At 59.6% G+C, this 115,343-nt stretch carries 102 protein-coding genes and 5 pseudogenes (1 of these 107 running past the window's edge); 54 read left to right on the top strand and 53 right to left on the bottom strand.

Going from position 1 to position 115,343, the window contains the following annotated elements:
• Positions 1-635, bottom strand: partial view of a proline--tRNA ligase gene (locus tag E1958_RS09390; protein ID WP_133511649.1) — the 5' end (the start) only. Its footprint begins 1,090 nt before the window's first position; 635 of the gene's 1,725 nt are visible here — the first part of the coding sequence; it begins with the start codon at positions 633-635; the stop codon falls past the left edge of the window.
• Positions 636-674: 39 nt separating this feature from the next.
• Positions 675-1,019, bottom strand: a complete 345-nt coding sequence (locus E1958_RS09385) for a phenylpyruvate tautomerase MIF-related protein (RefSeq protein WP_133511648.1) — start codon at positions 1,017-1,019, stop codon at positions 675-677.
• 1,115 nt (positions 1,020-2,134) lie between these two features.
• On the opposite strand from E1958_RS09385, the gene rquA reads away from it, so the two are divergent.
• From rquA to E1958_RS09335, 9 genes and pseudogenes are all read left to right on the top strand, one after another.
• Positions 2,135-2,851, top strand: coding sequence for a rhodoquinone biosynthesis methyltransferase RquA (gene rquA, locus E1958_RS09380; protein ID WP_133511647.1), 717 nt, complete (start codon positions 2,135-2,137; stop codon positions 2,849-2,851).
• 166 nt (positions 2,852-3,017) lie between these two features.
• Positions 3,018-4,322 (top strand): isocitrate lyase, encoded by a 1,305-nt coding sequence (gene aceA / locus E1958_RS09375; protein ID WP_133511646.1) that lies wholly within the window; start codon positions 3,018-3,020, stop codon positions 4,320-4,322.
• 174 nt (positions 4,323-4,496) lie between these two features.
• Positions 4,497-4,700, top strand: a complete 204-nt coding sequence (locus E1958_RS09370; RefSeq protein ID WP_133511645.1) for a type II toxin-antitoxin system HicA family toxin — start codon at positions 4,497-4,499, stop codon at positions 4,698-4,700.
• Complete coding sequence (locus E1958_RS09365) at positions 4,697-4,918, top strand: pilus assembly protein HicB (RefSeq protein ID WP_133511644.1); 222 nt, start codon at positions 4,697-4,699, stop codon at positions 4,916-4,918. Before E1958_RS09370 ends, E1958_RS09365 begins: the two co-directional genes overlap by 4 nt.
• A gap of 1,556 nt (positions 4,919-6,474) precedes the next feature.
• Positions 6,475-7,558, top strand: a pseudogene (locus tag E1958_RS09355) (transposase).
• A 319-nt stretch (positions 7,559-7,877) separates the two neighbouring features.
• Positions 7,878-8,240 (top strand): JAB domain-containing protein, encoded by a 363-nt coding sequence (locus E1958_RS09350; RefSeq protein ID WP_166664626.1) that lies wholly within the window; start codon positions 7,878-7,880, stop codon positions 8,238-8,240.
• A 281-nt stretch (positions 8,241-8,521) separates the two neighbouring features.
• The gene (gene nadA / locus E1958_RS09345; RefSeq protein ID WP_133511642.1) at positions 8,522-9,589 is read left to right on the top strand and encodes a quinolinate synthase NadA; all 1,068 of its coding nucleotides are present in this window, start codon (positions 8,522-8,524) and stop codon (positions 9,587-9,589) included.
• A gap of 672 nt (positions 9,590-10,261) precedes the next feature.
• Entirely contained in the window at positions 10,262-10,831 is a 570-nt protein-coding gene (locus E1958_RS09340; RefSeq protein ID WP_133511641.1) for a NapC/NirT family cytochrome c, read from the top strand.
• Positions 10,832-10,868: 37 nt separating this feature from the next.
• On the top strand, positions 10,869-11,813 hold the full coding sequence (locus E1958_RS09335) for an ankyrin repeat domain-containing protein (RefSeq protein WP_133511640.1): 945 nt from the start codon (positions 10,869-10,871) through the stop codon (positions 11,811-11,813).
• 378 nt (positions 11,814-12,191) lie between these two features.
• Here the strand turns inward: E1958_RS09335 and E1958_RS09330 are convergent, their stop codons facing one another.
• From E1958_RS09330 to ccmA, 4 genes are all read right to left on the bottom strand, one after another.
• Entirely contained in the window at positions 12,192-12,560 is a 369-nt protein-coding gene (locus tag E1958_RS09330; RefSeq protein WP_243725252.1) for a hypothetical protein, read from the bottom strand.
• Positions 12,557-12,712, bottom strand: coding sequence for a hypothetical protein (locus E1958_RS21260; RefSeq protein WP_243725251.1), 156 nt, complete (start codon positions 12,710-12,712; stop codon positions 12,557-12,559). Before E1958_RS21260 ends, E1958_RS09330 begins: the two co-directional genes overlap by 4 nt.
• A gap of 351 nt (positions 12,713-13,063) precedes the next feature.
• A complete protein-coding gene (gene ccmB, locus E1958_RS09325; protein ID WP_133511639.1) occupies positions 13,064-13,735 on the bottom strand; it encodes a heme exporter protein CcmB in 672 nt (223 codons plus the stop codon).
• Between the two features lie 369 nt (positions 13,736-14,104).
• Positions 14,105-14,746: a cytochrome c biogenesis heme-transporting ATPase CcmA gene (ccmA, locus tag E1958_RS09320; RefSeq protein ID WP_133511638.1), complete on the bottom strand. Its 642-nt coding sequence runs from the start codon at positions 14,744-14,746 to the stop codon at positions 14,105-14,107.
• A gap of 555 nt (positions 14,747-15,301) precedes the next feature.
• On the opposite strand from ccmA, the gene E1958_RS09315 reads away from it, so the two are divergent.
• The 3 genes from E1958_RS09315 (at position 15,302) to rnc (ending at position 17,629) form a co-directional block, all read left to right on the top strand.
• Positions 15,302-15,895, top strand: a complete 594-nt coding sequence (locus E1958_RS09315) for a hypothetical protein (protein ID WP_133511637.1) — start codon at positions 15,302-15,304, stop codon at positions 15,893-15,895.
• A 36-nt stretch (positions 15,896-15,931) separates the two neighbouring features.
• Positions 15,932-16,795 carry a signal peptidase I gene (gene lepB, locus E1958_RS09310; RefSeq protein WP_133511636.1) on the top strand — a complete coding sequence of 288 codons (864 nt, stop codon included), beginning with the start codon at positions 15,932-15,934 and terminating at the stop codon, positions 16,793-16,795.
• 147 nt (positions 16,796-16,942) lie between these two features.
• Positions 16,943-17,629 (top strand): ribonuclease III, encoded by a 687-nt coding sequence (rnc, locus tag E1958_RS09305; RefSeq protein ID WP_133511635.1) that lies wholly within the window; start codon positions 16,943-16,945, stop codon positions 17,627-17,629.
• Positions 17,630-18,212: 583 nt separating this feature from the next.
• Here the strand turns inward: rnc and E1958_RS09300 are convergent.
• The 5 genes and pseudogenes from E1958_RS09300 to E1958_RS21255 all read right to left on the bottom strand — a co-directional run.
• Positions 18,213-19,634 (bottom strand): ATP-binding protein, encoded by a 1,422-nt coding sequence (locus E1958_RS09300; RefSeq protein WP_133511634.1) that lies wholly within the window; start codon positions 19,632-19,634, stop codon positions 18,213-18,215.
• A gap of 166 nt (positions 19,635-19,800) precedes the next feature.
• Complete coding sequence (locus E1958_RS09295; RefSeq protein ID WP_133511633.1) at positions 19,801-19,959, bottom strand: N-6 DNA methylase; 159 nt, start codon at positions 19,957-19,959, stop codon at positions 19,801-19,803.
• A gap of 130 nt (positions 19,960-20,089) precedes the next feature.
• Positions 20,090-20,737, bottom strand: coding sequence for a gamma-butyrobetaine hydroxylase-like domain-containing protein (locus E1958_RS09290; protein WP_133511632.1), 648 nt, complete (start codon positions 20,735-20,737; stop codon positions 20,090-20,092).
• A gap of 83 nt (positions 20,738-20,820) precedes the next feature.
• On the bottom strand, positions 20,821-21,405 hold the full coding sequence (gene msrB, locus E1958_RS09285) for a peptide-methionine (R)-S-oxide reductase MsrB (RefSeq protein ID WP_165741908.1): 585 nt from the start codon (positions 21,403-21,405) through the stop codon (positions 20,821-20,823).
• A gap of 43 nt (positions 21,406-21,448) precedes the next feature.
• A pseudogene (locus E1958_RS21255) lies at positions 21,449-21,577 on the bottom strand (SDR family NAD-dependent epimerase/dehydratase); the annotation flags it as partial.
• 328 nt (positions 21,578-21,905) lie between these two features.
• Between E1958_RS21255 and rph the strand changes: the two are divergent.
• Together rph and rdgB are read left to right on the top strand one after the other, a co-directional pair.
• Positions 21,906-22,673: a ribonuclease PH gene (rph, locus tag E1958_RS09275; RefSeq protein WP_133511631.1), complete on the top strand. Its 768-nt coding sequence runs from the start codon at positions 21,906-21,908 to the stop codon at positions 22,671-22,673.
• Positions 22,670-23,284: an RdgB/HAM1 family non-canonical purine NTP pyrophosphatase gene (gene rdgB, locus E1958_RS09270; protein ID WP_133511630.1), complete on the top strand. Its 615-nt coding sequence runs from the start codon at positions 22,670-22,672 to the stop codon at positions 23,282-23,284. Before rph ends, rdgB begins: the two co-directional genes overlap by 4 nt.
• A 282-nt stretch (positions 23,285-23,566) precedes the next feature.
• Here rdgB and E1958_RS09265 read toward each other — a convergent pair whose 3' ends face one another.
• On the bottom strand, positions 23,567-24,268 hold the full coding sequence (locus E1958_RS09265; protein ID WP_133511629.1) for a YggS family pyridoxal phosphate-dependent enzyme: 702 nt from the start codon (positions 24,266-24,268) through the stop codon (positions 23,567-23,569).
• Between the two features lie 671 nt (positions 24,269-24,939).
• On the opposite strand from E1958_RS09265, the gene E1958_RS09260 reads away from it, so the two are divergent.
• Complete coding sequence (locus E1958_RS09260) at positions 24,940-25,299, top strand: helix-turn-helix domain-containing protein (protein WP_089724019.1); 360 nt, start codon at positions 24,940-24,942, stop codon at positions 25,297-25,299.
• On the opposite strand, the gene E1958_RS09255 is transcribed toward E1958_RS09260, so the two are convergent.
• The 3 genes from E1958_RS09255 to E1958_RS09245 form a co-directional block, all read right to left on the bottom strand.
• Positions 25,250-25,651, bottom strand: a complete 402-nt coding sequence (locus E1958_RS09255; RefSeq protein WP_133511628.1) for a hypothetical protein — start codon at positions 25,649-25,651, stop codon at positions 25,250-25,252. The genes E1958_RS09260 and E1958_RS09255 overlap by 50 nt on opposite strands.
• Before the next feature lie 142 nt (positions 25,652-25,793).
• Positions 25,794-28,661: a CHAT domain-containing tetratricopeptide repeat protein gene (locus E1958_RS09250; protein WP_133511627.1), complete on the bottom strand. Its 2,868-nt coding sequence runs from the start codon at positions 28,659-28,661 to the stop codon at positions 25,794-25,796.
• 550 nt (positions 28,662-29,211) lie between these two features.
• Positions 29,212-29,889, bottom strand: coding sequence for an IS1595 family transposase (locus E1958_RS09245; protein WP_133510361.1), 678 nt, complete (start codon positions 29,887-29,889; stop codon positions 29,212-29,214).
• A gap of 207 nt (positions 29,890-30,096) precedes the next feature.
• Here E1958_RS09245 and E1958_RS09240 point away from each other — a divergent pair, with 207 nt between their 5' ends.
• The 5 genes from E1958_RS09240 (at position 30,097) to E1958_RS09225 (ending at position 35,467) form a co-directional block, all read left to right on the top strand.
• Entirely contained in the window at positions 30,097-31,251 is a 1,155-nt protein-coding gene (locus tag E1958_RS09240) for a toll/interleukin-1 receptor domain-containing protein (RefSeq protein ID WP_133511626.1), read from the top strand.
• A gap of 11 nt (positions 31,252-31,262) precedes the next feature.
• Entirely contained in the window at positions 31,263-31,943 is a 681-nt protein-coding gene (locus tag E1958_RS09235; protein ID WP_133511625.1) for an SLOG domain-containing protein, read from the top strand.
• A gap of 66 nt (positions 31,944-32,009) precedes the next feature.
• Entirely contained in the window at positions 32,010-32,222 is a 213-nt protein-coding gene (locus tag E1958_RS09230) for a hypothetical protein (protein WP_133511624.1), read from the top strand.
• 66 nt (positions 32,223-32,288) lie between these two features.
• The gene (locus E1958_RS21635; protein ID WP_279381362.1) at positions 32,289-32,414 is read left to right on the top strand and encodes a hypothetical protein; all 126 of its coding nucleotides are present in this window, start codon (positions 32,289-32,291) and stop codon (positions 32,412-32,414) included.
• 14 nt (positions 32,415-32,428) lie between these two features.
• The gene (locus tag E1958_RS09225) at positions 32,429-35,467 is read left to right on the top strand and encodes an NACHT domain-containing protein (RefSeq protein ID WP_165741536.1); all 3,039 of its coding nucleotides are present in this window, start codon (positions 32,429-32,431) and stop codon (positions 35,465-35,467) included.
• A gap of 106 nt (positions 35,468-35,573) precedes the next feature.
• Here E1958_RS09225 and E1958_RS09220 read toward each other — a convergent pair whose 3' ends face one another.
• From E1958_RS09220 to E1958_RS09195, 6 genes are all read right to left on the bottom strand, one after another.
• The gene (locus tag E1958_RS09220) at positions 35,574-36,878 is read right to left on the bottom strand and encodes a hypothetical protein (RefSeq protein ID WP_133511622.1); all 1,305 of its coding nucleotides are present in this window, start codon (positions 36,876-36,878) and stop codon (positions 35,574-35,576) included.
• Positions 36,875-40,060, bottom strand: a complete 3,186-nt coding sequence (locus tag E1958_RS09215; protein WP_133511621.1) for a VWA domain-containing protein — start codon at positions 40,058-40,060, stop codon at positions 36,875-36,877. The genes E1958_RS09220 and E1958_RS09215 overlap by 4 nt, the downstream gene beginning before the upstream one ends.
• Positions 40,061-40,114: 54 nt before the next feature.
• The gene (locus E1958_RS09210; RefSeq protein ID WP_133511620.1) at positions 40,115-41,953 is read right to left on the bottom strand and encodes a vWA domain-containing protein; all 1,839 of its coding nucleotides are present in this window, start codon (positions 41,951-41,953) and stop codon (positions 40,115-40,117) included.
• Positions 41,950-43,029: a DUF58 domain-containing protein gene (locus tag E1958_RS09205; RefSeq protein WP_133511619.1), complete on the bottom strand. Its 1,080-nt coding sequence runs from the start codon at positions 43,027-43,029 to the stop codon at positions 41,950-41,952. The genes E1958_RS09210 and E1958_RS09205 overlap by 4 nt, the downstream gene beginning before the upstream one ends.
• 249 nt (positions 43,030-43,278) lie before the next feature.
• Entirely contained in the window at positions 43,279-44,370 is a 1,092-nt protein-coding gene (locus tag E1958_RS09200; protein WP_133511618.1) for an AAA family ATPase, read from the bottom strand.
• A 6-nt stretch (positions 44,371-44,376) separates the two neighbouring features.
• Positions 44,377-46,497, bottom strand: a complete 2,121-nt coding sequence (locus tag E1958_RS09195; protein WP_133511617.1) for a tetratricopeptide repeat protein — start codon at positions 46,495-46,497, stop codon at positions 44,377-44,379.
• Between the two features lie 289 nt (positions 46,498-46,786).
• Between E1958_RS09195 and E1958_RS09190 the strand changes: the two are divergent.
• Positions 46,787-47,528, top strand: a pseudogene (locus E1958_RS09190) (IS5 family transposase).
• A 9-nt stretch (positions 47,529-47,537) separates the two neighbouring features.
• On the opposite strand, the gene E1958_RS09185 reads toward E1958_RS09190, so the two are convergent.
• The 6 genes from E1958_RS09185 to E1958_RS09160 all read right to left on the bottom strand — a co-directional run bounded on the left by E1958_RS09185 (position 47,538) and on the right by E1958_RS09160 (position 53,239).
• Positions 47,538-48,194 (bottom strand): endonuclease III domain-containing protein, encoded by a 657-nt coding sequence (locus E1958_RS09185; RefSeq protein ID WP_133511666.1) that lies wholly within the window; start codon positions 48,192-48,194, stop codon positions 47,538-47,540.
• A 1,075-nt stretch (positions 48,195-49,269) separates the two neighbouring features.
• Complete coding sequence (gene recO, locus E1958_RS09180) at positions 49,270-50,016, bottom strand: DNA repair protein RecO (RefSeq protein ID WP_133511616.1); 747 nt, start codon at positions 50,014-50,016, stop codon at positions 49,270-49,272.
• 9 nt (positions 50,017-50,025) lie between these two features.
• On the bottom strand, positions 50,026-50,919 hold the full coding sequence (era, locus tag E1958_RS09175; RefSeq protein ID WP_133511665.1) for a GTPase Era: 894 nt from the start codon (positions 50,917-50,919) through the stop codon (positions 50,026-50,028).
• A 180-nt stretch (positions 50,920-51,099) separates the two neighbouring features.
• Complete coding sequence (glk, locus tag E1958_RS09170; protein WP_133511615.1) at positions 51,100-52,080, bottom strand: glucokinase; 981 nt, start codon at positions 52,078-52,080, stop codon at positions 51,100-51,102.
• A 276-nt stretch (positions 52,081-52,356) separates the two neighbouring features.
• Positions 52,357-52,722: a hypothetical protein gene (locus E1958_RS09165; protein WP_089724353.1), complete on the bottom strand. Its 366-nt coding sequence runs from the start codon at positions 52,720-52,722 to the stop codon at positions 52,357-52,359.
• Between the two features lie 295 nt (positions 52,723-53,017).
• Positions 53,018-53,239, bottom strand: a complete 222-nt coding sequence (locus tag E1958_RS09160) for a transposase (protein WP_279512428.1) — start codon at positions 53,237-53,239, stop codon at positions 53,018-53,020.
• A gap of 477 nt (positions 53,240-53,716) precedes the next feature.
• Between E1958_RS09160 and E1958_RS09155 the strand changes: the two genes are divergently transcribed.
• From E1958_RS09155 to E1958_RS09090, 13 genes are all read left to right on the top strand, one after another.
• The gene (locus tag E1958_RS09155) at positions 53,717-53,896 is read left to right on the top strand and encodes a DUF1674 domain-containing protein (protein ID WP_133511614.1); all 180 of its coding nucleotides are present in this window, start codon (positions 53,717-53,719) and stop codon (positions 53,894-53,896) included.
• A 296-nt stretch (positions 53,897-54,192) separates the two neighbouring features.
• Entirely contained in the window at positions 54,193-54,591 is a 399-nt protein-coding gene (gene sdhC / locus E1958_RS09150; RefSeq protein ID WP_089724349.1) for a succinate dehydrogenase, cytochrome b556 subunit, read from the top strand.
• Complete coding sequence (gene sdhD / locus E1958_RS09145; RefSeq protein WP_089724347.1) at positions 54,588-54,968, top strand: succinate dehydrogenase, hydrophobic membrane anchor protein; 381 nt, start codon at positions 54,588-54,590, stop codon at positions 54,966-54,968. The genes sdhC and sdhD overlap by 4 nt, the downstream gene beginning before the upstream one ends.
• Before the next feature lie 6 nt (positions 54,969-54,974).
• Positions 54,975-56,765: a succinate dehydrogenase flavoprotein subunit gene (gene sdhA, locus E1958_RS09140; protein ID WP_133511613.1), complete on the top strand. Its 1,791-nt coding sequence runs from the start codon at positions 54,975-54,977 to the stop codon at positions 56,763-56,765.
• Positions 56,766-56,822: 57 nt separating this feature from the next.
• Entirely contained in the window at positions 56,823-57,605 is a 783-nt protein-coding gene (locus E1958_RS09135) for a succinate dehydrogenase iron-sulfur subunit (protein ID WP_133511612.1), read from the top strand.
• An 81-nt stretch (positions 57,606-57,686) separates the two neighbouring features.
• Positions 57,687-58,289, top strand: a complete 603-nt coding sequence (locus tag E1958_RS09130; protein ID WP_207787560.1) for a polysaccharide deacetylase family protein — start codon at positions 57,687-57,689, stop codon at positions 58,287-58,289.
• A gap of 51 nt (positions 58,290-58,340) precedes the next feature.
• Positions 58,341-58,676: a hypothetical protein gene (locus tag E1958_RS09125; protein ID WP_133511610.1), complete on the top strand. Its 336-nt coding sequence runs from the start codon at positions 58,341-58,343 to the stop codon at positions 58,674-58,676.
• A gap of 1,238 nt (positions 58,677-59,914) precedes the next feature.
• Entirely contained in the window at positions 59,915-60,997 is a 1,083-nt protein-coding gene (locus E1958_RS09115; protein WP_133511609.1) for a transposase, read from the top strand.
• 423 nt (positions 60,998-61,420) lie between these two features.
• A complete protein-coding gene (locus tag E1958_RS09110; RefSeq protein WP_133511608.1) occupies positions 61,421-62,026 on the top strand; it encodes a hypothetical protein in 606 nt (201 codons plus the stop codon).
• A 60-nt stretch (positions 62,027-62,086) separates the two neighbouring features.
• Entirely contained in the window at positions 62,087-62,713 is a 627-nt protein-coding gene (locus E1958_RS09105) for a hypothetical protein (protein WP_133511607.1), read from the top strand.
• 110 nt (positions 62,714-62,823) lie between these two features.
• Positions 62,824-63,399: a type I restriction endonuclease gene (locus E1958_RS09100; RefSeq protein WP_089723986.1), complete on the top strand. Its 576-nt coding sequence runs from the start codon at positions 62,824-62,826 to the stop codon at positions 63,397-63,399.
• 146 nt (positions 63,400-63,545) lie between these two features.
• Complete coding sequence (locus E1958_RS09095) at positions 63,546-63,785, top strand: FAD assembly factor SdhE (RefSeq protein WP_089723985.1); 240 nt, start codon at positions 63,546-63,548, stop codon at positions 63,783-63,785.
• Positions 63,786-63,910: 125 nt separating this feature from the next.
• Positions 63,911-64,999 carry a transposase gene (locus E1958_RS09090; protein WP_133511606.1) on the top strand — a complete coding sequence of 363 codons (1,089 nt, stop codon included), beginning with the start codon at positions 63,911-63,913 and terminating at the stop codon, positions 64,997-64,999.
• A gap of 185 nt (positions 65,000-65,184) precedes the next feature.
• Here E1958_RS09090 and E1958_RS21250 read toward each other — a convergent pair whose 3' ends face one another.
• The 3 genes and pseudogenes from E1958_RS21250 to E1958_RS21245 all read right to left on the bottom strand — a co-directional run bounded on the left by E1958_RS21250 (position 65,185) and on the right by E1958_RS21245 (position 66,292).
• Positions 65,185-65,847, bottom strand: a complete 663-nt coding sequence (locus tag E1958_RS21250) for an ISAzo13 family transposase (RefSeq protein WP_279512424.1) — start codon at positions 65,845-65,847, stop codon at positions 65,185-65,187.
• Positions 65,848-65,924: 77 nt separating this feature from the next.
• Positions 65,925-65,978: pseudogene (locus tag E1958_RS21765) on the bottom strand (hypothetical protein); the annotation flags it as partial.
• Positions 65,963-66,292 (bottom strand): hypothetical protein, encoded by a 330-nt coding sequence (locus E1958_RS21245; protein WP_243448291.1) that lies wholly within the window; start codon positions 66,290-66,292, stop codon positions 65,963-65,965. The gene E1958_RS21245 and the pseudogene E1958_RS21765, both read right to left, overlap by 16 nt.
• Before the next feature lie 198 nt (positions 66,293-66,490).
• Between E1958_RS21245 and E1958_RS09080 the strand changes: the two genes are divergently transcribed.
• The 5 genes and pseudogenes from E1958_RS09080 to mfd all read left to right on the top strand — a co-directional run bounded on the left by E1958_RS09080 (position 66,491) and on the right by mfd (position 71,648).
• The gene (locus E1958_RS09080) at positions 66,491-66,694 is read left to right on the top strand and encodes an addiction module protein (RefSeq protein WP_089728625.1); all 204 of its coding nucleotides are present in this window, start codon (positions 66,491-66,493) and stop codon (positions 66,692-66,694) included.
• Positions 66,681-66,890, top strand: coding sequence for a hypothetical protein (locus E1958_RS09075; protein ID WP_089728623.1), 210 nt, complete (start codon positions 66,681-66,683; stop codon positions 66,888-66,890). Before E1958_RS09080 ends, E1958_RS09075 begins: the two co-directional genes overlap by 14 nt.
• A 7-nt stretch (positions 66,891-66,897) precedes the next feature.
• A complete protein-coding gene (locus tag E1958_RS09070; protein ID WP_133511605.1) occupies positions 66,898-67,137 on the top strand; it encodes an FAD assembly factor SdhE in 240 nt (79 codons plus the stop codon).
• A gap of 217 nt (positions 67,138-67,354) precedes the next feature.
• A pseudogene (locus tag E1958_RS09065) lies at positions 67,355-67,879 on the top strand (transposase).
• Between the two features lie 244 nt (positions 67,880-68,123).
• Positions 68,124-71,648 (top strand): transcription-repair coupling factor, encoded by a 3,525-nt coding sequence (mfd, locus tag E1958_RS09060; protein ID WP_243448290.1) that lies wholly within the window; start codon positions 68,124-68,126, stop codon positions 71,646-71,648.
• Positions 71,649-72,281: 633 nt separating this feature from the next.
• On the opposite strand, the gene E1958_RS09055 is transcribed toward mfd, so the two are convergent.
• Both E1958_RS09055 and E1958_RS09050 read right to left on the bottom strand, forming a co-directional pair.
• Positions 72,282-74,300: a P-loop NTPase family protein gene (locus E1958_RS09055; protein WP_133511603.1), complete on the bottom strand. Its 2,019-nt coding sequence runs from the start codon at positions 74,298-74,300 to the stop codon at positions 72,282-72,284.
• Positions 74,301-74,347: 47 nt separating this feature from the next.
• Positions 74,348-75,565, bottom strand: a complete 1,218-nt coding sequence (locus E1958_RS09050) for a hypothetical protein (RefSeq protein ID WP_133511602.1) — start codon at positions 75,563-75,565, stop codon at positions 74,348-74,350.
• 746 nt (positions 75,566-76,311) lie between these two features.
• Here E1958_RS09050 and E1958_RS09045 point away from each other — a divergent pair.
• From E1958_RS09045 to E1958_RS09025, 5 genes are all read left to right on the top strand, one after another.
• Entirely contained in the window at positions 76,312-77,298 is a 987-nt protein-coding gene (locus E1958_RS09045; RefSeq protein ID WP_133511601.1) for an acetoin utilization protein AcuC, read from the top strand.
• The gene (gene hspQ, locus E1958_RS09040; RefSeq protein ID WP_089728611.1) at positions 77,295-77,612 is read left to right on the top strand and encodes a heat shock protein HspQ; all 318 of its coding nucleotides are present in this window, start codon (positions 77,295-77,297) and stop codon (positions 77,610-77,612) included. The genes E1958_RS09045 and hspQ overlap by 4 nt, the downstream gene beginning before the upstream one ends.
• A gap of 206 nt (positions 77,613-77,818) precedes the next feature.
• Positions 77,819-78,475, top strand: a complete 657-nt coding sequence (locus tag E1958_RS09035; protein WP_133511600.1) for an ATP-binding protein — start codon at positions 77,819-77,821, stop codon at positions 78,473-78,475.
• A gap of 297 nt (positions 78,476-78,772) precedes the next feature.
• Positions 78,773-79,855 (top strand): AmmeMemoRadiSam system radical SAM enzyme, encoded by a 1,083-nt coding sequence (gene amrS / locus E1958_RS09030; protein WP_133511599.1) that lies wholly within the window; start codon positions 78,773-78,775, stop codon positions 79,853-79,855.
• A 357-nt stretch (positions 79,856-80,212) separates the two neighbouring features.
• Positions 80,213-82,072, top strand: coding sequence for a phosphoenolpyruvate carboxykinase (GTP) (locus E1958_RS09025; RefSeq protein ID WP_133511598.1), 1,860 nt, complete (start codon positions 80,213-80,215; stop codon positions 82,070-82,072).
• A gap of 164 nt (positions 82,073-82,236) precedes the next feature.
• On the opposite strand, the gene E1958_RS20845 is transcribed toward E1958_RS09025, so the two are convergent.
• The 16 genes from E1958_RS20845 to E1958_RS08945 form a co-directional block, all read right to left on the bottom strand.
• The gene (locus E1958_RS20845; protein ID WP_165741531.1) at positions 82,237-82,419 is read right to left on the bottom strand and encodes a hypothetical protein; all 183 of its coding nucleotides are present in this window, start codon (positions 82,417-82,419) and stop codon (positions 82,237-82,239) included.
• A 363-nt stretch (positions 82,420-82,782) separates the two neighbouring features.
• Positions 82,783-84,135, bottom strand: a complete 1,353-nt coding sequence (ccmI, locus tag E1958_RS09020) for a c-type cytochrome biogenesis protein CcmI (protein WP_133511597.1) — start codon at positions 84,133-84,135, stop codon at positions 82,783-82,785.
• Between the two features lie 499 nt (positions 84,136-84,634).
• A complete protein-coding gene (locus tag E1958_RS09010; protein WP_133511595.1) occupies positions 84,635-85,291 on the bottom strand; it encodes a cytochrome c-type biogenesis protein in 657 nt (218 codons plus the stop codon).
• Between the two features lie 3 nt (positions 85,292-85,294).
• Positions 85,295-85,837 (bottom strand): DsbE family thiol:disulfide interchange protein, encoded by a 543-nt coding sequence (locus E1958_RS09005; RefSeq protein WP_133511594.1) that lies wholly within the window; start codon positions 85,835-85,837, stop codon positions 85,295-85,297.
• A gap of 251 nt (positions 85,838-86,088) precedes the next feature.
• Positions 86,089-86,694, bottom strand: a complete 606-nt coding sequence (locus tag E1958_RS09000; RefSeq protein ID WP_133511593.1) for a hypothetical protein — start codon at positions 86,692-86,694, stop codon at positions 86,089-86,091.
• A gap of 168 nt (positions 86,695-86,862) precedes the next feature.
• A complete protein-coding gene (locus E1958_RS08995) occupies positions 86,863-87,717 on the bottom strand; it encodes a peptidoglycan recognition protein family protein (RefSeq protein ID WP_207787558.1) in 855 nt (284 codons plus the stop codon).
• A 24-nt stretch (positions 87,718-87,741) separates the two neighbouring features.
• Positions 87,742-89,706, bottom strand: a complete 1,965-nt coding sequence (locus tag E1958_RS08990; protein ID WP_133511592.1) for a heme lyase CcmF/NrfE family subunit — start codon at positions 89,704-89,706, stop codon at positions 87,742-87,744.
• On the bottom strand, positions 89,703-90,158 hold the full coding sequence (ccmE, locus tag E1958_RS08985; RefSeq protein ID WP_133511591.1) for a cytochrome c maturation protein CcmE: 456 nt from the start codon (positions 90,156-90,158) through the stop codon (positions 89,703-89,705). Before ccmE ends, E1958_RS08990 begins: the two co-directional genes overlap by 4 nt.
• Positions 90,159-90,177: 19 nt before the next feature.
• Positions 90,178-90,375: a heme exporter protein CcmD gene (gene ccmD, locus E1958_RS08980; RefSeq protein ID WP_133511590.1), complete on the bottom strand. Its 198-nt coding sequence runs from the start codon at positions 90,373-90,375 to the stop codon at positions 90,178-90,180.
• A gap of 168 nt (positions 90,376-90,543) precedes the next feature.
• Entirely contained in the window at positions 90,544-91,512 is a 969-nt protein-coding gene (locus tag E1958_RS08975; RefSeq protein ID WP_207787557.1) for a hypothetical protein, read from the bottom strand.
• Positions 91,513-91,524: 12 nt separating this feature from the next.
• Positions 91,525-93,675 carry a DNA methyltransferase gene (locus E1958_RS08970; protein ID WP_133511589.1) on the bottom strand — a complete coding sequence of 717 codons (2,151 nt, stop codon included), beginning with the start codon at positions 93,673-93,675 and terminating at the stop codon, positions 91,525-91,527.
• A 433-nt stretch (positions 93,676-94,108) separates the two neighbouring features.
• A complete protein-coding gene (locus tag E1958_RS08965; RefSeq protein WP_133511588.1) occupies positions 94,109-95,902 on the bottom strand; it encodes an AAA family ATPase in 1,794 nt (597 codons plus the stop codon).
• A 181-nt stretch (positions 95,903-96,083) separates the two neighbouring features.
• On the bottom strand, positions 96,084-96,833 hold the full coding sequence (gene ccsA, locus E1958_RS08960) for a cytochrome c biogenesis protein CcsA (protein WP_133511587.1): 750 nt from the start codon (positions 96,831-96,833) through the stop codon (positions 96,084-96,086).
• An 84-nt stretch (positions 96,834-96,917) separates the two neighbouring features.
• Entirely contained in the window at positions 96,918-97,550 is a 633-nt protein-coding gene (locus tag E1958_RS08955; protein WP_133511586.1) for a flavin prenyltransferase UbiX, read from the bottom strand.
• The gene (gene mpl, locus E1958_RS08950; RefSeq protein ID WP_133511585.1) at positions 97,550-98,908 is read right to left on the bottom strand and encodes a UDP-N-acetylmuramate:L-alanyl-gamma-D-glutamyl-meso-diaminopimelate ligase; all 1,359 of its coding nucleotides are present in this window, start codon (positions 98,906-98,908) and stop codon (positions 97,550-97,552) included. Before mpl ends, E1958_RS08955 begins: the two co-directional genes overlap by 1 nt.
• A 575-nt stretch (positions 98,909-99,483) precedes the next feature.
• Complete coding sequence (locus E1958_RS08945) at positions 99,484-100,266, bottom strand: L,D-transpeptidase family protein (protein ID WP_207787556.1); 783 nt, start codon at positions 100,264-100,266, stop codon at positions 99,484-99,486.
• Positions 100,267-101,110: 844 nt separating this feature from the next.
• On the opposite strand from E1958_RS08945, the gene E1958_RS20240 reads away from it, so the two are divergent.
• Together E1958_RS20240 and argE are read left to right on the top strand one after the other, a co-directional pair.
• Positions 101,111-101,272 (top strand): hypothetical protein, encoded by a 162-nt coding sequence (locus tag E1958_RS20240; RefSeq protein WP_166664624.1) that lies wholly within the window; start codon positions 101,111-101,113, stop codon positions 101,270-101,272.
• A 270-nt stretch (positions 101,273-101,542) separates the two neighbouring features.
• On the top strand, positions 101,543-102,697 hold the full coding sequence (gene argE, locus E1958_RS08940; RefSeq protein WP_133511584.1) for an acetylornithine deacetylase: 1,155 nt from the start codon (positions 101,543-101,545) through the stop codon (positions 102,695-102,697).
• A gap of 339 nt (positions 102,698-103,036) precedes the next feature.
• Here the strand turns inward: argE and E1958_RS08935 are convergent, their stop codons facing one another.
• The 5 genes from E1958_RS08935 to E1958_RS08920 form a co-directional block, all read right to left on the bottom strand.
• Positions 103,037-105,145 carry a tetratricopeptide repeat protein gene (locus E1958_RS08935; RefSeq protein WP_133511583.1) on the bottom strand — a complete coding sequence of 703 codons (2,109 nt, stop codon included), beginning with the start codon at positions 105,143-105,145 and terminating at the stop codon, positions 103,037-103,039.
• Between the two features lie 116 nt (positions 105,146-105,261).
• Positions 105,262-105,573 (bottom strand): hypothetical protein, encoded by a 312-nt coding sequence (locus E1958_RS08930; RefSeq protein WP_133511582.1) that lies wholly within the window; start codon positions 105,571-105,573, stop codon positions 105,262-105,264.
• A 417-nt stretch (positions 105,574-105,990) separates the two neighbouring features.
• Complete coding sequence (locus E1958_RS20235) at positions 105,991-106,152, bottom strand: hypothetical protein (protein WP_208108583.1); 162 nt, start codon at positions 106,150-106,152, stop codon at positions 105,991-105,993.
• 206 nt (positions 106,153-106,358) lie between these two features.
• Positions 106,359-106,718: a nucleotide pyrophosphohydrolase gene (locus E1958_RS08925; RefSeq protein WP_089728925.1), complete on the bottom strand. Its 360-nt coding sequence runs from the start codon at positions 106,716-106,718 to the stop codon at positions 106,359-106,361.
• Between the two features lie 181 nt (positions 106,719-106,899).
• Complete coding sequence (locus E1958_RS08920; protein WP_133511581.1) at positions 106,900-107,562, bottom strand: hypothetical protein; 663 nt, start codon at positions 107,560-107,562, stop codon at positions 106,900-106,902.
• Between E1958_RS08920 and E1958_RS08915 the strand changes: the two genes are divergently transcribed.
• The 8 genes from E1958_RS08915 (at position 107,527) to E1958_RS08880 (ending at position 115,189) form a co-directional block, all read left to right on the top strand.
• On the top strand, positions 107,527-107,898 hold the full coding sequence (locus tag E1958_RS08915; protein ID WP_133511580.1) for an Mth938-like domain-containing protein: 372 nt from the start codon (positions 107,527-107,529) through the stop codon (positions 107,896-107,898). The two genes, E1958_RS08920 and E1958_RS08915, sit on opposite strands and share 36 nt — an antisense overlap.
• 265 nt (positions 107,899-108,163) lie before the next feature.
• Positions 108,164-108,565: an H-NS histone family protein gene (locus tag E1958_RS08910; protein WP_089728931.1), complete on the top strand. Its 402-nt coding sequence runs from the start codon at positions 108,164-108,166 to the stop codon at positions 108,563-108,565.
• Between the two features lie 730 nt (positions 108,566-109,295).
• Positions 109,296-110,063 carry a Crp/Fnr family transcriptional regulator gene (locus E1958_RS08905; protein ID WP_133511579.1) on the top strand — a complete coding sequence of 256 codons (768 nt, stop codon included), beginning with the start codon at positions 109,296-109,298 and terminating at the stop codon, positions 110,061-110,063.
• Positions 110,064-110,313: 250 nt separating this feature from the next.
• Positions 110,314-110,772, top strand: a complete 459-nt coding sequence (locus E1958_RS08900; protein WP_133511578.1) for a ferritin family protein — start codon at positions 110,314-110,316, stop codon at positions 110,770-110,772.
• Positions 110,773-110,928: 156 nt separating this feature from the next.
• A complete protein-coding gene (locus E1958_RS08895) occupies positions 110,929-111,204 on the top strand; it encodes a hypothetical protein (RefSeq protein WP_089728936.1) in 276 nt (91 codons plus the stop codon).
• Between the two features lie 28 nt (positions 111,205-111,232).
• The gene (locus E1958_RS08890) at positions 111,233-111,445 is read left to right on the top strand and encodes a hypothetical protein (protein WP_133511577.1); all 213 of its coding nucleotides are present in this window, start codon (positions 111,233-111,235) and stop codon (positions 111,443-111,445) included.
• Positions 111,446-111,472: 27 nt separating this feature from the next.
• Positions 111,473-112,168, top strand: a complete 696-nt coding sequence (gene urtE / locus E1958_RS08885; protein ID WP_133511576.1) for an urea ABC transporter ATP-binding subunit UrtE — start codon at positions 111,473-111,475, stop codon at positions 112,166-112,168.
• Between the two features lie 804 nt (positions 112,169-112,972).
• Positions 112,973-115,189 carry a primosomal protein N' gene (locus tag E1958_RS08880; RefSeq protein ID WP_133511575.1) on the top strand — a complete coding sequence of 739 codons (2,217 nt, stop codon included), beginning with the start codon at positions 112,973-112,975 and terminating at the stop codon, positions 115,187-115,189.
• Positions 115,190-115,343: the final 154 nt, after the last annotated feature.

The following is a 115,343-nucleotide window of genomic DNA, read 5'->3' as shown; positions in this document are numbered from 1 at the left end:
ACGTGGAACTCATGGGAGATATGGCCGCCGATGCTGCCGGTAGCGGCCTGGACGGGGCGGAATGCCAGCCCGCAGCGGCGGAAGATACGGCTGTAGGTCTTGAACATGACCTGATAGGTGTCTTGTAGCGAGGCCGCGTCCAAGTGGAAGGAGTAGGCGTCCTTCATCACGAACTCGCGGGCGCGCATGACGCCGAAGCGGGGGCGGATCTCGTCCCGGAACTTGGTCTGGATCTGGTAGAAATTGACCGGGAGCTGTTTGTAGCTGCGCAGCTCGTCGCGGGCAAGCGCGGTGATCAGCTCCTCGTGGGTGGGGCCGAAGCAGAAGTCCCGCTGGTGCCGGTCATGGAAGCGCAGCAGCTCCGGCCCGTAGCGCTCCCAGCGCCCGGAGGCCTGCCACAGCTCCGCGGGCTGGACGGCAGGCATCAGCACCTCGAGGGCCCCGGCCCGGTCCATCTCCTCGCGCACGATGCGCTCGACCTTGCGCAACACCCGCAGCCCCAGCGGCAGCCAGGTATAGAGCCCGGCCGCGAGCTTGCGGATCATGCCGGCGCGCAACATCAGCCGGTGGCTGGCGACTTCGGCATCGGCGGGGGTCTCCTTGACGGTGTGCAGGGGAAACGCTGAGGTACGCATAGTGATCTGCCGGTGGGGAGTGCAAAATCACAAATCTTATCAGAATGTTCCACCGTTCCACCCGAATAGATGCCGCGGCGGGGACGTAAACTCGATGTAAACCCGTTCGGGGGGAACGCCGAAGCGGGCCTCCATGAAATAGCACAAATCTGCGGAGAGGCCGGGGGTACGCTCCTCCGGTAACCCCAGGCTCTTGAGCTCCAGATAGGCGAGGGGCGCGGCGTCCCCGGCAAACAACATGTCCATCTTATCCTTTAAGATGACCATGACGTAGCTTTCCGGTTTGCCGAGGATCTTTGCTGTTATCGAGGAGGCATCCTCAAGGATCTTCTTGCGGTGATCGGCGGGGGTCTCGACATTGGTCTGGATAATCAGGGTTGGCATATTCCGGCGGTCTCCCTTGGTTGGGATCGGTTTGTTTAAGCAGGCCCTCCCGGCTCCGCAAATCGGAATTGCACCCCGACAGCAGGCTCAATTTCTCATTCGGATAAGGCCTGCCCCTGTAATCGGCCGGAAAATCCTATACCCTGGATACGATGCTCGATTACTCACTTTCGGCTGCAAGCTCGCTGAATGCAGCTGTTTGGAGCCCCTCGGGTTCCGGCGCAATGTGGGCATGATCCTTTGCACTTATTTTAGCCTTTTTGGTCTGTTTTGCCGGAGTGACCTATGGAATATGGGAGGATGCGGTGAACGATTTTGAGGCCTGTTCACCTTTTTGGCTTTCCGCAAAGCGCTCGCCACGTCCGCATTCGATAGTGGTAAATTTTTAACTGGTCGCGCCGCATGGAAATCGGAAGACTCGATCCCGCTAGCGATTTCGATGTTCTGCCCCACAGCTCAATGCCATTCAAATTAAGGTAGTGGTAAACTTATAAGTGAAAAAGTGGAGCGATTCATTTTTTTGATCCCCTCTCCCCAACCCCTCTCCCGGCGGGAGAGGGGACATAGTAGCCAGTACCGTTGGTCATGTTATCACTTATACATTATCCACTACCCAAATTAATGGCATTGCCCGACAGCTAAGGGGGGTGATTGCTTTGAAAAACACGAAAGGGCAGGGCAAGCGCGTATGGATCGCCGGATCTTGTCGAGGCGGTTCGCTGCCGGCCTGCTCCCCGTTTGCCGTACCGGCACAGGCAGGCCTGTCTGCGTGCGGGACGCACAGGTAGGTGTCCCTGGGGCGGCAGGCAGGCGCTCGCCGCATCCCACACCTTCGACGCAATCGCTAGGTGTGGTAGCGTAGCGAACTACAGCCACCAGCCACCAGCTACCAGTCGCCAGCCAGGTAAGAAGGCGGCGTACCCAACTCATCTAGTGACTGGCCACTGGCAACTAGAGGTTGGCAGCAACTTTGCAATTACACACACTCGCCTGCATGGGAGGGGTTCTGTGTTGGATTTGCACCATTATTTAGGTAGACTATTGAAATTTTGAGCTGCTTGCGTTAGGCACGCGATACTCGATAAAAATAAAAACGTCAGAGGAGGCATAAGGTCTTGGAAATCACCGCAAGAGTCGCCGAAGAAGCCCCTCAACCCATCCCCTCCTACCTGGAACGCCATTACTGGTGGGCGTATGTGCATCCGAATGCGGTGCGGGTGTTCGAGCGCCAATGGCTCGTCAACCTGATCCTGTGGGGAAATTTCAGCCGCCTGCGCGATGTCGCCTTGGAAAGCCTCGGCAATCCGATCGGCGGCCGCACGCTCCAAGTGGCCTGCGTCTATGGCAATCTCACCCGGCGCTTAGTGGATCGTCTGGCCGGAGGCGCCTGTCTAGATGTGGTGGACATACTGCCCGTCCAGTTGGAGAACCTGGCGCGAAAGCTGGGGCCGGCGCCCGGAACCACCCTTGCGCTCAGCGATTCGTCAGACCTGACGGCGCCGGACGCCCACTACGATCAGGTCCTGGTCTTTTTCCTACTGCACGAGCAGCCCCTGGAGACCCGCAAGCGGACCTTGGCGGAGGCGCTGCGGGTCACCAGGCCGGGGGGGCGGGTCCTGCTGGTCGATTACCATTGTCCCCATCCGGCCAATCCCATGCGCCTGATCATGACCCCGGTGTTGCGGCTGCTCGAACCCTTCGCGCTCGATCTATGGCGTGATGAAATTTCGGCGTGGCTGCCGGCAGGGGCCCAGGGTCTGCACGTACACAAGCGGACCTTCTTCGGCGGGCTGTATCAGATGGTGGAGATCAAGCGGTCCGCGGATACCTGACGCGGATGCTGTGCGCAAGGCCCTGCCCTGAGCTGAATCCCCGCTCCGGCATCACCCCCAAGGCCCGGGGTGGGGGCGCTGGTAGCTCCGCTGTTGCGTGGCCCGGAGGCAGTGCGTTCCGAGCTAACCCTATTCCTATCGCATTACCCTTAATGAGGAACCGGATATGACCCGAGACGAACAGATCAAGGCCCTCGAACAAGACTGGTCCAAGAACCCCCGCTGGACCGATGTCAAACGCGGTTACTCGGCCACGGATGTGGTCCGCCTGCGGGGTTCCATCCAGCCCGAGTATACCTACGCCCGGCGCGGGGCCGAGAAGTTATGGGACCTGGTCCGCGGCGGCGCCAAGAAGGGTTATGTGAACTGTATGGGGGCCATCACGGCCGGTCAGGCCATGCAGCAGGCCAAGGCGGGAATCGAGGCCATCTATCTGTCCGGTTGGCAGGTCGCGGCCGATGGCAACACGTCCGAGACCATGTACCCGGACCAGTCCCTCTATGCCTACGACTCGGTCCCCACCATGGTGCGGCGCATCAATAACGCCTTCAAGCGGGCGGACGAGATCCAGTGGGCGCGCGCGATCGAGCCAGGCGATACGGGCTATGTGGACTACTTCCTGCCCATCGTAGCGGACGCAGAGGCCGGATTTGGCGGCGTGCTCAACGCCTTCGAGCTCATGAAGAACATGATCGCCGCCGGCGCCGCCGGTGTGCACTACGAAGATCAGCTCGCCGCGGTGAAAAAGTGCGGCCACATGGGCGGTAAGGTACTAGTCCCCACCCGGGAGGCGATCGAGAAGCTGATCGCCGCCCGCCTGGCCGCGGACGTCTGCGGCGTACCCACCCTGGTGCTGGCCCGTACCGATTCCGAGGCGGCCAACCTGTTGACCAACGACGTGGACGCCAACGACAAACCCTTCCTCACCGGCGAGCGCACCAGTGAGGGTTTTTACCGGGTCCGCAACGGACTCGAGCAAGCCATCAGCCGCGGTGTAGCCTATGCCCCCTATGCGGATCTGGTGTGGTGCGAGACCGGCACCCCGGATTTGGGCTTCGCCCGCGAATTCGCCGAGGCGGTGTTGGAGAAGAACCCCAATAAGCTGCTGGCCTATAACTGCTCGCCGTCCTTCAACTGGAAGAAAAACCTGGATGACGCGACCATCGCCAAGTTCCAGGACGCCCTCTCCGACATGGGCTACAAATACCAGTTCATCACCCTGGCCGGGATCCACAACATGTGGTTCAACATGTTCGATCTTTCCTATGACTATGCCCGTGGCGAGGGCATGAAGCACTATGTCGAGAAGGTCCAGGAGCCGGAATTCGCCGCCCGCGATCGCGGTTACACCTTCGTCTCCCACCAGCAGGAAGTGGGCGCGGGTTACTTCGACGATGTCACCACCACCATCCAGGGCGGCGCCTCCTCGGTCACGGCCCTGACCGGCTCCACGGAAGAGGCGCAGTTTTAGAGGCTGTCTGAAAAAGATCCGTAGGCCAGAGTAGGGGTAGGCTGGGTCGAGGGACGAGACCCAGCAAACCAGATTTGCCCGTAAACGCTGGGTTTCGTTCCTCAACCGGTACGTAGGATTCGGTTCATGTTACTCACCGCATTCTACGTGCTTACAATATCAAGGGGATAGCAATTGCCCCAAAAGATTCGAGAATTACTGAAAGCACTCAAGGACGCCGGGTTTATCGAGATTGGCGGGGCAGGCAAGGGGTCGCATCGGAAATTTACTCACCCCGCCTATCCTGGTGCTGTGACTATCAGCGGGAAGGCTGGAGATGACGCGAAACAATACCAAGAAAAACAGGTATCTACTGCCGTCGAAAGTGTGAAGAAATGAAAGAAAGCGACAAGTACCACAGATGGGTCGAGTGGAGCAAGGAAGACCGGATCTACCTTGGTAAATGCCCGGATTTGGTCACGGGAATTCATGGTGAAGATCCGATTGTCCTCTACAGTGAATTGTGTACCCTGATAGAAGATGTCGTCAACCATTTCAAAGCAGCAGGACGAGATTTGCCACCAGTCAAAGTGCGGCCGATGAGTGAGGTTGCATAATAAAGCCCAACACGACCTGTGATTTTTCAGGTAATTTCAGATCCTGCCCCTCGTCATTCCGGTGGGGATTGCCGGAATCCGGATACTGTGGACGGCAAAAACAGTGGGGGTTCGAACGATTACACCGGTAGCCCCCGTAGCCCGCGTAGGTCGGGTCAGGCCAGGGCGACGGGATGGCTACCACCCGATGGCCCGCTACTTGGTACGGCGTAGTCTGCCGTCTTGCGTCAGGTGACAGCGCGTCAATCACTGCGGCCAATGCGGTCACAACGGGCGCGCCTTACGCGGGCTTAAGACGGATTTTTGCCCCGGACCTGATCGAGCAGGCGGGGCTTGGTCTGCGTTCCGGCGGAGGGGGTATTTCCCATGTCAGTACCTGACGGGTTTGTCCTATATACTGGCAATAGATACAGGTACTTGCGAACAGGCAAGCAGATTAGACCTCACTTTCGACGTATTTTCTTACGTCGCTTTTGAGGTCTACTTCGACGCGTTAGAAGCTTCTGCTGAAAGTCAGCTGGTAAGCGCGGGTAATAGCTTAGCTGTATGCCGTTATGTGCAAAGGCGACATAATGGAGAAAGAAATATGTACTTCCCAAAAAAATCTTCCATATTTCCTTTGCCAGGGTCTTCGCGTATTTCGAATAGTAGCGGTCGCCACAGGCTATCGGCGGTAAGCAGCTATTTGTGGCCCACCCTGCACCTGAACCACCTAGAAGGAGTACGGCATTGTTAGCGCCAGGTAGTAATCAGTCAGACTAACGACCGCATTTCTTTGCCTCTACGCACACGGTAAAACAATCAGACGGTAAAACGTAAAACATACAATTTTCTCTGCTGAGTATAAAACAAGGGGAACTAGAAGCAAACGCCCAAAAGAACCGGAAGCTGTCTAATGAAACTGGCGCGAAATTCAATCGTAATTTGATTCAATGGAGCAAACTGGAAGAGGTCCCTCGGAATGGGAAAGTCGGGGATATAAAATGATATAAGTTTCCCAGTATATTATCTCCTGATTAGCAATGAGCTCTCCAGCCACCTGGATCGATCGGCCCAAACGCAGGCATCCAGTCACCACATAGGATTTTTTTTAATCAACAAAAGGTTTTATTGTCCCAGCCGTCCAAGCAAGTCCAAAACTATGCACTCTTTAGTAAGGCTTTAGCTGCTACACAGGTATGCTACAATTAGGCCAATGAGTGATCAAAGAGGCGGTAGTCATACGGTTAGCATTTTGATGGTCCATATTGTATGGGTCACTGCCAAATATCGCTACCCAGTATTAAAAGGAAATATTCAAAAGCGATGCCGAACTTATCATCCAGGCAAAGGTGATGCGAAGATGTTCATATTCCTGAAAGCGAGCCGTGGGCAAGGATCATATACATACGTACGTTGAATATCCGCCGAGGTTATCAGATCGAGGCTGACGGCTGGCTGCAGGTGCGCCACAAAGGTAGCCATAGGAGAAAAAAGCAGAAAAAAGGACACCCATATTGTTTGATCTTCCCGTTGAGTTAGCATTCCTCTCAGCCCACTCAGTTAGGAGTCTTGCCATGACCGCGCCCCGCTCCACTCTTGTCTCGCTTGAGGACACTCCTTGGTATCACTGTGTATGTCGTTGTGTGCGGCGCGCCTTCTTGTGTGGTGAGGACCCGTTCTCAGGGTTGAATTTCGACCACCGACGTGGTTGGATTGTCGAGCGTATTCAGCAGCTTGCCACCCTGTTCGCCATTGATGTGGCCGCTTATGCGGTGATGAGTAACCACTATCACATCGCGGATCGACCGGGAACGGGCCTTAGACTGGTCGATAGAGGAGGTGCTGAGGCAGTGGACGGGGCTCTTCACTGGGCCGCTGTTGGTGACGCGGTATCTCTCTGAGTCACGGGGGTCGATGAGCCAGGCGGAAATTGCTAAGGTTGAAGAACTTGCCGAGATCTATCGGGGACGGTTGCACGATTTGTCCTGGTTCATGCGCACCCTCAACGAGCATATTGCCCGCCGTGCCAATGCGGAGGATGGGGTGAAGGGGCGGTTTTGGGAAGGTCGCTTCAAGAGCCAGGCGTTGCTTGACGAGAAGGCATTGTTAGCAGCGATGGCCTATGTGGATCTGAATCCGGTGCGGGCGGGGTTGGCCGAGACGCCGGAGACCTCGGACTACACCTCGATTCAGGAGCGCGTCGTTGGATTGCCGAAGGGAGTCGGGTCCGAAGCCGGCTTGCAGGAGACCGCAACTGTCGAAGGTCCTGACGTGACACTCGATGGGGAGCGGTTACGACCGGAAGCTGAGACGCGAGTCTTACCTCAGGCCCCGCTGATGCCCTTCGATGCCACGGCAAAAACCCCTTGGGCGGTACCCTTTGCCTTCGCGGATTACCTGGAGCTGGTCGATTGGACAGGCCGGGCGTTACGTGCGGATAAGCCTGGATACATCGAGGCGCGAGAGCCCAAGATCCTCGTCCGGCTGGGGATCGATGGGGAGCGGTTTATCAGTTCTGCTGAACGTCTTCTCAAGGCGTTCGGAACAGCGGTCGGGGCACCGGCATCGCTGGCGAATCTCTGCGCCCGGCGTCAGGCCAAGTACCTGCGTGGCATTCGGGCCGCACGAACGATGTTTGCGGCCAAACAGGCAGCGTGATGAGAAAAAAGTGATGGAAATCTTATCAACACTCGTTATGCTTATTGTTGTGAGTGTCCTCGCCTTTATGGCATATGATGCCACGCATCAAAAAGACTAAACGGGGACAGACACTGAGGTATCCCCACGAAATCTGCCCTCCGTGTCAGTCGGCAACGAGAGCATCATGCTCATTTACAACCCACTGATCGAGTAAAAGGGACCAAAGTAAAAAGCAGGGAAAAGGGGCTAGGCTCAATTAATCCAGCCCGTAGGTCGGGGGTAAGGAACGAACCCCAACCTACAAACGCCGTATCCGTCCAGGCCGATTCAGGTGATTATGGTCCATAACCATCCCGGTGGAAAGGTGACGCCTTCCTACGAAGATCAGGACCTCACCGACCATTTTATTCAGGCGGGAAAATTTCTCAAAGTTGAAGTGATCGATCATCTCATCATCAGCGACGAAACCTATTATAGCTTTGTCGATTCGGGGATCTTTAAGAAACTTCAGGCAAGCGAAAGATGGATTTTGCCTTATAAACTCAAGGAGAGATACAGGAATGAAGGCAAAAACGAAGGAATTCAACTTGGGGAGAAGAGAGTAAGGGAAATGGCAAAGGCAATGAAGCAAAAAGAGATCAGTATAGCGATCATTGCTGAAACATCAGGGCTTTCAATCGAGGAGATTAAAGGACTATAAGGTTAAAAAGATTCCGCTTAGCGCCGCATAATAAGGCGCTGGGTAATGGTAAATTCCTAAATGGTTAACGTGGAGTGGTTCATCATGCTTCATTGCTTGATTTGATCCCCTCACCCCGGTCTTCTCCCGGAGGGAGAGGGGGTATAGCTTGTGGCGTGCCCAACCCACTGCGAGTGGCGATGTTTCCGTTTAAACCTTAACCACTACCCAGATCCGGTGTGATTATATACCGAAAAAAACGTGTCTATGATCCGGCGGGACTTGACACCTAGACGACCACCATGGCCTCTATTTCCCCCGCACATCTGACCGATTACCCGGATGAGCCTGGAACCAAGCATCGCATCCAGGCCCCGGAATCCCCGCGGTGGCCGGTGCTGTCCGACGCCGAGAGGAACGCGCACAAAGCGCGGATCGCCCGATTGCTGACCGAACGGGATGCGGTCCTGGTAGCCCATTACTACACAGACGCCGATCTGCAGGAGCTGGCGGAGGAGACCGGCGGCTGTGTGGCTGATTCCCTGGAGATGGCCCGCTTCGGCAGCGAGAGTGCGGCCAGTACCCTGATGGTATGCGGCGTCCGTTTCATGGGCGAGACGGCCAAGATCCTCAACCCGGAGAAGCGGGTGCTCATGCCCGATCTGGCGGCCACCTGCTCTCTGGATGAGGGTTGCCCCGCGGATACCTTTGCCGCTTTCTGCGATCGCTACCCTGACCGCACGGTCGTCGTTTACGCCAACACCAGCGCCCGGGTGAAGGCGCGCTCGGACTGGGTAGTAACCTCCAGCATCGCACTGCCCGTGATCAGACACCTCCACGCGCAGGGAAAAAAGATCCTGTGGGCGCCGGACAAACATCTGGGACACTATGTGCAGCGGATGACCGGTGCCGACATGCTGCTATGGCAGGGGGCCTGTGTCGTCCACGAGGAATTCAAGGGCTTCGCCCTGGACCGGGTGCGGCGGCTGCATCCGGATGCCGCTATCCTGGTCCACCCCGAAGCCCCGGCAGACGTGATCGACCAGGCCGATGTGGTCGGTTCCACCGGGCAGCTCATCGATGCGGTGACCCGGTTGCCGAACCCGGCGTTCATCGTCGCCACTGACCAGGGGATCTTCTGGAAGATGCGCCAATTGGCACCGGAGAAGAAGCTGATCGCCGCCCCCACCGCCGGCGTAGGCGCCACCTGTGAGAGCTGCGCCCACTGTCCCTGGATGGCTATAAACGCCCTTCAAAACCTGGAGCAGGTCCTGCTCGCAGGCGATCAAGAGATCCACATCGACCCTGAAATTCAAGCCCGCGCACTGCAGCCGATCCGACGTATGCTCGGCTTCGCCCGTGGGCAATGACATTCTTTATCCGCAGATTTCACAGATTTCCACAGATGAAACGATCTGTGTAATCTGAGGATACCGGATATTTTTCCCATGCTCAATTTATAAATCCTAACTTTCTTTATCCAATCCACAGATTTCACAGATTTCCACAGATTAAGAACGAAACAATCTGCGAAAATCTGCGTAATCTGCGGATTAAAAAGATGCCTTCGCGGGCAACACCAAATAACGCCGAACAGTGCCGGGATCGAACAAGATCGATCCTGAATTATTTGGTGCGGTTTGGTGTACCGGACTTTCTTTATCCACGGATTACGCAGATTTCCCCAGATCAGATAACGCCAAATAATCCAGGACCGCCCCTGAAGTATCCCCACAAATCAGCCTCTGGCTCCCACGCTCCAGCGTGGGAGCAAATCCAGACGCTCCAGCGTCATGAAACCTTGGCCGCTGGAGCAGCCACAACGGCATTCCCACGCGGGAGCGTGGGAACGAGCCATGAGGGCATCGTGGCCGCTCATTAGGGACCGCCCTATCCTTGGCAAAATGCCCGCGATCGCTTAGGATCAAACTCATCACTGGAATCGAAAACCGAGGCACTATCGGCCGCCGCGGTAAAGTAGACGGAACCCTCCAGGCATTCGGGTCCCGGCGGCAAGCGTCGGCAGCGGAGGACACACGGTCATGTCTAAGGACCTTTCCCGTAAGCGAACCTTCGTCATCCTCGGCATCGTGTTCTTGGCCGGCATTGCCTTCGCCGGCCTGTTCAACAGCGGCCTCGCCTTCACCAACCAGGAGGAGTTCTGCACCGACTGCCACACCATGCAGATCCCCTTCAGAGAGCTTCAGGAGAGCGCCCACTACAAGAACGCCTCGGGCGTCGGGGCCACCTGTGCCAACTGCCATGTCCCGGAACCCTTCTTCCCCAAACTACTCGCCAAGCTCATCGCGGCCAAAGACGTCTATCACGAGCTCGTGGGGACCATCGACACCCCGGAGAAGTACGAGGCCCGCCGTTGGGAGATGGCGAGCCGAGTCTGGGCCAAGCTGAAGGCAACGGACTCCCGGGAGTGCCGTTCCTGTCACGACTTCCGTAGCATGGACCTCACGGAGCAAGATCGCAGCGCGCGCAGCAAGCACGGAAATGCCGAAGACAAAGGACAGACCTGTATCGATTGCCACAAGGGCGTTGCCCACGAGGAACCGGACGCACCCGAGACGATCGGGGATGCACCGGACTCGGACGCCACATGACCCCTCTCCCCGAGCCGACCGCACGAGGCGTTGCCCTATGAGAGCCAAACCCATCTCCCTCGTTTTATACCTGCTCACCCTCCTGATCGGCCCCCTGGCCTGGTCGCAGGACGCCGACCTGGACAAAGAGCTGCGGCTGGCCGCCGCCATCGGCGATGACGAAGCCGTCGAGAAACTCTTGGATGGCGGTGCCGACGTGAACGTGGCCAACAAGTTCAATAAGACCGCCCTCATGATGGCGGTCGAGAACGACAACCTGGACACGGTTGCCCTGCTCCTGGTCCGGGGTGCCAACGTCAACGCGCGCACGGTCGCCAACTGCACGGCGCTGACCTTCGCCGCCGAGAACGGCCACAGCGGCATCACCGCCCTCCTTATTGAGCGCGGCGCCAACCTGCATGACCGTACCCGCGCGGGCTGGGATGCCCTGACCATCGCCGCCCGCTATGGTTTTACGGACATCGTCGACCAGCTCCTGCATCGGGGAGCGAATCCCAAGACAGGGGACAAGGAGGGACGGACGGCAATGATGCACGCCGCGGAAAAAGGGCACCCCAAGGTCGTCGAGCAGCTACTCGCCGCCCACGCCGACCGGGAGGCCAAGGACAAAGAGGGGGCCACGGCGCTGATCATCGCCGCCGGAGAAGGACAGCGCGAAGTCGTCGCATCCCTCATCCGCCACGGCGCCGACATCAATGCAAAAGACAAGCTCGGTGCCACCGCCCTTATCTGGGCCGCCGGCCAAGGCCACGCGAAGATAACCGAACAACTCCTCGCCGACGGCGCCGACCCGAACCAGCAGGACACGGACGGAATCACCGCCCTGATGGAGGCCGTCACGACCGATCACAACGCGCTCATCGAAATCCTGATGACACACCATGCGGACCCGACCCTGAAAGACAATCAAGGCCGTACCGCTACGGATATCGCAAAACACAAAGACAACGACCAAGCCGTCGCCCTGTTGGCGAGGCACTGAGTGCTGCGCGTTTGAATGCGTGGATTGCTCGCTGGTCTCTATACCGCTTCTGCCGTACATCCCATGTTTTTTGTTCGCGTTGGACCAAGTAGCAACCGCGGAGAAACTCAATGCGATCACAGTGATCCCGGAACTCCTTGACTGCCTGAAATCAAAGGACACATTGTTCGCCACCGACGTCAAGGGCTATCGTCTTGTAGGTCGGGTTAGGCGCGCATTCATAACATTGAATTGTGTAAACGAATCCGAACGCGCCGTAACCCGACACTCCGCTATCGGGCTACGCTGCGTTAACCCGACCTAGCTGGCTTTTTCTCGTTCCCACGCGCCGCGTGGGAACGCGGAAGCTCCGCGCTGCGGAGAGCATCAGGTCTGGGTCTACCATTCCGTATACACGGGAATCAAACCCGCCCGGCCCGGATAATTCCGCGCACTGGAATAACGCCAATGTTCCGGCTGATCCCCATATCCGCGTTTGACCGGATTGTTGTGGATATACTCCAATTTCTCCACTAGCATTGCCTCGTTTTGAATCCACTGCGGATGCGATCCTTCTTCCCATAACTGATATTCACGATCCGTTTTATATCCTTTTTTGTAATAGGCCAGCTTTGCTAATAACTGCGTCGAGTTTCTGGCCCGCAGATAATCAATCACCTGCCGCGCTGTGTAAGATTTCCAGTTCTTCACTTGTTTTTCCAGATCCAGCGACTGAAGAATACAGTGCAGGTGGTTTTCCAAAATCACCGAACCCCTCGATTTTGTTGTCGGTAGGTGAAAGCTTCAAGCAGAATTTGTACCGTATCGGGGCGCGTGAACACCGGTAGCCATTCCAGCACGGTGAATGTCATGAAATGCGGCGCTTGCGGTTCGACAATAGGGTAGCGGCTACGGCTCATAACGTCTCCGAGACACTCCGCGGCGCGGAGCTTCCACGTTCCCACGCGGCGCGTGGGAACGAGAGATCTATTTGATTTTGAACCACAGAGAACACAGAGTTGGCCTACGCTCTTCTCTGTGTTCTCTGTGGTTTAAATCCGTAGACCGGCAGCTAACACCGCTGTTTTTGCGACACCCTCCCGCCGGGAGAGAGCCTGCGCCGAGCGCAGCGAGGGGGCTTGGGGAGAGGGGGTCAAAGGGCGAAGATCGGTGCCTTTTGCGACACCCTCCTGGGGCGGTGGGCAGGCGCTCACCGCATCCTACGCAGGCTGAAGTGCCGCCAACCGCCTCGGTGAGACATGCAGGCCGGACTACTCCAACGAGATCCGTAACGCCGCCGCTGCGGCCAAGGGTGAGAAGATCAGCGCCAGCAGCAGCAGGGCCCCGAGCAGCGAGAAATAGGGCAGGGCGTCCGCGCCATCAATGGCGCTCACCGTCACCGCTCCGGCACCGTACACCAGCACCGGGATATACAGAGGCAGGATCAGCAGTGACAGCAGGATCCCGCCGCCGCGCAGTCCCAAGGTCAGGGCCGCGCCGATGGCGCCGATCAGGCTGAGGATCGGCGTCCCCACCAGCAGGGACAGCATCATCGCGATGCGGGACGCCTCCGGCAGGTGGTACTGCAGCGCAATCAGCGGCGCGACCATGACCAGCGGCAGCCCGGTCAGCAACCAATGGGCCGCCACCTTAGCCAGCACCAAGATCGGCAGGGGCTGGGGTGTCAGCATCAGCTGCTCCAGGGTGCCGTCCTCATGGTCCGCCGCAAACAGCCGTTCCAGGGCCAGCATGGAGGCCAACAGGGCCGCTACCCAGACCACGCCCGGCCCCAGGATGCGCAGGGTCTGCCGCTCGGCGCCCACACCCAGGGGAAACAGGCTCACCACGATCACGAAGAAGAACAGGGTCGTCAGCAGATCCGTGCGCCGACGCAGGGCGAGCCGGAGGTCGCGCCCCAAGATGCAGAAGAACACCCGCCACATGCCACTACCAATTGGGTCCTGCCGTTAGCCCTAAAAGCCCTAAAACCGCCAACAAGTTGCTTCCAGCTTCCAGTCGCCAGCTTCCAGCGATGTAGCTTTTGGCCACGGAAGCGTTTGAACCGCAAAGGCGCAAAAGACGCAAAGAACCCATCGGTCGAGGTAAGGAGCGGACCCCAACGAGAGAGAAACGACGAATCACGCGGAGCCTCGCGGATCGATTCGCGTTGATTCGCGTGCTTCGTAGTGCTCTCTTCAGGGCGGCCACGGCGCGTAGGGTGTGGTGAGTGCTTGTCTGCATGCAGGGACGCACAGGTAGGCAGCCAGCCGCATCAAGTAGCCCGCAGGTCCTGATCGAGGTAGCGCGGACCATCAGGGTGAGCACCTATCCAAAGGTTCGTCCCCGAGGTCTAGTTGCTGCACCTGGCCCGAGGTGAGCGGAACCTCCTGATGTGTGGTCAGGATCACTATACCGCCGTCGGATACATGTCCCGCGATCAGCCGCAGCAGCAGGTCCACCGCATCGGTATCCAGGGTGGTAAAGGGCTCATCCAGGATCCACAGCGGCGCCTTACTTACCAGTAGCCGGGCCAGGGCAACCCGCCGCTTCTGGCCCTGGGAGAGCGCCATGGTGGGCAGGTCCTCGTAGCCCGCCAGGCCCATTTGTTCCAGCGCGGACCAGAGCCGCCCCTCGTCCACCGGATTGCCGTCCAGGATCGCTGCCACGCGTAGGTTCTCGATCCCGGTCAGGTCGCCCTTGATACCGTTCAGGTGTCCGCAGTAGAGCAGGTCCGCGTGGTAGTCCTCACCCAGGCGGCGGCTGTCCTTCCCCTGCCAGCGGATTTCCCCGACCTCCGGTACGAGCAGGTTGCACAAGGCACGCAGCAGCGTCGTCTTGCCGCTGCCGTTGCGTCCGCGCACGTGCAGCAGGGTCCCGGGTTCCAGCGCGAAGCTCACGCCGGAGAACAACCGGCGGTCTCCACGCCTGCACGCCAGATCGACAACCTTGAGCATGAATCGAGACGGATGATTGAGTAATGTGGAGCCTGACGTTCCGGTGCCTAACATTCCGGTGCCTAACATTCCGGTGCCTAACGTTTCGGTCAGGGGCCAAGCGGATCGGGAGACGGCCATCCGAGCATCGGAGCCCCGGTGAGATACGCGGGTTACAGTCCGGCAAGATAGCCTTTGCGGCGCTATTCCACAACCGCTTCCTAATCGCTGTCTGCGACCTGTGACTGCGATATCCTAATCTATATAGTATGATCGGGATCGCACTCGACGCGGGCGCGGAACCGGGGATGGGTTCTGCGCCATCGCTGATAACCGACTTCGTATCTATTTTTGCCGCGAATCAACGCAAATGGACGCAAATGATTAATTATATTCATTCTGATTTGCGTTTATTCGCGTTCGTTTGCGGCTGAACGTTTGGAGCGCCGGCATTTTGCCGGCACCCGTAGGGGCACCCCTTGTAAGTACCCGAGCGTAGGAGATGACCCCTGAACGGTGACCTGGTGCGATCACTATATCGTGCGCTGAGACCTAGTTGAATAAAGGAGAATCATCATGAAACATCTTCTCATCACCCTTCCCCTCATCTCTCTGTGTGGTTGTACGACGATGACTGATCTGTTGGTCGAGCAACCTCCAGGCGAATGCCCCGGTAATCCGGAATTGCCGGCCAAGCTCGCTGCTTCGTTTGAACCCGTTGAGGATAAGGCACTGCTGAGTGCTGCGCTCGGTGCGCCGAAGCAGGGCGGGTTATGTCAGGGTAAGGTCTACAAAAGCAAGGAGGACGTTGAGATTACACTCTATCGGGCCTGGAACAGCACGGACCTAAAGGGTCGCTTAGGCAAATGGTGGGCATTCGATCGCCCGGACGGGAAGATCAGCAAGTATCGTTCCGATTACGCGATCTGTTATGAGAGGTCGCCATTAGATAAGCTGACGCACTGCAATCTGAAAGCGGGTGCCAAACTGGTCATCGGTACGGGACAGAGTGCAAGGTGTTCCCAATACTTGACTTATCCACCGTCTGAGGCAAAGAAAGTCTACCTTGAAAACGCATCGGAATCGGTATCCGGTTGTCGGGATTATGATGCACGATTCAGTTGGGAGCCGCCCGTGAAAGACTTTCTGGCCCTGCCCAAGGTTCAATGAGTTCGCGGAGTCGTTTAAGCCACGGAGGCCAAGGCTATGAACTTCGATTTCCCCACTTTTTTGGTGTTGGCCTGTCTGATCACCGGAGGTGTCTGGCTTGCGGATGCGGCGCTGTTCGCGCCGCGGCGCAAGCGGGCGTTGGCGCCGGATACGGATGGTGCCGCGCCTGTCGAGGCCGATGTGCCGGCGACCGGTTACAAAGAGCCGGTCATCGTCGAGTATGCGCGCTCCTTCTTTCCGGTACTCCTCATCGTGTTGTTGCTGCGTTCCTTCCTCGTCGAGCCGTTCCGCATCCCGTCGGGCTCGATGATGCCGACCCTGCTGGTGGGTGATTTCATCCTGGTGAACAAGTTCGCCTACGGGCTGCGGTGGCCGGTTCTGAACCGCAAGTTCTTGCAAATCGGTGATCCCGAGCGGGGGGACGTGGCGGTCTTCCGCTTTCCCCAAGAGCCCTCTGTCGACTACATCAAGCGCATCGTCGGCGTGCCTGGGGATGAGATTCGATATCACGATAAGACCCTGTATGTAAACGGCGAGCCTGCTTCCCAAACGCCCGCCGGAGTCTACCTGGGCGTCGGCTCGGGGGCAAACATGACCGATACGGATCTGCGTCTCGAAGACCTCACCGGCCGCGAGCACCGGATCCTGGTCGATCCGAGCGTGCCGGATTATAAGTGCACTCCGTACTCCGAGCTGGCGGTCGGGAGGCGACTCAAGGTACCGAAGGGCAGCTACTTCGTGATGGGCGACAATCGGGACAACAGCAACGATAGCCGCTGCTGGGGTTTCGTTCCGGAAGAGAACCTGGTGGGCAAGGCCATTGCGATCTGGATGAATTGGGACACCCAACGCGACGGGTTTCCGGTGGATTGGGGTCGTCTCGGCAATCTCATCGAGTAATTCATTTATTCCTGTGGGCGCAAACAATCCCATTCGCGCAGATTCGCGTGATTCGTCGTTTGTACCTAACGCCGCCAAAGGCTTTGCCGTGGTCACGTTGAAGTCGTCAATGAATATCGTTTCCGGATTTTGTATCTAGGTGTACTCGTGAGAGAGGACCCCGAGCAGCTGGTACCTGGGCTCGGTTATGAATTCCGCGAGCACGGATTGCTCATGCGGGCCTTGACCCATCGCAGTGCCTCCGGAGAGAACAACGAGCGGTTGGAGTTTCTGGGCGATGCCCTGCTCGGATTTGTGATCGCCGAGGCCCTGTGGGAGCGCTTTCCGGATGCGGATGAGGGCAGGTTGAGCCGGTTGCGGGCCTCCCTGGTCAAACGGGAATCGCTCGCGGCGCTGGCGCGTGGCCTGGACCTCGGTGCTTACCTGCGGTTGGGGGCAGGGGAGCTGCGCTCCGGTGGTCATGCCCGGGAGTCGATCCTCGCCGATACCCTCGAGGCGATCTTTGCCGCGGTCTATCTGGATGCAGGCTTCGCGACGGCACGCGAGGTGATTCTCTCGGTGTTCGCAACGCCCCTCGCTCGCGTACAGGTCGCAGGTACCTCGAAGGATCCGAAGAGCCGTCTCCAGGAGTTGTTGCAGGCGCTCAAGCGACCCCTGCCCGAGTACCAAGTGCTGCAAATCACCGGCAGCGATCACATCCAGTGTTTCAAAGTGCGTTGTACCCTGGCCGATGGCGCTGAAAAGACGCAGGGAGAAGGCACCAGCCGGCGGCGTGCCGAGCAGCAGGCAGCGGAGCAAATGCTCGATCTGCTTGCGGCTGGGGTCGATGGCTGAGAGGCTGTCTAAATTCTGTACCCGGTGGGGCCAGGAGAAAGCTGCGCTGACTAATATAGGGAAAGGCTTTTTATGGATTCCAGACTGCCAACGATCATAGAAGGGTTCCCCCGGACGTTTTGGAGTGCGGCGGCCACTTCACCCCGCTGCTTACCGGAACCGACAGCGCGAGGCATAAGCCGGGGATCGGCCAAGCGGCACCATCCTGCCGCCGCTTTGGATTGGACCAGGCATCCGTCCCCAACAAAGGTGATGCGGCCAGGGGAAAGCGCCGTCGCCGCAGCGCGGGTGGAACCGAAGGGCCCGGATTCCCGGCCAATGCCGCTGGTATCCCCGTCGCTGAGGTTCGATGCAGCCGCGCCGCTTTGCCGGCGCACTCCAAAGCAGTCCGGAATCCATATTCTCTCCGCAGCGCGGAGCAACCAGGTTCCCACGCAGCGCGTGGGAACGAGAAAAACCACGCGCGACATGGGCGGTAATTATGGGGCCTGGCTGAAGTAGAGCGGGTAAGCCAGGGACGGCGCCACCCGCCGGAGGGGACTGGCGTCCGGCGGATGGCGCAAGCTTATCCGCCCTACGCGGCTCAATGCATCCGCCGCAGTACATTGCGGCCAATGGAGTAGCAATGCAGGCTGGTGGGTACGAACTGGAGTTCGATGCCGTCGACGCGCTTGCTACCTTGCCGTGTCCGAGTAGTGATGAGCGGCGGGTGGCTTAGCCGATTGGCGGCGGCAAAGGCCAATACCCCTTTGAGATCCACCGGGCGCTCGAAGAAGCGGTCGCTCCACTTCACCTCCACCACCCAGTCGGCCTTGCGTTGCCCCGGATCGAGGCCCACCAGGTCTACCTCCAGTCCCTTCTTCCAGCGGGCGAAATAGAGGTGCTCGATAAAGGCGGTGGCATGTATCCATTGGGCGTAGATGGCGGTTTCGGCCAGGGCGCCCACGGCCTCGTGGTCGGTGCTGACCGGGCCGTAGAGGGCGGCCCGCATGGAGGGGTTGGTGAGGTAGACCTTGAATCCCCGCGCGCGCTTGAATTGCTTTGCCGACTCATCCACCCGGCGGATGCGCTTGATCAGAAAGGCGGCTTCCAGGTATTCGAGGTAGCGGCCCAGCGTGTTGGCAACCACACCGGAGTTCTGTGAGAGCTTGCCGATCTCCACTTCCTGGGCGGTGTTGTAGGCCAGGGTGGCAAACAGGCTGTTGAGCTCCTGGATATCGCTGATACCGTAGAGGCTGGGCAGATCGCGCAGCAGCACCTTGTCGATGACGTCGCTCTTGATGAAGCGTGACGGATCTTCCTGCACCCGTTCGCTGAAAACCGCCTCGGGGTAGCCGCCATAATTGAGATAGTTGATGAACTCCCGGTTGATTGCGTCCATCGCCTCCCCGGAGACGGCACGGAAGCCCCTTTCGGAGTCGGGATCCGCCTCGACCAATCCCTCCTTGCCGATGAAGTGGATATATTCACCGAAAGTGAGCGGAGGCAACATGAAATCGGTAAAACGGCCCGCCCCCGACTCCTGGCTCTTCAGCCGTAGCGCGGCGGCGGAACCGGTGGCGATGAATCGATAGTTGGGGTAAGAATCAACCAACGATTTGAGATGGCGCTCCCACTCCTTCAGGTATTGGATTTCGTCGAAGAAGATATAACGGGTGGTGCCGGGTTCCAGCCTGTTTATCTCGGCCATCAGGTTGGTAAGCCATTCCAGCGAAAGGCCGGTATAAACCGGCGTGTCGAGCGCCAGGTACATCACCTGACTCGGCTCCACCCCTGCTTTCAACAGCCGTTCGATGGCGTGGTGAACCATCACCGTTTTCCCTACCCGGCGGGGTCCGAGCAGGATCACGGCCCGCTTTACACTCAGATCCGTTAGCAGATTGTAGAAAGAGGGAAGATAGTCGCGGGGCGGCAGGTTGGTAAATGGCGTTGCCTGTTCACCGTTCCACCAGGGATTATCGAAGCTCAGCCGTGATTCGACCTCTGTTTGCGATATATTTAGCATGGATTACCCGTCCTTGCACTCCCCATGCCCCAGTTTAGCTGTAAGCAAATAAAATAACATCAATCGACTGACGCTATTTTTCTTCCCTCTCTTTTTTTTAAATAAATCAATTTGTTAAGCAAGTTGAAAAAAGGTTCTGCCACAAAGCTGCGCCGATCCGTGGCGCTTAGGGAGCAGCGACCTGGCCTTTCAGAACCTCCTGATCGGCGGGGAAGACCAAGGTGGTGGTCAGCCTGACCAGGTTCCGCGGGGTGAAGTACTCACCTGCCGTGTCGTTGGCGCTCTCAGCGAAATGCAGGATCGGCTCCTCGAAGACCAGGCCCATCTGGTGGTCGGAGACGGCCTTTGGGTGGAGATCGCTTACTCAGTGTGTTTTTCGTTTATACGAGAGACAGGAAAGCCATCGTCGTTTCTGCCACAGATATGATGGAGAGTGAGCGAAAAAATGATGATCTTTACACCAGATCCGGGGTAGCCGGAGCAGTTGGCGAGGTGGGTATTATTCCTACCTCGTCCCCGTCATGAAGCCGGGAGAAGCCCTCGGCGAACTGTTTGTTCAGGGTAACTCGGACCCGTTCCCGGTCGAATAGGGGGGCCGCCCCTAGCTTGCGGCGGCCGAGCCAAACCAGGAGGGTGTCTAGGTCCACCACGCTCGGCGGAGCCACGAGCTCCTCGGTCTGTTTGCGCAGCTTTTGGGCCAACCAGTTGAAGTAAAGGAGCTTGACCCGCTTTGCTTCCTGCCGCGGTTCCTGCCGCTGGTATCCGATCTGCTCCAGCTCCTTTAGATAGGCTGCCCAGTTCCGTTCGTGATTCGCACCTAAGGCGTAGAGGGTGTCCCAGGCATAGATACCGGTGTCGTGACCGTCGTCGAAGAGGATCCGGACCCCATATTGCCCCTGGGGCTCGATCTGCTCGATATCCACCGCTTCCTTGCCGGTTACCGGTCGGTCCAGGGTCCGCACCTCGGCTGCCTTGGAGAAGACCCGGAGATACTCGTAGGGTAGCTCGAAGGCCACACCGTCATCGAAGGCGATGGACAGGAGCCGGGATTTGCGGTGGAGGCCGATATCCGTCGGGTGGTGTCTTGCGGGTTGGTCGGTCATCGGGGGCTGCGTCTGGTTGGTTCGCCTATGGGTTTGGGGTACGGTGTCGTGGCGGCTGCATCCTCAAGGTTTGGGATCGAATGCTATTCGTCCTCGAACAGGACGAGATAGTCACCGTAGCCCTCCTGCTCCAGGTCCGCGACGGGGATAAAGCGCAGGGCGGCCGAATTGATACAGTAGCGCAGGCCGGTCGGTGTGGGGCCATCTTCGAAGACATGTCCCAAGTGGGAATCCCCGTGGCGGGAACGGACCTCCGTGCGCATCATTCCCAGCTTGCGATCTTCCCACTCGACGATCAAGTCCGAATTCAGGGGCGAATGAAAGCTGGGCCAGCCGGTACCGGACTCGAATTTCTCCCGCGAGCTGAACAGGGGTTCGCCGGAGACGATGTCCACATAGATACCATCCTGCTGGTTGTCCCAGTATGGGTTACGGAAGGGCGGCTCGGTGCCTGCCTCCTGGGTCACAGTGTACTGCAGCGGCGTGAGCCGACGCTTGATCTCCTCCTTGGCGGGCCGTTGCCAAGGCTCGTTCTCGGCGGGTCTCTCATCGACCTGTCGGCCCTGCTCGGCGGCAATCGCCTGGGCCTTCGGACCTGACCCCAGGGACCATAGCATTCCTATGCCGACCAGCGGCAGGGTCGAGACGAATAGGGTGTGTAGGCTCATGGTTCTCCTCCATATTCACGTTGCCCCAGTAATCCTCAGTCTACGGGTATACGCTTGGATCACCATAGATCTCGCTGGGGCTGGCCTGGAGGATCCGCGCCCGTAACCGCTTCGCCAGACCGGGCATGTTAATCGCACCGTGCCCGCTTGTCTTGGTGGTTTGCATGGGATCCTGCCAGGGCGTGTTGACATTTAGAAGGTCCGCACAGCGGACCCTACAGTTAGGGTAGAGTCCGCTGTGCGGACCGCTTGTTGAAAATGCAGGATATGCTGAAACTCTGTACTAGTACAAGGCTTCACCTTATTTTTCATTCTCAAACCCGTAGGGTAGGCTGTGCCCACCAATACTGTGCTTGGATGGTGGGCACAGCCCACCCTACGGGATATATGCAAAGTATGCAGAAACGGCGTACCAGGGTGAGACGCAACGGATTTGACGAGGCGCGTTGGGGCGCAGAAGATGGTGGCCCCCGTTACGAAAATCCTACAGCGAGTGCTCGATGCGACCGTCTCTGCGCCGCGCGGACCAACTGCGCCCCCTTGCCTTCACCCGCGGTTTCACCCGTTACGCCGAGGGTTCCGTCCTGGCGGAATTCGGCGCTACCCGGGTGCTGTGCACGGCCAGTGTGGAGGAACGGGTACCCGGCTTTTTGAAGGGCCGCGGCAGCGGCTGGATCACCGCCGAATACGGCATGTTCCCGCGCGCCACCGGCGAGCGCACCGCGCGGGAGGCCGCCCGCGGGAGGCAGGGCGGCAGGACCTTGGAGATCCAACGCCTGATCGGCCGTTCCATGCGGGCCGCGGTGGACCTCCAGGTCTTAGGGGAACGCACCATCACCCTGGATTGCGATGTCATACAGGCCGACGGGGGGACCCGCACCGCCGCCATCAGCGGCGCCTGGATCGCCCTCCACGACGCGGTACATGGTCTGCTGGAGCAGGGGGTCCTGGACGGCGATCCGCTGATCGCCCAGATCGCCGCCGTCTCCGTCGGCATTTACCAGGGGGAGCCGGTGCTCGACCTGGACTATGCGGAGGACAGCAGTGCCGAGACGGATATGAATCTGGTCATGGACGAGCATGGGCGCTGGGTGGAGATTCAGGGCACGGCGGAGGGCAAGCCCTTCTCCCGCGTCGAACTGGAGACGATGCTGGATTATGCGCAAACCGGCATGCGGGAGCTCCTGGCGGCCCAGCGCACGGCCCTGGCCGAACCCCTGGCTGAATCGATACTCCCACCGGCGCGCAGTGGAAGGGTGGAGCCATGAGCGGAGCACACCGGGACGGCCCCATCGTCCTTGCCAGCAACAACCCCGGTAAGGTCCGGGAGATCAACGCGCTGCTTAAGGCAACTCGGATTCAGGTGGTGCCCCAGCGCGAATTCGGTGTGCCGGAGGTGGAGGAGACCGGCCTGACCTTTGTCGAGAATGCGCTCCTCAAGGCCCGCAGCGCGGCCCGCCACAGCGGCTTGGCGGCGATCGCCGACGACTCGGGGATCGAAGTCGACGCCCTGAACAGAGCGCCGGGCATCTACTCCGCACGCTTCGCCGGTGTGGGCGCATCCGACCAAGCGAATCTGGAACGGCTCCTCGAGGTGCTGCAGGATGTCCCCCAGGAGGCGCGTAGCGCCCGCTTCCAATGCCTGATGGTCTACCTGCGTCACGGTGAAGACCCCACCCCCCTGATCTGTCAGGGTACGTGGGAGGGGCGTATCCTGCCCGCCCCTCGGGGCGCAAACGGCTTCGGCTATGACCCCCTGTTCTATGTTCCGGGGGAGGATTGCAGCGCGGCGGAGCTGCCTGCCACTACCAAGAATCGGCTCAGCCACCGCGGCCAGGCATTGCGGGCACTGGTGCGCCACCTCGGGGGTGTGGATTGAGCCCGCGTAGGGCGGATAAGCTTGCGCCATCCGCCGTATGCCAGCTACCGCCGTCGCCCTGGTCTGACTCGACCTACAGGCTGCCATCCGGCGGGTGACGGCGCGCCCGCCGCTGCGGCAAGCGCGGGCGCACGCACCTGACCCGCCCTACGGGCTCACCACAATCTACCTCGCTGGGCCACCTGGTGTCGGGTGACGGCGCGCCAATCACCGCGGCCAATATAACTTCCCGGCAGGCGCGCCTTACCCGACCTACGCGGGCTTGTCCTGACCGATGCCGCCTTACCCAGCCTCGCGTGGTCCGAAGACGGCAGTTCCCACCCGCACCATGGTCGCCCCTTCGGCGATCGCCGCCTCCAGATCGGCGGACATGCCCATTGAGAGCACCGGGAGCGGCAGCGCGGGCGTCGCGATACGGTCCCGCAGCAGACGCAATGCTCGAAAGGGGCGGCGGCGGGCCTCCTCGTCCTCCACGGGCGCGGGCAGGGTCATGAGTCCAGCCAGTTTCAGTCGCGGCAGCCCCGCGCAGGCCGTGATGAAATCGGCAACCTGGGCCGGGGGCAGTCCGGCCTTGCCGGGCTCCAGGTCAAGGTTGACCTGAACACAGGCTGTCAGGGGGGGTAGGTGTGCCGGGCGTTGCTCGCTTAGGCGTCGGGCATGCTTGAGGTTGCACAGGCTGTGCACCCAGTCAAAACGCTCGGCGATTTGGCGCGTTTTATTGCCCTGGATGCGGCCGATGAAGTGCCATTGGACCCCCAGGGTCTCAAGCGCATCCATCTTTTCGGCCGCTTCCTGGGCGTAACTCTCGCCGAAGGCCGTCTGGCCGGCGGTGAAGGCGGCGCGGATCTTCGCCACCTCCTGCTTTTTACTCACGGCAAGCAAGGCCACGCTACCCGGCTTGCGCCCGAGGCGGTCTTCGGCGACACGGATTCGCTCCCGCACCGCAGCGAGGCGTGCCGGCACGCCCTGGATCAGTCGAACCATTTCTGCGCCCCGGATGGTTAGCTGAGGATGGTTAACCGAATCTAGTTTATCAGGTCAAGGGTATGTTCCCACGGGTGTTTTTTCCGTCCCCTCCCAAAAAAATTTATCCCCTTTAAAAGGCATGATTGCTTATTTAAGGTATTATTGATAAAATTATACTTAAAAACGTAATACGCTTCATCCGCCATTTCAGTCCGGCGTGTTGGGTTACGGCGCGTTCGGCTCCATCGCTGTGCTTCGGGATCGGACAGCGCGCCTAACCCAACCTACACTCAATGCGAGGTCCGCGCGGGCAGGCCGCGCGGGGGGTCATGTGGGTGTAGGTTGCGTTAAGACGCCGGCACTGACTTGGCAGACGATCAGCGCGCCTTGGTGCGTCGAACGCAACCCGTTAAACCCTGTTCCGACGCAGGAGGGATCTTTTCCCTCCCGACAACGCCGAATAATTCAGGATTGATCTTGTTCGATCCCGGCACTGTTCGGCGTTATTTGGTGTTGCCTGCGAAGACGTCTTTTTAATCCGCAGATCCGGCGCCTCCGCCTCCGCCAATGCCTTCCTGCTCCCGAAGCGCTGAATCGCCTCCGCCTTGGTCATGCCTACTACCCTCGAAATATGAATATATTCATAGTGAATATAGCATACGGACCGATTGCTCAAGTAGTTTTTGAGTATGAACACATTCGGCGATCGGGTTGCTAATGCAAGGGGACGGGTAAAGTTGAGACAGACCGAGCTCGCAGAGCGGGTCGGTGTAACGCCGGGCGCGATCAACAAGATCGAGTCCGGCGAAACCAAGGGGGCAAAGCCGAGTACGCTGGCGGCCTTGGCGCGCGCCCTGGGGGTCAGCATGGAGTGGTTGGCGACCGGTAAGGAAGGCTATGTCCTGGAGCCGCATGGTGACTATGCCGTGAGACAGATGAACCGCCTGTTGGCCGCCTGGGAGGGTCTGCCGCTCACGCTGCGGGTGCCCCTGTTGGCACTCATCGAATCCATGGCGGGGGTGGAGGATCCGGCCGTCGGATCGGATTGAGGAAAAACGACTGATCGAGATGGGTATCCCGCCGCTCGATGAGCCGTTCTCGGGCATCGGCCAGGAGTGTCAGACCGATCGGGCGGGTACGGTCGCGTGCCGCTTTGGCCCTGAAGCAGGCCTCGTAGCCGAGGGCATTGACCAGCCAGGGCTGACCGCCGGTCTGCTCGAAGACATAATCGATCACCCCGTCTTCGAACCTCTGCCCGGTCGCTTCGGTGTGTTGGGCGTAGAGAAGGGCAACATCCTCGCGGCTGAAGTCCCCTAAGCGCAGTGATTCGGATTTGATGTTGAAGGCGCTGCCGCCGAGGATGATCTGGTTGTCGCCGTTATGGATGCGGTAATCCCGCACATCCCGGACCCCGCAATAGCGCGGGGATATGATAGTGCTCGTCCGGTCTTACGGGGCCTGCGGTACAGAAGGTCTTCATCGATGCCCTCATACCTGTGCCGGGGCCGACCAGTCAATGCTTACTCTGAGCATGCGTCGGTCCTCAGGCCCCGGAGAAAGTGAAGGTGGCCCAGTAGTAGGGATGTGAGAAGGGGGTATCGCTTGCCTGCGCTGGTGCGAGGGCAACCGCCGCAGCGCCGCCTTTCTCGCGCAAGGCTGCGGCCGGGACGTCACGCAGCCAACGCTGCGCCGCGCGCAGTGCCGAGGCCGCCGGCAGCGGCTGGTTGCCGTCGTGGCCGAGCAGGTTTTGGTAGAAGCGCTCCAGCAACAGACCGGTCGACAGGTCAGCGACGGGCCACAGGGTGCCGATCACCGCCGGTGCTCCGGCCTGCAGGAGGCCGGCCGGCAGACCCAAATACTCGTCGGGGGAACGGCGGATGTTGGTAACACCGGTCTCACACCCGGAGAGGGTAACCAGCCGGGAGGCACTGAGATCCAGCTCGGCGATGAGCTTGGAGAGGGTGAATCTTTGTCCCGCGGCCAATGTCAGACCGGACTGCATCGGGTCCCACCAATCGTAGGACCCGTGGCAGGCAAGGTGGAGGTAGTGGCAGCCGGGTGTGGCCTGCATGACGGCCTCGACCGTGGCTGCATCCCCTTCCAACCGCTGGAAGTCGGAAAAGCGCGCCGTTATTGCCTTGCCTTCGGCCGGGGCGAACCGGAGGTCCTGGGTCGGGTTGACGACGGCGAGCAGCCTCTGGCCTTGGCGCCTTGCTTCCTGCAGGCGCCGGCGACCGACGGATAAGGCATAGCCGCTGGGCAGGTAGTGGATGGCCCAATCGTCGAGAAAGTAGCGCCTGTGCCCATCGAGGATGCGCCAGGCGGCATGCACCGGCAGCAGGCCCAGACCACCCTGGGGCATAAAGAGAATGGGGGCACCTTGCTGGAGGCCCTGGCGTTGCAGCCGCTCATGGACCGGCCCCAGTACCCCGTCCCACAATTCCCGTCCCACCGTCTCGATCCGGTCGAGCCACGCTTGTCTGACCGAGGGACTATCCGGGGAGATGCGGTACTTATTGTAGGCGCCGAGCCAACCGGCCGGTTGCGGCTCGTCCGGTGGCCCTTGCAGCAAGGTGTGCAAATCGGCAGCGGTGAAGCCTTCCAACTCGACGAGGTGCCCCTGAGTCACCGTCGCTGTCCCCTGGGGGACCACGAACACTGCGCTACCTCGGGAGGTAAAGAGCGGTACGACTAAGGCGCCCCCCGCGGGGATCAGATCCAGCAGCCCGCCCAGATCGAGGCCGGTCGGTATGAATTCGGGCCGCGCGGCGTGGATGGTCTCGATCAGGTAGTCGAGCTCGGCCCGCGCCTGGGGTAGGGCCTCCGCCAGCTCGCGGTCGCTACGGCGGGCGGGGGTATCCGGGGCCAGGTGCATTTCCGCCTCGAGGTCATGCACGGCCTCCCGTGCCGACTCTATGGCCTGCCGATCGGCCGCGGGCAGCGCTGCCAGCTCGACCTCGCTCAAGGCCAGGGTCTCCCGCAGGAGATGGGTCTTGCCCTGCTCCAGGCGCAACAGGCCCGCCGCCGGTCGCCCCAGGCGAAGCGCGCAATAGGCGACATCGATATAGGCCTGGATGCGGCTGCCCGCCTCACCGCGGTGGCTGGTCTCGGGATGGGTCTGTAACCGCAGGTCCGCCTCCGCCTCGAGCGCCGCGGTATAGGCAGTCTCCGCCGCCGCCCAGTCCCCCTGACCGAAGTACAGATCGCCGAGATCCCGTTGCGTTCGTCTGTGCTCGGCGGGGAACCCGGCCTGGGTATGGACCTCGAGCGCCTGCCCGAAGTGGTGAATCGCCCGCTCGAGATTCTCGCCGCGCTGGCCGTGGATGCGATCCGCATAGGCCTGCGCCAGATCGTGCTGGGTCAGCGCCCACTGCTCGGGCAAATCGGCCCGGGTATAGACTTCAAGCGCCTGTCCGAAGTGGCGGATGGCCTGCTCGAGATTCTCGGCGCGCTCGCCACGGATACGCAGCAGGTAGGCGCTCGCCAGATCGTGTTGGGTCAGCGCCCAATCCTGGGGCGAATCGGCCTGGGTATGGACCTCCAGCGCCTGCCCGAAGTGGTGAAGCGCCCGTTCGATATTCTCGGCGCGCTCGCTGCGGATGCGCATCAAATAGGCACTCGCCAAGTCGTGCTGGGTCGTCGCCCACTCCTTGGGCAAGGCGGTGCGGGTGCGCACCTTGAGCGCCTGCTCGAAGTGCTGAATCGCCCGCTCGAGATTCTCGGCGCGCTCGCCGTGGATACGGTCCGCGTAGGCGTTCGCCAGCTGGTGTTGGGTCATGGCCCACTGCTCGGGCAGATCGGTGCGGGTGCGTATCTCGAGGGCTTGCTTAAAATGGTGAATCGCCTGCTCCATATTCTCGGCCCGCTCGCCGTGGATGCGATTCGCATAGGCGTGCGCCAGGTTGTGGCGGGTCATCGCCCACTGTCCGGGTAAGGCGCTGCGGGTAATGACCTGGAGGGCCTGCCGGTAGTGGTGGATGGCCCGGTCGATATTCTCGGCGCGCACCCCCTGGATGCGGTCCGCGTAGGCGTTCGCCAGATTATTCTGGATCCCCGCCCACTGCTCGGGGAACTGGGTGCGGGTCCGTATCTCGAGGGCCTGATTAAAGTGGTGAATCGCCTGCTCGATATTCTCGGCCCGCTCGCCTTGTGGATTCTGAGCCAGGCTACTCCCAAGCATGCCCTGCAGCGCCGCCCACAGATCCGGGGCCGGCCCGCGATCGGTCAGGTTCAGCGCCTGCCGGCACAACCGGACCCGGCGGGGCATGTCACTCGGTTGGCCGGGGCTGTTGACCTCCCGGAGAATCGTCCGCAGGTCGGTGGCCAGTATGGTGTCCTCCTCATACCCGGGGATTTGTTCGCGGTCCGATTGCCCGGATCTTTTCCCTAACCAACGTGTGAGGATGCCCATATTTGATGTTTCCTCTGCTTGGGTCCGGTATGGGCAGACACCCAAGGATGTCGCCCTACGCTATAGAGACCGTGAATCTTCGGATCGGTGGTGGAATCGGGGGTAAGGATTGTCCAACCCGATCGCTGGAGTCGAGGATAACACCCCGCTCTAACCTATGCGTCCTTTGCTCCGGGAATGGTTCATTCTGCACCGGAATAGGCAGGAGGGAAACCGGATCTCGGACGCCTGTCAGCACTGTTATGTCGAGACTTGAGCCCGACGCGTTGGTTGCGATCCGTGTGGACCTGACATTTAGTCATTAAGGTCTTATTGGAAGCAAAAACGAGGACTGGTATCCTGCAGTCTGCGCGATGACGTTGGCAATATCGCGGCCATTTACGGTGGATTCCAAGAGGCTGTCTAAAAAGGGCCATAGGCCAAAGTAGACGGTAGGCTGGGTTGAGGAACGAAACCCAGCGTTTACGGACAAGTGTGGTTTGCTTAAGTTTAGTCCCTTGACCCAGCTACCGCTTTGAAATCAATATGTTAGTTTTGGGTCTAGATAACTTTAGAGTTGATTTTCTCTCAGTAGAGTTAGTATTCTATCATAGAGGTTTTCCTCTCGGTGATTAAATCTGAATTCACATTCTTTGAGGTGAAAATAGAACGTTTCTTTGGGAACACCATTGAACTTAGCAAGCCTTCGTTTGGCATACGACCAGAATGATTCAATGCCATTGATATGGCAATTCCCGCGGGCAAATTCGTTCTTACCGTGATGGACGCGAAGATGCTTTTCGTACCCCACGTCGACGAGCCCGTTATAGCCTCTCCAACCGTCCGAGTGGATGATGCTGTCCAGGGATGCCTTGCCCCGGATCGCAGCCTGTAGCTGCTTCTTGGAGGCATCAGGGACGATTTCCGTGTAGACTTTCCCCTGGCGTTCCAGTAACCCAAAAACAATCGTTTTACCGGATGCTCCGCGACCTCTTTTGCCGCGAACACGTCGCGCGCCGAAATAAGATTCATCGACTTCAATTTCGCCGGACAAGGGCGATGAATCTTCACAAACCTGGGCCATCCTGATTCGTAGCTTTAAAAGTATCTTGTTTATCGTCGGGCGGCTTATATCACTCAGATCGGCGATTTTCGAGGCCGGTAAATCGTGCACGAAATAACGTATAATCGCCCTGAATTTAGCTTCCGAAATGTGTGAACGCCTGAAATACTTGTTTTTTCCTTTCATAACATAACCTTAGCATACATTTGAAGATGCTAAAGTTATCTAGACCCTAGTTTTTAGACAGCCTCTAAGCTCGCGTCACGGAAAGTGGTCGGCTTACTCGCTTGGACCGGCAGGTGGTGTTCCAATCTTGTTGTTTTCGAATCAACAACAGAAGGTAACGCCACTGTCCAGGGTGGATGTTCATCGTTACAAGTAGCCGCGTATCTGATGGATAACCGAATCATCAAGCTCGTCACCGCAGGCGACGGGAATCACATGGCGGACGTGATTGCAGCCACCCTGGAGCAAATACCTACACTAACGTTGGATCGAGATCTTACGAGCCTGCCGGATGAGCACTCAACCGCCGTGCTGGTCTTCTTGCTGACGGAAAGGGCCCTCGATGATCCCAAGATCCGTGCTTTCGCCCGCCGGGCCGAGCCCAGCGGCTTCCCGGTCCTACCGGTCGTCCCGGAGCACCGGGCCTTCGATTTCCGCAGCCTGACCGGAGACCTCACTTACCTCGGACGTCTCAATGCCGTCGGTTGGGACCAGGGCGACCAACCGGGCGAGTTGGTGTTCACGGCGATCCGGCGGCATCTGGGACTGGAGCCGTTTCGGCGCGACTGTCGGCTCTTTATCTCCTATCGGCGCAGTGACGGCAGCGCCGTAGCCCAAGCGATTCACCGGTATTTCCGAAGGCTTGGCTATGACGCCTTCCTCGATACCGAAGACGAGGCCATCGAGCCCGGTGAAGCGGTCCAATCCTGTATCGCACAGGCGATTCCGGATCGCGATTTCTTGCTCCTGATCGACTCTCCGGACGCCGCGGATTCCGAATGGGTGAGAAAAGAGGTGACGATCGCCCTGGAGAATCGGGTCGCGCTTTTCAGCGTGCGGATCGGTGGCACCAATGGTTTTCCCCAGGTCCGGGGGTTGGCGGGTATTGAATGGCACGATGACGAGGATTCCAACCTCCGCACGCTGGAACGCTACATCGCTTCGACACTTGCCGCGCGCCGGTCCTTCGACCGCCGTCTGAAGCAGACGCTCGCCAAGCTCGAACTCATGGTTCCACTGCAGATCGAGGACCAGGGGAAACGCCGGTTGCTGCTACGCATCGGTGAGGCCCCGCGCGCCGTCCATTGTCTGCTGGAGTTCGAGGATGCTAACTATGATCTAATGCGACTCTATCGCCTCTCGCGCGGCTGCGCTACTCTGGGGGGCCAGATCGATCACGGTGTGCTCGTCCATCGCGGCCGCCCGCTCTCCGATGAAGAGTGCGCAGCGGTGGATTGGGCGCGGGGGACCGAACCGCTGCAAATCCTGGCGTTGGACCAAGTCGCGAGTCACCTGGCGAACTTAGTCCAGCCGGTTACCTGACAACCAAGCCCATGTCGAGCCCACTACCCGACCGCTCACACACCCCGGTACTACTCTCCGCGAGCATTCCGGACGAGATTGCCGGTACCCCCAACGCCCAGCGTATCTACGGCTATGTCACCGTACTTGTGCGCTCACTGCTCGGTGCGGGCATACCCCTTATCTTCGGTGGCCACCCAACCATTACGCCCTTGGTGCACCGGGCCGCCAAGGCACTCGGCGATCGCAAGCCGTCCATCAGCCTCTACCAGCTCGAGCGCTTTCGCGGGCAGGAACCCCCGGAGACCGCCGATAACGCCGTCTTCGATGATACCCACTGGCTCGGCGACCCTAACCTCGACATCGAGGCAGATCTGGTCCAACTGCGCGACCCCATGACCGCTCAGGCCCAAGCCGCCGTCTTCATCGGGGGCAAGACCACCGGCTTCAGCGGCGGGAAACCCGGCATCCGCGATGAATACGAGCGTTTCCGCACGCACCATCCTGACGGTCCAGCCTATCTCATCGGCCGACTGGGCGGTGAGACCATCCGGCTGATCGCCGAGGCCACTGCAGGCATCGACCTGGAGCACAATGGCCTGACGCCGGAGGCGCGGCGCGAGGTCCACACATCGGACGACGAGAGCCTCGTGGCTGCGCTCATCGTCCAGGACCTGCGGCAACGGCTGGGGAAAGACCGGGTAGAGGCATAGGCTTGCTGGGAGCTACGCCGCTTCCGGACCGATCCACCATCCCCGATTGCAGAGGGAGGACCTACTGTGACCACCCCCATCAGCGAGAAGCACCTCGATCTGCTGCAAGGGGTCATCAACCGGATGGCCGGTAATTCCTTCCTGCTCAAGGGCTGGAATGTCACTCTCGTGGCAGCGCTTCTGGCCGTAGCCGCCGATGAGCTGGAACCCTTGCAGGTCAGTGTAGCACTGCTGCCCGTCTTGGCCTTGTGGGGACTCGACGGTTACTTCCTGGCCTAGGAGCGCCTGTTTCGGGGGCTCTACCAACGGGTCATCACCGGCGACGACACGCCGGCCCCCTATTCGATGCGGACCGAACTCTTGACCCCGGCCTTGTGGTGGGAGACCACAAGGAGCCTGACTTTGCGCTATTTCCACGGCACCCTGCTGCTCGTCATCGTCTTGTTTCTGGGTCTCAGCCTCGTTCAGTGAGCGGACAGGCTCGATTGATCCCCAAAGAGAACCTGGGGCAACCAGGGGTGACAGTGCCGAATGCATCCGAACAACTTACCTTCATCAGCTACAACCGCAAAGACCGCGAACTCGTCACCGCCATCGATGCCCGGCTTCGGGAAGCGGGCATTGCCACCTTTCTGGACACTACCAATATCACAGCAGATAAGGGCACTTGGCCCGATGCCATTCACGATGCCCTCGAAAATTCCCCCAAGGCGGTTGTCTTCATCGGCCCTGGAGGAATCGGGGAAGTGCAAGACGTGGAGATACAGTGGCTATGGGCACGTTACGCGCAGGATCGCTCCGTACGCCTCATCTTCGCCCTTCTGCCCGGTGCGAGCTATTCCGGCGCGCCTCCCGAGTTACGCCGACTGTTTCCCGGCGTTGACCTGAAAGATTACCCCCAGCACCGTGATCTGACCCCCCTCATTCGCCAGCTTCGCGCCGATGCGCCTGCGCCGCCATCGTCGTTGGAGGACCCGTCCCCTCATGTCCAAGCCGGTCCTCTCCAACGGTTTTGGTTCCTCCACCAGGCCGCCAAACGGCTGCTGCGGGGCGATCTGCACCCACTGCCTTTTCCAGTGGAATCCGGCACAGGTTCCCGTTCCTGTTTCCTCCATCCTTTCCCGCTCGGTATCCGTGGGCCGGATCACCAGGTCATCGGCTCGCAATCGCTGCTGAAGTCCCTGCGGCGGTTGGCCCGGGCCGGACAGCGCGTCTTCGTCTTGGTAGGCGAGCCCGGCAGCGGCAAGACCATCGCCTTGGGACATCTGGCGGTAGGGCTCGCCGAGCGCCATATGCGCTGGTTCGGTCTTCGCGCCCCTTTTCCTATACTCATACGCGCAGGGGACCTCGATCCTGGCGCGATCCTGGCCGCGGAGTTCTCGGATCTAGACGCCCTGTGGCCACCCCGGCAACTCCTGGACGCCCCACCGGTGAGGCTCCTGCACCGGCTGCTCACCCGCAGGCGGGCCTGGCTCCTGGTGGATGGTCTGGACGAGCTGGGCAGTCCTGCACAGCAGGCCGGTCTTGCCGAGCAGCTCGCCCGGCTGGTATACGAGTCCGTGGACTCTCTGCTTCTCATTACCTGCCGTACCCCATTGCCGGTACTGAAAGAGCTACCTCCGCCCGCGACGCTCACCATGGTCCCCTTGCCCTTGAGCGACCGGGAGGGTTTTCGCCGTTGGCTGGTAGAGCGCGGCGCAGGGGAGGCCGAGATACCGGTCATGGAAGCCCCCCACCAGACCTGGCTCCGGACGCCCCTGGAGCTGACCCTCTGGGCCCGACTCGCCGCACGCGGTGCATTGCCGGTCGGGCTATACCGGGCCGACCTGTACGACCGCTACCTGCGGTGGATACTCAGACTGGACGTGGACCAGAGAGACCCCTCGGACGGGCAGGCACTCCTCTTGGGCCTCGCCAGCTTGGCCCATGGGCTGCATCAGGGAGCCGCGGAGCTGCCGCCGCTGCCGGAGGCACTCCGACCACCCCGCTCGCAGGGGATCCTCGAGGCCAGTGATGATGAGGAGGACGGACCCCGATGGCGATTTACCCACCCCTCTTTCCAGGAATATCTGGCCGCGGAGCATCTGCTGCATGTACAGGGCACCGACCTCGGCGCTTGGGTAAGCACGGTCTGGGCGCAACGGCCCGGCTGCTGGAGCCCGGTGGCCGTATTCATCACGGAACGCCTCAAGGGTCGACGCCGAGAGGCCATCCTGCAGACGATGGCCGAGGCCATCGAAACGGCCCGTGACCCGGAGGCGATCCACGGCCTGGCGCGTTGTCTCCTGATCCTGCCTTGGGAGGACAATCCCTCGGTGGTGGAGTTAGCACGCCACATCTGGATGGTCGCCGTGTCATCGCTGGCGTCGGCGCAGCCCACCGCCGACTGGCCGGAGCCGAGCAAGTGGCTATTGGCGGAGCCACGGCTGGGACCGGGCCTGCTGCTCGCCCTCACCCGGCCCGGTAGAGACTGGCACGACACCTTCTGGGTACGGGCCAGATCCGAGATGACAAGTGACGACCCGCTATGGAGGGCCTGGATCAGACTGGTCGCACGCCTTCCTCTTTGGCACCCGGCCCTGCCGGAAGTATTGGAACCGGAGACAATCCCGCCGCGCTGGCGCACCCAGGCGCTGTGTCTATTGGCGGAATGGGATCCGGGTCGGGCCTTGGCGCACCTAGAGACCATCCTGGAGGGGGATACGGATCGGGGCCAGCCGGAGGTCCTGTACGGCGATCTGGCCCTGTTGCTGGCGTTGGGCCCCGACCCCACCTGGCCGAGACTGGTCGCTGCCGCCGGGGAAGACGGCCGGGAAGCGACCGCTGGGCATCTGGTCAGGCTCGGCGCCTTACTACGGCCTTGGTGGGGCAGGCTACAGCTGCCGGCCAGTCGCGGCACGCCCAGGGTCCGGCGTTATCGACGGTTGGCCCAGGCACCCTTCCGGCGCGAGGCACGGGAGTTGGCACAGGTCCGTTGGGCTGAAGTCATGCGGGCTGGCGAGAGCCTAGGGATTCGCGGCTGGGATGATCTGGCACGGCTCGACCGGGGTGCCCTGGGGGAGGCCTGGGCCGAGGCGGCCGCGCCGGGGGCAGTGGAGGCCGCCGTCCTGGGCCGGTTACTGCTGAGGGATCTGCGGAACCAAGGCAGCGATGCGCCCTGGTCGGAGGCCGAACCCGATGCCCTCCGGGCCTGGGTCTGGCTGGGGTGGTGGCTGTGGGAAGCGGGTGCACCGGCGGTCACCGGCATGGTGGCCGAACAGGGATGGGCGGGCCTTGATCTGCCCGCACCGATCCAGGCGGTCTTGACACCTGCGATACTTGACCCCCGATCATCCATGGATGCCGGCGGGATCGACGCCTTCGTCGCCTGCGGCGATGATCGTCGGCGCCTGGAGCAGGCCGCCCACGCCAGTGCGCCGACGGCAGAGGCCTGCGCTCGCGCCGGCATCCTGCTGGCCGGTCCCGAGAGCGAGGCGGAATCCGCCGGTCTGCTCGACCTGTTGCTCGGTCTTCCTCTGCCGTAAGTCAGGTAGGTTGGGCTGTGCCCACCAATACCGTGCCTAGCTGGTGGGCACAGCCCACCCTACGGGTACTGGGTTTCGTTCCTCGACCCAGCCTACCGCCTGTTGCTCAGTCTCCCGCCGTCCCAAGCGCCTCGATCCAATCCGCGAGCCGATCCTGCCAGGCCTGATCCAGAGGCGGTTCCAGGGGTGGCTGGTCCTGCAAGGCCCGCCGCCAGGCATCCCGCGCCGCCTGCGGATTCCCCCGCGCCTGCTCCAGCAAGCCCAGAATGACCCGGATCTCGGGGTTCCAACCGTGCAGTGGCACCATGTACATGGGGATATCGTCGTCGGTGATCCCATGAACTAAGGAACGGCCTGCCAGCTGATCGATATAAAGCCATTTGCGAGTCTCTGCAACGGCCTGTCCCAGTCGGCGGGTGGCCGCTGGGTTGCCCTGGCGGCGCCCCTTAGCCGCCAGATAGGCATGGGCCAAGGCGGCATTGGAGTGACCATTTATATCACCAGGATATCTCTTATCACTACACTTGCCATCTCGCCACTCCCAGCGTCGATTGAGCCGGATAGCATCCTCAAACCGGCCGCAGAGCAGGAACCACCAATTGCTTAGATCATCAGCGGAGGCCTCGATCTCTTGGGTCAGGCGAGGCGTGCCTTGGTCGGTGGATAGCCACTGCCCGCAGATCCGCTCCCGCTCGGCAGGCGTCTTAGCAAACACCAGACTCGTCGGGTTATTTGTCCCAGCTTCCATATCCCGCTCCAGCTCACGCCGGGCCTCTGTCTTGTGACCAAGCCGCCGCAAGGCCGTTATGCGCCACCCAGAAACTACTTCGTAGCCGGAGTCCAGGTATTCCTGGAGCCGCCCAAGACGGAAATATGACCCCAGCAGGAAATTACGCTCCAGCTCGCCGGGGAGCGAATCTGCGACTGCTGCCTTGGATTTCAGGGCCTCTGCCATGACCACCAGCGCCTGGTGTCGATAAGACTCGAACAAGTAACGGCCGATCTCCTGCGCAAGCGGGGCGAGCCATTTGTCTTCCAGCGCGCCGGAGGTTATGGCCTCGATCTCCTGTTCCCCCTCCTTCCAGTGCCGTTCCACCAGCCGTGCCGTACCCCGGAGCAGATGAATGGCATCGTCCAGGTGCTCCCAGTCGGTGGTGGCAAAGTAATGGATCACTGCCTCTGCCAAGGCGTTTCGAAGCTTGTCACTGCATGTGGTCAGGTCGTTCTGTAGCTCGCCCTTGGCTACTGCAAGGCTGGCCTTGTCTCCGGATCGAGCCTCCACCAGCACCCGCAACAAGCGATGCAGGAATCGGTCGTGGTAGGGGTCCTCCGGATCCCAGGCAATACCCGGACTAGGAAGCAATAGCGCCATCAATGCCAGGGATATCCAACAGAGTCGGGCCGGGCTCATGGCGGCAGCTCCCGTTTCAGGCCGTAGCGGCGATAGAGCATGTCGGCCAGCAGCAAGGCGGCAAACAGGGCCATCAGCAACCAACGCAGATCTGTGCGGTCGGTTTCCTCCAGGGTTCGATCCTCCACCGCCAGCTCCGCCGGCCATTGGGGCTGGTCCTGGAAGGGGATGACCGATCCGCCGGTGAGTTCCGCCAGCTCCTCCAGGAGTTCCGAATCGGGTCCCTGGGCCAGGGTCAAGGGCTCCCGGATCGGGGCCAGTAGCCCGGGGATGACCTCGGCGGACTCTTCTATCGAAGCCCTGTCACCCTTCTCCCGCTTGCCCTCGGCGCGCAGCACGAGCTTCAAGCGATCGGCATCGACCGGGATGGAGATCCGGCCTTGCCAGGCGTTCTCGGCATCACGACCCAGGTCGTAGACCTTGGGCTCCGGCAATGCTGTGTCCTCTAGGTCCGCCCCGTCCTGCGGGTCTTCCTCTGGGGCGGTGGAGGGATCGGTCGGGACTTTCCCCGGCGTCGCCGGGCGGAGGCGCTGCACATCCACTTGAAAGGAGTCCAGATCCAGCCCATCCAGGGAATCCACCTGGGCGCGGATCTGGAGCGTCTCCGGTCCGGCCTTCCGCACCTGGAGCCGGATCAGATCCCGGGGCCGGTCCCGCCGGGTCCAGGCCATGGCCCGTCGCCAGGCCGTGCGAAAGCCCTCCCAGACAAAACGGGTCTCGGCCTCCAGCCCCCGGAAGGAGGAGATAAAGGCCACCACCCGCCCCCCGAAGGCGCCGCGGCGCACGGCGCCGGTCTCGTCCGTCTCCGGGCGCCGTACCAACATCCAGTTGCTCCAGAGTGCCAGATCCCGCACCGGGCCGAGCTGGGGCCGATGGCGAATGGACATGACGGTCTCCGCGCCCGCCTTCTCCGGGGTCACCGCATAGCCGGAGACCCTGGGTAGATGGGGTCCGGGATCGGGTAGCCCGGCGAAGAACAGGTGGGAGGGATTCAAACGGGGCCGTTTTCGCTCCTCCGCATAATCCACCATCCGGCGGGAGAGCCGCCCGAAGGGGATTTGGAACCGATCCAGATAAGCGGTTCCTCCTCCGGCCTCACTGATAGCCAACAAGTGCTTATATCCAGGTATGCCACTCCAATAGCGTTGCATGGCATCGGTGTCGGCCGCTTCCTCGTCCGCCGGGTTTTGGAGCTGCTCCAGGGGTGGCAGGGAGGTCTCTCCCCTCACCATGCCCAAGGCATTGAGTACGATGCCCTGAGCATCGAGCCAGTGTTTAGCGAGCCGGCGGGTGTGCTCCCGGCGAAAACGGCCCTGGTCGTCTACCCACCAGTGCTCGAGGCCCATGGGGTCCAGATCACGGGCATCCGCGATCAGCAGGACCCGCTGCTCGGGCCGCTCGTCCTGTTCGCGTCGGGCGCCCGTGGTGTGCAACTGGGTGGCATCCGATTGGGTGGCGTCCAGCCGGCGGTAGGCGGATTCCAGGGCGCCGTAGAGGGCGATGCCCTCGGGGGCCAGGCCGATTCGGGACCAGCGCTCGAACTCCCGGTCCAGCCGCTCCAGGGCGCCATCCAAGCGCGCCTTCAGGGCATCGCGCCCGACAAACCCGGTGAGAGGTATCAGCTCATGGGGCTCGTCGCTGTAGCCCAGGACCCCCACCCGGCTGCCGGCGGAGAGGGTGGTCACGGAATCCAGCAGATAACCGATGGCGCGCTCGAAGGTCGGTTGGTCATAGTAGAGACTGGCCGAGACGTCCAGGACCACCACCACGTCCATAGGGGGACCTCCCCCCGAGCCCTTAGGATGCAGCTCTACGGGCAGGAGCTCGGCCATGGGGGTAGCGGCATAGCCCTGGTGACCGAAGGTCTCCGCCCCGCCGATGACGACCAGCCCGCCGCCGGCCCGGACATAGTCCCGCAATCGGCCCAGTAGGGCATCGCGCCGCTCCGCATCCGCCGTCAGCCGGGCCGGCCCCAGGTCGTTGAAGACCACCAGATCATAATCCATGAAATCGACCCCCTCTTGCAGCGCCTCCGGGGCCTTTACCTCGCGCCGCCAGTCCCGGCTGTCGAAGAGGCCGGTGATGAATTCCGGTGGTCCATCGTCGCCCCCGTCCAACAGTAGGACCCGAGCCGGCGGGTAGAGACCGATGAAGCGGTTCACCAGCTCACTCCCCGTCGGGAACCGGGGCAGTGACTGCCTCGGCTTCTGCTGTTCGCGGGTAATCGCCAGGGTGAGCTGAATCAGGCCCTCGCGCTCCGGGGGACGGAGTTTGATGGAACGGCAGCGCAGGATGGGATCGCCGGAATGATCCGGTGCCAGGATGATGGCCCCCGGCCGTGGCGTGGCAGCCAGGCCACAGGACCATTGGGACTGGAACAGCAGCGGGATGGTACCCGCGTATAGGTGCAGATAGCCGATCGCCCCTTGCTCGGGCCGTTGCGCCTGTACCGAGATGCCCAGCCGGCTGTCCTCCCCCGGCCGGCGATTACGGGGCAGATCGATCAGGCTCAGCCGGGGCATTGGGGTCGCTTCCGGCCACCAGGCGGGATCGGCACCGACCGGGACCACGAACACCGGTCGCCGTGACCGGGCCGCAGCGGCCAGGATCGCCTCTCGGCGGGTCGCTTGCGGCCGCCCTTCCAGGGCGGGCCGGCCATCGGTGATCAAGAGCACCGGGTGGGCGTCGTGCTCGCCGCCCGCGGCAATTCGCGCCAATATCCCTTCCAGATCCGTGGATGTAGGCCCGAGGGCGGGTATCTGGGCCGCCCAATCGGTCTCCGCTTCCACCTGGATGCCGGCGCCCGCGAAGAGATGGAAGCGAGGCTCCAGGGCAGTGGGTAATGCTTCCTCCACCAGGGCCTCCACGAATGCCTCGATACGGGCCTGATAGGCATCCATATCGCCTCCCCGATCGGGGTCCACCAGGCTCTGGGAGACATCCACCAACACCTCCAGGGGGGCCGGGACCCGGCGCTCCACGGCTTGTTCCCAAACCCCGCCCGTAAGGTACAAGGCCAATACGGCCCCAATGGCACCCCCACGCAGCGCCAGGATCACGACCGCTCGGCGCCAATCGGATCCCCCCTTTGCGCCCGGTCGTAACCAGGGCCACAGGGGCGCCAGCCAGATGAAACCCAGGGTGGCCGCAACCGCCCAGGGCAGGAGCCAATGGATCGCCATGATGGGCTACCCGGCCTCCGTCTCCGGACGCCGCCCGCCGGCCATCCGCAGGGCCTAGAGGGATTCGGCGATCCCCAGGAGGACCAGGAGCCCGACCAACCAGCGCCAGACGGGTCGGGACCGGCTGCCGCTTGCGGCTAGGTCCCAATCCTGTTGCAGCCTGACCGGACGGGGCGCGAGCTCGGATTCGCGTTCGTCCAGCAGGCCCACACTCAAATGCTCTTTCCGGATGTCGCTGCGATACAGATAGTGGCCTGGAGCATCCAGCACCCAGCGTGCAGACGCCGTTTCGGACATCGGGGGAAACGGATCACCCTGGGTATCGAGGAGAGTCGGCTTGCCGCGCCCGGTACCGGCGTACATGGCCCCGGCCGGGAGATAACGGGTAGCGGAGGGACCCTCGCCGGTCATCCATTCCATGGCGTTCATGAGCAGGAACACCATGGACAGGCAATCGTCCTGGCGAAAGGTGCCCCCGCCGTGGCGGGTGCTGTCACAGTAAAAGTGGGCATCGAAGCCCAGGTAGAGATAGCGTTTGCCGGCCCGCTCGGCGGCATAAGCGGGTTTCATGACCGCCGGCGCTTGCCCACCCAGGCCCCGTATTGCGATCTGCGATTGGCTGAACAGGGGCATGAACCAATCCGCATCCGGTACCTCCCCCAGCCGGGGATGGTGCAACAACATCCCGTACAGGGGCTTGATATCCCGCATGATGGGGTTGTCATACCAGGCCGACTGCCATCGGACCTTATGGGGAGTCCGGTCATTGCCGGGGTTCGGGGCAATCACGATGGTATCCGTAGTAACGTCGCTCAGCCAGGGGGGATTGGGGCAACGGTCATGGATCACCAAATCCCAGTGGCCGCCGGGTCGCTGCTGTGGGTCGTCCACAATAACGCGCCGGATCTCGGGGTGGGGGGTGAGCCAGGGCCAGAGTGCACCACCGGGCTTGCACCGGATCAGCAGGACCTGGATCTCTCGGTCCCGGTGGGGAAATACCCAGAGCCCGTCGTCCAAGCCCAGGGCATCGTCCGGCGCCCGGACCGAGAGCCAGTGTGGGCCGCTCCCGACCAATCCCGCGCCGGTCAAGAGCCGTTCCAGCGAGAGACGCTTGGCCTCGCCCGGCGCCAGCGAGAAGGGTCCCATGACGGGGGACCCAACCCGGTCGGACATTTCGGATAGGGTGATAGTCACGGCATCCGCCGTCTCCGAGGAGAAGTTGCGCAGCACGAGTCGGTGGCGTGCGGGGGTGCTGAACAGGCCACCCGGCTCGATGACGGCGGTGATGTCGATCCATTCCAGGCCCCCATACTCGGATTGCGGCGCCAAGGGGTGGTCGGTGGCCAGGATGACACGGGTGACGCCATCCGCCTTGGCCTGGCCGAGGATCCCCTCCAAACGGGTCGCCAGGGTACCCCCATAGGCACGGGGGGTGGTGGATGCCAACTCCCGTTCGAGCTCTCCGGCCTCCGCTATCCCCTCCAGGGCGCTGTTCGGTCCCCACAGGAGCTGCAAGCGGACCTCCCCGCCCGTCACCAATTGCGCGCGGCCCGCTGTGAGCAGCGCGCGGCGCGCATGCTCGAAACGGCTCTTACCGTCCGCGGCGACGGCCTGCATGCTGGCGGAGTCGTCCAGGACCAGCAGCACCCGTTCGGTCGGGAGCGGCAACACGGGTCCCAAGGCGATGACGGCGCCCACCAGCAGCAGCAAGGCATAGATCCAGCGCTCGCGCGTCACTTCCAGCTCCCACCTGGGCAGCCATTCGCGCCTTACCAGGTCGCGGAAGTAGAGCAGGCTGGCCAGGGTCCGGTCCCGTTTGAAGACACGGAGCTTGAGGAAGGCCAGGGGTGGCAGCAAAAGCAGGGGCCAGGCCCAGAGGTTCTCGAAGCTCATCGCCGTCTCCGCCGCGGGCCCAAGACGTCCAGCAGGGTAATGGTCTGCTCCACTCGATTCCGTACCGGTATTCCTCCCGCCCCGACGAAGCGTTGGAAGGCGGCGCCCTGCTGCCGGGCGGCGGTGGCCAGCAGGGTGTGGTGGCATTCGCAGATGTTCTGGTAGTCGCGCTCGATGCCCCGGCTCCAGCCCAAGCGCAGGCGTATGCCGGTCTCCGCATCCACCACGAAGCGCGCCTCCTTGACCAGGTCGTCCACATGCAGCTGTAACAGCAGCAGCCTGAAACGTTCACCGGCGAAGGCCCGGGATGTCCTAGCCACCGGCTCTACGGCGAGCCGGAGACGCCGGCGGGCCATATCCGAAAGCCGGCCGCAGGCCTGCGGGAAGGATCGGGACTGCTCGGTAGCCAGTACCTGGGGGATGTCCACCAGGAAATCCGACAGCACGACCACGACCGCCCCCTGGTGCCGCCAGCGGTGGGCCAGCCCGGGCAGCAGCCCCAGGTCCGTTGCGCCCGCTGCCCGCAGGCCGGTGAGCAGGCTTGGGGCCTGGGTCCGCAGCTCTCGCGTGCTGCGCCAGGTCCTGGTCTCGCCCAAGGACGCCGAGAAGGGCACCAAGCGGACATGATAGCCGCTGCGCAGACCCGTGAACGCCAAGGCCAGGACCAGGTCGAGGGCGAGTGTCCATCTGGCGGCCAGGTCCGGATGGGCCATGGAAGCGCTGGTATCCAGCACCAGACAGAGATCGGGGTGGTGCTCCGAATGATGAATCCGGGTGTAGGTCCTGCGGGTGCGTCCGTAGACCCGCCAATCGAGGCGCCGGACATCGCCGCCCGGAGTATAGGGCCGATGGTGCTTGAACTCCAGGCTGGCCCCATCTCGGGCCCCGACGAGTCCGGCCCCCGTCAGGCCACGGGGGGGATACCAGTGGGCCGGAAACGTCAGACCCTGGAGTCGGCGATAAAAATCGGGTCCGTAACGCCGTAGGAGGCTGGCGTACGGGTCCCCGTCCCGGTGTCGGTTCATGACCATATCTCGGTAGGGATCGGGATGCCGGGTACTAGGTCGTGTTGACATTTAGAAGGTCCGCACAGCGGACCCTACAGTCAGTCAAGCAGTTAGGGTAGGGTCCGCTGTGCGGACCGCTTGCGCATTGCGGCTACCTAACATATGAAAAACAAACGATTAGGGTTAAATGTCAACAGCCCCTAGTACACAATTTCAAACGATATTGCATATGTAGGGAACGCCCTCTGTGGCGTTCCGAACAGTTTTCGGAACGGCACGGAGGCCGTTCCCTACAGCAAAATCATGCGAAATGGGGTACTAGGCCTCCTGCTTTACCTTGTCGATGGCCGTGGAGATCAGCTCGTCCGGATGGACACCGTCGGCGGTGGCGTGGTGATTGAGTACCAGGCGGTGGCGGAGAGCTGCATGGGCCGAGCAGATCACGTCCTCACGGTCGATGGTGGGGCGGCCCGGATTCGCGATGAGCGCCCGGGTCTTGGCGGCCAGCAACAGGGTTTGGGCGGCCCTGGGGCTGGGCCCGTACTCGATGTACTGGACCCGATCCCCGGCACCGGGCGACGACGTGGGCAGAGACCGGCCATCAAGATCGCCGGGGTGCAGGGCTAGGACGAGCTTGACGGCAAACTCGGTGGTGCTGGGGTTGCTCTCGACCTGGCGGGGCAGGCGTTGTAACGCCTCGATCCCCTGAAAATCGATCCCCGCCACGGGCTGTGGGTGCGCGGGCTCTTCGGGTTCCGGGTCCGTAGTGAGCTGCACGATCTCGGTCAGCAGCCTCTGGTCCGGATAGGGGATCATGAGCTTGAAGAAGAACCGGTCCAGCTGGGCCTCGGGCAGGGGATAGGTCCCCTCCTGCTCGATGGGATTCTCGGTCGCTAGGACATGGAAGATGCCCGGCTCCTCGGGATCCCACTCCTGTTCGGTGCCATCATAGTCACGGCCGGGACGATACTGTCGGCGATCCACCGTGATCTGGCGCTCGGCCATGACCTCGAGCAAGGCGGACTGGGTCTTGGGACTCGCCCCGTTGATCTCGTCGGCCAACAGGATGTTGGCGAACGCAGGGCCCGGCTGGAAGCGGGGATGGAGCCGCCCCTGCCCGTCCGGCTCGAGGATCTGGGTGCCCGTGATGTCCGAGGGCATCAGATCCGGGGTGAACTGGATGCGCCCGAAGCGCAGACCCAGGGCGATACCCACGCTGCGCACCAGGGTGGTCTTGCCCACGCCCGGCGGTCCCTCCAGGAGCACATGGCCGCCCGCGAAGAGGGCCAGCAGCAGCTCTTCGATAAAGTCCTCCTGATCGTCCGGTGCCAAGACCGCCTTGCGGACCTCCGCGAGCACGCTAGTGAATGTCTTGGAAAAGAGGACCGCGTCCTCTGTCGTGATGGTCATCAGGCTTCACCTCCATACGCCTCGGTAGCGGGGCGGCACTAGCTGACGGGGCAGGAATCGGATCTGACCGATGGTCGTGGCGGTTGTCGGCAAGGCCCCGCTATCCTCTGTAACCGCTACGGCCTGCCGGGGGTAGTCCCAGTCCCGCTCCGGGACCCCACTATAGTAGTCCTCCGGCGACCCCTTGTCGTCCAAGCCGCCAATGGAGCTGATGTCCTCCAACTTGTGGCTTTGCTGTTCCGGCACTAGGTGCTCGCTGATATCCAGCCCTACCGGAGCACCGGCCGGGCTACGAAAGGCAAAGCCTCCGGGGACGGCAAGGGGTGGGGCCATGCGCACTAAGCGCAGGGGTGCCTCCGAGCTGAACTCGGGTACCCGCAAGATCTCGGCCGGCGGTGGGGGGAGCCAGTGCATGACGGCAACAAGGGCCAGCAGCAACAAGATGGAGGCGGCGGCCCGGAGCGCATCCCGACGCAGGGGTACGACGCAGCGGGGGACCAGCTGTCGGGTTTCGTGCTCCATCCGCGCCCGCAGAAAATCCCCGTTTCCCTGGTGCCGATAGGCATAGGCCAAATAGGATTCGTGCAGCCCCCGGGTGCCCAGGGTGCGGTCCAATCGTTGAGCGATGTTGCCGGTACCGGGAATCCGGCGCCACAGGACCCCCAAACAGGTGAGAACCAAAAGGCCAATGCCCGACCACCACAAGCCGGAGCTTACCCCGGTGTAAGGGTAGAGGGCACGATACCACTCCGGAAACAGCCACCAGGTGATGATCAGAAACAGCAAGACCGCGACGACCAGGATGGCGAGCGCCAGGCCACTGCGATGAGCGAATTGCAGCCCGACTCGCATCGTCAACCGCCGGGCCTGAACACAGAGGCGTTCTTTGAACGCCGAGGAGAGCTCGGTGCGGCCACGGTCGGTACGGACGGCTCGGCGGTAAATGGCCAGGGCGACTGCCGGGAGGCCCAAACAGGCAAGGAAGAAGGCCATCATCAACGGTATACCTGGCTCGGGCAGCAGGAAATCCCCGCGGGTCCGTTTGGCGAGGCGCTGGACCAGGGCCCCCGCCATCCTCCGGTATTCCAGGCCCGCCTGGCGGTCACCGAGCTGGTAGGCCATGCGCTCCAATGCGTATAGGACCCGGAGTCGGTCTCGGTCTTGGTCCAACCGACGGAATATCTCTTCCAACTCTTGGAGTCGTTTGTAAGCCCAACCATAGCGATAAGAAACCAAATTGATGCTGTAGACCCGTTTCAGCAGCATACTATAAAGGGTGAGTCCGTCCGCATCGTCCTCCACCGTCCCGCCGAACCTGCGCAGTCGATCATTGATGTCCTGAACATTATCGAATCCATAGGCCGCCCATTGGGCGACCGCCAACGCCAGCTCGAAAAGTATACGGCCTGGGGTGTTCTCGTCACCGGCCAGGGGGATCAGGACCTCGAGCTGCTCGATGAGTTTCTGGTTGAGCCTGCCGGCGTCGAACAGCATGTAGGTAACGAGCTCGGCCATATGTCCCATCGCGAGCTCTTCCAAGCGTGCGGGCTGGTCCTCGACTGCGGTAACGATCCCCTGCATCGCGACCAGGGCCTCCAGCAGATCCCGGAGCCTCTTGGCAACGGCGAGGTCCGGGTCCGCCTCCAATGCCTGGCGAGTGAGATCGAGTGCGGTTTCATAATCACCGTCCAGGGCTTGGAGATTTGCCTGGAGGACGAGGGCGAGTGGCGGTGGATTTGGACCGGAGAGGGCGTCCAAGAGCTCCTTGGCCCGTTGCGGGTCTCCCGCCTGGTAATACATCCGGGCCAGGGCATAGCGGGCCAAATCCGGGACCAATGGACCCTCATAGCCGTCTTGCAGTGCCGGCTCCAGATATTCCCTGGCTGCGTCCACTCGGTCGGCCCATACCGCGGTAATGGCTAGCCATCGATAGAGGTCCGCGTTCAGGGAATGGGTCGGCAGGAAGGACCGAAAGAACCCATAGGCCTCGACGGTCCGGCCGTCGACTAAGAATTCTTTGCCGGCAGCGAGGATTTCGGCCGCCGGATCCACGGCAGGCTGCGCCGAACCTACCGGAATCCACAACAGCAAGGCAGCGATGATTCCCGATATTCGGCTTAGACGCATCAACACCCCGGTCCGTTCTGATACCCTCCAAACCTAGTTGTAAATTTTCAAAGTTCTTGAATCTCCATGCAACCCGCCTTCCATGTCTTTAATCTTTTAACGCAGCCTTCGGTTGGAGTGTGGGCAGATACAAATTGCGCGCTGCGCGCTGATTGTAGAAACCTTCCTGTGATCGTTTTCTCTGTGTCCTCAGCGTCTTATGCGCTTCAAGGGGGCGTTCTCAATTGACAAATTATTATATAATTCAAACAATTTGTAGGCTATTGTGGGTAACCTACTGCTGCCCTGTATGATCTTGCGTGACGACCAATGGGAGCGGATCGCCTCGTTGCTCTCGGGTAAAGCTGGTGACCATGGGGTCACCGCACGCGACAATCGCTTATTCTTGGAAGCAGTGCTCTGGATTCTGCGGACCGGCTCCCCGTGGCGTGATCTACCGCCGGAATTTGGCTATTGGCATCGCGTTTATGTGCGCTATAACCGCTGGGCTCACCAAGACCGGTGGGAAGCCATTTTCACCGCCCTCTCTCAAGACCCGGATTTGGACTATTTGATGGTTGACGGCAGCATTATCCGGGTTCATCAACAGGGTGCGCCTCAAAAAAACAGCAGACCAGTGAGGCCGTTGGCATCTCGCGCGGTGGCTTGAGCACCAAAATTCATCTGGCCGCCGATGCCTTGGGTAATCCGGTGCGGTTTCTCATGACGGGCGGTCAAGCCTCGGAATGTGGATCGGCCAATGCCTTGATTGAAGGATTGAGTGCGGCCTATGTGTTGGCCGAAAGGCTATGACCGCGATCAATTCATTACCGTGATCCGGGCGCAGAACGCCGACCCGGTTATTCCATCCAGGCGGAACCGGAAAGCGCAGCGTGCGTACGATAAGACCTTGTACAAAGAACGAAACCTCGTGGAGCGATTGTTTCACAAAGCTGAAGCAGTTTCGAAGGGTGGCAACACGTTACCAGCGACTCGCCAGAAATTATCGGGCGATGTTGTACCTGGCGTCTGCCATGATTTGGCTCAATTGAGAACGCCCCCTAGGCTTCAGGACAACGCTCGCGTAGGCAGCATTGGGCGCACAGTGGTCGGGTGCGGCGGCATATGGTCTTGCCGTGTCGCACGATAAGGGCGTGGTACTCGTTGAACAAGGGAACGTCCTTGCCGAGGGCTGTCTCGAAACCCTGGCGGATGGCCTCATAGCCTGGGTTCCCGGTCAGCACGCCGAGCCGCTCGAAGATGCGGCCGGTGTAGGCGTCCACGACGAAGACCGGACGCTCGAAGGCATAGAGGAGCATATCGTCCGCCGTTTCGGGGCCGATGCCGTGGATGTCCAGCAGCCAGCGGCGCAGTTCTTCGGTTGCCAAGGCCCGCAAGCCGTCCAACCCGCCCGCCTCCAGATAGGCGCGGCAGAAATTCCGCAGCCGCTTGGACTTGACGTTGAAGTAACCGACCGGCCGCAGGCATTCGGCCAGCTCGTCGCCCGGCAGGGAGAGGATCGCCTGGGCCTGGAGTGGGATGCGGTCGCACAGCCGTTCCAGGCCCCACTCCACATTGGTCCAGGTGGTGTTCTGGGTGAGGATGGCGCCGACCATGACCTCGAACGGCGAGTCGCCCGGCCACCAGTGTTGAGGACCATACTGCGCCAGCAACAACCGGTAGACCGCGCCTAGCCGCTCGGTGTCGAGTGCCGGCATCCGCTCCGGGCCGGGGTGAGCGCCGGTAATTTTCTTTTCGATCAAGGTTCCTGATACCAGGGTGACGAGGGCGGCGGTAGGCACAGCCCACCCGACAAGGCCATGTTTTTCACGCTCGTTCCCAGGCTCCAGCGTTTCTAGTACGCCGTTTCCTGCTGCATTTGGGGGGACGGCCTCGTCGATTCGTTCCGCAGACCGTTCGGAACGCCACGGAGGGGCGTTCCGTAAAATCATGTGAAACGGGGTACTAAACTTTCCGGTAAGGAATGCAGTTGTGGCCGCTCCAGCGGCCAAGGTTTCATGACGCGGATTTTGGGCTCGCCGCCGTCCAAAGATGCGGTTGCCTGTCTTGTCCGCAGGGGCCAGTAGGCAGAAGCTCACCGCATCCTTCGGGCTTTTGCCCAACCACGGGCTGTTATTAAGGCAGTCCGGGTCAGATGAGCATGGGAATAAGGCATTTTTTTATCCGAAGATTACACAGACTTTAAGATTAGTCCGTTTTCATCTGGCAAATCTGCGTAATCTGCGGATCCAGATAGAATCAGATCCCGCAACCAATGCCATAACAGGACCGCACCCGGGCAGGCCTTTTGAGGCTTAACTTAATGGTATTGAGGCTCTAGCGTGGGAATGCAGTTGTGGCCGCTCCAGCGGCCAAGGTTTCATGACGCGGATTTTGGGCTCGCCGCCGTCCAAAGATGCGGTTGCCTGTCTTGTCCCTGTTGTCTCTGAGGCAGTAGGCAAGCGCTCACCGCACCATCGATGCGGTTCGCGCCGGTCGCTCCGCGCCCGGCGCTCACCACATCCTACCGGCTTTGCCCAACCTACGGGCTGTGGAGCAGTCCGGGCCGGATTGAGCATGGGAATAAGGCATTTTTTTATCCACAGATTACACAGACTTTCGCAGATTAGTCCGTTTTTCATCTGTGGAAATCTGCGTAATCTGCGGATTAAATTAAGTCAGATCCCGCAACCAATGCCACATAACCCAGGACCGCACCCGGGCAGGCACAGCATGGCTCGTTCCCAGGCTCCAGCGTGGGAATGCCGTCTCGTCCGCTCCCGCGGACTCAGCTCAGAGGCTTAAGTTACGGTGTTGTCGAAACAGCTCGCGGCTCTGCAAGGGCCGCGTGCCGAGATAGGGTGCGAGCAGGCGCCGGGTCAGCAGCTTAGCCGTCTTGGCCGCCGGTCCGCTCAGGGGTTCGCCGGCCGCCAAACCCAGGAGGAGCTCGCCTGCCAGGGCGTACCGCCCGTCTCCGGTGCCTGCGGCACGTAGGCCCGATTCCTGCTCATAGACATAGTAACGTCCCGGCGCCACCGGTCGACCGCTCCCGGCCTCTCGGTCGAGCTCCACCGCATAGCCGATCTCCCGCAATAGTCGCAGCTCGAAGTGCCGCAATACCGTCTCCACATCCTCCCCGGCCGCCAGCGCAGTGAGGGCCGCGGCGTAAAAGGCGAACAGGTTTTCATGGGCATCGCCCCGCCGCAGCAACCGGACCAGGAGCTCGTTGAGATAGAACCCGCAATACAGGAGCTTGCCCGGCAGCTCGGCCGCAGGCCCGGCCGCCTCGTACCGTATCAGTGTTTTGACCTCGCCCCGCCCGCTCCAGCTCAACCACAGGGGTCGGAAGGGTTGCAGTATCTCACCGCCGGCGGGGCGGCCCCGGCGGTGTTGTCTGGCGCCCTTGGCGAGGACGGCTTGCCGGCCATGGACGGCCGAGAAGATGTCCAGGATCAAACTGGTGTTGCTGAAGTTGCGCCGGTGGAGCACGAAACAGCGTTGCAGATGATCGCGCGCGGCCTGGTCCGAGCGACTAGCCATATGCACCCGTTACCGGTCCGGGTAGCCCAGACCCGCCAGCGCTGCCGCATCGCTCGACCAGCGCTGCTTGACCTTTACCCAGACATCCAGGTGCACCGGGCAGCCGAACAGTACCTGCATCCGTAAACGCGCCTGCCTCGCCGCTAGCTTGAGGGACTCGCCCTGCTTGCCGATAACGATCGCCTTCTGCCCCGGCCGCTCCACCCAGATCAGGGCCCTGATCCGATAGCGCCCGCTCTGGTCCTCGAAACGCTCGATCTGGACGGTGGCACGATAGGGGAGCTCGTCCCCGTAACGCCGCATGAGCTGCTCGCGCAAGAGCTCGGCGGCAAAGAAACGCTCGGGGCGGTCCGTGAGCTGATCGGACGCAAAGACGGCCGCCCCCGCCGGCAGTGATTCCATCACCAGTCCTGCGAGCCGATTGACCTGATCGCCGGTGGCGGCGGAGACCGGGACCAGTGCCGAAAAGGCATGGCGTGCCGAGAGCTCCCGGAGGTAGGGCAAGAGACGCGATTTGTCCCTGACCCGATCGATCTTGTTGATCACCGCGATGGCAGATACTCCGGCAGCGACGACCGTGCCCAGGGCCTTGGCGTCCTCCGCCGTGAAATGCAGGGCCTCGACCAGGAACAGGACCAGATCGACATCCCTGATCGCGGCGCGGGCGGTCCGGTTGAGATAGCGGTTCAGGGCGCTACGGCCCCGTTCGTGGATGCCGGGGGTGTCGACATAGATCGCCTGCGATTGCCTTTGAGTCTTGATGCCTAAGATCGCATGCCGGGTGGTCTGCGCCTTGTCCGAGGTGATCGCCAGCTGGTGACCGAGCAGCCGATTGAGGAGGGTGGACTTGCCCACATTGGGCCGGCCCACGATGGCTACGAAGCCACAACGCGTAACCCCCATCTCGGCGGTCGGGTCTTGGCCTGCCGCAGATGCCGGGGAGATGGTCAGATTGTCAGACATCATTCCGTTTCCGCCCCGCAACGGCCCATGGACGGGCTTTTGCGACACCCTCGGAGGGAGAGGAATGCAGCGCGTGGTGTGCCCAACTCACTAACTAGTGGCGATGTTTCCATTTAAACTCTAACCATTACCCATGGCCGCAAAACGCGCCGCCCCGAACAGCGGCGCCCGCTGTTCGAGGATGACTTTGACTGGCATGCGCCGCATCAGCTCGGTCATGGGGCCCTTGTCGAAAAATGCCTCGAGGAAGGGGCCCCGGCGCAGCAGATCGAGATTCTTCGGGGCGATGCCGCCACCTAGATAGACACCCCCGACGGCCATATGCTTGAGGGCCAGGTTACCCGCCTCGCGGCCATAGAAGTCCATGAAGCGCTGCATGGTCTCGGCACAGACGGGACAAGACCCATCCGCGGCCGCGGCCGCAATGGCCGCCGGCTTATCCTCGACCGCCACCTCCCGCATAGGGTCCGAGCCACCGGCGCCATGCCGTTCCCGCAAAAAGTCGTAGCTGTCCGCGATCCCCATCCCGGAGACCACACGCTCCCAGCTCACATAGCCGTAACGCCCCTGGAGCCTGAGTAACAGCGCCAACTCCCAATCGTCGCGGGGGGCAAAATCCGCGTGGCCGCCCTGGGTTGCGAATGGCCTGTGGCGGGTCCCGTCCCAGTACATACCTGCCTCCCCCAGTCCGGTCCCGGCTGCCGCCACGCAGGCATTGCCTACCGGGTTCGGCTCACCCGGATGGAGTACCTCGAGGTCGGCGGGACCCAGGGTGGCGATACCCCAGGCCGTGGCCTCCAGGTCATTGAGCAGGTGCACCGCGCGCAGACTCAATGTGCGTTCGAGGTGGCGGGCACTCGGGGCCCAAGGGAGATTGGTGATCTCGCTGCGGTCGTCCTGTACCGGTCCGGCCACGGCAAAGGCCGCGGTCTCGCAAGTCCTGCCCGTCTCCGCGAAAAAGCGGGCGACGACCGCCTCCAGGGAGGCGAAATCATGGCTCGCATAACGCCGCTCATCGCTCAGACGGATGGCACCGGCATCCGTCTCGGCAATCGCCAGGACGGTCTTGGTACCGCCGATATCCCCCACCAATATCTGCATGGCTTCAGCCTCCAGCCTTGATCTAAGCAATCCTGAATTATTTGGCGTCGTCGGGAGGGAAAAGATCCCTCCTGCGTCGGGACAGGGTTTGACGTGTTGCGTTCGACGCATAACGGTTTGTCGATCTCCTTCGGTGTTCGTGCCGGCGTCTTAACGCAACCTACACTCACAATAATCCCCCGCGCGGCCTGCTCGCACGGACCTCGCGTTAAGTGTAGATAGGCGGGTTGAAGGCGAAGGGACTCCCGCGCTCGGTAGCGCGGGAGCATGCGGATACTACTTGTCGGAGCTAGACGCGGGGGTTGCCGGTGCCGGTGCGGTGACGGCGGGATAGCCGAGATAGGGGATGCCGCCCCAGTATGGATGGCCCCAGGCTCCATAGTAGGGGTAGCCCCAGCCTCCATAACGGGGATAACCCCAACCTCCGTAGTAGGGGTGGCCCCAGCCGCCGTAATAGGGATGGCCCCAGCCGCCGTAGTAGGGATGGCCCCAGCCGTAATAGGGGTAGTCCCAGCCCCACGGGCTGCCGCCCCATCCACGCATTGCATTGAAGGGACCGAAGAAAGCCTCGGCCGAGAAGGTGGTCAGGGCCGTAGTGCCGGCAACGGCGGCGGCCAGTACCAAGCGCTTGTTTCGGATCATCTGTTTCCTCCCAATCATCTCGTCGAGTGCGGACCCGAACCATTAGTGGTCCGCTCAAGCTAAAAGATTACTGCGGCTACGGGGCTCTGTATAGAGGCAAATCAAATTTCGCTTATCTGTGAGATGCTGATGCTTGCGCAAAATCGGCAAACTGATGCGTCAGTCTCCACCGCAGAAAAAGTAAAAAAATCCCCCTTAGAAAGGGGGGCTTTGGTCTAACCCCTAGAAGGGGATAAATGTGCCTTGCCTCCAGAGGAGGCAAGGTCTGGCTGTCCCCAGGATAGAGCGAGGTCGGCTAGAACTTCAGCCTACCCTGCTCCACGAGGTGTTCCCGTTTCGCTTGGTACTGGACATAAGCCCGGATCTTCTCTGCATCGAGTCCGACCGTGTCGGCGCAGTAGCCCTTGACCCAAAAGTGATTACCCCAATAGGGCTTACGTTTTAAGTGCTGAAACCGGTTGAAGATCCGAATCGCCGTTCGACCCTTCACCGTCCCGACATAATCCGATACCGAAATCTTTCCTCAGTTCGAGACTGTGGGGACAGCTCAAACTTAGGAGTACCATTGAGTCGTGCTATCGGCAAAGCCTCAGCACTCTGACCACGTCCAGAGGACGTGGATTTCTACATCGCATTAAAAAGTGGATGAGTCGTCGATGGGTGCAGCTCATCCTTATACTATAGGCGACTGGCGACTGGCGACTGGCGACTGGCGACTGGAAGCTGGAAGCAATTTGTCCGTCGGTAGGAAAATTGATACGTGCTTGTCTTACGACTGTCATAAATCACGTTGACCCTCTAAGAAAATCTCCTATACTATGTTGCACTGCACAAATGGGGGGCGGTTTCTATGCCGGTGTACGACTACACCATCCGGGTTCCGGGCGGTCGCGGTGGTTGTGCCCTGATCGGCTTCAGCCGGTTAAAGTGTTGGCATGCATCGTGCACTAGGTGATCGATCCGATGGGTTTCGAGTGAGCCCGCGGGAATCTGTATGAACAGCTCGCATCAACCTGAAAGCCGCGGGGAAGCGTCGGCGGACGAGCCGGTGCCCGAGGCCGATAAGGAGCAGGAAACACAGCCGCAAGGTCGCCGCGAGATTGGCGGTCCGCCGGGGCTGGAACCCACCCGCTATGGGGACTGGGAGAAGGCGGGCCGCTGCATCGATTTTTGATGGGATCCCCCGCGGCATTCCTGCCAGGTTGTTGACATCCATCCGAGTGCGGGCGAGTGGGAGGAATTTTTCGTGCTGATCGTGCTGATCAGGCGCGGCGAGGAAGCGTAGGGTGGGCTGTGCCCACCAGGTAGGCGCAGTATTGGTGGGCACAGCCCACCCGACGGGTTCTGTTCACCGAGCCGCAACTTAAAATCACCCGGCAATGGGCCACAATCGGACCTGAACACGATGAATGTCAGTAGCCCCTAATCCCCTTTCAGATTCGTCAATGTGATAGGCACGAGGTAAGGCGTATGGGTAACACCGACCGACCGCTCTCTCCGCATCTGCAAGTTTACAAACCGCAGCTCACCGCGGTTCTTTCCATTCTCCACCGCGCCACCGGCGTGTTCTTAAGCATAGGTTCCCTGTTGTTGGTCTGTTGGCTGGCGGCCCTGGCGAAGGGGCCCGAGAGCTATGCGACGGTGCAGGGACTTCTCGGTTCCGGAATCGGACGCACGCTCCTGTTGGCTTGGGTATTCGCGCTCTTCTATCACCTGTGCAACGGCATGCGTCATCTGTTCTGGGATATGGGACTCGGGTTCGATATGGACACGGTCTACGCCTCCGGGAGGTTTGTAGTCGTGGTGGCGATCACCCTGACCTTGATTACCTTCGCCATGGCCTATGCGATCCGGGGAGGTCTCCTATGAACATGCGTGCGCCATTGGCACGGGTGCGTGGGCACGGCTCGGCGAAGTCGGGGGCCCACCACTGGTGGGCGCAACGGCTGTCGGCCATCGCCCTGGTCCCGCTCTTTCTGTGGTTCGTCGCGTCCTTGACCGTCATCGCAACGGCCGACTATGCAACGGCCGCGAAATGGGTCGGTTCCCCCTATAACAGCGCGCTGCTGATCCTGCTGATCGGGGCCCTGTTCTATCACGCCCAGTTGGGGATGCAGGTGGTCTTCGAGGACTACATCTCCACCCCCTGGTTACAGGTAGCGAGCATTATCCTGGTTAGATTCCTGGCCCTGTTGTTGGCCGTCGTTGCAATCGTCGCGGTTCTGCGCATCGCCTGGGGGGGGTAAACCATCATGTCAGAAGCTTATCAGATCGTCGATCACGCCTATGATGTGGTGGTAGTCGGCGCCGGCGGTGCGGGTCTCAGGGCAACCTTCGGTGCTGCCGCCAAGGGCCTGACCACGGCCTGCATCACCAAGGTGTTTCCCACCCGGAGCCACACGGTGGCCGCCCAAGGGGGGATGAGCGCCGCCCTCGGCAACATGGGGGAGGATGACTGGCGCTGGCACATGTACGATACGGTCAAGGGCTCGGATTGGCTGGGGGATCAGGATGCCATCGAGTATATGTGTCGCGCGGCCATCCCCGCCGTCATCGAGCTGGAGCACTATGGCGTGCCCTTCTCGCGCACCGATGAAGGCAAGATCTATCAACGCCCGTTCGGGGGGATGACCACCAACTACGGACAAGGCACCGCCCACCGCACCTGTGCCGCCGCCGACCGTACCGGGCACGCCATCCTCCATACACTCTATCAGCAGAGCCTGCAATTCAAGGCAGAATACTTCATCGAGTACTTCGCGCTGGATCTGATCATGGACGACGAGGGCGCCTGTCGCGGTGTCATGGCCTGGGACCTGGACTCCGGAACCCTGCATCGGTTCCGCGCCCATCAGGTGATTCTGGCCTCCGGCGGCTATGGCCGGGCCTACTTCTCCGCCACCTCGGCCCATACCTGCACCGGTGACGGCAACGCCATGGTCCTGCGCGCCGGGCTACCGGTCCAGGACCACGAGTTCGTCCAGTTCCACCCCACTGGCATCTACGGCTCCGGCTGTCTGATCACCGAGGGGTCTCGGGGCGAAGGGGGCTACCTGACCAATTCTAAGGGCGAGCGCTTCATGGAGCGCTATGCGCCCAACGCCAAGGACCTCGCCTCCCGCGATGTGGTGAGTCGCTCCATGACCATCGAGATCCGCGAAGGGCGGGGGGTGGGCCCCGAGGCCGACCATATCTACCTGCACCTGGAGCATCTGGGTCCGGAGGTCCTCAACGAACGGCTGCCCGGCATCTCGGAGTCCGCGCGCATCTTTGCCGGCGTGGACGTGACCAAGGAGCCCATCCCCGTATTGCCGACGGTGCACTACAACATGGGCGGCATCCCGACCAACCTGCACGGGGAGGTGGTGACCCTGCGGGACGGAGACCCGGACGCCGTGGTTCCCGGCTTGATGGCCATCGGCGAGTGTGCCTGCGTCTCGGTCCATGGGGCCAACCGTCTGGGCTCCAATTCCCTGTTGGATATCGTCGTATTCGGTCGCGCCGCCGCCGAGCGATGCGCCGAGGTCATCAAGCCCGACACCAAGCACAAATCGCTACCGAAGGATGTGGACGAGAAGATCGTGCAGCGCTTCGATCGGCTACGCCATGCCAAAGGCTCCCGGCCCACGGCGGAGATCCGCCTGAAGATGCAGAAGACCATGCAGAACTATGCGGCGGTCTTCCGTACCGGTGAGACCCTGGACGAAGGCGTCAAGCTAATCGGCGAGGTGCGCGCATCCTTCGGCGACGTTGGCGTCACCGACAGAAACATGATCTGGAACTCGGATCTGGTGGAGACCCTGGAACTGGACAATCTGCTGGCGTTGTCGGTGGTGACCATGCACAGCGCCCGCAACCGGACGGAGAGCCGGGGGGCCCACGCCAGAGAAGATTATCCGGAGCGCGATGACGAGAACTGGCAGAAACACACCCTGGCCTGGCTCGGGGAGACAGGCGAGCCGACCATCGACTACCGGCCGGTCCACGACTACACCCTCACCGACGAAGTCGAAGTAGTCCCGCCCAAGGCGCGGGTCTATTGAGCCGGTGCGGACAACGGTAGTGAGTGACGATGACTGACAAACACGAGGAATGAGCCAATGGCTGAATTTCGGCTGCCGAAAAATTCGGTCGTGCAACCGGGTAAGACCTTCAAGGCCGCTGACGGCGCGAAGAACACCAAGCGGTTCGTGATTTACCGCTGGGACCCGAGCTCCGGCGAAAACCCGAGCACCGACACCTACGAGCTCGATCTCGACAGCTGCGGCCCCATGGTTCTGGATGCCGTGCTCAAGATCAAGAACGAAGTGGATTCGACGCTATCGTTCCGCCGCTCCTGTCGCGAGGGCGTGTGCGGCTCCTGCGCCATGAACATCGACGGGACCAACACCCTGGCCTGCACCAAGGCGATCGCTGACATCAAGGGCGATGTAATGATCTATCCCTTGCCACATCTGCCGGTGGTGAAAGACCTGGTGCCGGATCTCACCAACTTCTATGCCCAGTATGCCGCCATCAAGCCCTGGATGTGGACCCAATCGACCCCGCCGCCGGATCGAGAGCGCCTGCAATCGAAAGAGGACCGAGCGAAACTGGACGGGCTTTACGAGTGCATCCTCTGTGCTTCTTGTTCGACCAGTTGCCCTAGCTACTGGTGGAACGGCGACCGCTATCTGGGACCTGCGGCCCTGCTCCAGGCCTATCGGTGGATCGCCGACAGCCGCGACGAGTCCACTGGCGAACGGCTCGACGAGCTGGAAGACCCCTTCCGACTCTTCCGCTGTCACACCATCATGAACTGCACCAACACCTGTCCCAAGGGTCTCAATCCGGGCAAGGCAATCGGCGAGATTAAACGGATGATTGCGATGCGGGTGCTTTAGGCTGCGCAGCCTTGCGAACTTTCATCAGAGTCCCAGAGTCCCCCTTGTTCAAGGGGGACTTGACAAGTAGGTATATCGATCATGACAGAGTATAGAAAAATCATTTTCTCATTTGATGATGGTCCGCACCCTATTAAAGCACTCAATGATATCTGTACTGTACTACGAAAAAGTGCCATCAAAGCTGAATTTTACGTACGTGGCGATGAAGCGGAGAAATACCGTGATGCAGTAAGAATGATTGCTGGTCAAGGACATAAAGTTCAAAATCATTCTTGGAGTCACCCTAACTTAGCGAAGGCAAGTGAGGATGAAGTAAGATCTCAACTTGAAAGAACTCAGAAAATAATCAAAGAAATAACGGGTGTAATGCCAACGAAAGTACGCCCACCTTATGGTGCAGGGGGATGGCCTAAGAAATATGATCCAGAGCTTCTAAAAGTCGCACAAAGCTTATCACTGAGTATTCACAATTGGGATATTGATACTGAAGATTGGAAAACACCGAAAGGTATTGGTCCGACTAAAATAGAAAACATTGAAAAACAACTTAAATTTAGGAATAAAGGGAAGAGGATGCTCAATGTGCTTATGCACGTACAAAACGAGACAGCGCGTGATCTTCCTGATTTCATTAAATATCTAAAAGAATCAGGCTTTACGTTTTCAGCACCGTTGGGCTGAATCGGTTTGGCAAAGAAACGCCGTGCTATGATTCATCGCAGATTATACATAGTGCTCTTAACCGCTCTTCTGGTTGGTTGTTATGCTGACTTGTCGCCGATAGAAAGTGCTGGCGCAGAATACAGACGCAACAGAAGCTATAAGAGCCTTGAGGTTATTTACAAGAGCTTGTTTCCAGGAATGCAGCGGAAGGAAATCGAGCGCCTATTGGGCGAACCGGATTATTCGCCGGGTGGCGGCCAATACTATTATTCTTCAGACCGGTCGGTCTATGTAGAAGAGCAGGAGTGGGAAGTTGTTGTCGGTTTGGTCGTGGACTACCGAGACAAGAATGATGCGATCACAGAAACGCTTCAGGAATTCTGGCTGGGGCCTATCGGTGAGTAGCCGCGTCGGTCATGGTGCCTTCGCGAACGGATCGAGGAATCAGGATTGATCGAACCATTTGTTGGCTCGTTCCCACGCTCTAGAGACTGTGAAAGTATTACTGAATTTTCAGGGTGGGAGGAACAGGGGGACACAATTTCCCCAAATTAGGCGGCATATCTTGCTCCCATACCCACTTTGCACAGAATTTAGCGTGAAATGCGAAAATTCCACCACCATCAGGAAAAGCGAATACTTTACACAGTCTCTCGGAGCGTAGGAGCTAGTAGAAATACGCCATCCCCATCACTATCCTGTGAAATAACTGGTTGCAAGGATCCTGTGAGCGTTTCAGACAAGGGTATCATCAATAGTTTTCTATCAAAGATGGTGGCTCTCTACCGGTCTACGACTGAGGCTGGTCACTACGCCACCCAATACTGGGCTGACATCGCTGTTAATTCCAAGCACCTACTGCTCCACTGGCTAACATTCCCGGAGTATTTGCCGCATTATGGACACCTGAAACTGCACCCGCAACCGCAATCACGCTAGCTACCGCAGGCTACGGATTTGTAGCTCTTCCCAAGAATCTGGTCCATTTCACTACCGCCACAGGGTTTCGTGGAATTGCAGCGTCCGGAGCAATCAGTTCCTCGAGAATCGGGCTCTTTGGTCCGGGCGTATATATAGCAAAGATTGGTCGGCCATTGAATCTTTTTGTTCGTGCTACCGCTCGAATTCCAGTACATCTTGCTACTCCCGCTGGTACAGTCCGCATCATTCCTTGTCTAGTCTATGTGCGTTGGGGCCTATCTCCTATCGTTCTTCCATAGGGGGGCTTATGTTTAGAGCGTTGAAAATTCTGGTTCTCCTTTGGGCGTGGGGCTGTTGGGGATGGGTAGTCTATAGTCATCAGTGGCTTTGGCTTATTGCCTCGGTCATTCCGTATTTCCTGTTCACTACCTTTGGTCACCATCTTGATTCGACTTACAAAGGGCTTTTGAAGTAATGAAAGCAGTTGTTTTTTTATTGATGCTGTTATTATCCGAGCCGAGCAATTCCATGGAGAATTTCGGTGCAGAGGAATTTACCCTGTGGAATAGAATTGTTACGAAAGACTTTTTCCAATCCATCAGTGGCCCGGGAGAGAGATAAAAGGACACCAGAGATAAAAGCAGAGATAAAAGGACACCCATCTTGTTTGACTTGATCCTCCCTCTAAGCTTAACCCAATATTCTCAGCTAGGAGTCCGACCGTGACCGCTCCCCGCTCGGTTCTTGTCTCGCTTGAGGACACCCCCTGGTATCACTGCGTATGCCGTTGCGTGCGCCGTGCCTTCCTGTGTGGTGAGGACCAGCTCTCAGGGATGAATTTCGACCACCGCCGCGGCTGGATTGTCGAGCGTATTCGGCAACTTGCCGCCTTGTTTGCCATTGATGTGGCCGCTTATGCGGTGATGAGTAACCATTATCACATCGTGGTGCGGATCGACCGGGAACGGGCCTTGGAGTGGTCGATAGAGGAGGTGCTGCGGCGCTGGACGGCGCTCTTCACCGGACCGCTGTTGGTGACGCGGTATCTCTCGGCGTCACGGGCAGAGATGAGCCAGGCGGAAATCGCCGAGGTCGAGGTACTTGCCGAGGTCTACCGGGGGCGGTTGCACGATTTGTCCTGGTTCATGCGTACCCTCAACGAGCACATCGCCCGCCGGGCCAATGCGGAGGACGGGGTGAAAGGACGCTTTTGGGAGGGTCGCTTCAAGAGCCAAGCATTGCTCGATGAGAAGGCGTTGCTGGCGGCAATGGCCTATGTGGATCTCAATCCGGTACGGGCGGGGCTAGCCGAGACGCCGGAGACTTCGGACTACACCTCGATTCGGGAGCGCGTCGGCGGATTGCCGGAAGAAGTCGGGTCCAAAACTAAGGAGACCGCAACCGTCAAAGATCCTGAGGTAATGCTCGATGGGGAGTGGTTACAACCGGAGGCCAAGACGCACGGCTTACCCCAAGCTCCGCTGATGCCCTTTGATGCCACTGCGCGGACTCCTTGGGCGGTGCCGTTTGCCTTCGAGGATTACCTGGAGCTGGTCGATTGGACGGGCCGGGCGTTACGTGCGGATAAGGCTGGATATATCGAGGCGCGAGAGCCCAAGATCCTCGTGCGCTTGGGCATCAATGGGGAGCAGTTTATCGGCTATTCCAAACGTCTTCTCAAGGTGTTCGGAACGGCGGTCGGCGCGTCGGCATCGCTCGCGGATCTCTGCGTCCGGCGTCAGGCCAAGTACCTGCGTGGCATTGAGGCTGCGCGAGCGATGTTTGTAGCCAAACAGGCAGCGTGATAGGGTTGAGTGATTAGGATCCACTGTCTTGAATGCATTTTGCGTCTACTTGGCAGAAACCGCCAAGGCAGGCAAATCAAAAACCTAAAGGAATTAGAACAAGCACTCAAATCCGCTTAAATTCTGAATCTTTTCGGCATAAGATGTGAAATTTCTTATAATTATCATGGCCTTCCGGTTTCGGCAATCCCTGTCGAACTTAGCAGTATTGCCTTGGGATGTATGGAGGGGATAGCCCGCGTAGGGCGGGTGAGAGGCACGCTTCAGGGCCAAACCAACCACTGTGATCGGGTGCCTCGTCACCCGCCGTATAGGTGTGGTAGTCCCCAGGTGGCGGGTGGCGGCCATCCCTGGCCTGACGCGGGCTCACCCGTTAATTGAGCGTTAGGCATCGAAATAACCAGAAATCAATAGGATATTGTTATGGCATACAGCGAATTTACGATAAAAAAGGCAAAAGACGAATTTGGACTAAAAATCGCCGAAAACAAAGATATTTTCGAGGAGGTGGAATCTGTTGAAGTCAGTGATGACCTTAAAATTAAATTGGAGGAAAATGTGCCATTAGCCTTGGCCATAAATACAGAAAAAGCAAGATCAGAGTTTATTATTGCCTTTGTTTTATTGGAATTAAGAAATAACTTCAAAGGCAAAATCAGTTTGTTTTCAGGAATAGATTTTGAAGTCGACAAGGAAAAACATCTAAATGGTTTTTGTGATTTCATTATTAGCCTTTCTTCGGAACAGCTTTTTCTCACCACCCCCATTGTGACGGTAGTTGAAGCAAAAAATGAAAACATTATCGGTGGAATCGGGCAATGTTTGGCTGAAATGGTCGCATCAAAAATATTCAATGAAAATGAAAATAATCATTTAGATAATATCTATGGAGTGGTCACCACGGGAAGTGCCTGGAAATTTTTAAAGCTTAGTAGGCATACGGTCTTTATAGATAAAAAGGAATATCACATTGAACATATTGGAAAAATTATGGGGATTTTAAGTGCGATGATAAATCAAATCGCTTGACTAGGGAACGGTGAGTCGTTCTGACAGAAGCCTGTTCAACGTGTCGAGGAGGTGAGAAATATGGCATTTATTGATTATAAGAGTATGGAAGACGTGTTGCGGAAAGAACCTGTCATTATTCTCAATGAAGCATTCCTGCCAGAGCAAGTAACGAGAGACTTGCCAGACTGGTTTTTGCAAGACATTACATTCGCCTTATCCATTAAACGCTCTCAAGAAAATGAGGCGTTTTATGAAGAATTTTTCATTGTTCCATTTCTGAAAGAAATCTGGAAACATCACAGAAATATCAAAGTGTGGTCGCATATTTATATCCAATACGACGACGATTTATGCGGAAATCCGGACTATATTGTGTCTGCCTTACATGAGGCCCACTCGTATGAAGTGCTGAGTACCCCTCTCTTAGCGGCGATTCAGGCGAAACAACAAAATTTTATTGCAGGCTGGGGGCAATGTCTTGCTGCCATGCTTGCCTGTCAGAAAATCAATGCCGATCACCCTCGAGACGATCAGCCATTACCTCCGGTGTATGGGATTGTCTCGACTGGTGAGATCTGGGAATTTGGCAAACTCGAAGCGCACACATTGAAAAAATATCCTGCCCCGATTTCAATTGCCAACCCGGTCCAACTTGCGGGAGTGCTGGATTATATTTTTTCGGAATGTGAACGTGTGTCATTTTAGGATGCGGAATTTCTTATAATTATCATGGCCTTCCGGTTTCGGCAATCCCTGTCGAGCGTAGCGGCATTGCCTTGACTCGATTGCATTGGGATATCCGGAGGGGATAGACGATGTTTAGTGATTTTAGAACCAAAACGGATTTGGAGCGCATCGGCTATAAACTGAAGGAAAAGGATCTGTCGCTCCCAGAGCATGAGCAGATTTCTGATGCGGCCTATGACAATATCCAAACATTTATGAAACTGTTTTATAGCAATGAAGAGGCCGTCAAAGCCCTCATTTTGACACCTATTGTCGTCAATGTTATCGAACAATTGCACGGAAAATACAGTATCCTCTATGAAGAATACATCGAGGTTGATGAGAACTTGAGGGGACGATGTGATCTGATTGTCTCGAAGGTCGAAGAGGATGATACGAATGATACATTAGGTGATTATCCGATTGTGGTGATTGAGGCAAAAAAGAAGACGATTGAAGAGGCCTTGAGTCAATGTGCCGCCGAACTTGTGGCCTTGCATAAACTTGGGAAACACGCGCAGTATGGTGTAATTTCAACCGGGGATGACTGGATGTTTTTGGAGATTTTCCCCGAGCAACAGCTTGTCTACCAGCATCACCGCAAGTTTTATCTTCCTGATATTCGACGTGTTGCCAATATTCTGTTAAGCATGCTTACGGTGTGATACCAGGGAGTACTGTGTAAACTGTATGTGATGTAACCTATTGCATGGTAATCATCTTTATCCGCAGATTACGCAGATTTTCACAGATTATTTCATTTTCATCTGTGAAAATCTGCGTAATCTGCGGATTAAAAAGTAACGTCTCAATGACCCATTACGCCAAGCTGAAATGGTATTGTCGCCGGGGTATGCGTGAGTTGGACCTGCTCCTGGAGGGTTTTTTGGAGAACCGATACGAGGCGCTCTCCGCAACCGACCGTGTGAGCTTCGAGCGCCTGTTGGATTGCAGCAACGAGGACCTCATGGCCTGGCTTATCGATGGGGATTCTCCACGAGACGAGCAATTGGCGGGAATCGTGAACTGGATACGAACTCGACACTTGTAATCCAAGCTATTTTCCGCAAGAAAGGAACAAAAAACAAAAAAAGGACACCCACTTTGTTTGGCATCTCTTCCACCCCAAGCTAAGCTCCTTCCCGACACCAAGATCAAGATCACAGGAAATCTGCCATGACCGCCCCCCGCTCCGTTCTTGTCTCTCTTGAGGACACCCCCTGGTATCATTGCGTCTGTCGCTGTGTACGTCGTGCCTTCTTGTGTGGCGAGGACCACGCCTCGGGTATGAATTTCGACCATCGCCGCGATTGGATTGTCGAGCGTATGCAGCAGCTTGCGACCCTGTTTGCCATCGATGTGGCCGCCTACGCGGTGATGAGTAACCACTATCACATCGTGGTACGCATCGACCGGGAACGGGCCTCGGAGTGGTCGATAGAGGAGGTCCTGAAACGCTGGACGGCGCTCTTCACCGGGCCGCTACTGGTGACGCGGTATCTCTCTGAGTCGCGAGCGAAAATGACCCAGACGGAGATTGCTAAGGTTGAGGAACTTGCCGCGGTCTATCGGGAGCGGTTACACGATTTGTCCTGGTTCATGCGTACCCTCAACGAACACATCGCCCGCCGGGCCAATGCGGAGGATGGGGTGAAGGGGCGTTTTTGGGAGGGCCGTTTCAAGAGCCAGGCGTTGCTCGATGAGAAGGCACTGCTGGCGGCAATGGCCTATGTGGATCTCAATCCGGTACGGGTCGGGCTTGCCGAGACGCCGGAGACTTCGGACTATACCTCGATTCAGGAGCGCGTCGGTGGATTGCCGGAAGAAGCCGGGTCTAAAACCGGCTCGCAGGAAACCGCAACCGTTAAAGATCCTGACACAGCACTCGATGGGGAGCGGTTACGGCCGGAGGCCGAGACGCAAATCTTGCCCCAAGCCCCGCTGATGCCCTTTGATGCCACTGCACGGACTCCCTGGGCGGTGCCTTTTGCCTTTGATGACTACTTGGAGCTGGTCGACTGGACGGGCCGGGCGTTACGTGAGGATAAGTCTGGATCCATCGAGGCACGAGAACCCAAGCTCCTCGCGCGATTGAGCATTGATGGGAAGCAATTTATCGGCTATTCCGAGCGTCTTCTCAAGGCATTCGGAACGGCTGTCGGCGCACCGGCATCGCTCACGGATCTCTGCGCCCGGCGTCAGACCAAGTACCTGCGCGGCATCCGGGCTGCGCGAGCGGTGTTTGTAGCCAAACAAGCGGCGTGATAAGGTTTGAGTGGGTAAAGTCCGCTGTGAGGACCGATTGGGTTGCCCGTTCCCCGTCGCTGTGCTTTTTGGGGAGCCGATTTGCAATGTTAGCCCTTCTATAAAAGGCCCCGCAATGGAAGTCAAATTAAGCAAGCAACAAAAAATCACCGTAAGTAACGATTCAAAAATAAGCAATACACTAATCACAAAAATTCATTGGCATTAACGACGTAGTTCCATTTTCCAAGAACGCTGTCATGGCGAATGAACTTGTGTTTAATCTCGTGGAATGTCTCAGAGCATTTTCGTCCCAGTTCGTAGACGGTATCGAGCAGGCATGCCTTGGCCGTGAGCCCGGTTTGGGTGCGGGTGCGCTGGATGGCTTCCCGGGCGGTCCGGGCCGAATCGAGAATGACACCGCTTAAGCTGCGCTCGACTTGGCTGAACAAGCGGTGCTCAATGGGGTGCCACTTGGAGGTGTACGGGGGGTAGTGAGCGACACGCAGACGTAAGCCCAAGCGGCGGCTCAGCGCCACCAGGTCTTCTTTGAAGCGCAGCGAACGCGCGGCGTTGGCGCCTCCAGCATCGAAGGTCAACAGGATTTCCCGCGTGTGCGGATAATGCTCGGCACGATCTTCGTGCCACGCCAGGGCGATGGCATCGCAGACAAAGGCGCTGGTCTCGCGGGAGGTGCCCAAGGTGATGAAGCTCGCATTGTCACGGTAGTCATACACCCCGCGAGGGACCAAGATACCCGTGGTGAGATGGCGATAATCGTGGTCATAAACGAGCTGAACATCGGTGCTGTAACATGGCCCGCGACGATGCCGGTGGCCCAGCACCTCCTTCTTCTTTGGTATCGACACACAACTTTGGTATCGACACACAACACGGGTACGCCGCGGGCACGGGCTTGGCGGCGCAAGGTAGCGATATGACGAAACTGCTGGTCGCGTTCATGCGGATCGACGTGCCCGGTGATCAGCTCCTTGCGCAGGGAACGGCGACGATAGCCGGCCCGCGCCAGCAGCTTGGCGGCCGTGCACGCACAAGCACCTGCTGCGCCAGCTGCACCGGTTTGAGGTCGGTCCAGCGCACCGTTTCATCGGTGGGGCTGCCGGCACTGTGGGCTTCGAGGACGTCTCCCAGGGTCTCTTCCAACCCCGGTTGACGTTGGGTGACCTGGCGACGACCGCCGCCGGGGCGGCGGATGCGCTTCTCATTGCCGCTGGGGCGCCGTGGGCGTTGGGGATCGTCATGGTTCATCTCCTCCAACTCGCGGATCCCGGTATAGATTGTTCGCCGACTCATCCCCAACACCCGCGCCACATACGCGATGCCGCCAAAGCCGATCTTCAGCGCCTCAAGCGCGGCGTAGCGGCGTCGATGGTCTTCCGGCAGCGAACGGCAATAGTAGTCATTGCTAGAACTTCAGGGCTTTCAATCGAAGAGATTAAAGAACTATAATCAATCAGTTTGGCTTTCAAGAAGCGTAGAACGGAGTTTCAAATGGATAACAATTTACTTGATTCCGCTTTAAAGATGCCCCCAAACGAACGAGTGGCGTTCGCGGAGTTAATTCTCGCCAGCATTGACCATGAGGAAGAAGAGACCAGGAATTGCTGGGTGTTGGAAGTAAGAAAAAGGATAGAAGAGGTAAATAGGGGGAAAGCGAAACTTTTAGATTTTGAGAAGCTTTATGTTGAAGGTTGAAATTCACGAGTTCGCTTCAAACGAGTTTAACGAGGCGATAGAATGGTATGACGCTCAATCGAAGGGACTGGGGAATCGATTTAAAAAAGCGGTAATAAGACAAATCGGAAGCGTACGCAAAAATCCGAATTGGTATCCAAAAGAGGAAGAGGATATCTACAACCACTACCTGCGGATTGAAAAAGTGACAGAGTAACGTCTCAATGACTCATAAGGCCAAGCTGAAATGGCATTGTCGCAGGGGAATGCGCGAGTTGGACCTGCTGCTCGAGGGGTTTTTGGTGGATCGATACGAGGCCCTCTCCGCGGCCGACCGTGCGAGTCTTGAGCGTCTGCTAGATTGCCGCAACGAGTACCTCATGGCGTGGCTCATCAATGGGGATTCTCCAAAAGACGAGCAGTTGGCGGGAATCGTGAACCAGATACGAACTCGACACTTATAATCCAAGATATTTCCCGCGGCTGATTGTCCAAGATGCTTTTGGAAATCTATTTATCCCACCTCTACCGGGAAAGGCGGATTCTTTAGAGGCTGTCCAAAAACTAATACCTTGATTTTTAATGGGTATGGATAAAGGTACTTGATTACCCACGAGAACCAGCCACGATCCTGGAAAATGGTCTAGAATAGGAATCATTGAGTTGGGGGAAGGTAAGGTCATGTCGAAGAATTCCATCCAGTTCCAAAAAGGGCTCAGTTTGCCGGAATTCCTGGAGCATTACGGCAGCGAACAGCAATGCTATGACGCGCTCTTCAGGCTGCGCTGGCCGGACGGTTTCGTCTGCCCGAATTGTGGTAACACAACGCATTGCCGGATCACAAGCCGTAAGGTCTATCAGTGCAACCGTTGCCACCACCGGACAACGCTGACCAGCGGTACCCTCTTCGCATCCACGAAGCTCCCGTTGACGAAGTTGGCATTGTCTCTGCAGGCGGCAGAAAAGGCGTCGAACAGCCTGCATTCAAATGGGTCAACACGATGCTTGGCAACATAAAGAACGCCATCACCGGTACGCTTCACCCCGTGAGCCTCAAGCACGTACCGCAGGTACCTTGCTGAGTTTGAGTATCGATTCAACAGACGGTACCGGTTGGGCGACATGGTCGAACGCCTCACCTATGTTGCACTCAGGACACCACCAATGCCATACCGCCTCTTGCGCATGGCTGAGATTTATGGGTAATCAAATTAAGTTAAGCCGTCATTCCAGCAGGGATTGCCGGAATCCAGTCCGCGGGAGCGGACAAGACGGCGTTCCCACGCTGAGCGTGGGAACGAGCTGGATGCTCACAGCCCATCCTGGGCTGGCTCGCTGTTGGCTATGTCCCCACTTAAAGATTGACCACTATCCCTGCGTGAAGCCCTTCGGCGGCTGTGAGAAAATCGGCCCCCCTTGACCATTTGTTGTGCCTCGCCTCCCGAACCCGATGATGTCCACCACAGCCGCCAGGGTAACCGCCGCTCCCAGTCCCGTTTCCCCCCTCGCGCCGCCGCTGCCTGCTAAAACCGGCGAGCGCTTACTGTGGGGCCGCCTGTACGGATCGAGCCGGGCCCTGGCCATCGCCAAGGCCGCCGAACAGGCGCCGGGGCCGGTGCTGGCCGTGGTGGAGGATGTGCAGACGACCTCCCGGCTACAGGCCGAGCTCAAGTTCTTCCTGGTCGGCTCCGAGCTGCCGGTGCTCGGCTTCCCGGATTGGGAGACCCTGCCCTATGACCAGTTCTCACCCCTGCCGGAGCTGGTCTCCGAGCGCTTGCTGACCCTGCATCGGTTGCCGAGCCTGAAGCGCGGCATCCTGGTGGTGCCGACGGGCACCTTGCTCCAACGTCTGGCGCCGCGGGAGTATGTGGATAGCCACTCCCTGGTACTGGCGGTCGGTGACCGCCTGGATCCGGACGCCATGCGCCGCCGCTTGGAGCAGGCCGGCTACCAGTGCGTGTCCCAGGTGATCGCCCACGGCGAGTTCGCGGTGCGCGGCTCCCTACTCGATCTCTTCCCCGCCGGCAGCGAGTTGCCTTACCGGATCGATCTGTTCGACGCGGAGGTAGAGAGCATCCGCACCTTCGACCCGGACAGCCAGCGTTCCCGGGATCAGGTCCCCCACATCCGGTTGTTGCCGGCCCGGGAGTTCCCCTTAAGTGAGGAGGGAATCGCCGCCTTCCGCCAGCGCTACCGCAGGACCTTCGAGGGCGATCCCAAACAGAGCCTGATCTACCGCGAGGTCTCCGCGGGCTCGGTCCCCGGTGGTCTGGAGTACTACCTGCCCCTGTTCTTCGACCGCACCGCCACCCTGTTCGACTATCTTCCCGAGGGGACGCTGGTGATCGAGGACGCCCAATGTCGGGAGGCGGCGGAGCGCTTCCTCGCCGACGTGGCCGTCCGCTATGAGCAGCGTCGGCATGACCTCGAGCGCCCCCTGCTGCCTTCCAACCGGCTCTATCTGACGACGGACGAGCTGGCTGCGCGGCTCAACCGTATGTCCGGTGTCATGCATCAGGCGACCGAGATAGCGGAGCGCCGCAAGGGCTTCAGTGGGGTAGTGAACTTCACCACCCGCATGCTGCCGGCACTGGCGATCCAGGCCCGGACGGCCCAACCCGCCGGGGCGCTGCGGGAGTTTCTCGCCACGCCCGGGCGGCGCGTGTTGTGCACCGCCGAGAGCGCTGGCAGGCGCGAGATGCTGCTGGAGAACCTGCACGGATTCGGCATCGAGGTACGCCCGGTGGCCGGCTGGCAGGCGTTTGTCGCGTCCGGCGAGACCCTGGGACTGGCGGTGGCGCCCTTGGAGCAAGGGCTATTCCTGAAGCATGGGGGGGAGCCTAAGGGGGAACGCGAAGACCTGGCCCTGATCACCGAGACCCAGCTCTACGGTGCACAGGTGCGTCAGGCCCGCCGACGGCAGCGGGCCGAGCGCGACGGCGAGGCGGTGGTCCGCAACCTCACGGAGCTGCACCTGGGCGCTCCCGTGGTGCATGAGGACCACGGCGTCGGCCGCTATCTGGGGCTCCAGACCCTGGAGATCAACGGCATGGCTACCGAGTTCCTGACCTTGGAGTACGCCCAGGACGACAAGCTCTATGTCCCGGTTGCCTCCCTGCACCTGATCTCCCGTTACACCGGCGCCTCCGAGGCGGCCGCCCCCCTGCACCGGCTGGGGAGCGGACAGTGGGAGAAGCTCAAACGCCGGGCCGCGGAGAAGGTGCGGGACGTGGCCGCCGAGCTCTTGGATGTCTATGCGCGCCGGGCCGCGCGCCAGGGTTTCGCCTTCCCGATCGATGGGGAGGATACTGCCGCCTTCGCCGCGAATTTCGAGTTCGAGGAGACCCCGGACCAACAGCAGACCATCGACGCCGTACTCGCCGACATGACCGATGCCAAGCCCATGGACCGGGTGGTGTGCGGTGACGTCGGCTTCGGCAAGACCGAGGTGGCCATGCGGGCCGCCTTCACGGCGGTGCAGGGCGGCAAGCAGGTGGCCGTGCTGGTGCCTACCACCCTGCTCGCTCAGCAGCACTATGAGAACTTCTCGGACCGCTTCGCCGACTGGCCGGTCCGGGTCGAGAGCCTGTCACGCTTTCGCACCGCCAAGGAGCAGCAGCGCATCCTCGCAGGCCTGGCCGATGGCACTATCGACATCGTGGTCGGCACCCATAAGCTGCTCCAGAAGGGCATCGTCTTCAAGCAGCTCGGGCTGGTCATCGTGGATGAGGAGCACCGCTTCGGGGTCCGTCACAAGGAACGGCTCAAATCCCTGCGCAGCAAGGTGGACATCCTGACCCTGACCGCCACCCCCATCCCGCGCACCCTGAATATGGCTATGTCCGGCCTGCGGGACCTGTCCATCATCGCCACGCCGCCGGTGGCGCGCCACCCCATCAAGACCTTCATGAGTCAGTGGAACGACGCCCTGATCCAAGAGGCCTGCCTGCGCGAGCTCAAGCGCGGCGGCCAGATCTATTTTCTCCACAATCAAGTGGAGACCATCGACAATACGGCCAAAAAGCTCGCGGCCCTGATCCCGGAGGCCCGCATCCAGGTCGCCCACGGCCAGCTGCGCGAGCGGGAGCTGGAACGGGTGATGCGGGACTTTTACCATCGCCGCTTCAACCTGCTGGTGTGTACCACCATCATCGAGAGCGGCATCGACGTACCCAGCGCCAACACTATCCTCATCAACCGCGCTGACAAGCTGGGCCTGGCCCAGCTCCATCAGCTCCGCGGGCGGGTCGGGCGCTCCCACCACCGGGCCTATGCCTATCTGCTCACCCCGCCCCCGGCGGCCATGACCCCGGACGCCAAGAAGCGTCTGGAGGCCATCGAATCCCTGGAAGACCTGGGGGCCGGCTTCACCCTCGCCACCCACGACATGGAGATCCGCGGCGCCGGTGAGCTGCTGGGGGAGGAGCAGAGCGGCCAGATCCAGGAGATCGGCTTCAGCCTCTACATGGACCTGCTCGAACGGGCGGTCGCGGCCCTCAAATCCGGCCGCACCCCGGCGCTCGACCGCCCCCTGGACCAGGGCGCCGAGATCGATCTGGCCGTTCCCGCCCTGCTGCCGGACGACTACCTGCCCGACGTACACAGCCGCTTAGTTCTGTACAAACGGATCGCCGGCGCGGCCACCGGCACGGCGCTCACAGAGCTCCAGGTAGAGATGATCGACCGCTTCGGCCTGCTGCCGGACCCGGCCAAGAACCTGTTCGCCGTCACGGCACTCAAGCTCAAGGTCAAGCCCTTCGGCATCAAGAAAATCGAGGCCGGCCCCACCGGCGGACGCATCCTGTTCGACGCCGAGCCCAGGATCGACCCCACCCGCATGCTCGAGCTCATCCAGGCCAGCCCTAAGGAATTCAAGCTCGAGGGCACGGACAAGCTACGCTTCTTCCGCGACCTGACCGATCCGGCCAAGCGGGTGCAGCAGGTCAGCGCCGTCATTCAACAGATAACAGGCTGAGCCGCAAAGGTGCAAAGGGTGCAAAGATTTTTTTGATCCGCAGATTGTTTCATTTGCTAAAGCAAGAGGTGAAACAAATTGCCAAGCACATTGTCACCGATGCGCAGGTCTGCCTTGGGCAAGAATGTGCGGGGCTGAACCTTCTTGTTTATCTGCTTGCGCTGTGGAAAAGTCAGCCAGGTAGGTTGGGCAAAGCCCGCCATGGACGGCGGGCGTGCCCAACAAATTGGTTGGATGTTGGGCCCGGGCTATCCAAAGATGCGGTTCGCTGCCTGCCCGTGCGTCCCTTCACCTAGACAGGTGCTCACCGCATCCTACGCGCTGTTTTGGGTAAAAACGTGAAAATGACCTATTCCAGAGAATATACTTCCAGCTCCGCTCCAACGTCACAAAACACCAACCACTGGAGCGTTCAAAACGGCGCTCCTACCCTGAAAGCTGGGAACGAGCAGGCAGCGCGTGAGCGGCGGGTGACCGCATTGCGTTCCTGGTTGGACAGCTTGCCGGAGGTGCCGTCCGTTCCGGCGCACGCTATCGACCGTTCCGAGCTCTATTGATGCCGACCTATCTCCTCGATACGAATGTCGTACTTCGTCTTCTCGACCGACCGGCGGATCCGCATCGATCGATGTGCTAACCGTCGGGGCCTTTCCGCAATTCGTCGAGCAGGGTCTCGGCGAGGGCCGGCTTGTCCGCCAGGGCCCGGTGGCATTCCAGGATGCGGGCCTCGTAGTTTTCCCGTGGTTCGTCCGGACACACAATCCGCTCGCCCAGGTGGGTCAGGATCAAGAGCCGCAGCAGGGTCTGCAGGTCGCCGGCGATATGGCGGTACGCCGCCGCCTGCTGCTCCGGCGTAGGCCCGTCGCCCGATTTCGCTTCGGTGTTGGCTGCTATGCCCTCGGCTTGGTAGCCGACGGTGTGGCGCAGGCCCTGCGGATCGATGATCTCGATACCGGGCTCCAGCGCCTTCCGGATCTTGCCGTAGGTCGCTTCACTGTCATCACCCGCCTGTAGACACTCGGCCGCGGCCCGGGCGTGCCGGCGAATCGCAATGGTATCCGCACCCGAGAGATTGGCCTCTCCCAGGTGCCCCTCCCACTGTTCCAGCTCTTCTTTGAGCAGAATCCTGGCGGCCCAGCGCCGCGTCCTGCCGGCTGCTCCTACCTCGGCGAACGAGAGGGTGCGGCGGGCACGGATGATCTCCCGCGGGATACCGCCGCCGAAGAGGGCCGCCACCTCCAGACACGCGCGCGGCAATCGCTCGGTGTCTTCCCCCGTCTCCTCGCGGCGTTCCAGCATAGCGACGGCGGTCGCCACGCCTATCTGTCGGACGTCGATTATCTCGTCAAAGGTGCTCTCGAAGATATCCTGGCCCGACGCCAAGCGACGACGGAAGGAGCGGGCGGCGTCTTCGGAGATGGAGATGAGATAGAAGATCCCCGGCACAAACAGGGCCCCTTTGATCTCGGTGAGTAATTCTTTGACCTGCTCGGGATCATGTATCTTGTCCAACTCATCGATGGCAATCACCGCCTTGCCGTTGTAGGCCCGTCGCACCTGATCCAGGAAGCTCGTATAACGCGTGGTCAGGCCCGGCAGGGTCAGATCCTGCGCGGCCAATGTCTGCTTGCGCCCGAGGTTGATACCCTTCCAGGACAGGCCGGCACTGGACTCCCGGCTGCTACGATAGGCGAGCTGCTCCAGGAATCCCTCCGCCTCGGCAGAGAGCGTCAGATAACGCCAATTGACCAGGGCCCGCGCCAGACTCGAAAGTGTCCGCCAAACCGGTACCGTCAAGATCAAAAGTAGGATACCCGCAAGGGCAATCCAGAAAAGGGTTGGCAGGTTCTTGAGGTTGGTGGAACCCGGTGACGGCGCAGCCAAGGCGGACTCTGGTGACGCCGTATCCAGAGCGGGTCGCGCACGGGGGATTACATCCCCATCCAACAGATATCGGTAAACCTGTAATACTTCCCGGAATTGCCGCAACCTTGAGACATCGAACGCAAGACGCGGGTCGGCGTCGGCGAAGGCCTCCAGGATGAGCTCACTGACCAGCTTGGTCTGTGCTTCCTGCTCATTGCTTGCAGGACTCCGCAGATGGAAGCCCAGCTCTCGACTCAGATGGGCAAAGGGTGCAGCCAGCTTGTCTTTGGCCCAAGAGATCAACTCTGCCCATTCGACAAGATTCAACTCGTCGATATCTGGCCTGTAGATGTTGTTTAACCAGTCGAAGATCCACTGATCGTTTACAGGCGTGTTTTCAATTTCCTCCAACCATTTTCCCCACTGCTGCCAAGGAAGGGAAAAGATGAGAAAGGGGAACGGCGAAAGGGGGTAGTCCGAGTCTAGTTTCGTCCGGTATAAACACAGGGCCTTTCGGGCATCCGCATCCCTCTTCTCATCCTCATCCTTCTTCAGCACATACCAGAGAAGTGAGAATCGACCCGGATCTGACGCGGGCACCAGGAGATAGCCGGCATTCGATGAATCTTGATTGACCTCCTTGCCAAGTGCCTGGTCGATTTGAGTCAGGAGCCGGTCGACGGTTTTCCGTTCGGACTCAATAGGCAGGGTTTGATACCAGAGCACGCTCCCGAGCAGCGGTTCCCAAACCCAGTCGTTCCAGCCCTTTTCTCCGTCTGTGATCATCGTCGGCCGATCTCCCATCCACACCCACAACAGCGAGAAGATGGCCATTACGGCGAACAGAACCAACAACGGATTGCGGATCTGCTGCCAGAGTTTTCCACCAGCGCCGGCGCGTTTCTCGTGTAGAATGGGCTCCAGGTCGTCCAGGGTCTTGCGACAGACGGCGCGGCAGACGGAAATGAAGAATCCCAGATCCGGGTCGTGGCGGACGGGGGGGCCGTGACCTCCAAGGTGAAATAATCGTGCTCGAGCTGGGCCAGCAAGTGGCGGGTCAGGGCGGATTTGCCGGCGCCGCGCACGCCGGTTACGCCGAACACGCCCCCGTCGGACCGCCGCACGGCTTCCTGCAGCCGATTCGAATAACCCGCTACGTCGGTGTAATGCTCGACCCTGGACTGGATGGATTCGGCACGATCCGAATGCCCCTCGGGCAACGGATTGACCGGCGAGCGACGCAGCCGCAGGAGGGCCCAGTAGAAGACAGCCACCGGCGTAGTGAGGACGATCGTGATTAACACGAGATCGAAATCTATCCTTCTGTCTAGGCCGATGAGCACCGCGAGAAACCATGTCAGAATGATCCAGGCAGGGATGTGGGGCAGCCAACGGCGCAGGAGTGGACCCGAAGCCCAGAGGGTACGGCGCGTAAGCACTGATAGCACACAGGCGATGCCCAAGAGCGCCGCAAATGCGATCGCTAGGATGCTCCCATCCAACAGGGCTCCCCAAAAGCCTCCCCACAAAAAGGCCAAAAGCAGAATCAGGGAGACGAGTGACCAGGCGTAGAGCGTAGGCGCCGAGAGCCATTTGGTCAGCTTCGCATCTAGCCGCGGAATTCGTTCCAGTGCACGCTCGACAGTGCTGAAGAGCCGGGGGACGGTCGTCCCGACCAGAATCGGCATTGCAAGCACAAGGGTGACAGCAAGGATCTGGTCGCCGGAATCTACACCAAGCACCAAGACGCCAACGGCTATGGCGACATTGAGCAAGCCGATGATCAGGAGCCAGCGCGGCCAGTCGGCAGGCCGTCCCGCAAGCCGGCAACGGAAATTGGTCAGAGTGACGATCAATGCCGGCGCTAAGTGCACCAATGCCAGCCCGAAGACATTCAGTCCTTTCATCCAGTACAAGAGGACGGTCAGGATCGCAAGCCCGAGCAGCAAGCTGGCCGTTGCGGCATAGGCCACCGGCCGTTTCCGAAAGACGGCTCGGACCCGTGCCCGGAAAGTGGTCCGACGCCCGCCCAACCTGTTCCCATATGACATGTCTGCTCTTATCCTCCCGCCAATCCAGAACAGGGAGCTAAAGCGCCTATATTCGGCGTGTGGATACTCTACTCCAATTCTAACCCGCTGGTAGTTAATATTTAAATGATTTGTTGGGCACGCTGCCGTCCAAAAATGCGATTCGCTGCCTACCTGCCCCGTCCCTGGGGAGGGTGTCGCAAAAGCCCCTCTCCCGCCGGGAGAGAGCCTGCCCCGAGCGCAGCGAGGGGGCTTGGGGAGAGGGGGGCAAAGGACGAGATCGGTGCCTTTTGCGACACCCTCCTGGGGCGGTAGGCAGGCGCTCACCACACCAACGATGCGGTTCGCGCCGGTTGCTCCGCGCCCGGCGCTCACCACATCCTACCGGCTTTGCCCAACCTACGAGCTAGCCCAATCTACCTCTGATCCACTTGGCGTGCGCCGGCAAAGCGGTGCAATCCGCCCTGCATTAGGAGGGTAGGATATTGAATTCCATTTACAGGGAATGCTTACCGAAGGTTATGATGTACCGGAGCCTTCGAGCCTATCGAGTTTTATTGAGGTTGCCGCTTAGAGACCAATGCCATTAACTTAAACATTAACCACTATCGCCCGGTGTATCGAAATATGGGGACTGGCTACGGCAGGTAACGCATGGCTGGCGCTCTCAAGCAGTGAGATTTGACCATTCAGAAAATTTATGTGCGCCCTCAGCCTGGAATGTGACAGAGTAGGGTTAGGTTCTCGAGGGAGGATGCATCGGTGCCATGACTATCCATACGACGGCAGAGAGACGGATCGGTGTTTACGGCGGGGAGCAACTCGCTCGCTACGGCTTCGGCGATGGGCACCCCTTTGGCCCGGATCGCCACGACGCCTTCTGGGATGCCCTCGCGGAGTCGGGTCTGAAGGCGAAGATTCGGAGTCTGCCGCCGGTCCAGGCGCGGGACGAGGAGGTGCTGCGCTTTCACACCGGTCCCTACCTCGAACAGGTACGGCAGCAGTCCGCAACAGGCCAGGGCTATCTGGATTATGGCGATACGCCGGCCGTGGTGGGCATCTACGAGTCGGCGCTGTTCGTGGTCGGGAGTACACTGGATGCGGTGGCGCGGATCCTGGCCGGGGATCTGACCCGCGCCATGGTGCCTATCGCCGGGCTCCACCACGCGCGACGCGACGGGGCGGCCGGCTTCTGCGTCTTCAACGACTGCGGCGTCGCCATCGAGACCCTGCGGCAAGTGCACGGTATTCAGCGCATCGCCTATGTGGATATCGATGCCCACCATGGCGATGGGGTCTTCTACGCTTTTGACGATGACCCCGAGCTCGCCGTGGTCGACTTCCACGAGGATGGGCACTATCTGTATCCGGGCACCGGCCATGCCGACGAAACCGGAACCGGCGCGGCCCGTGGTACCAAGTTGAACGTGCCTTTGCCCCCCTTTGCCGAGGATGGGCAATTCCTGCGTCTGTGGTCCAGGGCCGAGCGTTTCATCGAAAACTACAGGCCCCAGTTTATTCTGTTGCAGTGCGGGGCGGATGCCCTGGCCGGCGATCCCATCACCCACCTGCAGCTGAGCCCGGCGGTGCACCGGCAAGTAACCGCCTCCCTGTGCCGGATCGCCGATGAGATTTGTGAGGGTCGTCTCCTCGCCATGGGTGGCGGTGGCTATGAGCGCGACCACACGGCGCGGGCCTGGACCCAGGTGGTGGCCGCTATGGTCGAAACCACCGAGCGCGGGATCGAACCATGAGGTCACTCCAAGCTAAATTCCACATCGGGCAGGTGATCCGCCACCGGCTGTTCAATTACCGGGGCGTTGTCCTGGACGTGGACGCGATGTTTCTGGGCAGCGATGCCTGGTACGATCAGGTGGCGCGCTCGCGTCCACCCAAGGACAAGCCCTGGTACCGGGTGCTGGTACACGAGGCGGAGCACCAGACCTATGTGGCGGAGCGCAATCTGGAGCCGGACCCATCCGGAGACCCGATCCGACATCCCCTTTTGACTGCCTTCTTCACCGACCACGAGGATGCCGGCTACCGGCTGCGTTTTCGGCATAATTGAGACCAATTATGGAAATGTTTGGTGTGGTCCGGAGGGAAAAGATCCCTCCTGCGTCGGGACAGGGTTTGACGGGTTGCATTACGCTGTGTGAGGTGGACCCCAGGCGTTTCCCTGCGCGGCTAACGCAACCTACACCCAACGCGAGACCCGCCTCAGGCCACTTTCCATAGATTGCCCCGAATCGACATGTCCCTGGGCGTAGAACCATGACCCAAGTAGAGATACAACAGGCCGTTGAGTCGATCTGGACCCTGTTCCGGGAAACCGACCGGCGTCTCGACCAGCGTGTCGCAGAGACCGACCAGCGTCTCGACCAGCGTATCGCAGAGACCGACCGGCGTCTCGACCGGCGTTTCGAGGCCACGGAGCGGGAAATCGCGGCCCTCTCCGCCCAGACGCGGGCGGTCGAGAACCTGTTTACCAGCCAGTGGGGCCGGTTGCTCGAGGCCCTCGTAGAGCCAGGAGTGGTCGAGCTGTTCCAGGCGTGGGGGATCGCGGTCAACCGCAGCCTGGAGCGGCCGCGGGTACGCCGGGGCGGAGAGGAGCTGGAGATCGATCTGCTACTGGTGAACGGTGACGCCCTGGTGGTGGTGGAGGTCAAGAGCACCCTGCGGGTAAAGGACGTGCGCAAGTTTCTTGAAGACCTGAAGAAGTTTCCGGAGTTCTTCCCCGAATACCGGGGCTACCGCCTGTTCGGAGCGGTTGCCGCCTTGGGCATCGATGAGTCCGCGGACCGGTATGCCTATCGCCAGGGGTTGTTCGTGCTGACCCTGGGTCGTGAGGGACTCGTCACTCTGCGCAATGACAGTGGCTTCCGGCCAAAGGATTTTGCCGCCGATGATAGCGTTGGGGGTAGTGGTTAAGGTTTAAATGGAAACCTAGCCACTAGCAGTGTGTTGGGCGCGCCACAAGCTGTACCCCCTCTCCCTCCGAGGGTGTCGCAAAAGCCCCTCTCCCGCCGGGAGAGGGGTTGGGGAGAGGGGATCAAATAAGAAATGGGGAGTGGTCAATGAACCCCTCTATGCTGACCACTTAAAAATTTACCACTACCGCGTTGGGAAAGTGATGGTGGTTAATATTTAAATGATTTGTTGGGCACGCCGCCGTCCCTGGCGACTTTGCCCAACCTACGAGCTTGAGAGCATCTGTACCAGGTGACCATGAGCGTCCGACCGAGTCATCACCCGACGCGCTACTGGCACCGGCTGGAAGACGGCCGCATCCAGTGCGATGTCTGCCCGCGGGCCTGTAGGCTCAAGGCGGGGCAGCCGGGGTTGTGCTTTGTGCGTATCTGCGCGGATGATCAGATCCTGCTCACCAGCTACGGGCGTTCGAGTGGTTTCTGCGTGGATCCGATCGAGAAGAAGCCGCTCAACCACTTTCTGCCCGGTACCCCGGTGTTGTCCTTTGGGACAGCCGGCTGCAATCTCGCCTGTAAGTTCTGCCAGAACTGGGATATGAGCAAATCCCGGCAGATTGATACCCTGGCCGCAAGCGCTATGCCCGCGGCCATCGCCCGCAAGGCCGAGGAGCTGGGGTGCCGTAGCGTCGCCTATACCTACAATGACCCGGTCATCTTTCTCGAGTATGCGCGGGATACGGCCCTGGCCTGCCGGGAACGGGGCATCCGTAACCTGGCGGTGACCGCAGGCTACGTCAATCCGGGGGCGCGGGAGGACCTCTTCTCCGCCATGGATGCGGCCAACGTGGATCTGAAGGCCTTTACTGACGACTTCTACCGGCGCCTCTGCAGCGGCCGGCTGGCGCCGGTGTTGGAGACCTTGGAATACCTCAAACAGGAGACCCAAGTCTGGCTCGAGCTCACTACCCTGCTGATTCCGGGCCACAATGATTCCAACGCCGAATTGGAGCGCATGTGCGCCTGGGTCCGGGAGCACCTGGGCCCCGAAACCCCCATGCACTTTACTGCCTTTCATCCTGACTGGAAGCTGCAGGACCTGCCGCCGACGCCGCCCGAGACCCTGACCCGGGCGCGGGTGATCGCCCGCCGCAACGGGATACGCTACGCCTACACCGGCAACGTCCGGGATCCCGAAGGGGGGAGCACCTGGTGCCACAGGTGCGGGGCGCTGCTCATCCAACGCGATTGGTACCGGCTCGGGACTTGGGGACTGACGCCGGAGGGCAAGTGCACAGCCTGCGGTACCGCCTGTGCCGGCCACTTTGAATCCCAGCCCGGCACCTGGGGTGCCAGGCGCCTGCCGGTAAGTATGCCGGCATGATCCGAAGCTGGAGACTGATTTGTGAGGATACTCCGGAGTCAGGCCCTGCGCCCCGCCCATTATCCGGTCCTATAGGGACCAATGGGCATTCATTGTGGACAACCCCACCGCCGCACGCCACAATTGACACCTTCGGGTTCGGAGCGTACAGCGCGACCGGTGGCGGTGCGCCCGCTTGCAAAAGACGTTAACCTAATATCCTGGATTACCACACGCTGTGTGCCTGTTGCGGATTCGGTCCCCGGTTTTTCTTCAGGTTTCAGATGGTCGCCGGCCAACGCCCGGCGATTCTCTGTTCCGATCTTTCCGCGGTTACCGATAAACCACCCCTGGCAAAAATTGGAGGAGAAGCTCGAAATGACAGTTACCCACGACGGTGCGACCCGCACCAACAATAAGAAGCTGCTGGCATGGGTCGATGACATAGCCCGACTCTGCGAGCCGGATCGCATCTACTGGTGCGACGGATCTCAAGAGGAATATGACCGCCTGTGCGGCGAGTTGGTGGAGGCCGGGGTCTTCACCCGCTTGAATCCGGAAAAACGGCCCAACAGCTATCTCGCCCGCTCCCACCCCAGCGACGTGGCGCGGGTCGAGAACCGCACCTTTATCTGCTCGAAGAAGGAAGAGGATGCAGGTCCTACCAACAACTGGATGGACCCCAAAGAGATGCGGGCCATTCTCGACGAGAAGTTCAAGGGCTGCATGCACGGACGGACCATGTACATCATTCCCTTCAGCATGGGCCCGCTGGGCTCCGACATCGCGCACATCGGATTCGAGATCACCGACTCGGCCTACGTGGTGGTCAACCAACGGATCATGACCCGCATGGGACAGCAGGTCTTGGACGTGCTGGGTGACGACGGCGACTTCGTGCCCTGCGTCCATTCGGTCGGCGCCCCTCTGGAAGCGGACGCGAAGGATGTCACCTGGCCCTGCGCCCCGAATATCGACGACAAATACATCACCCACTATCCGGAGACCCGGGAGATCTGGTCCTACGGCAGCGGCTACGGCGGCAACGCCCTGCTCGGTAAGAAGTGCCTAGCCCTGCGCATCGCCTCCGTCATGGCCCGCGACGACGGCTGGCTGGCCGAGCACATGCTGATCCTGGGCATCGAGTCCCCCGAGGGGAAGAAGACCTACGTGGCGGCGGCCTTCCCCAGCGCCTGCGGCAAGACCAACCTCGCCATGCTGATCCCGCCGAAGACCATGGAGGGCTGGAAGGTCACCACCATCGGCGACGACATCGCCTGGATCAAGCCCAAAGAGGACGGCAAGTTCTACGCCATCAACCCCGAGTACGGCTTCTTCGGTGTGGCACCGGGCACTAACTACAAGTCCAATCCCAATGCCATGGAGTCGCTGAAGGAGAACTGCATCTTCACCAACTGCGCCCTCACCGACGACGGCGATATCTGGTGGGAGGGGATGACCGATGAGCCGCCGGCGCACGCGATCGACTGGAAGGGTAATGACTGGAACCCTGGTACGGGCACCCCGTCCGCCCACCCCAACTCCCGCTTCACTGCACCGGCCTCCCAGTGCCCCTCCATCGACCCGGACTGGGAGAATCCCGCCGGCGTACCCATCAGCGCCTTCATCTTCGGCGGGCGGGTGAGCCACAACTTCCCGCTGGTCTATCAGGGCTACAACTGGGAGCACGGGGTCTACATGGCCGCCACCATGGGCTCCGAGGCCACCGCCGCCGCCATCGGCCAGGAGGCCATGCGCCGCGATCCTATGGCGATGCTGCCCTTCATCGGCTACAACATGGCCGAGTACTGGAAGCACTGGCTGAAGATCGGGCGCTCGCGCGTGGCCACGCCGCCGCGGATCTTCCGCGTCAACTGGTTCCGCAAGGACGATAAAGGCAAGTTCATCTGGCCCGGCTTCGGCGAGAACATGCGGGCGCTGCAGTGGATCGTCGAGCGTTGTACGATTGGAGCCGAGGCGATCGAGAGCCCCATGGGCTGGGTACCGCCCTATGAGGCCCTGGACTGGAAGGGACTGGATTTCGGCAAGAAATCCTACTTCGCCATCATGAACATCGACCGCGAGGTGGCGCGCAAGGAAGCCAACGACCAGGAAGAGCTCTTTACCCGCTTCGGCGATCACCTACCGCGGGAGATGGAGATCGAGCGCGAGATGCTGCTTCAGCGTCTCTACCACTCACCGAAAGTCTGGGACCTTTCGGCGGCCGAGGCGAATTGAGGACCGACAAAAATCCCCCGCCATCGGCGGGGGGCATTGCTCCCACGCCGCCCTGAGCGGTTGATCGGGGAGCGACTGATTGATCGGGGCCGCAGCTGCGGCCCCGATTTTTTAGCAATCCTGAAGTGGAGCTGGAGCAAAACCTAATCCCACAGACAAGCCAATCAGCTAGGCCCCTTCCGGGAGGCCGGATGCTCAAAGTCCGGATGCTTATAGAGGGGAATGCGTCGCGGTTCATGGTCACTCTCCTCGACATAGCGGAGGCGCGACCAAGCGGCAATCGCCACAACGAGTGCCAAAATCAGTAGGACGATAATGTGATTGATAGTGCGATTGCGGGTAATCATTTGATCTCATTCTCACAAAAACTACCGCGCCGACCAGCTCCGGTCGGTCGGCATACAGCTTGACCTTTCTATCCCAGTAGGCCCAATAAGAGCGGAGCTGTCACAGACTACCATAGCTATCATAAATTACCATATAAATGTTTGCTAATACTCCTTGACCTGGATAGAAGACAGGGCCACCGAATAATACCCACGTTAGCGGAAGAGAAAACGACGAAGCGCGCGAAAAAGATCCCTCCCTTCGGTTCGGGATGACAATTTCGCGCGGATTCGCGTGATTCGTCGTTTCACCTCTTGTTTGTCGACCGGTAACGCTTAACTTAATGGCATTGAGCTGGGTCTTACCCGAGCATGGTACAGCTTTCAATGTCTCACCCGATCGATCAGGATCTTCACGATACCGATCTGGCCTGGTTTGACCATGCTCACTTCAGCTTCCAGGTCGCCGCTTTGGGGGGTGGCTTGGCCGCTCTTGGAGATGCGGGCGCCGATGGTCACTTGACCGAATTCGGATAGCTTCATGGTGGGGATCACCGTCATGGCGTCGGTGAGGGTGATAGTCAAGGGTAGATCCCGGACGTGTCCGCGGTGGACCGCAAGCGGCATGGGGGGGCCTGCGGCCGCTTTGGCGTAGATGAAGAGGCTGTCGTTCATATTCGCCTGGGGCCAGAGAGATTCCGCCAGGGATACTTCTACCCTTACCCCAGCGGTAGCTGCCGCGGGCTGGGGGCCGGCCGGCCGTTCCGGCTTGGCGGCGTCAGCGGTGTTGGGTGGGGTCCCTTGCGCGGTGTCCCCGGTCTCGGTTCCAGCCGGTACTTGCTCCGGCGCTTGCTCCGGCTCCGGCTCCGGCCTTGGGCGGCTGCGGGCCTGGGTGATGTAGCGCGTGAGCTCCGCCGCTTCCGTGCTCTCCGGGTCGAAAGTCGCCAGCAGCGCCTCCCATTGCTCCACGGCTTGGTCATAGCGGGCGGCTTGGAAGGAGACCAGGCCCTCGAGCCAACGGGCGCCGGTGTGTTCCGGGTCGATCTTCAGGGCGGCTTGGATCAGCTCGGCCGGGCGGCCCGCCAGGGCACTGCCGTGGTTGGCGGCAATCGCCTCGGCATAGGCCACCAGGACGTCCGGGTTGTCCGGTGCCAGGTCGTAGGCCCGCTCCAGGGCCTGGAGGGCGCGCTGCGGCTGGCCCATGACGAAGTAGGTACGGCCCAGCATCATCCAGCCTTCCAGGTTGTCCGGGTGCCGTTCCAGCTTGTCCCCCAGGCGCTGTACCATCACCTCCAGGGGTGGTATCTCGCCTTGGGGCCCCGGATGTGCCGCCGGCGCCTGGGGCCCCGCGGTGGCTGCCGCCAAGCGGGGGATGAGCTCGCTGTTCCCCAGGTACAGATACAGGGAGACTGCCACCGTGGGCAGGAGGACCGCAAGCAATACGACGGTCCAGCGTCCATCGCCGGCCTCAGCGGCAGGCTCGGTAGGGGTGCCCTCGAGGTCATGGAGCAGCTCCCGCTCCAGGTCTTGGCGGGCGGTCTGGTATTGCTGCCGATCCAGCGCGCCGGCGGCTAGATCCGCATCCAGCTCTTGCAGCTGCCGGTGGAAGAGGGTCAAGGCGAACTCGTCTCGATCCGGGTCATCCCTGCTGCGGTCGCGCCGCGAGAGCAGAGGCGGCACGACGAACAGGAGCGCCAGGCCGATGAGTGCGGCGGCCGAGAGCCAGAAGATAGTCACTTGGGGGGTCCTGGTAGCGGTAAATTTTCAAGTGGTTAGCGTAGAGCGGTTCATCGACCACGCCCCGTTTCTTTTTTGATCCCTTCTCCCTGGCCTTCTCCCGGCGGGAGGGTGTCGTAAAAGGTGGCGCCCAACGCGGTCATTCTCGTTCCCACGCGCTGCGTGGGAACCTGGTTGCTCCGCGCCGCGGAGAGCATCGGGCCGGTGTCCACCATTCGTATACACGGGAGCCAAACCTGCCGGCTGTCCGGCGTTATCCGGCAGCTGGTCATTGGATCCGTAAGCCGTCTGAAAGACGGTGGTCCCAGCCGGTCCGGGACCGCCGACATTTTGTCGGCCCCTGGGATCGCCGATATCTTGTCGGCCCCTGGGATCGCCGATATCTTGTCGGCCCCTGGGATCGCCGACATTCTGTCGGCTCCCGGGACTACCGATATTTCGTTGGCCCTTCCGGCTATCGGGGAGGACCTGAATGCCGAGTTGCCGGTCCAAATGGTCATCAGTCATGCCTATTTTTCTCGTTCCCATGCGCTGCCTGGGAACCAGAGACCGGGAGCGGGGCTTTTGCGACACCCTCCCGGTGGGAGCGGGGCTTTTGCGACACCCTCGGCGGGAGAGGGGGCGAAGCAGCCAGCCCCGGAGCGTTTCTTCCTGAACCATTATCGAGATCCCGATCCGATCCGTCTTGATCCGGTCCGGGGGTGGTGAGCAGCTCCCGCAGCTGCTCCCGCTCCGGTGCGGAGAGGGCGTGATCCGGGTCCTGCCGCTTGCGCAGGAGGGTGCGGACCAGTAACCAGGCGCCCACCGCGATGAGTAGAAAGGGGCCGAACCAGAGCAGGTAGGTGGAGGGCTTCAACGGCGGGTCGTAGAGGACGTGATCGGTATAACGGTCCACCAGGTAGCCCTTGATCCGGGCCTCGTCCTTGCCCTCCTGTACCAGCCGATAGACCTCTTCGCGCATGATCTGCGCCACGTCCGCCTGAGAGGCCGCGAGGGTCTCGTTCTGACAGACCACGCACCGCAACTCCGTAAGCAGGGCGCGGAAGTCGGCGGCCTGTTCCGGGGTGTCGAAGGTGAACTGTTCGAGGGTGTAGCCGCCCGCTATGTAGGGTATCAAGGCCCCAAGCAGGGCGAGCAGAGGCAGGGTAGGGCGCATATGCTAAGGCTCGGATTTCAGGGTTGCGTAGATGGGGCGCAGTCGATCCTTCCAAATATCGGGGGTGATCGGCCCTGTGTGCTTGTAGCGAATGGTGCCCTTGCGGTCGATGAAGAAGGTTTCGGGGGCGCCGACCACACCCCAGTTGACGATAAGGGGATCCGTGTCTCCCACCATGGCAGTCAGGGCATAGGGATTGCCGTGGCTGCGCAGGTAGTCGATGGCCCGGGTGCGCTCGTCCCGCCAGTTGAAACCGACGATCTTGATGCCTTCGCGCCCGGCCAGTCGCAGCAGCTGCGGGTGCTCTTGGCGGCAGCTTACACACCAGGTGCCCCAGACGTTGACCAGGGTGATATCACCGCGCAGGGCCTCCTGGGTGACTAACCGGGTGGGATCGAGGAGGCTGGGACGCGAGAACTCCGGCGTGGGCTTGTCGATCATGGTGGAGGGGATGGCACTGGGGTCGCGCATCAGGCCATTGAAGAGCAATGCCGCCAAGGCGACGAATATCCCCAGGGGTAGCAAGGCGCTGATGAATTTACCCATCCTCAGACCCTCGTGGTCACCGTACCTGCCACTATCCTACGGGTTGTTTTCTCTCGTTCCCACGCGCCGCGTGGGAACGCGGAAGCTCCGCGCCGCGGAGGGTCTCGGAGACACTATGAGCCATAGCCGCTACCGTCTTGTCGAACCGCAAGCGCCGCACTCTCTCGTTCCCACGTAGCGTGTGAGAGCGAGAAAAACTTTTGGGAATGAAGAGGCAAAGTGGACTTGCATCGGAACAGAGTATCTACGAGCTAAATCGTGCTCTCACCATGCGCAAGGCCGATCAAGTACCATACGCCATGAAATTTAGAAAAGATTAGAATCAGATCCTTGAAATCCTTGAAGGCTGTTTCTGCAGTGCCTTCGAAATGATAATGTACAAAGCTCGAATCGGGATAGGCGTGGTAGATTGCCCTAAAGTCGGGGTTTTTTCGCAAGGTATTAGGATTCAAGAAGGACTTCCCTGCCTGCGTGTCAAAAGCTATGTCGTAAACAAACTGCGCAAAGTAGTCCTTCGGTGTCAATCTGATGGGAGAACCTATTCCATCGTAATAGCCCCAGAAATATCTCGTGTCGTCTGTTCCGAAATCGGCGACTTTGCCTTTCTGAAATTTGGTTATGAATAATTCCGATAGATTTCTACTGTACGGCGAGAATCCAAGACCACTGGCTTCATGAACATGCTCGCTTAATGAAACAAAGTCTGCGGATTTGACCGCCTTTAAGATGACATCCGCTTTTGTCATCAGCAGCGCTTGCGCTGATTCGTCCAAGTTGTCCGAAAGTGCTTGCGCACATAACAACCAGGATAGACCGAATATCAACAAGGTCGCCTTTAAGAACAGGGTTCTTTTCATATGTATACGCTCATTTAGTTGGTTCAGAAGAAACGAAGGTTTGGAGACCGACATGTCGTTTCACGGGATGCTGTTGTAAAATCCACTCTTGGAGGCTTGACGACAGTATCCCCCTCGCCGATGCCCTGAACCAAAATATCGGCCTTTGCTTAACTGAACAGCACTGAGTTATCGGGTAGTACGAGAAATGAAATAATCGTATGAAAAGAGTGTAGGGGAGACAATTGGTGGGTGTGATAATTCACTGACTTCCTTTTTGAACCAATCCCAAGTTTGCGTCTGCCTTTCACGATGCTGACTAGCGATCAATATCCTAGGACAAATCTTTCTGCTCCAATCATAGTGACGTCTTAGTTTGGAAACATCCCATTTATGATCTCTCAGGATCTTGGCCGTGAGGGAAATAGCATTTTTCAGGGTTTTCGTTCTGTTCCCAGACTCGCAGATTTCCAAGGCTATTGATTCAGTATTCCCGGTCCCTCCCCTTCCATCCCCTGCATGCCAGGCAATTTCGTTGAGCGGGATACACTCGATTGCCTCCTTCTGGTCTACAACAATATGATAGCTGGCGGTTCTGTTGTTTTCACTATTGGTTAACCAGGCTCGTTCATTTTTCGCTGTTGAGTTCTTGTTAGCTGTAGAATGGATGGTGAGGTAGCGTGGGGTCATGCCCCTACCCGGCCGCCTGTCGTTTGGCACAGTCTTCGGAATATGGTCCTTAGTGTAAGGTACGATATGTATTTTACTCCTATGCTGTGTTTTCATACGCAGGTAATCGTGATAGCGATTGGCGAGGAAACTTCTGATGAATAAATCTGCATACCTATTCAATGTTTTGGCCGTTCTTAATATCTCCTGTAACTCATTGAATTCCCAATAAGTAATGCCGTTACCGTCGAAGATACTGGCAACGATCATTTTTACCTCTTGGTAGCTCAATCTCCCACCACGGAGTGCTTTGATTAGAGCTCTTTTTACGGAAAGGTCTCGAGCAAGAGCGACGAATCTGTAGTTTTTTGCCATCTTAATGTCTCCTCAAATTTGCGTTCATTTGCGGATAAATCTTCTGTAACGGCGATCCGTGATCGCGAGCAGTCCACCTAGGGCCATGCATAGGCCGCCGAGCCAGATCCAGCGCACGGCGGGTTTGTAGTAGATGCGCAGGGCCCAGTCGCCATCCCTCCCACTCTCACCTAGGGGTTCGCCGAGGGAGACATAAAGATCGCGTGTGAATCCCCAGTCGATTGCGGCCTCGGTCATGGGCTTGGGGCTGGTGAAGTAGGTGCGCTTTTCGGGCTCCAACACCGCGATCTGCCGGTCCCCTTGGAAGACCAGGAAGCGGCCTCGGACGGCCCGATAGTTGGGGCCGGGTACTGTGGTCACGCCTTCGAACCGGAAGCGGTAGCCGGCGGTCTCATGGACGTCACCGGGGGACATGCGAATGTCCTGTTCGCTGCCGAAGTTGGAGACCATGGTGACACCGAAGATGAACATAGCGACGCCCAGATGGGCCAGGAGCATGCCGTAATAGCCACGTCCGCCGCCCTTCAGGTCCGCGGCCACGGCCGCGATGTCCCGTCGGCGACGCAGGCGGTCCCGCAGCCCCGCCAGGTGGGCGAGGAGCACCCAGGCCACCAGCCCCAGGCCCAGGGCGACCAACAGGGAGCCGCCCGTGGTTTTGGGTGGGAACAGGCTGGCCACACCGGCGGTGGCGAGGGAGACTAGGGCGGCGATCCCGAGCCCCTTGACCAAGCGGCCGGCCTGATCCCGTTTCCAGCGGGTCATGGGGCCGATGCCCAGGGCCAGGGCCAGGAAGGGCATGAGGGCCAGGAACATCCGGTTGAACCAGGGGAAGCCCACGGAGATCTTGCCCCAGCCCATGGCCTCGTAGATCAGAGGGGCCAGGGTGCCGAACAGGACCAGGGCGGCGAAGGCCGTCAACAGCAGGTTGTTGACCAGGAGAAAGGTCTCCCGGGACAAGGGGTCGAAGCGCCCGCCGCCGGAGACTTCCGGCGTGCGCCAGGCGTAAAGGGCCAGGGAACCGCCGACCACGAGGCACAGGAACACCAGGATGAAGGTGCCGCGAGCAGGGTCCGTGGCGAAGGCGTGCACCGAAGTCAGCACCCCGGAGCGCACCAGGAAGGTGCCGAGCAGGCTCAGGGAGAAGGCGCACAGGGCCAAGAGCAGGGTCCAGCGCTTGAATGCCGCCCGCTTCTCGGTGACCGCCAGGGAGTGGATCAGGGCCGTGCCCACCAGCCAGGGCATGAGGGAGGCGTTTTCCACCGGGTCCCAGAACCACCAGCCGCCCCAACCCAGCTCATAATAGGCCCACCAGCTGCCCAGGGCGATCCCGAGGGTCAGGAAGACCCAGGCCACAGTGGTCCAAGGCCGGGACCAGCGCGCCCAGGTCGCGTCCAGCTTACCGCCCAGGAGCGCGGCGATGGCGAAGGCGAAGGCCACCGAGAAGCCCACATAGCCCATGTAGAGCATGGGCGGGTGGATGGCCAGCCCCGGGTCCTGGAGCAGGGGATTGAGGTCCCGTCCCTCCGGCGGCACCGGGAACAGGCGCGTGAAGGGGTTGGAGGTCAGCAGCATGAAGAGCAGGAAGCCGATGCCGATCAGGCCCAGCACCGAGAGCACCCGCGCTGCTACTTGGGGGGGCAGGTTGCGCCCGGAGGCCGCCACCGCCGCGCCCCAGCCGCCGAGCAGGAGGGCCCACAGCAGGAGCGAGCCCTCGTGGGCGCCCCACACGGCCGAGACCTTGTAAACGGCGGGCATGAGGCGATTGGAGTTGCGGGCCACGTAGAGGACCGAGAAGTCGTCACTCAGGAATGCCCACAGCAGACAGGCGAAGGCTAGGCTTAAGAAGGCGAGCTGACCCCAGGCCAGGGGCCGCGCCATAGCCATCCAGGACCGGCGGTGGGTGAAGGAGCCCGCGAGGGGAAGTATGGCCTGGATGATAGCCAGGGCCAGGGCCAGGATGAGGGCCAGGTGCCCCAGTTCCGGGATCATCGGCCCGCGGCCGTCTCGGTGCCGTCCGCTGCCTGGACGGGCCGCAGGCTGTCGGCCACCTCCGGTGGCATATAGGATTCATCGTGCTTGGCCAGCACCTCCTCGGCGTAGAAGACCCCGTCCTCACCTAGGCGGCCTTTGGCCACCACGCCCTGGCCTTCGCCGAACAGGTCCGGCAGGATCCCGGTGTAGCTCACCTCTAGGGTTTCGGCATTGTCAGTGACCGCAAAGGTCAGCGTCAGGCCGTCCCCTTGCCGGGCCAGGCTGTCCTTCACCACCAGGCCGCCGAGCCGGAATAGGGCGTTCGTCGGGGCCTCCCCGGCAGCCACCTGGGAGGGGCTGAAGAAATAGGAGAGATTGCTGCGCATGGCGCTGATAGCCAGGGCCGCGGCGATGCCCACGCCCAGGATGGCGAGGGCGACGAAGACGAAGCGCTTGTGTCTGGCCTTCACTGGTTAACCCATCACAAAACTATTCACGTGCAACCGAGATGCCTCCGTTCGCCCGTGCCTTCAGCACCTGTGACCTCAGCAGGCGAGCGAGACGGGCCAGGATGGCACGCCGCCGGCGGCCGAGCTGCACCAGCTCCAGGACCAGCAGGAGCAGGGCCATACCGTAGGCACTCCATACGTAGAAGGCGTAACCGCCTTGGGCGAAGAAGGTGTCCATTGTACCCCTCATGCAGGTTGTTATTTCGATTGCAGGGAGAAATTCCAGGGCAACCGATTTGTGGTTTTCTTGTTATGCGTTCTAACGTTAAGAATTTGGTAAAATACCTCTTTTTCAAGGCGCCCTGCATGCGATTGTTAGAGAGCAATTTTCCAGGGCTTGTTTAACTCAGCTATTTTCATGAAGTGCCTCAAGAAATAACTGTGCACGATGTTCATCACTTACCCCTTCCCATGTTGCTTCAAATATCTCAAAGGCTTTTCGGCTAATCTGAATTGGCTGTGCGAGTTCTTCACTAGCATCTATGGAAGCCTCTTCCAAAGAGGTTAGTTTCGCCGCCTTGATAATTGCGCTACTGATATTCTCTTTTTCGAGACTTCCCAGTTCACGTTGTATAGCTTTTGCTGTTGTTGAAGACACCCATATCTGTACAGTGTCGTAGTCAATTGGTTCACTTTGGACTCTAAAATAGTAGAGATTACTATCTGATGGAGCTGGCACGTCAAAATAGGGTTGGATTTTGATTCCCGCACTCGTTGTTACAGAGAACCTTTTTTTGTTTGTATCCTTCTCATATATTCTCGCGCCTTTGGACAGTGTCTCATTCCACTCAGAAAAATATCGATCCGCTTGAGGTGCTTTCAAACGCTCCTCAAAATAAAGAAACTCAGTCAAAGAGTCTTCCCATAAGAGCCAGCCAATGCGCATATTTGGCTCAATCCCTCCAGAAGTTTCTCTGACTTTCTCTGTTCGCATATCTATCAGTTCGGAATATTGTTTGAAGACATCCTGCATAACCACGTCTGCGGGAAGGCTAGTATCGTCTATCCTGATAGATCTCGTTGCGGCGGGGTGCATCATCGTAGTACCACATACAGATTTGATCGGCCGCCCCCTCAACCCAGGTACCCGTAGCAGCTTTTGTTCAACTCCTAGCCCTTTATGATTGACATCTATGTTCAAATTGCTCCACCCGCTATGCGGAATACCTTTCGCCGCGCAATAAACCTTATTCCAGTCATCTTCCTCAAGCTTACGTCCCATCATATGGGCAACTTGAGTAGCAAGAAGAATCTTCGTCCTACTGTATTCTTCTTCAGAAAATACGGCTAACGTTGCGCTACTACTTTCAGACATTTTCTACAGTTCCTAGATCGCTTTTTCGATACTTTCATGAACCAGCTTTCGAAAAGTCGCAAAATCGACGAGATTCTGTTCCCTAGGCAAGGCAGAAGCTAACCACTCGCTATATAATCTACGCAAATCAGGCTCATTATCACGCGCCACATGAAGATATTCAGTAACCGGAATATTGCCATTCCGATTATTCACGAAAAGAGAAACCGAGTCTTTGGTCGAAGTTTCTCTACTTATAGTGCCGATACGCTCGTCTAGTTTTAGTTTTCGACAATGCAATACCAAATCACAACCAGCTGTGTTGTCACTAACAAACTGCTTAAATGTACCGTGCTGCTTATCGAATATGTCGAGTCGCTCTGTAACAAAGCCGGCATTTCTAACGGCGACCTTCAAAGCATTCCATACTTTTTCGGACGAATTCATGAACACGAGCAGCATCCAATGACCATGCCTTAGAACTCGATAGCATTCAGCAAGACTCTGTTCCATCAACCTCCCGTATTCTTCAATTTGCTTCCCCTGCACTTTATTTACAATTGCCTCGTTTGTGTTATCTGTGAATTCGCCGAGCCATGCTTCCCAAAGTATATTCATCTCGGAATAATTGATATTGGCTCCGAACGGCGGATCAGTGAATACAAAATCAATGGACTCGTCCGGGAGATAATACAGATCGGTAGCAGAGTTACAGACAATAGATTTCTTGCCAGTATATTTAATGGCGGTCGTTTCAAGATGGTCAAGTATACTAGCCGCTTTGCGCTCAAACGTCACGAATACATTAGCCTCGTTAAAGATAAACGGAACATTGAAGCGCGCTGTATTTCCACTACCACCCCAGAATCGGAACTCAGACAAGCGTGTTACCCTCTGGTATAGGGAAGTGAATACAAAAGCCAGCACTGATGCTAATCTGGATTCTGCAAGTCTATGAATACCCCTCCAAAGATGGCTCATTGCTGACAAATTACGAGAGGTGTAGAATTTATCGATTGTGGTAAGGCTATGTTTTCTTGGCTGGTTGAGATTTACTCCTTCAGGAAGTATGGTACTAGGATAAAAATCGTTCAGCAGAAAACGGCCCGAGTCCGCTTTTCTTATAACGGCCAGGTCGGATTCAGTAAGTGGATGCTCTACTTGCGTCTTCCCACAACACTTATATCCCAGTATTACGGGCTCAGCTACAGTACGACTCAATAACCGTTTTTTTATGTTTTTTCCACATGAAGGACAGGGAAACTCTTTCAGTATCTTATGTTCACGAACGGTACGACCATACTTTCTACAATGGTCCCACAACAAGAATTCTGTAGAGCACTGAGGGCAAGAAACATGGTATGACCATACGGTGTAGAGTATCTCCGTGTTTCTACCACACTCGCGGCATTGGGTTGTATAAAGCTGTTTTCTAACATCAGATACGACAGATATAACAGCCTTCAATGCCGCTGCGAATTCGTACGGTGAAACCGATTCAGTAAAATTGTGGCTAATAAAGCATGCTGCCGGAGAAAGCTCATTTAAGATGACATCAACTCCGGCAGTTCGGGCAGCAACTCCTGTCATACCACTTCCCCCAAAAGGATCTAGCACTACACCGCCCTCGGGAAGATAGTGTTCTATAAATTCAACGATCCCTTGAGGTGGAACCTTCGTGTGGTATGTATGGGCATCGTATGTGTATGTGTTTTTCCCAGCTGATACTTCTAGCCTTTGGGCATCAGGCACAGTCTTGGCCGGTTCCCGGTGAGCATTCAATATGTCCTGAAGGAACTCTTGAGAATTTGATATAAAACGACCGTTCTTAATAAGGGATAGTATCGACGCAGTTGGGGCCTCTAGAAGCTCAACTGCTTCTTCATCAGTGAACAAATCTGCCTGGTCTGATTTCAGAGCCTGTCTGGTTGCACCCATTGACGCAAATGTTCCATTTTGCAGTACTATGGGTTCCTTTCGAAGTATTTCTCCTTTTTTTACTTTCTCAAAGAGCTCAGTTATTTTCCCCTGTTGTTTTGACGATGGGGATGTGGAGCTTCGTCCCCACTGTTCCACAGCGACTAGTGAAGTGCCGATAAATTGAGCCAAATCAGACTTAGAAATGCGGGAGCACTCTCGAATTTCTTGAAGTTGATCGGCAATTGGTATAAGACTTTTATTCATATAGATACTGATGCTATTCGATTGGTGGTTTTTATGCTCTCTAACAGATGAAATGGACTGACATCGGTTTTTCCGACACTATAGGACCTTAGAAAAATAGGTGTTTTTACCAATCGAGAGACTCTAACCCATTGATTATTCAGACATGCCGTTGACGAAAACTGTATTTTTCAAGGTACCCTATATTGACATCAGTCTAACCCAATATCTGGACGAATAGAACGCCCGGATATTGCCTCTCTTCTCCAGATCCGATCCAACACGATTCAGCCTATCGCTGCGGGGCGCATCGCTCTCCCGGCGGGGATCACTATCTGGGCATCTTGAAAAAAAGGTGTTTTCACCAATCGGGCGACCCTAAGCCTTTGATTATTCAAGCGTGCCGCTGACGAAAGTCGTATTTTTCAAAGTGCCCTGATTTTGTTGGACGAAGTCAACTGGTTTGATTCGCCAGCGAAAACACCAATCGCTCGAATCCCACCGCTACTACGCTGAAGCTGTGCAGGCGTGGCAAGTCGCCGAATTTGGCCTTCAACTTGGCCTGATAGCGCGCTAAACCCGCTTCGGCCTCGCGCTGTTTGTTTTGCACGGCGGGCAGCGCCCGTAAGGCATCGCGATCCATTGTTTTGAGGGTTTTACCATCGAGTCCGGCCTCTTTCAGCGACACGAATTTAAACTCGATGAGGATATCCAGTATCCGGTACTGACGCCTGTCCGGGCGCACGATCATGGTCAGATCCGCATGACCGCGTTCGATTTCCGCCTCCGATTCCATGATGTACAGGGTGTCATTGAAGAGCAGGGTCAGAAACGCGGTCTTGACGGTCAACTCATTGCTCCAGGCGTAATCGCGGTTGCTGAACACCTTGAAATATTTTTGTTCCACGAAATCACACAAAGGTTGCAGATCACCGCGCTGGTACAGGGCCTCGGCGGCCCGACGCACTAGGTCTCCATCCCTTCCTTCCGGCAGGAGCATTTCCTGAATTTGTTCCGCATAGAGCTTGCGGATGACCAGGTTGGGGATGCGCAGGATAAGCTCGCCGAAGGGTGTCACACCGCCCAGGGTCAGGATGCCGAAATAGTACAGGAGGGATGCCACAAAGCCGGTATCCTTGGGGGTGTAGAGTATGTCCTCCACACCAAAGCGATCGGCCAGCTCGAAAATCGTTACGGATGCTGTTTCCGCCAGGGCATCGAAGATGAGCTGCCGGCCCTCGGGCAAGCGGGAGATATAGTGCATCTTGCCCCGATCCATGGCCAGATTGCTATCCAGAATTCTGTCCGGATAGCGGCAGTCACGCTGGAAAATCTTCAGGAAATAGAGCGCGAGGGTTGGATTGTAGACCTGTTCTTCGGTACGACGACTGAAGCGATAGCCGTTATAGAAGGTGCGCATCATGGAAAGCGCTTCATCTACCTTGGACTGGGGCAAGTCGCATTCCCCGGCAATCTCCGATAGGACCCTAGCGATCTCTGCTTCCTGGAAGCCGCACAGCGCGTTGAATTGCGGAAGTAGATAGATATTTTCCGCCACATTGTAGGCGCTGGTGAGATCACTCATAGCAACCGGCGACACACCGGTGATGAATACCTTCCCCAACCCCCGCCCACCGGCAGCGGCCTTGATGGTCTTGAACAGGGCCTTCATGCAGCCCTCGCCGGACAATAGGGCCTGATAACGGCTTTCCTCCGCGCTGCGATGACCCATCATCAATTCATTGGCGAAGTTGTCGTATTCGTCGATAAGGAGATACAGGGGATGACCAGTTTGTTGTATAGCATCCAGCAAAGAACGGAAGGAAGAAAGGGCGTCCCGGTCATCGATCCGAATGGGATCGGGCAGTATCTCTTTATAGTGCCTTGAAAAAGCGCCAATCCGATCATTCAGGTAGACATAGAGATTACGCTTGATCTCTTCACCATCGCCCAATGGGCTGACCTCGGAGAAGTCCCATTTCAGTACGAAGTACCGGTTATGCCCGGCGGTGGGATTTTTGCCGATGGCAAGTCCCCCGAACAGCTGCTCGAACCGATCCGCCTGGTTGAGATCGTAGTAGTTCTCCAGCATGGACAACAGCAGACTCTTACCGAACCGGCGCGGGCGCAGGAAGAGCAGCTGCTTGCCGGCGTCTTCCAACAGCGGAATCCGATCCGTGCGGTCCACGTAATAGTATTTTTCTGTGATAAGCGCGTCGAAATCACTGATGCCATAGGGGAATTTCATGGGCGGCTCCAATCCAATGCCATTAAGTTAAGCCTCAAAGCCCCTCTCCCGGCGGGAGAGGGGTTGGGGAGAGGGCGAACGACAGGGATCAACCAATCACAAACGGCGCCGGTGACGCTTAACTTAATGGCATTGAGCTCCAATCGATCTTAGGCGAAAAATGCGCGCTTTATCACTGCTCTTATCGCTGCTCAGGGGCAACCAGTTCCTTGACCCAGGTGGTATCGGCCTCTCGGATCAGGATGATGTTCCGTACCCGCATGAAAATGGTGACGAAAGAATACATCCATAGACCGAAGGTCATGATAAGCATGGACCACAGGATGTTCGGTTCCATGTTCGCCATGGAGGAGCGCTGATGGAGCGCCGCGCACTTGTTGGGGTCCGGGCAATTGACGGACCAGAAGATGACCGGGACCATCACCAGACCGACGATGGCCAGCAGGGCGGAGGCCCGGTCCGCCCGGCGCGGGTCGTCGATGGCTGAGTGGAGGGCAAGATACCCGATGTAGAGAAAGAAGAGGATCAGCTCCGAGGTCAGGCGCGGGTCCCAATCCCACCAGGTGCCCCAGCTCGGATGGCCCCAGAGGGCGCCGGTCCAGAGGGCCAGGAAGGTGAAGAGCGCGCCGGTAGGCGCGGCGGCACGGGCCAGCATGAAGCTGAGCCGGGTGTTGAAGACCAACCCGACGGCCGAATAGACCGCCATTACCAGGTAGAGCCACATGGACATCCAAGCGGCGGGGACATGGATGAAGATGATGCGGTAGTACTCCTTTTGGGGGTTGGTGCCGCCGAGGCGGTCCGGGGTCTCGAAGAAGCCCCAGTAGAGCCCGATGAGGAGGGTCGCCGCGGCCAGCGCGGCGAACCAGGGAGTCAGTCTGCCGGCCAAGGGGTAAAAGGTGGCCGGAGAGAAAAATCTGAATAGCTTCATCTTTTTTGAACCGCAAAGGCGCAAAGGACGCAAGTGGGAGAATTACACGACCACTGGATGTTAAGCACTACCCGCGAATAATCATCACGCCCCATCTCTTCCCCACCGTGGCGTTAGCCGGTGGGGAATCTCCAAATGATCCAGCACGCGGGCGACCATGAAGTCGACCAGCGCTTCGACTGTCTGCGGACCGAAGTAGAAACCGGGGTTGGCCGGCATAATCAGGGCCCCTGCCCTGGACAGACGCAGCATGTTCTCCAGGTGAATGGTCGAAAATGGGGTCTCGCGTACCACCAGGATTAGCTTGCGGTGCTCCTTCAGGGTCACGTCCGCGGCGCGGTCGATGAGCTCCCGGCATATACCGGAGGCGATGGTCGCCAGGGTACCGGTCGTGCAGGGGCAGACCACCATGGCATCCGGCGGATTGGTGCCGCTGGCTACGGGTGCGGTCCACTGGCGGCGGCCGAAGACCCGGAGCTGGCCGGGACGGGCCGCGAACCGCTCGGCGAGATACCGCTCGGCATCGGCGGGGCGCGCAGGGATCTTGATTCCCGCCTCCAGCTTGAGCACCACCTGTCCGGCCTGGGAGACCATCAGGTAGACACGCGCCCCGGACTCCAGGAGGCATTGGAGCAGGCGCAGGCCGTACTTGCTGCCGGAGGCGCCGGTGATGGCGAGCGCGATGGTCCGGTCCCAGGTTTGCGGTCGGTCCTGCATCAGCCGCGTGCCGCCAGTGCGTCCAGCAGCTGCTGATGAATCCCTCCGAAGCCGCCGTTGCTCATGACCACCAGGTGATCGCCGGGCTTGGCCTCGGCGACGACCTGGTCGACAATGTCATCCACGCGCGTGAAGAGGGTCGCTCGCCGTCCAAGGCCGGCGAACCAGGGTGCCGGGTCCCATCCCAGATCCGCGGGAGCGAACAGGTGTACCAGATCCGCTGCCTCCAGGGAGGCGACCAGCGACGCCTTGTGGACACCCATACGCATGGTATTCGAGCGGGGCTCGAGCACCGCGATAATACGCTCGGTGCCGACCCGCTTGCGTAATCCCTCCAGCGTGGTAGCGATGGCGGTCGGATGGTGGGCAAAATCGTCGTAGACCCGCACGCCTCCGGGCTCGCCCCGCAGCTCCATGCGTCGCTTGACGCCCTCGAAGCGGCCCAGGGCGGCGATGGACTGTTGCGGCGGCACACCCGCGTGCCTTGTGGCGGCCAGGACGACCAACGCGTTGAGCATATTGTGGCGCCCGGTCTGATCCCAATCCAGGGTGCCGACCGGCTCGCCCTGCAGCAGCACCCGCAACCGAGAGCCGTCCGGGCGCTCCGGCTGGGCCCACCAGTCACCGCCGTCCCCAACCGTCTCCCTGGGGGTCCAGCAACCCAGCTCCAGCACCTGGTCGAGGGCCGGCTCCCCGGTTGGGTGGACGATGAGTCCGGTGCCGGGCACGGTTCGTACCAGATGGTGAAACTGGCGCTGGATCATCGCCAGGTCGTCGAAGATATCGGCATGGTCGAACTCCAGGTTATTGAGCACCAGGGTCCGCGGGCGATAGTGGACGAACTTGGAACGCTTGTCGAAGAAGGCGGTATCGTACTCGTCCGCCTCGACCACGAAGAAGGGCGACGACCCCAGCCGGGCGGAGAGACCGAAGTTTTTGGGAACGCCGCCGATGAGGAAACCCGGGTCCAGCCCGGCGTCCGCCAGCACCCAGGCCAGCATGCCCGAGGCACTGGTCTTGCCGTGAGTACCGGCCACGGCCAGTACCCAACGCTCCCCGAGCAGGTTCTCTCGCAGCCACTCGGGTCCGGATGTGTAGGGCAACCCTTGGTCCAACATGTGCTCGACCACCGGCATGCCACGCCGCATGGCATTGCCGACGACGACGCTATCGGGTGCCGGCCGCAGCTGAGACGCCTCAAAGCCCTCCGTCAGGCCGATCCCCGCCTGCTCAAGCTGGGTACTCATGGGTGGATAGACATTGGCGTCCGACCCCGTGACCCTGTGTCCCAGGGCGCGGGCCAACAGGGCGACACCGCCCATGAAGGTACCGCAGATGCCGAGGATATGAAGATGCATCGCAAGCTCCAGACGGAAAATTCGTCCACAAATGAACGCGAATCGACGCCAATCGATCGCAAAAGGTCACATTCTCGTTGTTTGTCTGCAGATTATGCAGATTCTCACAGATTGTTTCGTTTTCAACCTGCGGGAATCCGCATCATCCGTGGATAAGTCGCGGCTACCGGATCATTTTTCCTATACTCAATCTGAACTTCGGCGGCTCCGCTGGTTACCGCCAGTGAATGCGAATCGACACAGATCGGTCGCAATCGGCTCAGCATCGTTAACGATTTTTGATTCATTCGCGTTGATTTGCTGATAACGCTTCCATGAAAATACTGCCGGCTCGATGTTATCGGTAGTTGAGAGCATCTGGACTAGGTACTAGGGCGTGTTGACATTCAATGTTGACATTCAATAAGGAGTAAACCCCAACTTCTTGGCTTGTCTCCTAATGGTACAGGATTGACAGGATTTCCAGGATTAACAGGATTATTTTTCTTAAATGACAATTATAATATCCTGTTAATCCTGGAAATCCTGTTAATCTTGTCCTATTAGCGGTTGGCATGACGTTATGTCAACAGCTCCTAGTTGCCGGCCATAGAAAGCGGCGGCGGATCGAAGACATAGCGCTTCCCGGACACCCGCACCCCTGGTGGCCTCAAGGTGGCCTCGAATACATCATAACCCTCTTTGAGATTGCGCCAGAAATCGATCCATTCGTGGTTGCTGTAACGATCGATGTTCGCGGCACTCATCCGGAAGGGAAAGGCGTGCACCTGCACCTGCCCTTGTCCGTTGCGCAGGGCGGCCTGCACGAGCCCGTAGAGCTCTTCGATGCCGGAGTTCGTCATAGCGTAACAGCCGATGGAGACGCAGTCGCCATGGACCATCAGATAGGAGCCGGTGCGTTGGTGGGCCCGGTCATAGGCGTTCGGAAACCCGAGATTGAAGGAGAGGTGATAGGCGCTATTGGGGTTGAGCGCGCCTCGACCCACCTTATAAAAGCCTTCCGGGCTCTGACGGTCTCCCTCCTTGAGCTTGGGCCCCAGGGCGCCGGAAAAGGCGCAGATCGGGTAGGTTTTTATCCGCGTGAAGCGCTCGGCTTTCCCCATCCAGAGCTCTAATTCCCGTTCCGCCTTGAAGATGCGGATAAAGACGGGCGTTCCCCTGGTTACTCCCTTGGCGGTAAGCAGCTCATCGAGCTGCGGAGTCGTCAGCGCTCGGTCGGTGAACGGCTCGTGCGGATGAAACATGGCTCGATATGAGGATAGGATATTCGCCAAGACCCAGCGGACCTCATTTCTCCCCACGACTCCGATGAGGATTCCGACGGCGATCAACAGGATCGCAAACAAGAAGGTTCGCAAGGCGGTAGGTCCTGGTATCGGGTGCTTGGGATCGCGCATTTTCGGATGTTGTTTGGTCGAACGACATCCTTTATCCGCAGATTACACAGATTTTCGCAGATTCTTTCGTTTTTCAACCCCGCAATCGATGTAATCCGAAAAGCTGTCCGGTTAAAAGCAAGGCTCTTTATGGATTCCGGACTGCTAACGATTATGGAAGATCGCTACCGGACGTTGTGGAATGCGGCGGCAACCTGTTTCCGGTATCTGCCGGAATCCGCGGTGCTAGAGGTAACCACCGGGTTCGGCTGGCTCCCCACGCTCCAGCGTGGGAGCAGATCCCGACGCTCCAGCGTCGATTAGGCTAACCGCCAACGCCGATCAGCCCAACGCCTATCAGCACAGAAGAGCTGAGTCCGCGGGAGCGGACACGACGGCGTGAGCGCGACGGCATTGCGGTCGAGATGACATGCAGTAGTGTAACTTGACAGCTCACCATTTGGTTGACTGGAGAGTCCGCCGGGCGGACCTTGTAGATGTCAACACGACCTAACTCAGCAACCGGCTCAATCGGTGTAATCCGGAATTAACCAGGGGGTTTGGATTTCCCGGTCTGCCTAAGCGGCTGTCTAAAAACCAACCCATTGATTTTAAATTGGTAGGCTGGGGTGAGGAACGAACCCCAGCCTTGGTTGTTGCTGGGTTTTGGCCGTCCCTGGCCGCAACCCAGCCTACGGCCTATGGTCCTTTTTTAGACAGTCTCTAAGCCTGACTGATGACCATTTGGACCGGCAACTCGGCATTCAGGTTTTACCCGATAGCTAGAAGGACCAACGAAATATCGGTAGTCCCGGGAGCCGACAAGATGTCGGCGATCCCAGGGGCCGACAAGATGTCGGCGGTCCCGAGCCGGCTGGGACCGCCGTCTTTCAGACGGCTTACGGACCCCATCACCAGCTGGCGGCAACGCTCAGAGCAGACGCCCTCTGGGCCGCACCGGATAACGCCGGACAGCCGCCAGGTTTGATTCCCGTGTATACGAATAGTGGACACCGGCCTGATGCTCTCCGCGGCGCAGAGCAACCAGCTTCCCACGCAGCGCGTGGGAACGAGAATGACCGCGTCGGGCGTCACCTTTTACGACACCCTCCCGGTGGGAAAGGGAGTGAAATACACAAATTGTGCCCTGTGGCAGTATATATCCGCAGATTACGCAGATCCTTTCGTTTTTTTACTCCGCAATCGGTGTAATCTGCGGATTAAAAGATTTCCCGGTCCGATCCTGGGGAGCAACTGTATGTCCCATACCATACCATCCCTGACCTCCATGCTGGAGGCTCTGATCGCCACGCCGTCCGTCAGCAGCGTCAATCCCGGCTTGGATCAGAGCAATCAGGCCGTCATCGATCTGCTGGCCGATTGGCTGGAGGCGGCAGGATTTCGTACCGAGCTGATGGAAGTACCGGATCGTCCGGGTAAGGTCAATTTGATTGCGACCCTGGGGACGGGACCCGGTGGGCTGGTGTTGGCGGGGCACACGGACACGGTTCCCTGCAACCCGGAACGCTGGAGCCACGACCCATTCCGCCTCACGGAAGACCATGGTCGGCTCTACGGGCTCGGTACCAGCGACATGAAGTCCTTCCTCGGCATCGCCATCGAGGCGACAAAGGGGCTGAGGGCGCAGGACCTGGGCAGGCCCCTGGTGATCCTGGCCACCGCGGACGAAGAGTCCTCCATGAGCGGGGCCCGGGCGTTGGCCCATGCCGGCCGTCCCAGCGGTCGCTATGCCCTGATTGGGGAGCCGACCGGGCTCAGCCCGGTGCGCCTGCACAAGGGAGTGATGGGGGAGGCGATACGCCTGACGGGTCGGAGCGGCCATGCGAGTGAACCGAGCCTGGGCCGCAATGCCCTCGATGGTATGCAGGAGATCATGGGAGACCTCATGGCCTGGCGCGAGGCGCTCGAACGGCGCTATCACCACCCCGCCTTTGCCTTGCCGAGCCCGACGCTTAACCTGGGCTATATCCACGGCGGCGACAATTTCAACCGCATCTGTGATAACTGTGAGCTGCACCTGGATCTGCGGGTGCTGCCGGGAATGAAGACCGAAGATTTACGCTCCGAGCTTACGAATCGGGTCGCGGCAATCGCCGGTCGGCGCGGACTCGCATGGGAGGTAGAGCCCCTGTTCGCCAGTATCCCACCGGCTGAAACACCGCGGGAATCGGCCATCGTCAAGGCAGGGGAGTTGCTCACCGGTCACGCGGCGGAGGCGGTGAGCTTCGGGACCGAGGCCCCCTTTTTCAACCAACTGGGAATGGAGACCCTGATCCTCGGGCCGGGTAACCTGGCCCAGGCCCATCAGCCGGACGAGTACCTGGAGGTTGGCCGGATCCCTCGGACCCTGGAGCTACTGCGGGGAATGATTCGGCGTTTCTGCGAGGCATGAACTCCGATATCCTTTTCAATCCGCAGATTACGCAGATTTCCGCAGATGAAGAAAGAAACAATCTGCGAAAATCTGTGTAAACTGCGGATTCAAAAAGCGAACGCGATTTCGCGCTCGTTCCCACGCTCCAGCGTGGGAACGCCGTCTGGTCCGCTCCTGCGGACTCAGCTCCTCTGTGCTGATCGGCGTTGGCTGTTAGCCTACCGAGGTGCTTAATCGACGCTGGAGCGTCAAGATCCCTCCTCCGTCGGGACAAGTTTGCTCCCACGCTGGAGCCTGGGGAGCCAGCCGAAAATCAATGCCAGTAGAAAATCAACAGGTTAGTTTTTAGACAGCCTCTTACCGTCGCTCCGCGATCAGCCGGTCGATCGCCCCTAAACGCTGCCGGAAATCTTCATCGTACTGATCCATTCCGGCATCCTTGTATACATGCCAGGCATTCTCGATGTGGCGGCGGGCTTCCTCCAACCGCGCCGTGCCCGACTCACGTTCACCCAGGACCTTAAGGGCATTGCCCAGGTTGTTTTGGGTCCTGGCCCACTGGAGGGGCACCCGGTCGCGGGTCCGCTCCTGCAAGGCGGCCCGGTAGGCGGCTACCGCCGCCTCCAACCGCTCGGTGCCCGACTCGCGTTCGCCGAGTCTCATAAGGGCGGCGCCCAGGTTGTTTTGGGTCATGGCCCAATCCAGGGGCACGCGGTCGCGGGTGTATTCCTGCAAGGCGGCACGATAGGCGACTACCGCCTCCTCTAAGCGCTCGGTGCCCGACTCACGCTCTCCGAGGGACTGAAGGGCGTTGCCCAGGTTGGTTTGGGTCATGGCCCATTGCAGGGGCACCCGGTCGCGGGTGTATTCCTGCAAGGCGGCCCGGTAGGCGGCTATGGCCTCCTTCAACCGCTCGGTGCCCGACTCCCGTTCGCCGAGTTCCGAAAGGGCGCTGCCCAGGTTGTTTTGGGTCACGGCCCACATCAGGGGCACGCGCTCACGGGTCCATTCCTGCAAGGCGGCCCGGTAAGCGGCCACCGCCGCCTCCAAGCGCGCCGTGCCCGACTCCCGTTTGCCGAGTCTCGAAAGGGCGTTGCCCAGGTTGTTTTGAGTCATGGCCCAATCCAGGGGCACCCGCTTGCGGGTCCGCTCCTGCAAGGCGGCCCGGTAAGCGGCCACCGCCGCCTCCAAGCGCTCGGTGCCTGACTCGCGTTCACCGAGTTCCGAAAGGGCACTGCCCAGGTTGTTTTGGGTCGTGGCCCAGTCTAAGGGCACGCGCTCGCGGGTGAACTCCTGCAAGGCGGCCCGGTAAGCGGCTACGGCCTCTTCCAGGCGCTCGGTGTCCGACTCGCGTTCGCCGAGTCTCAAAAGGGCGTTGCCCAGGTTGTTTTGGGTCGTTGCCCACTGGAGAGGCACCCGCTCGCGAGTCCACTCCTGCAAGGCGGCCCGGTAGGCGGCTACGGCCTCTTCCAGGCGCTCGGTGCCCGACTCCCGTTCGCCGAGATTCTGAAGGGCGTTACCCAGGTTGTTTTGAGTCATGGCCCAATCCAGGGGCACGCGGTCGCGGGTGTACTCCTGCAAGGCGGCCCGGTAGGCGGCCACCGCTTCTTTCAACCGCTCGGTGCCCGATTCGCGTTCGCCGAGTCTCCAAAGGGCGAGGCCCAGGTTGTTTTGGGTCATGGCCCAATCCAGGGGCACCCGGTCGCGGGTGAGTTCCTGCAAGGCGGCCCAGAAGGCGGCCACCGCTTCCTCCAACCGCTCGGTGTCCGATTCCCGTTCGCCAAGTCTCGAAAGGGCGACGCCCAGGTCGTTTTGGATCCTGGCCCAATCCAGGGGCACTTGGTCGCGGGGGTATGCTCCGAGCAGATTCCGGCAGGCCCGGATTGCCGCCTGCAGGGCCGCGTTGTCTCCCTTCTCATCACCTTGGCGGTAGAGTGCGCGGGCAGACCGCTCCCGATAAGCCAATTGCTGTTCCGGCTTGGTGTCGGGGACCAGCTCGGCGGCGGCGGCGAACCGTTCCGCGGCCTCCCCATAGCGCAGCCGGATCAGCAAGACCTCGGCCCGCTCGGCCCGCACCGCCGCCGCGGAGAGCCGGCGCCGCTCCACCGCCGCCTGCGCCGCTTGTTGCAGCTTCTCCGCCGCCCGGATACCGGCCAGCTCCCGTTGTTCGGCCTGGTCCAGGAGGTCTTCGGCCCGGTCATAGTCACCCGCTTCGATAGCGGCCCGGGCCTGGTCGAGCAGCGCCCGTGTCTCCGGGTCCTCGGTCTCCAACCCAGCCAGGCGTTCCAGGGCCTGTTTGTGGCGCAGCGCGATCTCGGGGAGACGTGCCGCCCACTGCTCGGCCGGGACCTCCTGCTCCAGGATGACAAAGAAGGTGCCTAACGCCTGCTCGGTGACCCCGAGTTGGAGCTTGAGCTCGGTGAACTTGTCCTGGAGTTTCTGATGCTCCGCCCGCTGATCGGCCATCAAATCGCGGACGAGCCGGTCGGGGATATGATTGATAGTGACAGAAAGATCACCACCCGCGGAGACCCGGTCGAGATCAATCCGAGGCGCCCCCGCGCCCGTGGTGGACGCGGGGGCTAGTGTTTTGGGTCCCTATTACCTCCGGCGGCTTGGGTGGAGAGATCGATATCGCCTTGTGCCTTTGCGTCCTTGACCCGGACGTCACCGCCGACTCGGTTCTCCGCGCTCAGATCACCGCCCGCGTCAAGGCCCTCACCCTCGACCTGGCCCGGCCTCGGCGGGGGTGCATTCTGTCCCTCCAGGCTTACTTCCGTGCCGAAAGGAAAGATCGCGCGGATTGCCGCGCTGTCGCGGAAGACGAGTATGAAGACCACCATTACGACGGCAACCAGCGCCGCCACCAGGACCATTGCCTTGTTCTTCGACACAGAGACCCCCTCGAAACCCGATTGGCCGAAAGGAAAATATAGCACGGACCAGCCGTTACAGAGGATGTCGCAAAAGCTCCTCTCCCGCCGGGAGAGTGTCGTAAAAGGTGACGCCCGAGGTAGCGCCGGCGTCTCGCCTGCATGGTTTGGGGATAGGCCACCCTTTTCTCGTTCCCAGGCGTTGCGTAGGAACCTGGCAGCTCCGCGCCGCGGAGAGCATCAGGCCGGTGTCCAGCATTCGGATACCCGTCGCGCGTGAATATTTCGGTAAGCGAGGAGTGCCGATGGTGCCCGAGCGCAAGGCGCGGCGAGGAGGAATAGCCAGGCCCTATGGCGACGAGTCGCAACGCGGCTAGCGAGTGCGAGCGGCGTACATCGCGGCGAAATATTCACGGGTGACGGGTATAGACACGGGAATCACACCTGCCGGCTGTCCGGCGTTATCCGGTGCGGCCCGGAAGGCGTCTGCTCTGAGCGTTGCCGCCAGCTGGTCATGGAGTCCGTAAGCCGTCTGAAAGACGGCGGTCCCAGCCGGCTCGGGACCGCCGACATCTTGTCGGCCCCTGGGACCACCGACATTCTGTCGGCTCCTGGGACTGCCGACATGTTGTCGGCCCCTGGGACCGCCGACATCCTGTCGGCTCTCGGGACTACCGATATTTCGTTGGCCCTTCCGGCTATCGGGTAAAACCTGGATGCCGATTTGCGTTCATTTGGGGCTGGTCCCTTGAGCCCGGGGGTAAGTCCGGTCCCCCAAACAGCGCCAAATAATCCAAGATTGCTGCTCAATCCTGGTATTCGGTCGCGCGCCTGGCATCCCCATAAACCTTGTGCGCCGGATAGCGTTGCTCGTTTATGGCAATCTTGGCCTCCGCGGCAGCGAGCAGGTCCAGGTCTAAACGTTCGGATAGGCGAACCAGATAGATCAGGATGTCGGCCATCTCATAGGCGACTTCCTGTTTCTTCTCGGGGGCGAGAGAGGCACTTTGCGCTTCGGTCAACCACTGGAAGTGCTCAAGCAACTCGCCGCATTCCCCCGCCAGGGCCATCGCCAGGTTCTTCGGAGAATGAAACCGCTCCCAATTGCGCTCCCGCGCGAAGTTCAAGAGGCGGTGGTTCAACCGCTCCAGACTGTCTTCAGGCATACTCCCAGGCTCCTCGCTTGCTGGTCATACCGCTTCCTGTAATCGTTCAGCCCCACCTCGTCATTCTGGTAAGTGGTGCCGGAATCCAAGCGCCACGGACGGCAAAGACAGTGGGGGTCCGAACAATTATGCTTCATTTGTGCCACCCCGGGGCCGGCCTTGAGATCGCCGCATCCAAGTGCTATTTGAGGTGGCGTACGATCGCGTGTGCGGTCTCTTTTACAAGCTTGCTGCACTCGCTAAGGGTCCTTGCCGGATACCGGAGTTGAGCTGTCTCCAGCGAGACACCCTTGACTGCGTTGTCGTGGTTATCGGGATCTGTGTCGATCTTATTCACTTGCTGTGCAAGCGTGTCTGCCGCCATACCCAGTTCATAGGAGACCATGCGGGCGGCTCGACCATCGATCTTTTTGTTTGCCTCGATAGCTTCGGCCATGCGGGAAATCGAACCGCGAATATGCTCCAGTGCACTACGAATTTTCGAAGCGCTGCGCCGATCGAGAAGCCCCTCGGTCCTTAATCGGGAGAGCTCGCCGTTCAGCCCCTCTACCTGAGTGTCCAGGAATAGCCGAGTGCGTTCGATTTGGGCGCGCAAAGCCGGTTCCGGGAACAGATAGGTCTGCGACCAATCCTCGGCAACCTCGGCTCGGGGTCCGGCCGGGGATGCTACCAAGGGCGATAACGCCTCTTCCGCCTCGGTTATGCCGGCAAAAGCGATGACTATTACCAGCGTTATGGTTCGAACAAGGTTCATAATCGTTCGGCAAGGGTCCTTGTTTGTCGCCTGTCCGTCGGTTATCTTGCCAACATGAAGTTCTCCGCAGCGGATAGTGATGGCGGTCATCTGATCCTCGGCTATGGTCCGGGCCGGATCCTTATCGGTGGCCGAATCTACACGCGTGGGCTGATCATCAGTCCAGAGCGTATTGACAGCGACTGGGGACCTGAGAATGCGATAGACCTGGCCGCGGAACATTTTGAGGCTCTGCTCGCGCTTGATCCCCAAATCATAATCGTCGGCACCGGAAAGCACCAGGTCTTTCCCGACCCAAACACCTATCTCACCCTGCTGCAGCGGGGCTTAGGGGTCGATATCATGGACACGGGTGCTGCCTGTCGTACCTATAACATTCTGGTGTCTGAGGGCCGTAAGGTAGCCGCCGGCCTTATGATGTGCTGAGGCATGGCAAATCCGTTCTAACCGGCTCGGCCATTGCACAGACAGTTCGGTCATCGTGTCGATCACGCCAACTTTGATTCGGTCTTGGAATGCAAGCTCATTCACAATGTCACCGAGTTGCGGTAATCCATATTGGACTTTTTTCGGAAATAAGTCTTGACTTTGGGGCTTGAGCAATAAATTATATATAAGGATCTCGGCTCTGAGATCCATTTCAGCCGTTAACATCGTAACCGAAAATAACCTAGTTTTAGGAGGTGCTAAAGTGGGGGTTGAAAACCTGAGCGTTGATGAGATCCAGCAGCAGTTGAGAGAGCTGGCCCAGAATCGAGATGACTTGGAACGGGCATTGGTGCAGCGCCATCAACAGGCAAAACTCGATCTGGTGCAGCAAATCAAAGACCTTATTCAGGACCAGGGGTTCGAAACTACCGAGATCATTTCCCAATTTGGTCCAAAGGGCCAGAGGCGTAAGGCCGGTACCAAGACGGGGGGTTCGCGGCAATACAAGCAGTATTTCGATCCGGATAATCCGGAGAACATCTATGTTCGCGGGGTCATTCCGGGTTGGATGAAACAGAAAATGCAGGATCAAGGCTATGATCCCAACTCCAAACCGGACCGAGAGGCCTTCAAGGCAAATTCTTTGCGCATCTTAGAAGGTTAAGCCGCGCATTTGCTCTATTTGCTTTCCTGGCTTGGTGCTCGTCTTCGATTCGGTCACCATTTTCCGGTTATGGGCTTCGCAATCTCCCCAGCTGCAATCCCCTCAGCGATTCACGGCGTAAAAGCGGGCGCCCAGCCCCACCGCGTTTTTGGAATCGCCCCCTTGTCCACATCGCCGCACTGTCCGAAAGCACTGGGGTTGGACGCAGCGCGATACAGACGTCAATTTTGCACGTAGATACCACCCGTGAACCTACGGGTGGTATCTACGGCATTCGCGCATAGCCCAAGGGGTTGCCGCTTTCCGGCATAGCCGCCTATCGCGCTGGAGGCAGTTGCTGTACCGTCTCATAAACGGCTTTGCGTCGGTCTGAGATCGTCTGTCTTCGCGGCAGTCTAATCCAAGGTGTCACCGCATCGTGCGGTGGGGTCTATGCTGATGGTGGTCACCACCGCAACGTCCGGGTCCGGGATGTTGACCGCGTCCAGCCGCTTACCGAGACCTATTCGTAGTTTTCCCTGTAGTTGAATATTCCAGCCTTTATACGGTAGGCTCCGAGCGAATACGACAAGCTTGGTTCCGGAAAATCGCGACGTCAGCTAAAAAATATCAAAATAATAAAGTAGTTATATCTGCTTGTTGGCTCTAGGTAGCAGACTTCGCGATCGGCGGCGCTACGGGTACACCGAGTAGAGTCGTGAGGTCAATGCCGAACCGGAGGTGATTTTCTGTGAACGAACATTCCGGTTTTGAGGTGGCGCCGCCGCTCCATTGTGCAGACTGTCCCGTACGCAGGCTGGCGTTATTCCAACCCCTCAATCCGGAGGAGGTATCCATCGCCGAGGCGTTTCGTACCGAATTTCGCCGCTTGAAGCCGGGAAGCGCCATCTTTCGGCAGGGTGAGGACATAAAGGAGGTCTACACCCTACACGAGGGTTGGGCCTATCTGTATCAGAACCTGGTGGATGGGGGGCGGCAGATCCTCAGATTGCTTCTGCCGGGGGATTTTTTCGGTTTTCAGGCGGATATAGGGGACGGTGTACGCATCCATTCCGCGCAGGCATTGACGGCCGCTGCTTTATGTGTGTTCCCCAGCGCCAACATCCTGACGATGGTCAGAAATCATGTGGATTTGGGGATTCGGCTGATATGGATGACGGCGCATGACGAGGCAGTTGCCTACGAACAAGTCGTGAGCCTGGGGCGGAGAACGGCCCGCGAGCGGGTGGCCTACCTGTTGTTGGATCTCTTCCACCGGTTGCGATTGCGCCAGCGGAATCCGGAAGGGATTCAGGCAGTGGATTTGCCGTTGACCCAGGAATTGATCGCGGATGTCTGCGGTTTGACGCAGATTCATGTGAACCGGACCCTAAAATCCCTGAGAAACGATAAGCTCCTGGAGCTCAAGGGGGGGAGGCTTTACGTACCGGATGTGGATCTGTTGGCCTGTGAGGCGAAACACAGCTACAACATCTTCACCAAACGTCCCATGCTTTAAGGGCTGTTGACATTCATCATTCTTGGGTCCGATTGCGGCCCTGTTCCGCGCTGACGGTGTTGCGGTTCGTCAAAATAGGCTGGCTAATTCTTCCTCACCGCACCTTTCAGCTAAGAAAAATTCCTCGCAATCGCCCGCCCTTAAGAATAAATATCAACAGCCCCTAGCTCGCATGGCTGGTTGGGGCGGCTGGTGACCCTTCGGTCTTCGATACACATTTCAGTCTACGCACGAGATGCTGGGAGGAAAGATGGCAACCTGGAATTCCGTCGATGATGTTTTGCGGTATGCCATAAACCAAGAAGAAGAGGCGGCGGATCTGTATCGACAGTTGGCTGCCCAGACGAAGAAACTCGGAATGCGGCAATTGTATGAAGGGTTTGCCCGCGAAGAGGAAGGTCACAAGATAAAGTTGATGACCATCAGGGCGGAAGGGCTGCGGCAGCCGGCAGGTGAGCAGACCGTGGATATGAAGATGACCGATTATCTGGTCGAGCCGGCTGCGGACGATTCCGAGTTGGGTTATCAGGATGCCCTGATCCTGGCCATGAAGCGGGAAAAAGCGGCGTTCAGGCTATACAGCGACCTGGCGGAAAAGACCACCGATCCGGAAGTGAAGGCGACCCTGCTCTCGCTTGCCCAGGAAGAAGCCAAGCACAAGCTCCGCTTCGAGATCGAATATGATGACGTGGTTCAACCAGCGAATTAGCCCGGGTACCTTATCGGGGCGATACCTTAACCCGCATATCTCAGCGGGGATTGCTGTCCTGGTGGAGTTCGCAGCCGCACCCGCGCTGCCGTGAGCGAAATTCGTAGCCCCTCCTAGAGGTATCCTTTTCACCTCCGCACCGGAGTGGAGGAAACCATGAAAAGCAATCCACAAGCAGCGGCCAAATGGGATTGGCTTGCGGAACCGGATACCGCTCTTGAATTGTATAGCGCCGAGCGGAGGGCGTTCTACGATTGGCAGGTAGCTGAGCGGGAATGGTCAGCGGCTACCAGCCGGCTAGGTTCCAGCGGACGAAATAAGCCGCTACGGGATCAGGGCGAGTCCCTGGAGAGACTGAAAAACCGCCTCGATGAGGCAGCGCAGGCATACGAACAGGCCCGACGACGGCTCTATGAAGCGTGGAGCGCTTGAGACTAGGTGCCAGGTTTCGTATTACCGCATGGATGGCAGAGCCTTTTCCGGTCGCACCGGGAGAGTCGGTGGTTTACTTAAGGGCCTGCCCGACATACGGCTGTTCTACTGCGGAATCGAAGCGAGCCATTCGCGCAGCCTGAAAGCGGTCCGCTACGAGTTCGTCGGCAAACCGGGAGACAAGGAGCTGGATATCAACGTCCCCGCGGACGGTCGCACCATTGAAGTCGCCGACCGGTAGTGATGCGTCGCGACCCGGTACCGAATTATGCTCAGCCTCCGGCGAGTCAACCAGTATTACGGCGAGAGCCACACGCTCTGGGATCTGGACATAGAGTTCCCGACGGGTCGCTGCACCTGTGTCATGGGCCGCAATGGGGTCGGCAAGACGACCCTGATGGACGTCATCATGGGTCTGTTGCCCCTGCACTCCGGCACCATGGAATACCAGGGGATAGACCTGGCCAAGTTAGCGGCGGAAAAGCGGGCCAGCCTCGGCATCGGCTACGTACCCCAAGGCCGGCAGATATTTCCTATGCTCACAGTGGAAGAAAACCTACAAATCGGCTTGTCGGCGCGGGCCGATGGAAAGAAAAGGATCCCCGGGCTCGTCTTCGGGTTATTCCCTGTATTGCAGGAAATGCTTGGCCGGCGCGGCGGAGATCTCTCCGGCGGTCAGCAGCAACAGCTCGCCATCGGCCGCGCCCTGGTGATAGATCCCAAGCTGCTGATCCTGGACGAGCCTACCGAAGGCATCCAGCCCAACGTCGTGCAGGAGATCGGCGACATCATCCGCCACCTGAACCGAGAGATCGGCCTGACGGTCATCCTGGTGGAACAAAAGCTACCCTTTGCCCGCAAGGTAGCCGATCGCTTCCTGATCCTGGATCGGGGACGCCTGATGGCGACGGGCGACATGACCGAGCTCAGTGATGAGATCGTTAGGGAGTACCTTACAGTCTAGTCCTGGGCTACAGCCAATCCAATGCTATTGAGTTAAGCCATCGCAATCGTTCAACCCCCCATTGTTTTTGTCATCCATGGCACTGGATTCCGGCAAGGCTCTTTATGGATTCCAGACTGCCAAGGATCATGGAAGGGTACCACCGAACATTTTGGAGTGCGGCGGCAACCTTACCCCGATGCTTACCGGAACCTACAGCGCCAGGCATAAGCGGGGGGTTGGCCAAGTGGCACCATCCTGCCGCCGCTTTGGATTTGGTGAGGTATCCGTCCCCAGCACAGGTGATGCGGCCAGGGGAAAGCGCCGTCGCCGCGGCGCGGGTGGAACCTCAGTGCTCGGATTCCCGGCCAACGCCGCTGGTATCCCCCGTAACTGAGGTTCGATGCGGCCGCACCGCTTTGCCGGCGCACTCCAAAGCAGTCCGGAATCCATAAAGAGCCTCCGGCAATTCATTCCTGCCGGAATGACGAGCTGGGCTCTGAATGATTAGGGCTGACAGATAGGCAACTATTCATATGGGGGCGAAATCTGCTGAGTCGGCCTGCGAAGTTGCGCCGGCACTGCTGGAGACAATCTTGGAGATGAGGATATCCTATTGTTTTTATTGATAAATCTATGGTTGGTAAAATACTGATCAAAGCAACCTAAACCTCAGTGTTTATGTAGCCTGGAGACCTGACTTGAGGGAGATTTCCACAAAGTTATCCACAGATTTTGTGTACAGTCGAACTTAGTTCCGAACAAACATGGGGTTGGCGCCGTTCGAGGGGAGATTCATCTTTATAGATATGCTTAACTTGCGCGATGCCTGCCGACCCACTGATCATTCTGCGCGTTGCCGTGGACGCGCCTGTCCCCACGGTGTTCGATTACCTGCCGGCCATCGATCGGACCGGGAACCCCCCGGCACCCGGTATGCGCGTGTTGGTGCCCTTTGGGCGCAGCCGGCGTCTGGGTATGATCCTGGAGGTGGCGGCGCGGACCGAACAGGACCCGGACCGGCTCAAGCCGGTGGATTCCTTGCTCGACCCGACCCCGCTGCTCGGTGCTGCGGATCTCGCTTTCATTCTATGGGCGGCCCGGTACTATCACCATGCCCCTGGGGAGGCCCTGTTCGGCGCTCTGCCGGCCCGTCTGCGCCGACCCTCGTCACCACCGCTAGAGAGTGGAACGCCCGGCTGGTGTCTCACGCCTGAAGGGCGTGCAGGGGTTGCCGGCCTGACGCGGGCACCCAAGCAGGCATTGGTGGCCCGCTTGCTCGCGGCGAGCGACACGGGACTCAGCAGCGCCGAGCTCAAACGCCGACTTGGCGACTGCCAGGGTGCCCTGCGCGCGCTGGCCGCCCGCGGCTGGGTCGAGCCCTGCCGGATTGCATCCGTACCCCGGACCGGGGGGCGGGCAGTGGCTGCCGGACCCGAGCTCGATCCCCACCAGCGCCGGGCCGTGGATTCGGTCCGGGACGCGTTCGGGGGCTTTCGCGCCTTCCTGCTGGAGGGGGTCACCGGCAGCGGTAAGACCGAGGTCTACATCCGGTTGCTGCAAAGGCTGCTCGCGGCCGGGCGACAGGCCTTGCTGCTGGTACCGGAGATCGGTCTGACGCCGCAGCTGCTGCAACGCCTCACCGAGCGGCTCGATACCCCGATGGTCACGCTGCACTCGGCCTTGAGTGCCGGCGAACGGGAACGGGCCTGGCGATGCGCGGCCGCCGGTGAGGCCACTTTGGTGCTGGGGACCCGCTCGGCGGTCTTTGTGCCCCTGCCGCGCTTGGGGTTGATCCTGGTGGACGAGGAGCACGACCTCTCCTTCAAGCAGCAGGACGGGTTCCGCTATTCGGCGCGGGACCTGGCCGTGCGCCGGGCCCAGCAGGCCCGCTGCCCGGTGGTCTTGGGTTCCGCCACGCCATCCCTGGAGACCCTGCACAATGCCCACAGCGGGCGTTACACCCGGCTCGAACTCCCGCGCCGGGCCGGGGGTGCGTTGCCGCCGGAGCTCCTGACCTTGGACATCCGCGCCCAACCCCTGCGCGCCGGCCTGTCGCCGGTGCTGCTGCGCCTGATGCGCGAGGAGCTGGAACAGGGGAATCAGGTCCTGCTGTTTCTCAACCGGCGCGGCTTCGCCCCCGTGCTGACCTGTCATACGTGCGGGTGGGTCAGTGAGTGTCCCCGGTGCGATGCCAGGCTCACCCTGCACCTCGCCGCCGAGCGCCTCTGGTGCCACCATTGCGGCTGGACTCGCGCCCTGCCTGGGGCCTGCCCCGATTGCAAGGGGCTCGATCTGCGTCCCTTGGGGCGGGGGACCGAGCGTTTGGAGGCCGAGCTATGGGACCTCTTTCCCGATACTAGCTTGGCACGGATCGACCGCGACAGCACGCGCCGTAAGGGTGAGCTGGAACGCCTGCTCGGGGCGGCCCGGCGCGGGGAGATCCCCCTGCTGCTGGGGACCCAGATGCTGGCTAAGGGGCACCACTTCCCCGGGGTTACCCTGGTAGGGATCCTGGAACTGGACCAGGGGCTCTACGGGGCTGACTTCCGCGCCCCGGAACGGATGGCCCAGCTGGTGGTCCAGGTAGCGGGGCGGGCCGGTCGGGCCCGGCGTCCGGGTCGGGTCGTCTTGCAGACCAGGCACCCGGATCATCCCCTGTTGCTCAGCCTGCAACGACAGGGCTATCCGGCCTTTGCCGCCACCGCCCTCGAAGAACGCCGGCAGGCCGCGCTGCCCCCCTTTTCTCATCAGGCTCTGATGCGCGCCGAGTCACGGGATGCGCAAGCGGCCTCGAAATTTCTGGAGCGGGCCGCGGGCGAGGCGACCGCTGTGGCCGCCAAGGGGGTGGCGGTCTTGGGTCCTATTCCGGCGCCCATGGAGCGGCGCGGTGGTCGCCACCGTGCCCATCTGCTGGCGCAATCGGATCTGAGGCCGGACCTGCAGGCGTTCCTGACGGCCTGGCTGACCAGAGTACGGGCCCTGAAGGGCGGCTCGCGGGTGCGCTGGTCCCTGGACACGGACCCCCAGGAAATGCTCTGAGCCGGTGTTTCCTGGTATCCTTTGTCAGCTTTCTGGTCCTCTGATACCGAAGTACCGAATGACATGGGAATTATTTTTTCCGCCAATGAACGCAAATCAATGCAAATTGGTCGCAAAAGATCACGTTCTTTCTAATGATGGAACCGGTTGATAA

The organism is Candidatus Thiosymbion oneisti, from assembly GCF_004359955.1.
Classification (GTDB): Bacteria; Pseudomonadota; Gammaproteobacteria; order Chromatiales; family Chromatiaceae; genus Thiosymbion; species Thiosymbion oneisti.
Note: the sequence above shows the minus strand (reverse complement) of the source record. Positions and strands in the feature narration are given on the sequence as shown.

Coding starts and splice junctions, on each gene's coding strand:
- E1958_RS09385 (WP_133511648.1), bottom strand. CDS start 1,019: ATGCCAACCCTGATTATCCAGACCAATGTCGAGACCCCCGCCGATCAC.
- aceA (WP_133511646.1), top strand. CDS start 3,018: ATGACCCGAGACGAACAGATCAAGGCCCTCGAACAAGACTGGTCCAAG.
- E1958_RS09365 (WP_133511644.1), top strand. CDS start 4,697: ATGAAAGAAAGCGACAAGTACCACAGATGGGTCGAGTGGAGCAAGGAA.
- E1958_RS09350 (WP_166664626.1), top strand. CDS start 7,878: ATGGTCCATAACCATCCCGGTGGAAAGGTGACGCCTTCCTACGAAGAT.
- nadA (WP_133511642.1), top strand. CDS start 8,522: ATGGCCTCTATTTCCCCCGCACATCTGACCGATTACCCGGATGAGCCT.
- E1958_RS09340 (WP_133511641.1), top strand. CDS start 10,262: ATGTCTAAGGACCTTTCCCGTAAGCGAACCTTCGTCATCCTCGGCATC.
- E1958_RS09335 (WP_133511640.1), top strand. CDS start 10,869: ATGAGAGCCAAACCCATCTCCCTCGTTTTATACCTGCTCACCCTCCTG.
- E1958_RS21260 (WP_243725251.1), bottom strand. CDS start 12,712: ATGAGCCGTAGCCGCTACCCTATTGTCGAACCGCAAGCGCCGCATTTC.
- ccmB (WP_133511639.1), bottom strand. CDS start 13,735: ATGTGGCGGGTGTTCTTCTGCATCTTGGGGCGCGACCTCCGGCTCGCC.
- ccmA (WP_133511638.1), bottom strand. CDS start 14,746: ATGCTCAAGGTTGTCGATCTGGCGTGCAGGCGTGGAGACCGCCGGTTG.
- E1958_RS09315 (WP_133511637.1), top strand. CDS start 15,302: ATGAAACATCTTCTCATCACCCTTCCCCTCATCTCTCTGTGTGGTTGT.
- lepB (WP_133511636.1), top strand. CDS start 15,932: ATGAACTTCGATTTCCCCACTTTTTTGGTGTTGGCCTGTCTGATCACC.
- E1958_RS09300 (WP_133511634.1), bottom strand. CDS start 19,634: ATGCTAAATATATCGCAAACAGAGGTCGAATCACGGCTGAGCTTCGAT.
- E1958_RS09295 (WP_133511633.1), bottom strand. CDS start 19,959: ATGGGCCTGGTCTTCGAGGAGCCGATCCTGCATTTCGCTGAGAGCGCC.
- E1958_RS09290 (WP_133511632.1), bottom strand. CDS start 20,737: ATGACCGACCAACCCGCAAGACACCACCCGACGGATATCGGCCTCCAC.
- msrB (WP_165741908.1), bottom strand. CDS start 21,405: ATGAGCCTACACACCCTATTCGTCTCGACCCTGCCGCTGGTCGGCATA.
- rph (WP_133511631.1), top strand. CDS start 21,906: ATGCGACCGTCTCTGCGCCGCGCGGACCAACTGCGCCCCCTTGCCTTC.
- rdgB (WP_133511630.1), top strand. CDS start 22,670: ATGAGCGGAGCACACCGGGACGGCCCCATCGTCCTTGCCAGCAACAAC.
- E1958_RS09265 (WP_133511629.1), bottom strand. CDS start 24,268: ATGGTTCGACTGATCCAGGGCGTGCCGGCACGCCTCGCTGCGGTGCGG.
- E1958_RS09260 (WP_089724019.1), top strand. CDS start 24,940: ATGAACACATTCGGCGATCGGGTTGCTAATGCAAGGGGACGGGTAAAG.
- E1958_RS09250 (WP_133511627.1), bottom strand. CDS start 28,661: ATGGGCATCCTCACACGTTGGTTAGGGAAAAGATCCGGGCAATCGGAC.
- E1958_RS09245 (WP_133510361.1), bottom strand. CDS start 29,889: ATGAAAGGAAAAAACAAGTATTTCAGGCGTTCACACATTTCGGAAGCT.
- E1958_RS09240 (WP_133511626.1), top strand. CDS start 30,097: ATGGATAACCGAATCATCAAGCTCGTCACCGCAGGCGACGGGAATCAC.
- E1958_RS09235 (WP_133511625.1), top strand. CDS start 31,263: ATGTCGAGCCCACTACCCGACCGCTCACACACCCCGGTACTACTCTCC.
- E1958_RS21635 (WP_279381362.1), top strand. CDS start 32,289: ATGCGGACCGAACTCTTGACCCCGGCCTTGTGGTGGGAGACCACAAGG.
- E1958_RS09220 (WP_133511622.1), bottom strand. CDS start 36,878: ATGAGCCCGGCCCGACTCTGTTGGATATCCCTGGCATTGATGGCGCTA.
- E1958_RS09215 (WP_133511621.1), bottom strand. CDS start 40,060: ATGGCGATCCATTGGCTCCTGCCCTGGGCGGTTGCGGCCACCCTGGGT.
- E1958_RS09210 (WP_133511620.1), bottom strand. CDS start 41,953: ATGAGCTTCGAGAACCTCTGGGCCTGGCCCCTGCTTTTGCTGCCACCC.
- E1958_RS09205 (WP_133511619.1), bottom strand. CDS start 43,029: ATGTCAACACGACCTAGTACCCGGCATCCCGATCCCTACCGAGATATG.
- E1958_RS09200 (WP_133511618.1), bottom strand. CDS start 44,370: ATGACCATCACGACAGAGGACGCGGTCCTCTTTTCCAAGACATTCACT.
- E1958_RS09195 (WP_133511617.1), bottom strand. CDS start 46,497: ATGCGTCTAAGCCGAATATCGGGAATCATCGCTGCCTTGCTGTTGTGG.
- E1958_RS09185 (WP_133511666.1), bottom strand. CDS start 48,194: ATGCCGGCACTCGACACCGAGCGGCTAGGCGCGGTCTACCGGTTGTTG.
- recO (WP_133511616.1), bottom strand. CDS start 50,016: ATGGCTAGTCGCTCGGACCAGGCCGCGCGCGATCATCTGCAACGCTGT.
- era (WP_133511665.1), bottom strand. CDS start 50,919: ATGGGGGTTACGCGTTGTGGCTTCGTAGCCATCGTGGGCCGGCCCAAT.
- glk (WP_133511615.1), bottom strand. CDS start 52,080: ATGCAGATATTGGTGGGGGATATCGGCGGTACCAAGACCGTCCTGGCG.
- E1958_RS09165 (WP_089724353.1), bottom strand. CDS start 52,722: ATGATCCGAAACAAGCGCTTGGTACTGGCCGCCGCCGTTGCCGGCACT.
- E1958_RS09155 (WP_133511614.1), top strand. CDS start 53,717: ATGAACAGCTCGCATCAACCTGAAAGCCGCGGGGAAGCGTCGGCGGAC.
- sdhC (WP_089724349.1), top strand. CDS start 54,193: ATGGGTAACACCGACCGACCGCTCTCTCCGCATCTGCAAGTTTACAAA.
- sdhD (WP_089724347.1), top strand. CDS start 54,588: ATGAACATGCGTGCGCCATTGGCACGGGTGCGTGGGCACGGCTCGGCG.
- sdhA (WP_133511613.1), top strand. CDS start 54,975: ATGTCAGAAGCTTATCAGATCGTCGATCACGCCTATGATGTGGTGGTA.
- E1958_RS09135 (WP_133511612.1), top strand. CDS start 56,823: ATGGCTGAATTTCGGCTGCCGAAAAATTCGGTCGTGCAACCGGGTAAG.
- E1958_RS09130 (WP_207787560.1), top strand. CDS start 57,687: ATGACAGAGTATAGAAAAATCATTTTCTCATTTGATGATGGTCCGCAC.
- E1958_RS09110 (WP_133511608.1), top strand. CDS start 61,421: ATGGCATACAGCGAATTTACGATAAAAAAGGCAAAAGACGAATTTGGA.
- E1958_RS09105 (WP_133511607.1), top strand. CDS start 62,087: ATGGCATTTATTGATTATAAGAGTATGGAAGACGTGTTGCGGAAAGAA.
- E1958_RS09100 (WP_089723986.1), top strand. CDS start 62,824: ATGTTTAGTGATTTTAGAACCAAAACGGATTTGGAGCGCATCGGCTAT.
- E1958_RS09095 (WP_089723985.1), top strand. CDS start 63,546: ATGACCCATTACGCCAAGCTGAAATGGTATTGTCGCCGGGGTATGCGT.
- E1958_RS09090 (WP_133511606.1), top strand. CDS start 63,911: ATGACCGCCCCCCGCTCCGTTCTTGTCTCTCTTGAGGACACCCCCTGG.
- E1958_RS21245 (WP_243448291.1), bottom strand. CDS start 66,292: ATGAGTCGGCGAACAATCTATACCGGGATCCGCGAGTTGGAGGAGATG.
- E1958_RS09080 (WP_089728625.1), top strand. CDS start 66,491: ATGGATAACAATTTACTTGATTCCGCTTTAAAGATGCCCCCAAACGAA.
- E1958_RS09075 (WP_089728623.1), top strand. CDS start 66,681: ATGTTGAAGGTTGAAATTCACGAGTTCGCTTCAAACGAGTTTAACGAG.
- E1958_RS09070 (WP_133511605.1), top strand. CDS start 66,898: ATGACTCATAAGGCCAAGCTGAAATGGCATTGTCGCAGGGGAATGCGC.
- mfd (WP_243448290.1), top strand. CDS start 68,124: ATGATGTCCACCACAGCCGCCAGGGTAACCGCCGCTCCCAGTCCCGTT.
- E1958_RS09055 (WP_133511603.1), bottom strand. CDS start 74,300: ATGATCACAGACGGAGAAAAGGGCTGGAACGACTGGGTTTGGGAACCG.
- E1958_RS09050 (WP_133511602.1), bottom strand. CDS start 75,565: ATGTCATATGGGAACAGGTTGGGCGGGCGTCGGACCACTTTCCGGGCA.
- E1958_RS09045 (WP_133511601.1), top strand. CDS start 76,312: ATGACTATCCATACGACGGCAGAGAGACGGATCGGTGTTTACGGCGGG.
- hspQ (WP_089728611.1), top strand. CDS start 77,295: ATGAGGTCACTCCAAGCTAAATTCCACATCGGGCAGGTGATCCGCCAC.
- E1958_RS09035 (WP_133511600.1), top strand. CDS start 77,819: ATGACCCAAGTAGAGATACAACAGGCCGTTGAGTCGATCTGGACCCTG.
- amrS (WP_133511599.1), top strand. CDS start 78,773: ATGAGCGTCCGACCGAGTCATCACCCGACGCGCTACTGGCACCGGCTG.
- E1958_RS09025 (WP_133511598.1), top strand. CDS start 80,213: ATGACAGTTACCCACGACGGTGCGACCCGCACCAACAATAAGAAGCTG.
- E1958_RS20845 (WP_165741531.1), bottom strand. CDS start 82,419: ATGATTACCCGCAATCGCACTATCAATCACATTATCGTCCTACTGATT.
- E1958_RS09010 (WP_133511595.1), bottom strand. CDS start 85,291: ATGCGCCCTACCCTGCCTCTGCTCGCCCTGCTTGGGGCCTTGATACCC.
- E1958_RS09005 (WP_133511594.1), bottom strand. CDS start 85,837: ATGGGTAAATTCATCAGCGCCTTGCTACCCCTGGGGATATTCGTCGCC.
- E1958_RS09000 (WP_133511593.1), bottom strand. CDS start 86,694: ATGAAAAGAACCCTGTTCTTAAAGGCGACCTTGTTGATATTCGGTCTA.
- E1958_RS08995 (WP_207787558.1), bottom strand. CDS start 87,717: ATGGCAAAAAACTACAGATTCGTCGCTCTTGCTCGAGACCTTTCCGTA.
- E1958_RS08990 (WP_133511592.1), bottom strand. CDS start 89,706: ATGATCCCGGAACTGGGGCACCTGGCCCTCATCCTGGCCCTGGCCCTG.
- ccmD (WP_133511590.1), bottom strand. CDS start 90,375: ATGGACACCTTCTTCGCCCAAGGCGGTTACGCCTTCTACGTATGGAGT.
- E1958_RS08975 (WP_207787557.1), bottom strand. CDS start 91,512: ATGTCTGAAAGTAGTAGCGCAACGTTAGCCGTATTTTCTGAAGAAGAA.
- E1958_RS08970 (WP_133511589.1), bottom strand. CDS start 93,675: ATGAATAAAAGTCTTATACCAATTGCCGATCAACTTCAAGAAATTCGA.
- E1958_RS08965 (WP_133511588.1), bottom strand. CDS start 95,902: ATGAAATTCCCCTATGGCATCAGTGATTTCGACGCGCTTATCACAGAA.
- ccsA (WP_133511587.1), bottom strand. CDS start 96,833: ATGAAGCTATTCAGATTTTTCTCTCCGGCCACCTTTTACCCCTTGGCC.
- E1958_RS08955 (WP_133511586.1), bottom strand. CDS start 97,550: ATGCAGGACCGACCGCAAACCTGGGACCGGACCATCGCGCTCGCCATC.
- mpl (WP_133511585.1), bottom strand. CDS start 98,908: ATGCATCTTCATATCCTCGGCATCTGCGGTACCTTCATGGGCGGTGTC.
- E1958_RS20240 (WP_166664624.1), top strand. CDS start 101,111: ATGTCGGCGATCCCAGGGGCCGACAAGATGTCGGCGGTCCCGAGCCGG.
- argE (WP_133511584.1), top strand. CDS start 101,543: ATGTCCCATACCATACCATCCCTGACCTCCATGCTGGAGGCTCTGATC.
- E1958_RS08935 (WP_133511583.1), bottom strand. CDS start 105,145: ATGGCCGATCAGCGGGCGGAGCATCAGAAACTCCAGGACAAGTTCACC.
- E1958_RS20235 (WP_208108583.1), bottom strand. CDS start 106,152: ATGTCGGTGGTCCCAGGGGCCGACAAGATGTCGGCGGTCCCGAGCCGG.
- E1958_RS08925 (WP_089728925.1), bottom strand. CDS start 106,718: ATGCCTGAAGACAGTCTGGAGCGGTTGAACCACCGCCTCTTGAACTTC.
- E1958_RS08915 (WP_133511580.1), top strand. CDS start 107,527: ATGAAGTTCTCCGCAGCGGATAGTGATGGCGGTCATCTGATCCTCGGC.
- E1958_RS08920 (WP_133511581.1), bottom strand. CDS start 107,562: ATGACCGCCATCACTATCCGCTGCGGAGAACTTCATGTTGGCAAGATA.
- E1958_RS08900 (WP_133511578.1), top strand. CDS start 110,314: ATGGCAACCTGGAATTCCGTCGATGATGTTTTGCGGTATGCCATAAAC.
- E1958_RS08895 (WP_089728936.1), top strand. CDS start 110,929: ATGAAAAGCAATCCACAAGCAGCGGCCAAATGGGATTGGCTTGCGGAA.
- E1958_RS08890 (WP_133511577.1), top strand. CDS start 111,233: ATGGATGGCAGAGCCTTTTCCGGTCGCACCGGGAGAGTCGGTGGTTTA.
- urtE (WP_133511576.1), top strand. CDS start 111,473: ATGCTCAGCCTCCGGCGAGTCAACCAGTATTACGGCGAGAGCCACACG.
- E1958_RS08880 (WP_133511575.1), top strand. CDS start 112,973: ATGCCTGCCGACCCACTGATCATTCTGCGCGTTGCCGTGGACGCGCCT.